The following is a 112,963-nucleotide window of genomic DNA, read 5'->3' on the forward strand; positions in this document are numbered from 1 at the left end:
AGTAGTTCCAAGACAATCAAAAGAACGTAGGCCAGGGCCAGATAGGTCATGACCTTTTCATAAATAGGGTGTTGGACCCATTTTTTAATCATGCTGCCCCCAGTTGAGTGAATAGGCTTCATCACTCTTCATCTGCTCCATCAGAGCCTCAATGCCATCAAACTTAATCATGTCACGGATTTTTTCCAACCAGAAAATAGTCATGCTTTCTCCGTAGATAAAGTCTTCAAAGTCAAAAATATGGGCCTCAATCCGCAGTTCAGTCCCATCAAAGGTGACATTTTTCCCTACGCTGGTCATGGCTCGGTAACGTCGGCCACCGACCTCTACATCTGCTACATAAACACCGTCCGACGGCAGATGAACTCTATCGTAAGGAGCCAGATTAGCGGTAGGATAGCCAATAGTTCGACCCCTAGCATCCCCGTGAACAACCAAGCCTTGAGTCGTAAAGGTGTGACCCAACAATTGATTAGCCAGGGTGACATTCCCTTCTTTAATAGCTTGGCGAATGCGGGTGGAAGAAATTTTTTCACCGCCCATGGTCACTGCCTCCACAACCTCAACCCGACCATCAAACAGTTCTGCCAAAGCCGTAACATCTGCTCTGCAATTGCCAAAATGATAGTCGAAACCTGCCACCAAGACCTGAGCCTTGAGCCCCTTGATGTAGCGTTCTACAAATTGCTCCGGCTGATTGCTGGCAAATTCACTGGTAAAGGGCGTCAAAAATAGCCGGTCTACACCATGGTCTGCCAAGAGCTGGTAGCGTTGCTCCGGGCTGGTCAAATGAAGGAGTAAGTCCGGCGAGAAGCGGGCAAAAGCCAGCTTGGGTGACTCAGGAAAGGTCAAAACCGTCACGGTCAACCCCTCTTGATCCGCTATTTTTCTGGCCCGCTGCAAGAGTGCCTGGTGGCCCAGGTGAATCCCATCAAAATAACCCAAAACCAGCACCGTAGGCTCCTGCTGGTTCAAATCCCTGTAATCATTTATCTCTATAATTTCCATAACAGTTTATTTTATCATATTTTTGGACGAAATCTAGGCAAAAACCTTGCTTGGTTTGTAGAGGTCGTCTCGTTTTTCAAAAACAGCAATCAACTTGTCCTCATATAAGCCAGCTACTCGGTCTGCACTGGCATCCAATTGTAGAAAACGGCCAAAGCCAGCATCTACCACCTGCTCTTCATTCAAGGTCACAATCGGCAGGTCACCAATGCCTTGCTCAATGGGACGAAGGAAGGAGAAATCATCTCTAGCAACCAAGGCCGCTATTTCCTCCAAGGTCAGTGCGTCATCCAGGCACATGCCTGCTGAACCAGTCCGCTCCAATTTGGACATGTGGCTGGCATAACCTAGCTTAGCACCCAGGTCCACAGACAGGGTCCGAACATAGGTTCCCTTGCCGCATTTGACACGGAACGTAAATCTGGCACAGCCGTCTGACAGCTGAATAGGGCTAGTGCGTTCAAAGCTGTAAATGTCCACCTGGCGTTGGGGACGCTCTACCTGCTCTCCTGCTCGTGCATATTCATAGAGCTTACGGCCATTGACCTTGACAGCTGAGTACATAGGCGGAATCTGGGTAATCCGACCGACAAAGCTAGCCATAGCCTCATCCACTGCCTGCTCTGCTATTTCCAAAACAGGCGTCGTCTCCAAAGTTTCCCCGGACGCATCTTCTGTCGTAGTCGAGTAGCCAATGGTAATCTCGCCCTCGTAGACCTTGCCCTCCTCCTGCATGAACTCAATCATGCGAGTAGCCTTGCCGACCGCAATGGGCAGAACACCTGTCACATCTGGGTCCAGGGTCCCGCCATGGCCAATTTTCTTTTCCTGTAGGATCTTGCGGAGCTTGAAAACCGCATCATGACTGGTCATGCCAGCCTCTTTTTTCAAATTGATAATTCCTGAAATCATAGATTTAATTATACCATAAAAGGACCGCTCTTGTGAGCAAGTCCTCGCTTACTTTCTAAGAAGCTGTATTTACAAGTAAATGTCATTTAGAAAATTTCCTTAGTTAAAGGTGTTGAACTGTAAATACAGGTTCTTAAATTCCTGACTAGCCAATCATCCCTAGCAGATACTGCAAGAGGAGGGAGATACAGGTAATGCTAATCCAGCAGCTAGCCCCCAGCAGAATGGCTCTTCCACCTGTCCTGAGCAGATGAAGCAGGTCTGTCTTAAGTCCAATCGCTGCCATGGCCATGGTGATGAAGAACTTAGACAAATCCTTGACGGGCGCAAAAATTGCTTGAGAATAGCCCAGACCAGTCCAAATCGTCGTAAAAAGACTGGCCCCAAGGAAAAAGAGGATAAAGGTCGGAAAGACCGTTTTGAGCGAGAAATCTGACTGGCTGGACCGAGCTTTTTGGGCTTGCAGAATGGCCAGAACAAGAGTAATCGGTATGATGGCCAGAGTTCGTGTCAATTTGACTGTTACACCTGTATCTAGGGTCTGACTTCCCAGCTGGTAAAGATTATCCCAGGTGCTTGCTGCCGCTGTGACAGAGGAGGTATCATTGATGGCAGTTCCTACAAACAAGCCAAATTCTTGACCCGATTGGGTGGAAAATCCCAGGATTTGTCCTAAACTGGGAAATAGCAGTGCTGCCAAGAGATTAAAGAAAAAAATCACCGAGATGGCTTGGGCAACCTCTTCATCCTTGGCCTTGATAACAGGCGCTGTTGCTGCAATGGCAGAACCCCCACAAATCGAAGAACCAACTCCGACTAGGATTGCAATCGGCGCTTCAATCGCAAAATACTTGTGCCCAAGATAGGCCACTAGCAGGGCTGTTGAAATCGTCGCAAGGATAATAGGCACGGACTGCTTGCCAGTCTCCCAGATGACACCCAGATTGAGACCAAACCCTAGTAGAATAACCGCATATTGCAATATTTTTTTAGATGTAAAGGCCAATCCAGCATCCAAAACATAGCTATCCTTGATAAAAAATGCTAAGACCAGTCCTATTATCAAGGCAAAGACTGCTCCACCAACCAGCGGAAATTGACTTCCCAGCCACTGACTGGCCAAGGCAATAATGGCACAAACACCGATACTAGCTGCTTTTTTCCTAAATTCCATCCTAACCTCCCCCAAAGGAAACTTTTCAAACATTATACTCTTTTTCTGTAAAAAATGCCTGGGAGGGATGATAAACACCTCAGGCCCATTAGAAAAGACCCGCACAAGCAGGTCTTGAATTTTAGGGGGCAGTTAATCTAGAGCGGTGACTTGGTAGTCACCCTCAATATAGAAAGTCGATGTCAGGCTTTCCTGCCCGTCATTGACAAGGATTTCCACACAGTTGGTGTCAACCAAGACCAGCAAGTCTGTCGCTTGGACAGTAACTGCTCGGCGAACCGTTGGCCACTCTTCTTCCCCAGCCTGCTGGATCTTGAGATGACTACGGTCAATATAGACTTCTTGGTTTTCCTTATCGTAACCAAATTGCAGGTAATCTTGGTCGCTTCCTAGTTTTAGTTCAAAACTATCTTCCAGTTTAAGAGAAAGCTTGCTTGGACCTTGAATAACTTGACCGATTTCAATATCCTTGAAAGCTTCCAAGACACTTGTTGGCAGAACTTGGTGCAAGCCGTTTTCAGTCTTCTTGAGAATACGTGGAAGGGTCATCTGACCGTACCACTTATGACCCAGGTCATTGGTCACCAACTTGCGACCCCAAGTGTGCATCCAGGCTACCATGACACGTTCGCCTTCTGGACCTTGGGTAGTCTGAGCTGCGTAGAAGTCATGTCCGTGGTCAATTTCCTTAAAGGAATCTGCCACAAAGACCTTCTTATCCCAGTCCACATGACCTGTCACAAAGATGTTGGAGTTGATATTGATAAAGTCATTCTCATCTTTTTGGTAACGCATGGGAGAGATAATCAGGTACTCTTGACCGTCCACTTCAAAGTAGTCAGGACATTCCCAGACAAATCCTTGGTTAGCCTCACCTTTCAAGAAGATAGACTCAAATTTCCAATCCGTCAGGTTGGGAGAGCTGAGCAAGACGATACAGCCGACATTGTCCTTATGCTTGGTTGCGACAACAGAGTAATAGTGACCATCTTTCTCAAAAATCTTCGGATCGCGGAAATCATTTGCGATCACTTCTTCTGGCAGTCCATCTGCTGTTGCGACTGGATTCTGCTCGATTTTTTCAAAGTGAATACCGTCAGTTGAGAAGGCCATGTTCTGAACTTGGCTAACTGTCCCATCTTCATTGTTGATATGACCAGTATACATGAGCCAGAGGACATCATCTTTGACAATGGCAGAGCCCGAGAAACAGCCGTCTTTATCGTAAGCTTTATCCGGAGCTAGGGCAACTGGAAGTTGTTCCCAGTTGACCAAGTCCTTACTTTTTGCATGCCCCCAGTGCATCGGTCCCCAAACACTCTCGTAAGGGTTGAATTGGTAGAACAAATGGTATTCTCCACGGAAGTAGATAAATCCATTGGGGTCGTTTATCCAGCCTGTTTCTGGTGTTAAATGGGCTTGCGGTTTGAAAATCGGATTGACATTTCCTTTTTCTGTCTGAATAAATTGATTGGCTTTATCAACTGTTTTCACAGGCAGCCTCCTTTTAAATTACTGATTTGCTTTGTATTGATCGTAGTATTTTTGCTTGATAGCTAACCAGTCAGAAAGACCATAGCTTTCCAACTCTTTCAAATAGCTATCCCACTCTTCTTCGACACCGCCGTTAACAATCCATTCTGCACGTTTGCGGTAGATGAAGTCGTTCATGTCTGCTTCAACTTGGGCAATCTTATCCAAATCTTCTTGTTCCATGAAGACACGAGGGTAGATATCATCGTTGGTCACATAGTCAAGATAAGTAGCGTGCATCAAGTCCAAACGCCATTTAGCATCGTCTGGCATGGTTGTTACAGTACCATAGTATTCATCAAGAATAGCAAGCGGTCCACCAACTTCTGTCTTCTGACGCAATTCGCCTGGAGCTGTACCATTCAATGGTAAGTGCTTAAGACTGTTGGTTGCTGTATCAAGTTCAAAGATGTTTTGTTGGGTTTCATCACCATAGGTACCCCAGTTGTTTTGAACAGATTGGAGCGGAGCATATTGAGCGTCAATCCATTTAGCCGTCAACTCCAAGTTTTTGTTAGCTGAGGTGATAACCATACGGTCACGCTGGAAGCCCATGCCGTTGGTACGTGTGATGTGCTTGGTACCATCTGGTCCTGCCAATACTGGCAAGATGTCATAGGTCTCATTCATACCAGTGATATTGGCCTTGTCCCATGTGAAGTACACACCATAGAGGTTTTCACTACCTTTAGCAAGATAGGTATTCCAGTCTTGCTCAAAGGCTTCTGGGTCAATGAGGCCTTTTTCTTGAAGGGTACGCATGAACTCAACACCTTCTTTGTAGTCTTCGTTGTCTGCTGTAAAGTCAACGGTACCGTCATTGTTTACGACGATATGGTCATCGTTATCACCGACACCAAAGGCACCAAAGAGAATCTTGAAGTCTTCGCCGCCGTTACCGTTGACAAAGGACATTGGGATTTCATCCGCCTTGCCGTTACCGTTAGGGTCCTTGGTCTTGAAGGCTTCAAGAACCTTAATCAAGTCATCTGTTGTTTTTGGCATGTCAAGACCGAGTTTGTTCAACCATTCTTTGTTAATCCAAGCAATGTCGCTGACAGTATGGATAGACTCCTTGCCTTCACCTAACTCTTCAATCCATGGGAATGAGTAGATATGACCGTCTGGTGCTGTGATCATAGAGCGGTATTCTGGATTTTCGTCCAAAATTTTCTTGAGGTTTGGCATATGCTTATCAATCAAGTCTTCAACTGGTACGATAACACCTTGTTTAGCCCAGTTCATCAATTCCACATCTGAAGCCCCGTCATTATGGATGGCATCTGGCAAATCACCTGAAGCAATGTCCAAGTTCCGCTTTTCACCAAAGTCAGACTGGTAGTTGGTCCATTCAATATGAACGCCAGTTTCTTCCTCTAAACGTTGGAAAATCAACTTGTCATTTGGATCAGCTGGAGCTAGGGGGGAGCTAGCTGTCATAAACTTAAGCGTAACGGATTTTTCAAGCGGGAATTGAACATCTTTCAATTCATAGTCAGGGCTTGATGCCGTATTTTTTGAGCCACAAGCAGCCAACAAGACGGTACTTGCAAGAAGCGTAATAACTGTTTTTCCAAATTTGTGTTTCATCAGAAACAACCTCCTATATTTGTAAATTGATTTTTTAGAATATCTTTCAGTTTCCTTTTATTACTAGCTCTGAAGGTTTTGTGAACCTTTAGAGGTGGGGAATAGAGGGAACTACGTTCCTATCAAAAAGCTGAATTCTGTACTGAAGTACGGCATAGCGAGTTCAAATAATACATGATTATTTGAAGCTGGAGATAAGGAAACGAAGTTTCCTCTTTCGTCGACGTAAGAAAAGAGAAAATGAAAGATATTTATTAACCTTTTAATGAACCAGCCATGATACCCTTATCAAAGTATTTCTGGAAGAATGGATACATGACAATGAGTGGCAAACTTGAGATGACAATGGTCGCATACTTAATCATTTCTGCGATTCGTTTCATTTCATTCATGGCAGCCTGGGCTCCAATCATGTCCTTAGCAGGCTCGCTTTGAATGAGGATTTTACGAAGTACTAGTTGGAGTGGCTCCAAGTCTGGATCCTTGATGTAAATCATAGCATCAAAGTAAGAATTCCATTGACCGACAAAGGCATAGAGGAAAAGTACAAACATAATCGGTTTTGCCAGCGGAATCATGATTTTCCAGAAAATCTGAAATTCATTGGCACCGTCCATTACGGCTGCTTCTACCAACTCATCTGGCAAGCCTTGGAAATAGGTCCGTGCCAAGATGATATTCCAAACATTGACTGCACCAGGAATAATAATAGCCCAGACGGTGTTCAACATTCCCAAATCTTTGACTAAGAGATAGGTCGGAACAAGCCCACCGCCGAAGAACATGGTGAAAACTAGAAAGGCATTGATCCATTTTTTTCCAACCAAATCCTTTTTTGAAAGAGGATAAGCAGTCATGACCGAAATGGCTACAGTCACAAAGGCAAAGGAGAAGGAATAAAAGAGGGAGTTGAAGAATCCACGTAGGATAGACTTGTCTGAAAATACCCGTTGGTAACCTTCTACTGTCCAGTCCTTTGGATCAAAGCTAATTCCCTTGCTGACCAAGGCCTGCGGATCCATAAAGGAAGCGACTAGGATATAGACCATGGGCACAACTGTTATGAGAACAAGAAATGCCAGCAAGATTTTATTGACAACCATCATTCGCTTGTCAAATTTTGTGTACATTTGTGTATTCATACGAACCTCCTATAAGCCTTGTCCATCATTGATTCGTTGAACGAATTTGTTCACTGCAATCAGGAGAATAATATTGATAAGTGCGTTAAATAAGCCAACCGCTGTTGAATAAGAGTAGTCACCTGACACCAAACCGATTTTATAGACATAGGTTGAGATGATTTCAGAACTGGTCAAGTTGAGGGAAGTCTGCATCAGAAAGGCTTTTTCGTAACCAACGTTCATGATGCCCCCTGCTGCTAAGATAAACTGAATGACCATAACTGGTTTCAATGCAGGCAAGTCAATGTGCCAGATTCGTTGGAAGATATTGGCACCGTCTAGCTTAGCCGCTTCAATCAAGGCTGGATCAACATTGACCAAGGTAGCTGTGTAAAGCGTTGATGCCCAGCCCATTCCCTGCCAGATACCACTGAGAATATAGAGAGGTCTGAAGTAATCAGGATTCGTTAGGAAGTTGGCTTCTAACCCAAACATACCTAGGATTGAATTGACCGGTCCTCCTACTGAGAAGAATAGGAAAATCATACCGACGATGACCACGACTGAGATAAAGTTTGGAGCGTAGAGCACCAACTGAATCCGTTTTTTAGCCTTATCGCTCAATAGTTGGTTGAGCATGATGGCCAAAATAATGGGCGGAAGAAATCCTAGGAGCAGGCCGTAGACACTCAATTTCAAGGTGTTGGCAAGCAAGGTACCAAAGTTCGGAGAAGAGAGAAACTTAGTAAACTCTTCAAACCCAATCCACTCACTACCTAGAACACCTTTTAAAGGGTTATAGTCTTTAAAGGCAATCAAGACCCCGTACATAGGGATGTAACGGAAGATGAAAGTCAAGACTAATCCAGGTAGTAACATCAGTAACAAGAGCTTCTGCTGCTTGATTCTATCTAATAGACTAGCTTGTTGCAGTTTTGATGTTTTCATAAGAACTCCTTTTTGAAACGTTTCAAAATTTTCTGTTTTAGAAAGAGGATGAACTCCTCTATTTTTTGAAACGTTTCATTTTTCTTGTAAAAATAAAACCAACTGTTTATTGATGATTTTATTCTAACATTGTAACCGTTTTCTGTCAACTACTTTTTTAAAAATCTTTTGTCGTTTTTCCTTCTAGGTAAGAAATTGGTAATGTAACTTGGAGAGGGCGCTCCCTTTTCTCAATAATGTCGACTAAACAGGCAACTGCTTCTTGGGCCATGTCCTCCAATGGCTGACGAATGGTAGAAAGTTCTAAAGAACGTTCACTTGCCAACTGAATACCGTCATAGCCAATCACCTGCACATCTTCTGGAACCCGTCGTCCCAGTTTTTCCAAAACAGCAAGTGTGTCTAGGGCCGTAAAATCATTGATGGTGAAAATGGCATCAATTTGCGGGTTGGCAATCAAAAATTTCTCTACTTCTCCAACAAAATCATTATAGGGTTCTTCCAAATCGAGAACATAGCAGGGATAGCCAGCTTCTGTGATTCGTTTTTCAAAATAAATTCTGCGTTTTTTGGTTTCGTTGATGGTTTTATTGTGCCCACCAATAAAGGCAAAATGGCTACCACCTTTTTCAATCAAGGTGTTCGCTGCTAGTTCTGCACCAGCTTGGTTGTCCGAGCTGACACAGGCAATGGCCTTGTTTTCATAGGTGCGATCGATACTGACAAAGGGGATATTGGACGATAGATAATCGTCAATCGGGCTATAGGTGATGGCGATAATGCCGTCCACTTTATTTTGTTGCAGCATAGTCAGATAATCCAGTTCCCTTTTTGGACCAGAAATATTGCAAAGGAGCAACTTGTAATTTTTCTTACTCAGCTCCACTTCGACATGATAGGCAAACTCTCCAAAAAAAGGATGCCAAACAGTCGGAATAATCAAGGCGATGGTTTCGGTCTTGTTCTTCTTCATGCCACGGGCGTAAACATCTGGAATGTAATTCAATTCCTTAATGGCTGCATTGACTTTTTCAAGAGTAGCTTCCTTAACGCCTGGCTCATTGTTAATAACTCTTGAAACTGTCCCAACACTTACACCAGCAACCCGCGCAACGTCTTTCATGGTGATTGATTTTTGCTCTTCCACAAACGGCTCCTTTCCAAAACATTTTTTGAAACGTTTCAATATTTGATACTAGGATATCATTGATAGCGTTTTCTGTCAAGAAAAAACAAAATAGACCAGCTGAGCCAGTCCATTGAGTTTAACAAAATCTAATTATTTCTTTTTCTTTCTTTTCAAATAATCAAATAAATCCAACAAACAATAAGGAATAAGATAAACAAAATAAGCTAGAAAGAACCATCTTGAATCAAGATTGCTAAAATACAAAGCAACCAAAACTAGAAGAGATAATACTAAATAGAAATTCTTATTTTTAAATAGTTTGCTCATTGTTATTTCCCCCTAAGTCCGTGAAATGTTTATAGCCTTTTGTTTTAAATAGAGTAGTCCATTCCTTACGATTTATACATCTTCTTCATCGGGTGCTTGGCAATGACTTCTGGGTGATTGTCCAGTGCTGCCTGGCCTTTTTCGGTCAAGGCGTAGCCACGAACCTTGAAGTAAGGTGCCAATTGTTCCTCCGTCAAATGGTCTTTGAGGGCTTGATTAACTTCTGACGCCTTCATTTTCGACAAACCTGTCACACCTTCCGCCTTGAGAATATTTTTCTTGGCCGTTGAAGTAATGTGATCCAGCGACTCAAATGCTGTTTCGACGCGGGCATAGCCATCCGCAATCAGTTGTTCCATATGGGCAGGACCGTCAATCCCATAGCTGTACTCAAAATACTTGGAATAGGGCGTCGTCGTTTCAAAAGAACCTAGACTAATGCGCCAGAGCAAGATAATATCGCCCGGCAAAATTCCCTCTTCCAGACGGACCATATTGCGCTTGGGAACCGGCTTGGGTTCTAGCAACCATTGACCCAAATCGCGTTCATGAGAAATATAAGGCTTGACCTCATGGTCTTTATACATTTCCTCAATGCGTTTCTCAAATGACATGTTCTCTTCCTCACCAAACTTAAACTTCTACTCAATTATAGCCTATTTATGGGCATAGGACAAGAAGAACTGCAGACTGTTAGGCACCAACCATAATCTGCCAGCAGATACCAAATTGGTCCTCAAGGTTGGCATAGGCAGGAGCCCAAGGTGTTTCCTGGTATTCAGCAATAATCTTCCGTACATCCCGGCTCAATTTCTCGTAAATACGTCTAGCATTATCCGCCGTATCCACCACAATAGAGGCCGAAAAATTGTAGCCCTGTCGGTATTCAAAGGCAGGATTTTCATCCGAAATCATCAGTCGATGCTCTCCGACCACTAATTCAGCGCTCAAGAGCAAATGTTCGTGCTCCTTGGGACAAGGATGGACAAAGTCTGCCCATTTCTTCAGATTACAGACCTCAGCCTGCAGGGCATCTTGGTAAAACTGGACCGCTTCCACCCCATTTCCATTCGTTACTAGATTGATTTCTAGCGCTTGTATCATTTTGACATCCTCACATTGATAAATAAGCATCCTGCAACTTCTTCATTATGCAAAACGGCAATTCTTATTATACAATTTTTGTAGAGAATTTCAAAAATAAACGAATTTCAGATAATTAAAGTTAATTCATAAATATTGAAATAATCAACTTTTTATCGATATTTATTCAAAGATTAACTAAAAATCATTTGTAGATATTTAGTTATTTTTAATCAAATAAAATTCCTGCTAGCCAGAAGATGACTGCAGGACCTTGGTCTAATCTTGTCTTTTAAACTGGAGCAAGCGGTTGCCTTGGAAGGTCAATTCTCCCTGGTCACCTTCAGCAAGCAGGGCATATTCCTCAGGCTTGACACGAAACTCCCTGCGCTCCTTCTGCCATTCAAAGGTCACATAGTAATTGGTCCTAGCCATTTCATTGCCAAAGATATGAGTGCGCTTGGACACTAGCTTGGCCTGCCGAATTTCCACCGGAGACTGGTTATTGCGATGCCATTCCAAAAAATTTCGGACGATTTGATAGACAACAATCCCCAAAATAATGGTGGCAACTGCATAAATGAATAGCATAATTACATCCACACTTCCACCTGGACCTAAAAGATTGTCAAACATAGTAGATACTCCTTTTACATTTATAAGAATAGTATATCATAATTTGAATGGCCAGGAAATTGAATATTGACTAAAATCATGATAAAATGAAGCATAATTTTGAAATGAAAGTGATGATACAAATGAAAAAACTACTTTTTCTAGGCCTTGCTAGCAGCCTCCTACTGACAGCTTGCGCCAACTCAACAACGACACCAAGCAGCACTGAAGAGGCTAATTCAAGCTCTACCCTGCAAACAACTTCTGACTCGACAGCAACCAGCAAATTCAAAAAAGACCTGGCCTACGCTGTCAACAATCCTGACGCCGTTTTTCCACAGTTGATTCCAGAGGTTGCTGACAATGAGGCCCTGGTCAAGATAAAAACAACCGAGGGAGACATCACCATCAAGCTCTTCCCTGAATTGGCCCCTATGACGGTGGAAAACTTCCTGACCCACGCCAAAGAAGGCTACTACGATGGTACGATTTTCCACAGGGTTATCAAGGACTTTATGATTCAAGGCGGAGATCCCCTGGGCAATGGTACCGGTGGCGAGTCCATTTGGGCTGGCAAGGGGACGACCAAGGATGCCGGCTATGGTTTCAAGGATGAAATTTCTGCCTTCCTCTACAATATCCGTGGCTCTCTTTCCATGGCCAATGCTGGTGCGGGGACAAACGGCAGTCAGTTCTTCATCAACCAAAACACAACCGATATGTCCGGTCAATTGGCTGGCGCAGGCTATCCTGAAAAAATCCTACAAGCCTACAAAAACGGGGGCAATCCAAACCTGGATACCAAGCACACCGTCTTTGGTCAAGTTACCGAAGGCATGGACGTTGTGGATAAAATCGCCGCTGTAGAAACCGGCGAAAACGACAAACCCAAAACAGATGTGAAAATCGAAAGCATCGAAATCCTGAAAGACTACACCTTCCCGACAGAATAGACCAAAACCCAGTCGACGACTGGGTTTTAATCTTTCTCCAAAAAGGCAATCAATGTCTTGGCAGAACGTTCGCCTGCCTGGATGATAAATTCATCAAAGGTAATATTAGCATCGCCTTGAGCCGTGTCGCTCATGGCACGAATGACCAAGAAAGGCTTGCTCAGATTGACTGCTGCCTGGGCAATGGCGGCTCCTTCCATTTCAACAGCAAGGACCTCTGGAAAATGTCCTTTGATGGCCGCAATCTTATCAGCACCTGCAATAAAACTGTCTCCTGTTGCGATCAGACCCACATGGCTGTCGATTTCCTGCTCTGCCAAAACGGCTGTCACCTTCTCAAGCAAGGCCTGGTCAGCCGGGAAATACAGTTCCTGCCCTGACATTTGCCCATAAGCATAGCCGAAGGCTGTCAAATCCACGTCATGGTAGGCTAACTTGTCAGCCACTACCACATCACCGATTGAAATGCCCTCTGCCACTGCACCAGCCGATCCTGTATTGACAATGGCATCAACCGCAAAGCGGTCCACCAAAATGGCCACCGACATGGCTGACATGACCTTACCGATGCCTGACTGGACCAAAACTACCTCATGCTGGCCAAGTTTGCCTTGATAATAGGTTCTGCCAAGCACTTCTGTCTCGACTGGCTCCTGCAAATAGTCCACCAAAACCTTGAGTTCCTGGGGCATGGCTGCGATAATTCCAAATTTCATAATCTCTCCTACCAAAAAATAACCGCTACGATAAACAGAAGAACAAGAATCACTACCCAAAACAAGATTGTATTGACCTTGCTGCGAAAGGCTTCGCGCTTATTGGTCTCAATCCGTCGGCTTTTAACAACCGAGGGTTGGACAGGGATGCGGATGGTATGCCCTTCTACATAGCCCTCGTATCCTTCCTCGTCCAGATAGTCCTGAAAATCATCTGGTTCCAAATAGACTTCCTTATCCGGATTGTAATGGCCAAACTGACTGGTATCTTCCAGTTTCTGACCCTTCTTAAATCGTTTTAGTATTTCATCTGTCAACAGGGGCTTGCCCATGTTTAGACCTACTTTCTCATTAGTTGTGCATATTGAATGGCCATGATGGTCTTGGCGTCGCAAATGTCACCACTTGCCACCAAGTCCAGGGCCTGATCTAAGGTCACTTCATAGAGCTCGATGACCTCGTCCTCGTCCATGGGACGGGGATTTTCTACCTTGACCAGATTTTCAGCCAGATAAAGATAGATGCGCTCGTTACAAAAACCAATAGCAGAATAGAAGTCTGCCAAGAGGGTCAGCTTGTCTGTCCGATAGCCGGTTTCCTCTTCCAATTCCCGCAGGGCTGCATCTTCTTGTGTACATTCTTCACCCAGTTCCAACTTGCCAGCGGGGATTTCATAAATAGCGCGTTCAATGGCCTTGCGATACTGCTTGACCAGGATAATCTTACCTTCCGCTGTCAGAGCCAGCACACAGACTGCTCCCTTGTGGAAAACCAGCTCACGCTTGCTGATTCCGCCATTTGGCAGGGCAACATCATCGACAACGACGTCAAAAATTTTGCCCTTAAAAATCTCTGTCCGCTCAATAGTTTTTTCTTCAAAGTTCATGAAAAACTCCTACTTTTGACTAGGGTGGAAAGGAAAACGTTTGGCAGAGCCTTCCTTATTTTCCTGGCGACCGCGACCGATTCCAATCGAATCCGTCGGAACATCTTTGGTAATGGTTGAACCTGCTGCTAGGAGAGCATTATCGCCAACAGTTACCGGTGCAATGATGGTTGAGTTTGAGCCGACAAATACACCATCACCAATCACTGTCTGGTACTTGTGTTGCCCGTCGTAATTGGCTGTAATCGTACCAGCACCGACGTTGACATCTTTTCCGATGGTTGCATTACCGAGATAAGTCAGATGACCAATCTTGGACTGTTCACCGATTGTCGTAGCTTTAACTTCAACAAAGTTGCCGACGTGGGCATCTTTACCCAGAATGGACTGAGGACGGATATGGGCGAATGGCCCCACTGTCACGCCTGTTTCAATGACAGATTCTTCAATATCGGAGTTTGTAATAACCACATCCGCTGCAATCTTGGAATCACGAACTCGGGTGCCGTTGGTCAAAACTGTCCGCTCACCGATGGTCGTTGCGCCCTTGAGGACAACATTGGCCTCGATGACTGCCTCCGTACCGATTTCTACGTCAATGTCAATGTAAGTCGCATCTGGATTGATAAAGGTTACGCCGTTGATCATGTGTTTTTCATTGATCCGCTTGCGCATAACAGCTTCCGCCGTCGCAAGAGCAATACGGTCATTGACCCCCAAACTCTCATCAAAATCACGGAGGATATAGGCCCCGACCTTCTCACCAGCCTGACGGAAAATAGAAATAACATCGGTCAAATAGTATTCCCCTTGGGCATTGTCCGTGTTGATATCCTTGAGAGCCTCGAAGAGACGCTTGTTGTCAAAGAGATAGGTACCTGTATTGATTTCCTTGACCTGTTGTTCGAAATCGCTGGCATCCTTTTGCTCAACGATTTTCAGAACTTCGCCGTCAGCGTTACGGATAATGCGACCGTAGCCAAAAGGATTGTCCGCCTGAGCTGTCAAAATCGTCGCCACGTTCTTATGACTGATGTGGAAGCTAATCAGATTTTTCAAGCTCTCACCCGTAATCAAAGGTGTGTCACCTGCGATAACCAAAGTCTGGCCCTCAAGACCTGCTAGAGCTGGCTCCGCCATCATGACTGCATGGCCTGTTCCCAACTGCTCTGATTGCAGGGCAAACTCGGACTGACCTTCAAGGACCGCTTGGACCAATTCTGCCTTGTGACCCACAATCGTCACGGTCTTGGCAGGATTGACAGCATCCACAGCTCGCTTGACATGCTCCAACATGGTGATGCCTGCCACCTTATGGAGAACTTTTGGCAGGTCTGACTTCATACGGGTTCCCTTGCCCGCTGCTAGGATGATTGCATAGTTGTTGCTCATGATTTACTCTCTTTTCATTGATACTGCTACCATTATAGCAAATTTTGATTGTTTTGGAAAATGGCAGAGCAAAAATCAAGTCTGCATTGAATAAAGAAAAAGAGGTCGAAACCTCTTTGAATTTATGGAGCCATTTTCTATAGGCCAGTTCGGATAACAAAGTGGCACTAAAAACTGCTAGTAACATAGTGAACCAATTATCTGGTAAATCGAGCAGTCCGAAAAACATACCAAAGACGGACAAAAATATAACTATCATCATCAAATAGTCGCTTCATCTGGTCATCCTCCTGGCCAACAATTAAAACAAGTGGACACCTCGAAAAATATCTGTCCGTTCCTTATCTGTCAAGCTTTTTAGTTCTTCCCAGACAGGTTTTTCCTCGTCTGTGAAACGCAGTTCTGTTCCCGATAGACTAGCATCGGAAACAGCTTGAACCAAGCCCTGCAAACTTATTCCCAGAGCTATCCCCTCGCCCTGCACTACTTCAGCCCGAGTCTGGTCAAGGGTTGCAGTCAGCTGTTTTGCCGTTTCAGCACCGATTGACTCTGCCTTACCAGCCAGTATGGGTTTCAACTGGTCCAACAAACCAAGCACTTTTTCTTTGTCCATAAAGACCTCCTTGTGAATCTTTTATTTATATTTATTATATCAAATCAACAAAAAAATACAAGGAAATACAGAACGTAGACAAACTAAACTCTGGATATATAAACTGAGTAGCTCTGCTATGAAAAAATAAAAATTAAGTTTATTTTGCGAGCGGAGTGAGCCCTAAGTCGGGACTTTCTGCTGTGATGAAAACGCTAGAAACGTTGTCGTTTCTGGCGTTCGGAGTCATTGAGACCTTAGGCTCAATGACTAGGTATGGAATTCCGAAGGAAGCTCAAACAGTCTGGGAGACTGTTTGAGGAGTAAACCCAGAAACTAGAAAGTTTACTACCGTCCGACATCACCTCAGGAAAGTCCGAAAAGAGACTTTGTCTACAAACTCGGAAATATTCTCTATTTTGGATAGACTAATTCAAATTCTTCGCAGACCACCAGCATATCTTCAGAGAAGGTCAGACCTCCCTCTTCCAGCCAAATGGTGAAGAGTTCCTCATGAACCTGACGCCAATAGGACAGACTACGATTACCCTCGCCTTCTTTAAAAGCATGTTCTTCCGTCACTTGCGAAAAAGGGGCAATATAGACCTTGGTCGTTTCGATAATGCAAACGGAATTACCTTGGCTATCCAGAATGATGTCGTAACCACCAGTCTGTGGAATTTCTTCCCCTTCTAGTTCGTAAAGTGGGTAAGCAGAGCTGGTTGCCGTCTTGATTCCACGCGCCACTAGGTCTGCTAATTCATCTGGTACTGCACCAAAAGCCCAAGCCTCTGGCTCAGGGCCCGCCTGCGGATTGACGGTCAAATATTCTTGCCATAATTGTGTTGGAATCATCATTTCTCCTTACTTTCTAGCCAACTAGCTCTGGTCAGACGGGTCACATGCTCCGTCCGAACCTCACCAATCAGCGAACACTCAACATTCTCCAGCTTGTGATGATAGGTAAAACCACACTTGACCTGGGCACGCCTGGATTGCTCATTGCCCTCAAAATAGCCACACCAGACAGTTTCTAATTTTAGGGTTTCAAAGGCATGGTAGAGCAGTTTTCGGATTGCCTCTGGAACCAAACCTTGTCCCCAATAATCACGTCCTAGCCAGTAGCCTAGCTCCGCTTCCTTATCCGAAGTCGTCAGTTTACTAGCACCTCCAATCATTAAGCCAATAGCACCGACAGGCTTTCCAGTAATCTTATCTACAAGAGCATAGGTTTCTGGTTGGGTAAAGACCGTCTCGATAACGTTCCGACTTTCTTCTAAGGATTGGTGGGCTGGCCACCCTGCACGCGGTCCGATTTCAGGATGCGAGGCCAGAGCAAAGAGGTTCTCCGCATCATCCACCGTCCAAGGACGGAGCAATAAACGTGGTGTTTCTATCATAAAATTCTCCTATTTAAAAACTCTAACTGTTGATAATCTGCCCTCTACGCAGCAACCAGTTCATCCCAAACAATTCTCTACTTCTCAAGACTGAGTTCAACGGCCAAGCTGCTTGTTTCTAAATTACCCGGCAGGAGCAAAATCATCCCTGTCTGGGTCATCCTGCCAATGATATTCTGCCTGTCGGGCAATCTGCTCAGCCAGTTCCTGACCAAATTGGTCCCGCACAAAACTGAGCGCCATATCCATGCCCGCGGAGACACCTGAAGAAGTGTAATACTTCCCTTCACGAACCCAGCGTGCCTGTCTCTTCCAGTTGACCGCTGGACCTTGACTGGTCACCCAGTCAAAAGCAAGTTTATTGCTGGTCGCCTCCTTAGCATCAAGCAGACCCACTTTTGCTAAGAGGACGCTGCCAGTGCAAACAGACAAAACACATGATGCCTGCTAAGCCAGTTGTCCTAAACTGGTCAAGAAGGCTTCATTTTCAACCAAGGTACGGGTTCCCCGACCACCCGGTAGGAGCAAAACGTCAATAGGACTAGTCAAATCAAGAGGCTGAGTCACCAATTCCACTTCCTGACGATTGCGGACTAGCCCACCAGCTAGAGACTGATAGGAAAAGTCAATAGCTGGAATACCAGCCAACAATTCCACCGGACCAAATAAATCCAAGGTTTCAAAATATTCAAATACCAAGGCGACACATTTCATGACTGACCCTCTTCCTTTTTCTTCCATAAGAACAGACATATGACGCTGGCTACTGCCAAGCCGACGATTAGAAATTTGACTGGATGCGCCATTTGCCAAAAACTCTCACTGGTCTGACCATGTCGATTAGGCAGACCAATGGTGAGGAAGAAAGCCAAGAAAATCAACTGACACCAGAGCGCCGATCGGATAAATGCCAACTTCTTTTTCAACTGCTGCTTTGGCACTTCAAACAGATAGAATGACATCAGATAGGCATTCAAAATCAACAAATAAACCAAGGCGCTGGGCAAGCCCCACCAAAATTTGGTAACTAGCAATAACACTATGGGAACAAGCAGGGTCTTGACCAAGCCTAGTAAAACATTTTTCATCATTTCAAACTCCAACCACCGTCGATGGTGATGATCTGGCCTTGCATGGAAGCCAGTTTACCAGTAGCCAGCATGAAGGTCAGCTCTGCGATTTCGCTGGGCTGGGTCCAGCGTCCGATAGGGGTCTGGTCTGCCACCCAGTCCGCTAGGCCACCAGGCTCAAAATCGGCAGCCGTCATACCTGTCTGAACCGCGCCCGGTGCAATGCCAAACACTTGGATATGGTCCTTGGCGTAATCCAAGGCTAATTGCTTGGTGAAGCCTGCTAGAGCGTGCTTGGAGGCTGTATAGGCAGAACCCCCGCCACCAGCCAGACTAGAGGCAATGGAACACATGGTAATGATGGTCCCCGATTTTCTAGCCACCATTTTTTCCAAATAGGGGCGGGTCAGTCTAGTCACAGAGAAAAAGTTGACGGCGAAGAGTTGCTCTAATGCTTCATCGGTGACTTGCAAGTGTGGCTTGTAATCATCCAAAGCGCCAGCTGTGTGAAGGAGCAAGTCGACTTCCTGACACCAGTCAAATACAGGCGATAAATCGCCTGTCAGGTCTAACTGTAGAAAGTGGAAATCGCCTACCAAATCAGGCTTGCTGGCCTGATCAATCCCGTAGACACGCCAGCCATTTTCCAAAAAAATCTTCGCCTGTGCTAAACCAATGCCGCTGGAAACGCCGGTGATGAGGGCCGTCTTAGTCATGGACTTCCACCCAGTCGGTCGCAAGGACATCGCAAGGGGTCGGGCTCCACATGGAGTAGCCTTCGCCCTCGCCAGTCACGTTGATGAGGAAATAGGGCGTCGCTTCTAGCTTTTGGCCGTTGACCTCGATGGTGTCAAAGAGCTGGACGTAGTTCTCCGCCCCACCCCAACCTGTGCGGACGTACTTTTTCTTGGCCTTCAAGCCTGGTAAAATTTCTTCAAATGTCATGGTTTTCTCCTTTGTTGTCTATAAACGTTGATTTAATAAGGTTTCTAGCACCTTGTATTGAGTTAATTTTGTAATTTGTTCACCTTTATGTGAAGTTACAGTGATTTGTATCTATCCAACCGTTGAAAATACAATCTTGTTGGTTTATCAGGAAAATAGAATATATCCAAAGACTTTTTGAGCCTCTGATAGGCTGGACAGATTTCTGGTATCTCTCCTTGCCCCTTTGGGATAGAGAGGGGGTGAAGTGGTCTAATGGACTTATTTATCATCGTGTTTGTTGCACCTTTGCTGGAATCTATCCTAACAGCATTGTTTGAGTATTGGCTCAACTCACGCAACAAATAACCCTAGGGCGCTAGCTAGAACTAGCTAAGAGCCAAAAGAAAACCCCTGACATTGTGGAATCTGTCAGGGGCTTTTTGTGTTCCAATGGAACTTACTTATCATTAGCTTAAGTATAGCATCCCCTCATTCAATTGTCAAATGTTTTTAACCAACATGTCGTTTGACTTCTAGTCTTTCTCCTCTGGAATATATCACCTCATCCTCCGAACATCTTAGTTAATTATTTCATAGTTCATCTCATTATACCAAAAAATTACTTGACCACTTTCGGTTTTCTCACCAGCAAGACCATAGAGCCAATCCAGAAAACCACCGCTGGCAGAATGACCAAGACCAGATTTAACCAAGTTGGCACCATCATAACCAGATTGAGAATTCCACCAGCAAGCATGAGTCCATAGGTCGGCAGAAAGACATGGCTGACCAGCTTTTCCTTACGGTAACATAGCAGAGCGAGACCGATGAGGATGACTGGAATCAGGCTTGTCCAACCAGTCAAAGAGATGTCTGTACCATCCGGCAATAGGATGAAACGACCGGCCAAAATTGCTACATAGACCAGTGGAAAACCAATATAGGTCGCCCAAATTTTCAGTTTAGAAGTTTGGTAAATCAAATTCCGTAACAAGAGCATGATGCCAGCCGGCAGTAGAAAGGCCAGCAAACTATCACACACCAGTGCTAACCAATTAAATTGGACTGTGCCTGATCCTGCAAATTCCATGAGAAATCGACTGCCGACATAGACTAGCCAGACAAGCCCTGCCAGGCGTCCAACTTCCTTGACTCCGATCGGAGGCAAATAGTTCAACAAATCATCCGCCATTTGCTTGCTGTCTTTGCCCAGATAATCCTCCGCAGAAAGCCCGTCTATTTGGGCTTCAAGAACATCTTGGTAAATGGATAAGAGCTGGGCAGTCACTGCTTCTTCCTGCCTGTGAAAGACAGAGGCAATCATCATGTAGCCATTGATACGCCCCATGTATTCCTTGTTTTCCTTGGTCAGCTGGCTTTCAATCACTTCAATCTGCTTACGGTATTCCATTTGTTTGCTCATCTTATTCTCCTTTCAATCGCTGAACCTTTTGGACCAATTCCGTCCACTGGCTCCAAAAATCTTCTAGATAAGCCTTTCCCTGGTCTGTCAAATAAAAATACTTCCTGTCGGGTCCGTCTGGCGAGGGCTTATTCTGACTAAGAATCAGGTCATTTTTTTCTAACTTCTGAAGGAGTGGATAAACCGTCCCTCCGACCATGTTTTCAAAGCCCTGATTTCTCAACTCCTGAACCAATTCATAACCATAAATCTCCTTCTGGCTGATAATTTGTAAAACACAGCCATCCAGGACCCCCTTGAGCATTTGGGTTTCTTTCATAAGGCCTCCTCATCATCTGTAAAAAATCCAAACAGTAGGCCTGATGCTAACAGGATACCTAAGATCAAAATAGAACCCAAAGTCCAGCCAGTTATAATAGCCGTCACAAGCGTGATGCCTGCCACTTCCCAATTTTCCCGACTTTTCTTATCCAACTTCATACTGATTCCCTACCTAGTTTGTAATACATACTAGTCTGATAAAAATAAAAGCGATTTTCTTTATCTTCTATCACTAGTTTGTTTTACCTATTAGTTTTGTATCTATAGTCTAACACAAGGTGGCTAGTATGTAAAGCAAAATAGCGAAAACTATTCAAAAAATAAAAAACTTGGGTTGCCCCAAGTTTAGGAAATAATCTGTTTGTAAGACCGTGTCGTGATGGCATAGACCACTAGGTAGAGGAGGAGATAGCCACCACAGATGCCTGCAGTCACCTGCAACATGAGCCCTGCATTGACCACACCGATAGACAAAAGAATGGATGATAGCATCTTGTAGGCAAATGCAAGATGGACAAAGGCAAGTAGGATAGGTAGGAAAAAGACGGTCAGCAATTGCTTGCGAATGGACTGTCTAGTCTGGTCCTCATCCAGACCAACCTTGGTCATAATGACGAAGCGATCTCTGTCTTCATAGCCTTCTGAAATCTGTTTGAAGTAAATCACCAGCACCACTGCCATCAAAAAGATGAGTGATAGCAAGAGACCGATGAAGAAGAGAGAGCCCGCAAAACTGAAGTAATTCCGTGTCGCATAGGCACGGTAGGCGAGACTAACAGTGTTAGTACCATCTGGCAAAATATTGGAAGTCCACAGTTCGCTTTCAAAAGTACCGGATAAGAAGATCTCCTGGCTACTTACTTGTTCTTCTTCTGATAGACTGCTTTCAAAGCCCATATAATAGCGATTCTCAGCTTGATTTTCAAATATCGTCAAATCTTGAACCACAACGACTAAGTACTGACTGACATTGAAAGACATATGGTCAGGCAGATGCCCCAAGGTCACATTCTTGGGCAAGACTTGGACAACTTCCATCTCCTTTTCATCAAAGGTGAGGGTTTGACCAGCTTGATACTGGACTCCCTTACTATAAATGGCTACTTGGTCACTTGCCAGCTGGAGCGCTTCTCCAGTCATCTTTTCATAGCTGGCTTGATCAAGGATAAAACCAACACCCAGGTCAGAGAAATCTACGCTAGCTACATCTTCAACCGTAAAAAATCTTACGTGTTGGTTTGTCACCTCAGTAAAAGAGGCTTGCTGGTAAGGATAGACCACCTTACTTTCAACAGGAATATCCTTCTCTTCTAAGATAGCTTCCGCCCACTCCTCCACTTGTGATTTTGAAGTTGTTGGCTGCATCCCAACATCGATCGAATAGTCATTTGGATTTTGATTGGCAATATAATCTTTGCCACCGATGTAAATATTGAGTCCTCCAACCATGGTCACCAAGAACATGCTTGATAGGATGGTAATGGTCGCAAGCCCTAGAGCATTTTTCCGCATACGGAAAATCAAGTTGGATACAGAAATAAAATTCTCTGGCTTGTAGAAATAGGTCTGACGGTTCTTTAGCCAGTTTAAGAGACTGATGACACCTGATTGGAAAAGCAAATAAGTCCCAAAAATAACCAGAAGCGTCGCTCCGAAGAAACTTGGAATAGCTGTTAGCGGACTGGTCACTAGTTGGGCAATGGCGTAACCTGCCCCCAATAGGATAAGGGCTAAGAGGGTTTGTAGCCAGAGGAAGCCTGTTTTCTTGTCCCCTCGCTTCTTGCCCTGAACCAGCTTGAGTGAATCGGTCAAGCCCAGTTTCCCAATATTAAAGAGACTGACCAAGGCAAAAATCCCAAAGAGATAGATGACTACAGTTACCAAACTTTTCAACTGAAAGGTTGAAGCTAGGACAACAGGCATCTGCATAGCCCTCAGCAAGAGGGCATAGAAGAGTTTGTCCAGAGCCAGGCCCAAGAGTAAACCTGACAGAATAGTGCTGGTTGAAAAGACCAGATTTTCCAAAAACGTCATTAAGAGAAGGTGTTTTTTCTCCAAACCTAGAACGCTATAAACTCCAAACTCTTTTGACCGCTGCTTCATAACAAAACTATTGGCATAGAAGACCATGATGGCAACGGCCAACATGACTACAATCATACCAAAGCCCAGCACTTGAATCACCCCATTGGCCCCCTTGACCTGACCTAAATCAGGATGAAAGGCAAGCGAGGCAAAAATATAGGCAATGGCTGTAGACAAAATGGTCATCAGGGCATAGGGAAAATAGAGCCTGCGGTTCTTTTTGAGATTGGTTAAGCCCAATCGAAAGGTTAGTCCAAACATACTACTCACCTCGATTCGCCATGACTGTCAAGGTATCTGAAATCAGCTGGTACATTTCCTGACTAGTTCGCTCACCACGGTAGATTTGATTGTAGAGGATACCATCCTTGATAAAGAGGACCCGTTTGGCGCGACTGGCTGCCGCTGTCGAGTGGGTTACCATCAAAATGGTTTGCCCTTTTTGATTGATTTTTTCAAAGATATCGAGAAGGGTTGCTGTTGATTTGGAGTCGAGGGCTCCAGTTGGCTCATCCGCTAAGAGTATTTCTGGCTGGGTGATGATGGCACGCGCCACCGCTACCCGTTGCTGCTGACCACCCGAAATCTCGTAAGGCATTTTGTTCTGCAAGGTCGCAATTTCCAGACTATTTAGAGTATGGACCAGCCGCTTATTCATCTCATCAATCGGGTACTGGGACAGGACCAGAGGTAAGAGAACATTGTCCTTGACAGAGAGGGTGTCCAAGAGGTTAAAGTCCTGGAAAACAAAGCCCAATTTCTCCCGGCGAAAGGCAGCGGATTCCTTGCTCTTAATCGTTTCTGTATTGACACCATTGAGCAGGACATGGCCACGGGTCGGCTTGTCCAGGGTCGCAAGAATATTGAGCAAGGTGGATTTTCCAGAACCTGACTCACCCATGATGGCCAGGTATTCGCCCTCCTCCACCGTAAAATGGATATCCTTGAGAGCCTCGACCTGCCCCGCCTTAAACCGAGAACTATAAATCTTTTGTACATGTTGCACGTCTAGTAAAACCATGATACTTCTCCTTTGGAAACTGTAGTCACAAGTGCGGTCATTGAGATAAGAAATAGTTTTTGCTAATCAAGGGCTATGAGGGGCAGCAAACTAGCCATGAATCAGGTACCGAACTGTGAATACAAGTTCTTATTTTTATAATCCCATTTTACAGTTTCAACCCAAGGCCTGCCATAGCCCAAACTTTCATTTACCTTACAAAATTGTCACTTAATCCAAGGCCAGTTCTGTCTCTTTTATCCCAATCCGGACTTCAGTCCCTTTGCCTAACTTGGATTTGAGGGTGAGGGAATAGCCCAGCTCCGCAGCGATTTTCTTGGAGAGATAAAGCCCAAGGCCCGAAGACTGTTGGGTTCTACGACCGTTGAAACCTGAAAAACCACGCTCAAATATCCGCCGCACGTCACTCTCCGCAATCCCCAGACCCGTATCTCGAATGACCAGGTCATGACCGTCTAGGAAAATGGAAATGGTCCCATTCTCACAATATTTGAGGGCATTGGAGAGGACTTGTTCAATCAAGAGACCCAGCCAGCGTTTGTCTGTTTTTAGGACTCGCGATAGGTCTCCCAAATCCAGCTTGGTTCTGGCCTGGATGAAAAAGAGGGAATATTTTTTAATCAGGCTCTTGACCAGTTCTTCCAGGTCCACCCGCTCAATAACCAGGTCGTCATGGAAGGATTGCAGACGAAGATAATTGAGGACCAGACCTGTGTATTGCTCGATTTTGAAAAGTTGATTTTCCAGCTGGTAACGGATGTCTGGCTGGTCGATTTCCTTGGCCAGGAGCTGACTGGCAGCAATCGGGATCTTCATCTGGTGGGCCCAGAGGGTATAGTAGTCGTCCAATTCGGTCTTGGCTTGAAGTTGCTGCTCCTGCAAGAGCTTGTTTTGGGCTTCTAGCTGCTGGACCTTTTCCTGCAAATACCGCTCTGCTGGGCTACCTGATGCCGCCTGCTGACCACGCCAGTATTTACCAAAGCGAGAAACATCCGCCAACAAGTCCCAGCCTAATGCCAAGAGCCAGACCAGGCTCAGGAGCAAGAGACCATAGGAGATGAGGGGGCGGTCCAGCTCAAAGAGGTAACTGAGGCCGTAGATGAAGAGGGCCAGGGCCGGGTAGGCCAGGAGATAGGGCAGGCGGTGGCGGATCCAGCTGGTCAGAAAGAGCCGATAATCTTCTCTAGTCATGAGCTTTCACCAGGCCGTAGCCGACCCCTTTCTTGGTAGCAATCAAGCCCGGTAGCCCCAGTTCATCCAACTTCTTCCGAAGGCGGGCCATGTTGACAGACAGGGTATTGTCATCTACGAAAATATCGCTATTCCAGAGCTGGCGCATGAGCTCCTCCCGGCTGACCACTTCCTGACCATGCTCGAAAAGAACCCGCAAAATCTGAAATTCGTTCTTGGTCAACTCCTCCACCTGCTGGTCGTACTGAACCTGCATGGTCTTAAGGTCAAGGGAAATCTCTCCAAACCAGAGCAAGCTCTGCTCACCAACAAAATCATAGGTCCGACGGAGCAGGCCTTGTATCTTGGCCAAGAGGACCGTCATCTCAAAGGGCTTGGTCACATAATCATCAGCCCCCATGTTAATGGCCATGGGCTGGTCATGAGAGGACAAAAACATAATCGGAATGCGGGAGGTCTTACGAATTTCCTGGCACCAATAGTAACCGTTGAAAAAGGGCAAACCGATATCCAGGAGAATCAAGTGTGGCTGAAAGCGGTCAATCTGGCTGAGAATATCCTGAAAGTCAGCCACTTCCTCCACCTCATAGCTCCAATTTCGTAAATTCTTGGCCACCAGCTGGCTGATGATCTTATCGTCTTCTATCAATAGAATCTTTTGCATAGGGACCTCCTTGGCTATACTATTATTATATCGTAAAATTGCTCCAGAAACCTTTCAAATTTGTCATTTTCCACAATATCCGCTATACTAAGACTACTATGGCAAACCTACTTGATTACCTAAAAGAAAGTCAATTCGATAGTTTTTATGATCGGCCGCTCAACAAGCTAGATATTTTGGCCCTGACCGAGCTAGCCTATCTGCCCTTCGACAGTCTAGTCCCAGCTGACTTTACTGAAAAAGGCGTCCGAATCGACCAATTAGCAGAAGATTTCGCAGCTAAATACCAGGATGAATTCCCACCTTTTTCTATGGTGACAAAGAGCCGACTAGCCATGTTTCAGTTGCTAGCCCAGGCCAAGCGCTTCAAGCATCTACGGGCCTTTGCCTATGTCGACCAATATGAATTGGACCTGCAGAAACAGTTTGCGGTCATCAGCTACCGCCTAGACCGGCAGACCATTGTCACCTGCTTCCGGGGGACAGATGATACCATTATCGGCTGGAAGGAAGATTTCCACATGACCTACATGGAGGAGATTCCTGCCCAAAAGTCCGCCAAGGAATACTTGGAAGGGCTGATAGGGAGCCAGCCAGGACTGTTTTATATCTCTGGTCACTCCAAGGGGGGCAACCTGGCACTCTATGCCAGCAGCAAGCTTGCGGCTGACTTGCAGGAACGGATTTTGCAGGTCTATCCCTACGATGCTCCTGGACTCCATAAGAAACACCTGGAAAGTCCGAGCTACCTGATGCTTGCTGATCGGATTCACCCCATTATCCCGCAAAATTCTGTGGTCGGTATGATGCTGGAAACTCCTGACCATGTTCAAATCGTCCAGAGCAATACCATTGGTCTCCTCCAGCATATTAGCTTTTCCTGGGAAATTAACGGCAACGACTTCAAGCCTGCTCCAGCACTAACAGAGGATAGCTTGCAGGTTGACCAAACCCTCAAAACCTGGACAGCCAGCCTGACAGAGGAGGAATTACAGGAATTTTTCGACCTCTTCTTCGGGCTCATCATGGAGGCTGGTATTGAAAAACTAGCGGACTTGACCGTCAACCCCCTCCAAAAATTGCAGGAAATCGACCGACTGCGCAAGGAATTGCCAGATGAAAAGGCCCAGATGTTGGACAAATTGAGCCGCTTACTAATTGATACCCGCTATAAAATCTGGCTGGAAGGCATCTACCAAAACCTGCCTCATACCAATTTCAAATTGCCTCAGTTCTCCCTCCATTTTCCCAGTCCTGAATTGAAGGTTCCTGGTTTCAAAAACAACACAGAAAACTATGTGAACGATAGAAGGAAGGTCCAGCCGGACGATTTTCTCAGAGTACCCAACTTCAAATTCCCGGATTGGAACGACTGGTTGAGAGGACCAAGCGATAAGAAAGACAAAGAAAACTAGCCTGGAAAAGCTAGTTTTTTCTATTATATTTGATGTTCTAGTCGAGCATTTTATTTTTCAAGACGAGCAACTACTTCTTCAAACATAAGCTTGGTTGACTCAAGACCACCACCTGACAGGTACCAGAGGTCTGGTGTCAGCGTGATGATTTTCTTGTTCTTACCAGCATTGGTTTCCTGGATGAGGGCGTTGTTGAGAATGTCCGAATTTTGCGTATCGTCGCCACCGATGGCCAGGGTGCGGTCAACAACAAAGATGATGTCTGGGTTGATCTGGCTGACACTCTCTAAGCTCAGGCTGGAACCGTGACTTCTGCCTTGATTTCCTTGGGTGTTTTCTTCCAGCTTGAGGTCAGTTGGTTGAAAGCCCAATGTCTTATAAATAAAGGAATAACGGCCGTCTGGAGCAATGCCTGCCATACTGCCTTCATTGAGCAGGACAGTTAGAGTGGTCAATTGGGTGTCCTTATTTTTGTCTTGAGCCGTTTGAACAAGTGTGTCGATATCAGCCAGCTTGCTTTCAGCTTCTTTGACTGCCTCGTCTCCGAAGAGTTTTGCCAATTCAGTAGCATTGGTCTTGACAGAGTTCAAATAATCAGAAGTAGAGGTCTCAAAGTATATAGCTGGCGCAATTTTCTCAAACTCTGCCTGCTGGTCCTGCGTACGACTGGACAGGATAATCAAATCCGGTTCCAACTCCGCAACCGTTTCAAGGTTGACTTCGCGCAGATTACCAACGTTTGTAATCTCTTTTTTATCCTTCAAGTCCTTCAAATAGGTTGGCAGGCTGTCTTTTGGCATCCCGACGATAGTGTCTTCCTTGCCAAGGGCACGCAGGCTGTCAGCCACACCGTAGTCCAAAACCACAATCTTTTTGGGATTACTTGGAACGGTTGTCTCACCCGTCGAGGTTTGAATAGTAATGTCCTGAGAGGTGCTGGCCTGCTCCGCTGACGAACAAGCAGCTAGAGCAATGATGCTAAAGAGTGCTAAAAATGCGAGTGTGATGCGTTTCATAATTTTTCCTTTCTATTTATAGAGACAAATTTTCTTGCCGTCAATATCGGCGATGGTCAGCTCCATATCATAAAGGGAGCTGAGGATAGGCTCCGTCATGACCTCATGGGGTTGCCCCTGGGAATAGACCTTGCCATCTTTAAAGGCGACCATCTGGTCGACAAATTGGCTAGCCACATTGATGTCGTGAATGACAACCACCACCGTCTTGTGCAGGTCATCCACCAGACGACGGAGGGTTTTCATCATCAAAATCCCTTGCTTGATGTCCAGATTATTGAGCGGCTCGTCCAAGAGGATAATCTCCGTATCCTGAGCCAAAATCATGGCAATGTTGACCCGCTGCAACTGCCCCCCCGATAACTGGTCAATAGGACGATCGCGGAAATTATCCAATTCCATATAGGAAATAGCCTGATTGATATGCTCATAGTCGACAGCTGTCAAGCGTCCCTTGCTGTAGGGATAGCGACCGAAGGAAATTAGCTCCTCGACCGTTAATTTGACTTGATAATCCACCTTTTGCTTGAGCATGGATAATTCCTTGGCTAATTCAACCGAGTCCCAACTTTCGATTTCCTGCCCCTTTATATAGAGCAGCCCCTGCTCCTTGGGCAAAAGTCGGCTAATCAGCGATAAAAGCGTTGATTTGCCTGCGCCATTTGGTCCGATAAAGGCGGTAAACTTAGCTTTTTCGATGTTAAGACCAATTTCGTCTAAGATTGGATTGGTCCCATATTTCTTGGAAATATTTTCCATTTTAATCATAGCTTATTACGCTCCTTGTACAAGAGATAAAAGAAGAAAATGCCACCGATCAATTCAATGACCGTCCGAATACTGATATTGAAGTTAAAGACTCTTTCGACCAAGGTTTGAGCCAGTAAAAGGCTAACAAAGCCGAGCAGAGAGCCAACTAAAAAGAGGGTTCGATGACGAAAATCGTTGACCAGCTGATAGGTGAGATTGGCCAGAATGAAGCCCAAGAAAGACAAGGGACCGACCAAGGCTGTGGAGGCTGAAACTAGCAGAGCAACCAACCAAAGAAGCTGTTGCTGCTCCTTTTCCACGTCCACGCCCAAGAGCCGAGCATTGTCTTTTCCCAGATAAAAGGTATCCAGTACCTTGCCCTTTCGGTAGAGCAAACCACAAATCAGAATGGCCAATCCCACCACCACAAGTAGGACGCCCTCATTGACATTCTGCAAGGAGGCAAAGAGTTTGGACTGCAGTTTGTCGTATTCATTGGGCTCCATCAAGACTTGTAGAAAGGTGGATGTGCTACGAAAAAAGGTTCCCAAGGTCATGCAAATGAGAAGAATAAGACCAATTCCCTTATTCAAAAGTGCCTTGATAGCTGGTTGCAAGAGCAAGAAAAATCCAGCCTGCAAGCCCAGCACCATGAAAAATTCGGTCAGGGAATTTGGTGCCAATCCCTGCGACCATTTCCAAAAGAAAAAGAGGAAAAGAGACTGCATGAGGACGTAGAAACTTTCCAGTCCCAGCACAGACGGGGTCAGGAAACGATTGCCCGTCACCGCCTGAAAGCTGAAGGTGGAAAAACTAGCAATGACAGCCACCACCAGATAGACCAGCAATTTTTTCAAGCGTAGGTTCAGGATGTAAGAATTGGGCAGACTACCATCTGGCAGGAGATAAAATAGCGTTCCCAAAACAGCGATGGCCGACAAAATGCCAATCAGAAGCAAGGTTGAGCGTTTGATACGGTTCATGCACGCGCTCCTTGCCAGATAATGAGGAGAAAGGCTAGGGTGCCGACCACTCCCAAAATCAAAGAAACTGAGACCTCGTAAGGCCAGATGACCAAACGTGCCAAGATGTCACAGACCAAGACCAAGAGGATGCCCCAGATGACCACCAAGCCTTTGACTTTCTTGAAATAATCGCCTGCGTACTGCCGAACCAGATTGGGAATGATAACGCCCAGAAATGGCAGAGCGCCGACCGTAATCATGGTCACAGCCGAGGTCAGAGACACCAAGGCTAGATCCAAGGTCTCATAGGCTTGGTAAGGCAGACCCAAACTCCGACTGGCATCCTCACCCAAAGCCATGACCGAAAAGGCATCCGAATAGTACCAAATGGCAATCAAAACGAAAACCAACAAGAAGAGCCATTCGTACTGATTGCGCTGAATCATGGAAAAAGAACCCTGACTCCATGCGGTCATGGACTGAATGAGGTTAAACCGAAAGGCAATCATCTGGGCAAAAGAGCCGATAATACCACTGTAAATCAGCCCAACCAGGGGCAGAACCCACTTTTCCTTGAACTGCAAGCGCCGGATAACTTGGATGAAAACCGTTGTAAAGAGCAGGGCAGCAAGAAAGGCAAAACTCATTTTTTGAAAGAGAGTGGCCTTGGGAAAGGCAAATAAAGACAAGAGAATGCCCAGCTGGGCTGCCTCTGTCGTCCCTGTTGTCGAGGGGGCTGCGTAGGGATTTTGTGACACGGTTTGCATTAACAAGCCCGACAGGGAAATGGCCCCACTGGCTAAGATAATGGCAAGAGTTCTGGGAAGACGCGATTCCCAAAAGAGGATCCTAGACGTATCCTGTCCCTGAAAAAGCCCAAGCCAGGAAAAGCCGACATGACTGCCAATGGATAAAGAAAGAATGATTAAACTAGCCGTCAGACCAGCTAGGAGAATTTTATTTTTCATGATACCTCATTTTTCAATAGTACAAGCTTAACAGAAAAGCAGGTAAATGTCAATCTTTGATTATAATTGTCAGATAATTCTAATTTAAAACAGAGTCAGTCTCAACAGCATAAAAAATCCCAAGCAAAATCAACTGCTTGAGATTCTAACTTATAAATATTCACCCTTAACATTAAAGTAAGTTCCACGGATTTCCCCAGCTAGTTTGGAGCGTTGGCGGGCAAACTTGAATTTGCCTTCAAATTCTTTGGGAATGTCAATCCCGTCTGACAATTTGAAACCGACAGCTCGTTTGCCACCTTCTTCTAGCGTATAGAGGACATTGACAGCCAGGCCATTATCATAAAAGACAAAAGACCAGAGAACGCCATCTACCTCAAGCTGGGCTACGTTAAGCGGGGTATATGGAAAGTTCATGTCCCGCTCTGCCAGGACCTTCTCGATGAAGGGCAGGATTTCAGGCTTCTCCTCTGGGCTATAGACCACGAACTCCTGCTTGTATTTGTTCCAGAAATAGCGGGCTTCGTTGGCACGCAGACCGGCCAAGACTTCTGCGACTGGACTAGTTTCCAAGCCTGTCGTTTCGACTTCTTTAAAATTTACTGTGTAAGCCATGATTTTCCTTTCAATAAAGAAAGCACCCGAAGGTGCTAGGTATTTATGCGTTAAACGCTTCTGTCAATTGTGGCACCACTTGTTTCTTACGGGAAACGGCACCAGCAAGGAAGGCATGGTTGTTTTCCAACTTGAAGTTGAAGGCTGCTTCCACCTTGTTCATGTTGCTTCCAAGGGCAAGGATTTCAGAGTTTGAGTTAACGATGTCTGTAATCATCAAAACAAAGTCAGAGTAGCCATTTGCTGCTGATGCTGCTGTCATAGCTGCTTCGATTTCTGCTTGGCGTTCCAAAACTTCTGCAATGTCCACTGTGTTGACTTGGGCTACACGCACGTCATTGCCGTTCAAACCAAAGGTTTTTGCGTCGATGTCGATCAATTCTTCTGCTGACTTGCTGGCAAGGTTGGTTCCTGCTTTCAAGAGTGCCAAGCCATATTCTTCCAAGTTCACACCAGCAATTTCAGCCAATTCAGCTGCAACTTGTGGATCTGTTGCGTGAGTGGTTGGAGATTTGAGCAAGAGCGTATCTGAAATCAAACCTGATAGAAGAAGTCCAGCTACTTCTTTTGGAGGTGTCACACCATTTTCTTTGAAGGCACGGTAAACGATTGAAGATGCTGAACCAACCGGCTCCAAACGCATGTACAATGGATTTGCCGTTTCAAAGTTGGCAACACGGTGATGGTCAATAACAGCTGCAACTTCCACATCCTTGATGTCTGCGATTGATTGTTGGAATTCATTGTGGTCCGTCAAGATGACTTGGCTAACGCCTTCTGCCTTAGCAGACTCAACCACGCGCGGTGCTGTCACACCAAAATAGTCAAGCGCAAAGGCTGTTTCTTCATTTGGCGTTCCAAGTGCAACTGCTTCCGCATCACGACCAGACACTTCACGCTCCAAGTGAGCCCAACCGTATGATGATGCAATGGCATCTGTATCAGGATTTTGGTGACCAAAAACTAAAAATTTAGACATGTCTACAACCTCATTTTTCTAATAATCTCCTACATTTTACCATAAAAGATGACTCTTGAAAACAAAAGAAACCAGGCTTTTCACGACCTAGTTTCTGCATTCATTGTATCGAAAAATTAATCACCTAAAAATCGTGTCCCCACCAAGTAATCAAAGGCATAGTCATTAACCTTGACGTTGAGGGCATCGTGCCCATAGTCTGGAAGGATTTTCATTTCTTTTTCAACTTCCAGGCGGTTATAGGCCGCAAACTGGGTCGAAGGTGGACAAACTCCGTCCTCTAGACCAGTCACCATGGCCACAGGGCATTTTACCAAATGAGCCAAGTTTTTAATGTCAATGTAGGACAGGGTCTGCAATACCTGCTCCTCCGTCTCATGGAAGGGATCCGAGTATTTGAAATAACGGAAGAGCTCATCATAGGCCTCGCTGTTATTACCCAATTCCAAGACTCGCTTGAAGTCCGATAGGAAAGGATAAATAGACAGGCATTTTGATAGGTCTGAATAGAGGCTGGCCGCTACCAGAGCCAGGGCCCCGCCTTGGGAGGCCCCATAACTCATCAGCTGGTGCTCATCCACAAAGTCAAAGCCAGCCACTAGCTTAATCAGCTGGTAGACATCCAAGTAAACATCCTTGTAGAAAAGATGGTCTGGTCCCTGCAACATGCCACGAATGACCTGCCCCTTGACTGTCGGGCCCTTAAATTGGCCCAAATCCTGGGAACAACCGGCCTGACCACGCACGTCCATGGCCACAACACCGTAGCCAGCTGTCGTAAACTTGAGCAATTCAGCCCAGTCAGGTGATTGGCCTTGGTAACCGTGGAAATAGAAGAGAACAGGCACAGGCTGTTCAGCTTTAGGAAAAATAGTTTTGGCAAAGACCCGTGAGCCGTTGGTACCTGTAAAATAGAGTTCATAGCAAATCACACCAGGCAAACCAGCTGGCTTTTCAAGCAAATCATGATCTGGCAGTTCTGGCAAAGCAGCTAGTTGCTGCTGCCAAAAACTATCAAAATCTTCTGGAAGCTCATGACGACCATGATAGGTACGCATAGCCTCCAGGGACATGGTATCAATCATAGACTCACCCAACTTTCAAGCCCTGTTTTTGGGCAAAATGATAGAATGCCCCTAGCATGCCAGCTGCATTTTCATGTTTAGCAAATGCAATCCTTGTTTTTTCAACCAAGCTTGGTAATAAATGACGTTTTATTGCTTCTTGAATCATGGGTTCCAGATATTCTTTCTGCCCCATTATTCCACCACCTAGGATGACAATCTCCGGATTGACTACATAAGTAATGGTTGCAATGCCCTTACCAAGATTATCCACTAGTTGATGAATAGCCACCTGGCACTTGCTGTTGCCATTTTTAGCCTCTTGAAAAATCCGGTAGCCATCCCAGTCTGCTGGGGCATCACCATGCAGGTCTGCCACATGCTGGACTAGGGCTGTCGTTGAAGCAATATCCTGAAAGGCCCCGTCAGACAGGGGTAGATAGCCCACTTCACAGGCTGCATTACTGGATCCGTGGTAGATTTCCTTGTCGATAAGAAGACAGCCACCAATACCTGTGCCAATCGTCAGGCAAAGGCAAATTTGATTGTCTTGACCCGAACCCGAAATTCCTTCTGCTAGACCTGCACAGTTGACATCATTTTCTATTTCACAAGGCAGGCCAAATGTTGCCTCAATTTCAGCCTTGAATTTCGTTCCGGCGTAGTTAGGAATTTGCGGCCCAGAGTAGAAGATTTCCCCTTTAACATGGTCGACCATTCCTGCTGAAGAAATAGCTACACCTGAAATATCAGAATTGTCCTTGTATTTTCTTACCAAATCCTTAACTGTCGCAAGGATATGTGGCCCTCCCAGGTGAGCCTGGGTATCCATTTTATATTGCTCTAGGAGCTGCCCTTCCTGGTCAACCAGGCCATACTTAATCTGGGTACCTCCTATATCTACTGCTAAATAGCGTGTCATAAGTCACCTCCATTAGCCGATAAAGGCCGCCTTAGCCTGCACAATCATGTCTGCCGCCTCCTTGGCAATGACCAAATCTACCTCATTTAGTGAAGACAGAGGAGCCCGAACAGAGCCGATGTCCAGGCCTTCATTGATGCGGAGCACTTCCTTGATGACAGCGTACATGTGACCGTGACCGGAGCAGAGTTTCGTAATAATTCGGTTGATTTCAGCCTGGAGTTCACGGGCTTTTTCCAGTTCTTTCTTGGCAATCAAGTCATCTAGGGCCAGGAAGAGTTCCGGCATAGAACCATAGGTACCACCGATACCACCGCCAGCTCCCATGAGACGACCGCCCAAGAATTGCTCATCTGGACCATTGAAGACAATATAGTCTGGACCAGCAATGTTGATAAAGGTGTCAATGTCCTGCACTGGCATGGATGAATTTTTCACCCCGATGACACGAGGATTCTTCAGCATTTCCTTGTAGAGGCTTGGCGTCAAAGCCACACCAGCCAACTGCGGAATGTTGTAAATCATGAAGTCCGTATTTGGTGCGGCACTGCTGATGCCATTCCAGTAGTCAGCGATGCCGTACTCTGGCAAGCGGAAATAAATCGGCGGAATGGCCGCAATGGCATCAACACCCAATTCTTCAGAGTGACGGGCCAATTCTTGACTGTCCTTGAGATTGTTGCAGGCCACATGGTTGATAATGGTCAATTTACCACGCGCCTCTTCCATGACTGCTTCAAGGACCTGCTTGCGGTCTGCCACACTCTGGTAGATGCATTCACCAGACGAACCATTGACATAAAGACCTTTCACACCCTTGTCAATAAAATAACGGGTCAGAGCCTTGACACAGTCCGAATCAATTTCTCCATTTTCACCGTAACAGGCATAAAATGCTGGGATAATTCCTTTGTATTTTTCTAAATGAGACATAAGATTCCTTTCAAATTTATCAGTTTTTCAGGATTTCAAGATTTCAGGATTTATAGTAAAGAAGGAAGAGATAGACCAGGCCCGAGTAGCCGAAAGTAGCCAGCAATGAGAGGACGACCAAAAAGGTCAGACCATTGAAAAAGGCTACAAAGGCTAGGACCAGAAGTACCACGACAATAGTCAGGGTCAGCCAAAGGTTTCGAGCCGACTGCATCAGGGCGGTCAGACCCAGCTGAACCAAGGGCAATTCTACTTGACTGGCCACTTGATAGAGGTAGGGAATCATCAACTGACTAAAGATAAGGGTCGCAAAGCAGACCAGGCGCAGAATTTGTATGGGCAACGAGGTCACACCCGAAGTCAAGAATAAGTTCAGGATGCAGACTCCCACCAAGAGACCTTCCAGCAGACCCAAGGTCAAGCCCTGTTTCCAATACCGCTTCACCATGACAGGATAGGTCGCAAGAACAGCTACTTTTCCTTCCTTTCTAAGGATGTCCAAACTGGCAAAGAGAGCCAGGCGGGCAATCCCAAAGGTCAAGACAGGCAAACTGGTCACCACAAAGCAAATATTCAGAAGGAAAATGGTGAAGACCTTTTCCACCGATTGCCAAAATGGGTGATTGACATCGAATAAAGATTGTAATAACTGACCACCTGTCTTTTTCATGGAAATCTCCTATTCTATCAAAATTTTGTACACAAGTTTGCGGACCTGTTCTCCTTCACCCGCTTTTTGGTTGGGCAAATGAGACTCTCCTGGCAGGAAAAAGGCAAAATACTCATCATTGATGGTCAAATCAAGCTGACTGGATGCCGTCACAAAGCCAACATCTGACTGGGCTTGATAAGGTTCTAAGTCCTCCAGACCGTCATATCCGTAGGAAATCATTTCTTGACCAGCTAGAAGAAAATGCAGATCTGCATAATTTCTATGGTATTCAAAACGCTGCCCTGGCTCCACTAGCTGATTGTCCTGAACAAAGCAGAAAACCTTGTCCCCAGCCAGCTCGTACCTGCCAGGATCTTGTGTCTTGAAGTCACCACTCAAAATACTATCGATGGCCAAATCCAGATGCGGATCCAGCCCCTTATATGTTGCAATATTTTCAATCAGATCGTAAATCATATACAACCTCTAATCTATATTTGCTTTAATACTCTGTGAAAATCAAAATCATCCGTTGTCAAGAGCCTTGGTGAGTGAAAAGCTACGGTGGAGGTTTTCACTCGTCAAACCAAATCGACCTAGTCTCGTACTATTTCCCACGAAGACTGATCAACCAACCCAACGGGATTTGGCAATGTAAATTTCTTTTAGCCTAGCTGAAACAGTCTTCATCAACACTCCAACGAGATGCTCTAAGAAAATGGCTTGGCATCTAGGCAAGGAAGTCGAAGGTTTAACTAAAGTTTACCGAGACGACTTAACGACGAGACAAAGCCATTCTCGACGAGCATCAGCCTTTCACAGCACCCATGGTAATCCCCTGTGTAAATGATTTCTGGAAGATAAGGAAGACGGTTACGATCGGTACGGCCGCCATGGCAGCACCCGCCATGATGAGACCGTAGTTGGTCGCCATCTCGGCCTGCATGGTCGCAACCCCCAGGGAAATGGTCAGGTTCTGACGAGAGGTCAACATAACCAATTGCATGAAGTAGTCGTTCCAAGAATTGATAAAGGTAAAGATTGCCAGGGCCGCAAAGCCAGGTTTTACGATTGGGAAGGCCACATTCCAAAAGGTAGATAGCTCGCCACAACCGTCAATCTTAGCTGATTCCAAAAGCTCGGTCGGGATATTTTCTGAGAATTGCTTCATGAGGAAGACACCGAATGGCCAGCCAACCAGTGGCAAAATAACCGCTGCAAGCGTATCGTGGATACCCATGAAATTAACAATCCGTACCAGCGGCACCAAGACTACCTGCTTAGGCAGGGCCATGGCCGCGATGAAGATAGAGAAAAGAATTTTCTGACCGTAGAAGCGTTTCTTGGCCAGAACATAGCCTGCCAAGGATGAGGTCGCACAGACCAAAATCATGGTAGCTAAGGAAATAAAGACTGAGTTCCACAACCATTGCAGGGCTGGGTTTTGCACAGTCAACTTAACAAAGTTTTCCAGGGTTGGCTCAGTTGGCCACCACTGGGGCGGAATGACAATGGTATGGGGTTGAGACTTGAAGGCCCCTGTCATAATCCAGTAGAAAGGAAAGATAAAGAGGACAGTCAAGGTCAACAAAATCACTGAAGATAGGATTGAAAATGGGGTAATGGTTTTCTTTTTCATCTTGACCTCCTTTCTAATATTCCACATCATTTCCAAGAACCTTGAATTGGATAAAGGAAATGATAGCAATCAAGACTGCAAGGAAGACACCCATGGTATTGGCATAGCCATACTCAGAAAGCTTGAAGGCTTTTTCGTAGAGATAGTACATGAGGGTCGATGTTGAATAGTTTGGTCCACCAGATGTCAAGAGCTGGATAAGCGCGAAAATCTGGAAGGAGTTAATGGTTGTAATAACTGTAATGTAAAGGGTTGTAGGCAAGAGGCTAGGCCACTTGATTTGCCAGAAAACCTGGGTTTCATTGGCACCGTCTACCCGTGCTGCTTCTACCAAGGAATTATCAATATTTCCCAGAGCAGCGATATAGAGGATAATGGGCTGACCGACAGATGTAGTCAGGAGAATGATGACAATTGCCCAGAGGGCCCACTGTTTGTCCCCAAGCCAAGAGATATTTTGTTCAATAATACCACCTGATTTCAAAACAAAGTTAAGAATACCCGACAGAGGATCGTAAATCCATTTCCAGACAACCGTTACGGCTACCGAACCAGTAACCACCGGTAGGAAGAAGACTGCTCGATAGAAGGAACGAGCGATGACATTTTTCTGGTAGGTATTGGCCGCTACAAAGAGCGAGAAAAAAATCACGACTGGCACTGATCCCACAACGATAACCAAGGTGTTAATCAAGGATTTGATGAAGATAGGATCGTTGAACATCCGCACATAGTTATCCAAGCCGACAAAGGTAAAGTCCGTCATGGTGTAGTTGAAGAAACTAGTCACAAATCCCATGACCATAGGTGCCAAGACAAAGACGGTAAAGAATACCAAAACTGGGGCCAAGAACGTGTAGGAAACAATGGTTTCCCGCATTCGTATTTTGTTGATTTGCAATGCAAACACCTCAATTCTTTCAAGTTAGAAAGCAAGAGCTCCCTTTCTAGATCTCGTTAGAAATGGGATTAGAAAAGGAGCCTACTTTCAAATATTATTTAATGGTTGCGTTCGCTTTTTCAGTGAAGTCTTTCAAAGCTGTTTCCGCGTCTTGTTCACCATTTGATACAGCTTGCAACATTGGGAACCAAAGAGTTCTCATTTCAGCAAAGCCATCAATTGTGTTGTAGTATGGTGAGTAGTATTGAGTCCAACCGTTGATCATAGCCATACGGTCGTCAGTGTACAATTCGCCAAAGGATGTACGAACTGGGAAGGCACCTGTACGAACAACGTTCTTAGGTCCCCACTCAGCATCATCTGCGATGAATTGAAGGAATTTCTTAGATGCTGCTACACGCGCTTCGTCGCCATTGTTGAAGACTGCAAAGCCGTTTACAAGGTATTCAAGGTCTGGTTTACCATCTTCTGATGGGAAGAGAACTTCAAGCACTTCTACGCCTGATGCTTCCAACAATTGTTGTTGGATACCATTTTGAGATGGTGCCCAAAGGATGGTGTAAGATGTTTGACCATTTGCAAAGTTTTGGATATCGTCACCACCAGCATATTGAGAACCGTTCATCATGTAGCCATCTTTGATCCAGCCAGCTGCCTTATCAAGGGCTTTAATCATTTGTTCTGAGTCAGTTGTGTACTTGGTTACTTCAGGGTCTGTGATGCTTCCGCTGTAAAGGTTCGCAAGGAAGGCACGAGTACCTTGGTCACCACCTTGACCATTCGAGAAGAGGGAACCTGGGTTGTAGCCTTTGTCTTTCAAAGCCTTGATGACTTTTTCAAAGTCATCTGTTGTCCAGCCATCTTTGACAAGATCAAGAACACCAGCATCTTTCAACATCGCTTTGTTAAAGGCCATGTAGAATGGAGCAGAGCTGATTGGATACATGTAGGCTGTATCACCAGCTTTAGATGCTTGGATGATGTTATCGTTGTTGACATCCTTAACAAAATCATCTGTAAAGAGGTCGTTCAAATCAGCCAATTTACCATTTTTTCCGTAGGTAATGATACGACCTGGTGCGTCAAAGAGCACATCTGGCGCAGTGCCCGCTTCAATAGCTGTCGTGATTTTTTCAGGTCCAGATGTGAAGTCGATGGTTTCCAATTTCACATCGATATCCGGGTTTGCTTCCTCAAAAGCAGCAATAATTTTTTGCTCATAGGTACCCACACCATCTTCTGTTTTTTCTTGCGTGAAGACTGGGAAGGCCCACCAAGTGATTTCTGTCTTGTCAGAGCTGCCTGACTCTGCTGCAGATGATGCGGTAGTGTCACTTGCCTTATTGGCACAAGCTGCAAGTGACAAAATAGCTGCACCTGCTAACAATGAATGCATGATTTTTTTCATCATTCTACTCCTTTTATTTTTTTAATTTTCCCCTGTGGGGAGTTTGATGACAATTTAAGCCTGCAAAGCCTTGATAAAACGCTCTGCGATTTCTTTTGGTCGAGTAATAGCCCCACCAACTACAATTCCTGCCACACCAAGGTCGTGAATCGTTTTAACCTGGTCCGGATAATGGATTTTGCCTTCAGCAATGACATCTATGCCCGCCTTAACCAATCGATCTACTAGCTCGATATCTGGTCCTTCTCCCTGACGGCTATAAGAGGTATAGCCTGAGAGAGTGGTGCCGACAAAGTCAATACCTGCCTCGTAGGCCGTCAGACCTTCTTCATAGGTGGAAACATCTGCCATGAAGAGCTGGTCTGGGTATTTTTCCTTGATTTGCTTGATAAACTCGACGATAGTCAAACCGTCGTACCGCTCCCGCTTGGTACAATCTAGTGCAATGACCTCAATGTCCAGGGCTGCCAGCTCATCGACCTCCTTCATGGTCGCTGTGATAAAAGGCTCCTGTGGTGGGTAATCCCGCTTGATAATACCGATAATAGGTAGGTTGGTCACTTCTTTAATTTCTTTAATATCTCGAACACTGTTGGCCCGAATACCAACAGCTCCTGCTTCCTGGGCTGCCTTAACCATGAGGGGCATTATCCCGCCTTCTTCCCTATACAGAGGCTCACCTGGTAGGGCTTGGCAAGAAATGATGATTCCTGGTTTTATTTGTTCAATCAAGGCCTCCTTACTCAATTTAGCCATGAATTCTCCTTTCAATGACGGATCCGAGTTAGCGCTTACATTGTTATTATAACGCCTCGGATACAATAATTCAATATATTGCCATATAATAGGTTTCAGTTTCAAAAATTGTAAAATCTAACATATTCCTAAAACTACTTTTAGAAGTCAGAAAATTTCAAAAAGAAAAAACCAGCCGAAGCTGGTCGATTGTCCTTGCTATTCTTCTCTGCCCAAAATCTGATTGATTTCTTGGCTATAAAGAATAGCCCGTCCGCCATAGATGGCTTGAATACCATCTTTCACATCCAGAACTGCTGTTGCTCCAATCGCTTTCAGGACATCCTTGTCAACCATTTGACTGTCCTTCAAGGATACTCTGAGGCGAGTTGCACAGGCTGTCACGTGTTCAATATTGGTTTCGCCACCCAAGGCATCAATGATTGAAATGGCACTATCATAGAGGGTTGAGCCGTTTTTCAATACCTTATCAGAATTTGCAGAGCTATCACCCGTTTCCATACCAGGCACTAGAACATGGAACTTGGTCACTAGGAATTTGAAAACAACATAATACATAGCTGCCCAGGCCAAACCGACTGGAAGCACCAAGAGCCAGTTGGTTTTGTCATTGCCTTGGAAAACACCAAAGATAAGATAGTCAATCAAACCACCAGAGAAGGAATTCCCGATACGAATTTGTAGCAAGTCAGCTACCAAGAAAGAGACACCATCTAGGAAGGCATGGACGACGTACAACCATGGAGCAACAAATAGGAAGGAGAATTCAATTGGTTCTGTAATCCCTGTCAACAAGGACGTAAGGGCACTACTTGAATAGAAACTGCCAACTTTTTTACGATTTTCCTTTGGAATAGCATGGTACATGGCCAAACAAGAAGCCGGCAAACCAAAAATCATAGTCGCAAAACGACCGGCAAAGAAACGAGTCCCGTATGTAAATAATCCAGTATGGTTGGGATCAGCCAATTGTGCAAAGAAAATATTCTGAGCACCTTGAATCGTTTCACCGGCAACTACTTCACTTCCACCCAGTGAAGTATACCAGAACATCGGATAGATAGTATGGTGTAAACCAAAAGCTCCGGTTAACCGTAAGCCAAATCCATAAAGGAAGGTTCCTAGACTTCCCATTTCTGATATTGTTTCACCGAATGTCACCAAAAGCCCCTGAATCGGTGGCCAAATCAAATAGAAAATCCCACCAAAGGCAATGGCTGCAAAAGACGACACTATTGGAATAAAGCGCGAACCTCCAAAGAAACCTAGGAAGGCTGGTAACTCAATTTTCCTATATTTATTGTGGAGATTTGCTACTGTGATACCAATAGCCAAAGCACCGACCACTCCTGTGTCAATACTAGCACCTTCTTCTGCAAATAACTGTAGAAAACCACTAATCGTAGCTGTATACACCAAGTAGGACACCGCAGCTGATAAACCAGCTGTTCCCTTGTCGGCATCTGCAAGACCAACTGCCACTCCGACCGCAAAAATAAGGGCCAAATTAGCAAAGACAGCACTACCAGCTGTACTCATAATGGTGAAAGTTGCCTGTAACCAAGCCTGGTCTAATACAGGAAATTGAGAAACCGCATTACTGTTGGACAAGGCACCCCCGATACCCAGGAGTAAACCAGCAACCGGTAAGATAGATATGGGCAGCATGAAAGCCTGCCCCAACTGAGAAAACTTCTTGAAGTTCATCAGAAACTCCTTTCTAAAGCATGGAACGACATCATCGCTCTTTTACAAAATGTTAACGTTTACAAAAACATTATAAGCATAGTTTTTAGGAATTTCAACCATCTGAACTTGTTTAGAAAGTAGTTTTAATATTATAGATAAATTTTATAAATTGTGAAATTACTTTCGATTAGCTCCAAAATAAAAAACCAGCCTAAGCTAGTTTCCCATCTCTATAATAGCTGTTTCTAAGTCAAGCCATTCGGTCACAACCTTATCCGGTTCCACACTTGTCTCCGGCTGCTGCCGTTTTCTGTGGTTGAACCAGATGGCCTGCCAGCCAGCTGATTTGGCACCGATGATATCATTTTCAAATGAATCACCGACATAACAGATTTCTTGACCCGCCATTCCCAGGCGCTCTTCCATCAGCTTGAAAATAGCTGGATTGGGCTTGGTCATCCCAACCTGCCCCGAGATAACCATCTTCTCCTGCTCTATCCAATCTTGTAGGCCCAAGGTTCGGATTTTCCGCAATTGATGCCGATGGGGACCGTTGGTAATGATGCCAAGAGTGATATCCCGCTGCTTGCAAGCCTCAAAAATAGCTGGATAAATCGGACTGAGTTCCAATTGCCCTTGATAATAGTCATAGTCGATTTGAATGGTCAAGGCCAGCCCATCGGACACCTGGTAACCAAAATCAGCTAAGGCCGCCTTCATCCGATAAACATGACTGTCCTTGAGGCTGATCTTGCCAGTCGCAGCTGCTTCAAAAACCTGATCCGCATAGTGGCGAAAGGCCAGATACAGGTGAACCAATTGCTCCTCAGGCACCGACAAATGTCGTTTCAAGGCCCGTTCAAAGGGCTGAATCTGGTCATATAAGGTATCGTCTAAGTCAAATACAAGTGCCTTTATTGTCATTACTTACCTCTTATAAACCGAAGAGATTTTTCATCCGCAGATAGCTCTGCTCTTCTCCGACAAAATACACCAGATCATTTTTCTCCAAAGTCTGGTAGGGACTAGGAGAAATCAAGAGCTCTTCATTGCGCTCAATACCGACAATAATGGCTCCTGTGTGGTGCCAGATACGTGCTTCCGCCAACTGCTTGCCCAGCAACTCACAGTCAGCTGTCAACTTTAAACCGTAGGGCTCCAAAGGGTATTTCTTTTGCACGCGCTTGGTCTGATCCAAGTAGACAGAAACCAAGCCACGCAATTCCTTGAGCATATTTTCCTGCTGGTCCATCTTTTCCAAAATCCGGTCTTTTTGCGAATTTAGGGAGCTGGTCATTTCAAAATTATCAATGAAATCGTGGGCCTTTTCCTTGGACAGGACGATGGCCCCACTACCATGCTTGACCGACACAATATGGAGGTCGGCCAGAATATTTAAGGCCTTACGAGTAGTCTCCGGCGAGACCCCAAACATACTAGCCAGGGTCGAACGAGATTTGATTCGCTCACCTACTTCATATTCACCTGAGACAATCCGTTGCGCCACTCCGACCGCAATCTGCTGGTACTTGGACGCCTTTACAATTTTTCGATTTGGCATAAATCTTCCTTCTTTCCATAGACAAAAGGAGCGGTACCGTATCACCTTCCATGATCCCGAAACTCACTCCTTTAATTGGTCCTAGGCAAGAATCATGCCCTGAACCCTATTTAATTGATGAACTGATTAGACTGAGTCTACTCTACGCGAGATGATTGGATTTGTTCCTTCACTTGTCCTGTTTTTTCTGAGACAAATTCACCAGCCTTGTTTGCTTGAGAAGCGATAGCCTGACCTGTAGCTTGACTTGCTTCAGTTACACGATCTTGCAAGGTAACGGAAGCCGCTTCAAATTCTTCACGCGTTTGTACGTCTACAACTTCTACGTTCACTTCTACTACTTGCAAGTGAGTCATAGCCGCAACTTCTTTGCTGATGACAGCTTTCATTTGTTCAACGATAGCTGGAATATCTTTACCATATTCTACCACAATCTTCAGGTCTGTTGCAACTTGTTTGGTACCAACTTCGACGTTGATGCCTTCTCTCACATTGTCACTATTGACCAGCTTGTTCTTGAAATCCGTTAAGAAACCACCGCTGACTGACAAAAGACCTGGAACAGTTTTCAAGGCATAGCCAATCATTTTTTCAATCACTTGGTCTGCGTATTCTACAGTACCTTTTACAGCTTCAACTTGTGTGTTTTTCGTTTCTTTCATTTCCTAATCTCTCTTTCTATAGATAAAACTTATTTTTTCAAACCTTCAACAGCGCCTTTAACGGCATCTTTAGCGTCAGCAATAGCAGCCTTAGCCTTACCAGCCAATTGCTCTACCTTACCTTCTGCTTCTACTTCCTTGTTGCCCGTTGCCTTACCGACAAGGTTTTTAGCACCACCAACAAGTTCTTCTGCTTTTGCATTTACTTTTTCTTCTGACATAGGATTTCCTCTTTCTTTTATTTCTTAAATGACACGGGGTTCTCTAGCAGTCAATTCTTCAATACCTCTTGAAGTTTTCTTGACCTGACTACCTGTAAAATCTGCTACTGATTGGGTTGCATCTGAAACACGGTCCTGCAAGCTAATAGAATCAGCTTCAAATTGAGCCCGCGTCTTGATGTCAGATACTTCAACGTTGATTTCAACAACTTCCAAGTCCGTCATACGCTTGACTTCTGACTCAACAACTGTCTGGATAGCCTTATAGATAGTCGGCAAATGTTTTTGGTATTCAGCTACAATCGACAAATCGACTGCAACCTGTTTTTTCCCAACTTCTACATTTACACCTGAACGGACATTTTCAGTGTTGACCAATTTATCCTTCAAGTTAGCTAAAAATCCGCCATCCACAGCCAATAAGCCGTCTACTGATTCCAAAGCTAAGCCAACAATTTTTTCAATGACCTTGTCCGCATAGGTCAATTCACCATTGATTACCTGTGTATTTTGTTCTGTCATAATGACCTCCGAAAATATAAAATTCTATTTAAACTTAATAGCGCTTATTGAAATAGTTTTCCAAGAGACCTGTCTCCTGGAGGCCGAAGCCTACACCTACTCCGATTGCAACCAAAACTAAGACTAAGAGAGTTTTGAAAAATCCAAGACTCAGAAATAAGATAGATAATACAAGACCGACGGCACCTCCCACTAGAGGAAGAGTCCATTTATTTGTTTTCATGTACACCTCTATTCTACACGAGAAGGACGCGACTGTTTACTGCTTGCAACATCTTTGACAAGGACAGTAAAGTTGATTGGCTGCTCCATTCCAAAGAATTGACGCAAACCATGTTGAATGCTTTTCTCCAAAAGACTAGTCTGATCACCAAGGGATCCAGCTTTAGCAAAATCACCCGCAAGCTTGACTTTAAGACGCTTCTTATAGGGAATAACTGTTGCACTTGCAGATTTCATATAGCCAGATTCTTCTGCTAGGATCGCTACATAGGATTCGATAGCAGATTTTTTCATTAGAAGACTGCCACCATTTTCCTGGATGAGGTTAATCTCTGCATAGCGCTTAGGGTAGAAAAGGACTACCAGGAGCAGGACCGCAGTCAGAATTGCCAGTCCTATCAAGCCCCAAAATGCAAGGGGATTGAGAAAGGGAGCGACAACCTGATGGACAGGCCATTGAGGAATCCATGCTACTAGCTCCGCTGGGAGATGGCCCCCTCCTGCAAACTTCAAAGAAGTCAGCAAGAGGAAGAGCAGGACCAGCAATAAGAGGCTAGCAGTCAGTATTTTTTTTACTTTAGACATTGAGGCCTCTTTCTAGTTTCATTAACCCTTACGGCCAAAGAAGAAGGATACAACTGCTACAACGATAACTGCACCAAGGATAGATGGGAACAAGGCCATACCTGCAAGGCTCGGACCGCCGTGACCAAACAAACTTTGACCAACAGATGATCCGACTAGACCTGCGATGATGTTCGCGATCCAACCCATTGAACCACCCTTTTTCGTAATCGCACCAGCGATAGCTCCAATAAATCCACCAACAATAAGTGACCAAATCATATAAATTCTCCTTTTAGATAAAAATAGTAAAAATCGATTTTTGGGTTATAAAGATGAATAACAGTAACGTTACTTGATAAGTGACAACTTTTATTTATCTTTATGTTGTCAGTATATCATCAATTTGGAGACTTGGCAAGTCTTTTTTCTTATTTTTTCAAAAAAAGTTGGAAAAATTCTTAAAAATGCCTATTTTATGCGATTTTTAGGTGCTATTTTTTTGATATTTCTTTTCAGGAGGAGCCAGTTTCTAACCTAAAATGTCAGATAATGAGGAAAACAAGAGGAAAAAAATAACACGATTTTTCGGTTTTTACTTCAAAAGAAACTACATTGACTAGCTTTTTTAATTTATAAGTTGTCACTTTTTCTAAACAAAAGAAAAAGCCGTTGAATATCCAACGACTTCCTCAAATGAGAAAACTTAAGCTACTTCTTCTTATAAAAGAGCACAAAGGGGAGCACAATTCCGACCGAAATCCACCATTTGACCTCCATATGGAGCAAATACTTGCCAAGGCTGGCCACTAGGACATAGAACAAGGCCAAAGCGATGCGGATGTAGATATTCTTCAAATCAAATTTCATAGGCAGACCTCCTTGTACTATTATTGTACTATCTTTACTCTTGAAAAATCAAATCTATCCATTGTCAACAGCCTTGGTGAGTGAAGAGTTTCGGGGGAAATTTTCAGCCTATCCCCTTGAAAGAAGGGCACGACAGAGTTCAACCATGGACATTTTCATTGAGTTTTATAGATAGAAACAAAGAAAATCCCAGTCCGTAGACTGAGATTCAATAGATTTATAAACACTAGACTTTAGACTGAATAGCCTGCATCTGGGCGTAGACACCACCTAGAGCGACCAAGTCATCATGACGGCCTTGTTCAATGATGCGACCTTGGTCCAGGACCAGAATCTGGTCTGCATTTTGAATGGTCGACAGGCGGTGGGCGATGATAAAGGTTGTCCGCCCCTCCTTGACCACTTCCATGGCATGCTGGATGATTTCCTCAGTCTCCGTATCAATGTGGGAAGTCGCCTCATCCAGGATCAGAATCTTAGGGTCAGAATAAAGGGTCCGGGCAAAGGCAATCAACTGCCGTTCTCCACTGGAGAAGGCCGAACCTTTTTCGACAACAGGCTCATCGATTCCCTTTTCCAGACGATCCAACATCGGCCCAGCTCCAACCTTTTCCAGAGCCTGGCGCACGCGCTCCCGGTCCATTTGGTCCACATCCATGGCCACATTGCTGGCAATGGTCCCCGTAAAGAGATAAGGATCTTGCAGGACAATCCCCATATGGCTGCGCAGGCTTTCGCGAGAATAGTCTCGAATATCCTGACCATCAATCAAGACCCGCCCAACCTGGGGATCGTAAAAGCGATAGAGTAGGTTCATAATCGACGTCTTACCCGAACCAGTATGGCCCACCAGAGCTACTGTCTGTCCCTTGTCCGCCTGGATAGAGATATCCTTCAAGATTGCCTTGCCTTCTTCATAGGCAAACTGGACATGTTCAAATATGACTTGACCATCAGTCACCTGCAAGATCTCTTCTCTATCTGGCTCCGTCTCTTCTTCCAAGAGGGCCATCAAACGCTTGCCCGTTTCAAAGGACCGCAGCATATTTGGAAATTGCTGTACCAAGGAACCCAGGGCAATAAAAATTCCCTCAATATAGTTGACATAGACAAAGAGCTTGCCTGGACTAACCCCCGGCTGGCCCTTGAGAAACTGATAGCCAACCACCGTAAGAATACCAGTGACCACCAAGTTTTGCAGGAAACCACTCAGGTTCCAGGTCGCCAAGGATTGGGCCCAGATAATTCGGTTATCGGCCCGTCGCATCTTGTCTGCCGTTGCCTCAAACTCTTCCATGACTGCCTCTTCCTGACCGAAAAGCTGGATCAGACTAGCCCCGTTCATGGTTTCATTGACCTGGGTATTGACATCACTCCTGGCATCATAAAAGTCCTTCATGGGTTTGTCTGTCATCCGCTTATAGGCATACTGGATAGCGATATAGAGTGGAATCAAGACCAGCATGAGCCAGCCCAGGGTGGCATTCATGTAAAAGAGGACACCGTAGGTAAATGCCAGACGGATGAGGTTATTAAAGGCGTAGACCAGGGTCCCATAGAACTGGTTGCGCAGGGTCTCGGTATCATTGACAATCCGAGTCGCAATCTTACCTGCTGGTTTGTCATCAAAGTAGGAAATAGGCAGGCGCTGCATGACATCGTAGGCCTGATTTCGCAAAAGCTCCGCAATCCGATTGGCACAGTGCATAAGCAGGCGCATGGATAGATAAAAGCCCAGACCACCGATGACCGTCATCCCCATATACTGACTAGCCTTGGTCAAAAAGGCAACCTGATCAAAGGGCAGCCCCTTGCTCAAATCCGTCAAGGGACCGTCAATAGCCTGCTGGATAATGAGCGGTGCCAAACGCACCATGGTAGAAGCCAGGAGATAGAAGACTACCGCAATGGCAAATAGCCATTTGACCTGCTTGATTTGTCGCAATAAAAATCCTAAAATCTTCATTCCTCTCCTCCTTCCTGGCTTTGTTGTCGCTGGTATTGCTCAAAGTACCAGCCACCTTGCGCCAGCAAATCTGCTGGACGGCCCTCTTCAACGATGCGGCCCTCATCCAGGACCAGCACCCAGTCTGCATGGTTAACAGCCGATAGGCGGTGGGTGACGATGACATTGGTTTTACCCGCCCGTTCTTTTTGGATATTTTCAATAATCTGGCGTTCTGTACGAGCATCTACTGCCGACAGGGAATCATCCAGGATCAGCAGGTCTGGTTTTCGCAGAAAGGCCCGTGCAATGGAAATCCGTTGCTTCTGACCGCCCGAAATGGACACACCCCGCTCACCAATCATGGTCGCCAGCCCATCACTCATCCGCCCCAAGTCTTGACTGAAGGCCGCTGTCGCAATGGATTGCTCAATCTCCTCAGGACTGGCATCCAGCTTACCAAGAGCAATATTCTCGCCGACTGACTTGGAAAAGAGGATGTGTTCTTGGGGAACGTAGCCAATTTTTTCCTCGATAGATGCGCGTTTAAAGTCCAGAACTGATTGGCCATTTATCGTAAAACTGCCTTGACCGACTGGATATTGACGGAGGAATTGGCGGACCAGAGTGGTCTTGCCTGACCCTGTTTTCCCAACGATACCGACTGTCTGCCCTCTTTTCAGGGTCCAATGGATGTCCTGCAAACTCGGCCAGTCTGCCTGTGGATAGCTAAAGCTGTACCCTTCAAAAGCCAGACTGGACAGCTCTGCTATTTCCCCAAAACCATCAACTTCCAAATCATCCCCTGTATCAATCAGCTCCTGCAGCTTTTCAAATGAGGTCTTGCCGGTCTGGTAGACCAAGATGAAATCCGACAGCATCCAGAAAGGCTCGAGAAGTGAACCAACGTAGAGCTGGAGGGCGATGACCTGGCCGATAGACAGTTGACCGGACTTGACAGCTACTGTCCCCATGACCAGGACCAAAATAGTGGACAAGCCCAAAGCCACAGTAGCCAAGGGATTGTAGAGGGACTGGAGGGAGGTAATCCGGTCTCCACCCTTGGCAAGCTCCCGTGTCCGCTCCTGAAACTTGACCTTCTGAGTGGCCTTCTTGCTGTAGGCGCGTGTGACCCGAATACCTTCTACGACTTCCAGAACCTCATTATTGAGCTGGGCGACGGCCTCCCGGTTGGCCTCAATGGCCTCATCCTGCTTGCGACCGATGAAAAAGATAGCCGCAGTCATAGCCAGCATAGGAAGCAGAGCCACCAGAGAAGTCTTCCAGTCGATGATAAACATATATGGAATGACAAAGGCAAACATGCCTCCTGCATAGACCACAATCATGATCCCGTAGCCAACCATTTCCATCAGCCCGTCCACGTCCGTTGAAAAGCGGGTCATGATATCCCCAGAGCGAAACTTCTCATAGAAGGGCGTCCGCATGACAACCATTTTTCGGAAGGCTCGCTGCTGCATGTCAAATTTGAAATTGATAGAAGACTGAAAAAGCTTGAGATGCCAAATGAAGGCTGTAGCATAGTTGACCAGGGTCACCAGGAAGAGCAGGGTCATATCCTGGACCAACATTTTCTCGGTCAAGCCATTAGACGCCAGGGTGTCGACCATTCTTTGGATAATCTGGGTCGGCACCAAGAGCGTGGCGTCGTAAATAATCAAGGTCACAGCGATCAGCAAGTAGAGCCACTTGTGCCGCTTGACATAATCAAAAATTAAGCTGAACATATATCTCCCTTATCTTAAAACCTTTCTAAGCACGCAAAAAAGCCTAGACGACACACTCCGCCTAGGCTCCCTCAAGTCCGTTCAAATAGACTATTATAGTTGCTTAAAAAGGAGTGGTTTATGAAAAACAGTTTGTTTTGTGATAAATACTGTATTGTTCATTGTAGTACTCCTTTCCTTATTCTACCCCTTATTTTATCAGAATATATTGACTTGTCAAGGTATTTTAGGTAAAAAAGTAAGAAAAAACGACCCATCCGGACCGTTTGTCGACTATATGCTAGTTGCCACCTTTTAGCGCCTGAATTAGTGGGAATTAACCGAATGCAAAGCCCGTAAAATTAGGCTTTTTGTTTTTCCGTCAAGTTAAATTCGGCAAACTTTGAAAATAATTTGGGGCGGATTTGGGGCGAATTTTATACCTGCAATTCCTCACGGATTGCTTTTTGCAGCAGCTGGCTAAAGTTGACCTTGTTTTCTTTTCCAACTTCCACAAGCCAGCTTGGTAGTGTGACAGTCTTATTGACGATTTTAGAGCGTTCACGCTCACGGACAAGTTCGGTATCAACAGAGATAGCCTGAATCACATCATCATCGCTTGCTAGATTGCTTGCAAGTGCCTTGAATGATGATGGTTTCGGAAATTCTTTACCCTCGTCTTCAAACATGATGGTATAGATTTCAAGAACTTCACGAGCGTTGAAAATAGCTTCGCTCAGGTTGTCAGCTTCACTAAATGCTCCAGGGAAATCCGGGAAAGAAATGCTGTAGCCACCATTTTCCTTATCTGCTTCAAACAATGCTAAATAATTATATTTCATAGTGATAGATTAAGCCAATGATCAGAGTAACCACTTTAGGGGTACAGGGAGGAGTGCCCTCACTCCCCATACAAGACTTTGAGAATATTGTTCAGTGTACCAGGTCTGTAATCCTTCTCTTTGGGTTTAGGTATCGTCACTGTCCGTCCGTCTGGATGTTTCCAAACTTCGTGAGACCCTTTGCCAAAGTTAGTTTTACTAAAACCTTGCTTCTTAGCAATCTTCTTAAGCTCTCGCTCTGTCATTGGCTTATCTCCTTTCCTTATCTTTAATTATATTATACACTTGTTTTTTACACTTGTCAACAAAAACACTTGTTTTTAACAAATATTTTTCAAAAAAATATTCCATCAAAAATATTCGTCACAATAGAAAAAAGCCCAGCAAACGCTGGGCTGAAAATCTATTTAAACGTACCCCATGCATCGCCATAACGTTTACCGTCTTTAGTTGCTCCAGTAGCCGCATAGTTACGTTTGCCACTGCCGCCGATGTATGAAATCCAGACGAAGCCGTCAAAATCGACAACAACCTCGTCATACTTGACCGACTGCCCTTTTTTGTAGGTTGCCACAATCTGTCCAGATGTGTTTGGCGCACGACGGACATTGATAGAATCAACTGAGACTGTAAACACGCCAGTTTCTTTGTATCGCCTGCTCCCTGTGGCAGGTTTCGGCGCTGTTGATTGCTCAGAATAATTTAACCTAAACCAACCAATAACATTGCTATAGTCTCGCTGATGCTTGCGAGTAATACCTCCACCACCAATCTCCAGCTGGTCATTAATACCGTTTCGATTGTGGTCAGAATAGCCGTCGATATTCTGCTCAACGGTTGTCATACCATTCACATTAGCAGAGATACACACACCGATATGGCCAAAAGGGTCATTGGCCCCAAACTGCATGACAAAAAAATCACCAGGCTGTGGGATTAAACCGGGCTTGCTGGTGTCGTTATAAACCACAGGCAATCCCAACTTCTTAGCCCTGGCCAGGCAATCCTTGGCGTTAGTATAGGCCATATTCAACTTACCACTCGTCAAATGTTGCATGATATGATCAATCAAGGCCACACACTGTCCACCGTAGGGATTGGTTGGCACAGTGACCTTACGACCGACTAAGGAAAGGGAATAGCTTACTACATCATTTACTGTTGTCATCTTCTTCCTCCGTTTCAAGATAAAAAGGAGCCAACACCCATATAATAGGTGTCAAAGCTCCCAAAATCACGATAAGCAAAATTGCTTTAATTACTCTCACTTATTCTTTCCTATCAGCTTTTCCAATGCTGCCGTGACATTCTCAAAAATCGATGTATCGCCTTTGGCCTTGCCATAGTTTTCGACCAAACTCTTAAAGGTCAAGATGAGGTATCCGACATAGATAGTGTACAGAAAAGCTACACCTGTCTGTTCTGGCAACAGCACTGACATAGGAATCAATACAGTAAGTAAGATGATTCCCATCATCTTGCGAATCAGGCCGTTAATACCGATTTTAGATTGATAATCAATATCTGGATTAATCATTGCAGCAAACGTACCCGATAAAAAATCAACAATCTCCATAACGACAATTAACCCAAGCAAAAAGAGGATAAGTCCGTCCTCTGTTGCAATAAGTTCGCGTAGGAAATCAAACATCCCATGTGGACGCGGTTGAATTGAAGCCTGCATTCATTATCCTCCTTCCGGAATATAGTTCACCACATTCTCATCTGCAAGTTCAGGGTGTCCCATCAATTCCAACTGAGCCTTGACTTTCTTTTTAAAGATGCGTGGAACATCCTTAAATGCAAAATCAAAGTGCTCATCTACAATATTCATCGCCATTAACATTACAATCATTTTATTACTCCGTTTCTGTATCTGTGTTAGCGGTAGAACTGTCGCTACCGTCGACTGTATCAACGTTTTCAATACTTTCATCTTCTGGGACCTCACCTTCTTCAAAGCTAGTGTAGAGCTCTGTCAGCACTTCCATGACAGAACCATTCAGAATCCTAAATTTATCCTCAACCGCCTTGAAGCGTTCATTACGCTCTCCTTCAGTGGCTTCCATGCGTTCAGTCAACTCGGATTGTGCTTCCTGCATGTCGGCAAATTTTGTTTCAGCTTCCTGCATGAATTTCTTAGCTGATTTGACAACAGCTTCCATCTCTTCAATCTTCTGCACCGATTCAGCCATGGCACGGTCAGCGTACTCAGACTTAAAGTGAGCTTCACGGGCCAATTCGACCAATTCATTTTCGGTCTTGTCCATGTGATTGCCTACTACTTTTTCGGTATAGGTTGCGTAGCTTCCTGTTGTTGATGCAATAGCAATTTCTGTGTGTGTGATTTCTCCGTCGGATAAAAACGGATACTTCCCTATCACTTTCCAGGCTCTCATTCAGATACCCCCTCTGGTTTCGTAGCTTCGTCCAGTTGCTTGGTTAATTCAGCAACCTGCGCCTGCAGACTAGTAATCGTTTGCTGGCTTTCTTCCAATTGCGCTTCCACCGTTGCTTTATCCAAGGACAATTGAGCAATCTGTATGGCTAGTTTTGATTTGATATTTTCGTGCATATTTTCCTCCTAGACTTGTAATTTGTTGTAAAAATCAGTTTTATTAATATAATCGTCCATCAGACCTGATATAGCATTTCGTAAGTTTGGTTTTTTCCAATCCCAATTATTCGACCTCAAATGGTTTAAGCAGTGTGCAATAGCTTTGATCGCATTAATGTACAGATTCATGTCGATGGTTTGGTTTACCGTTTTAACTGTCTTAAACACATATCCCCTGTTTCCGTCAAAACCATCTTTAAGGTATATTGTGTCTCCATAAAGTTCAACGTGGTCAAGTGTAGCAACGTGATTATATCCAATTGCACTCCGAAAGATTCGGATGCCTGAGAAGCGACCAGATGATTGCGAGTTTATACCATCACCAGACGAAGTCACGCCTAGCCCTGCATACACACCGCCAGCATTTGCATCAGCGGAAGATGTTACATCGTTAAAGTGCAAAAATGCTGTATGTGTTCCGCGTCTGCGCACCAATGCATTATTGGCAGAATTAAAATTAATTGCAGCATTTGTATTAAATGAGATGTTAGCGTTATTCAGGTCCATCTGCATCGCATCATTTGTCGCGGACAGAATCCCTCCCGATATTTTATTAGCCGACAAAGTCACAGCCTGAACACTTGTGGCAAACGCATTTTTAGCAAACAACTTCTCAAGATACGCCTCATTTGCAGTCAAGCCGTTGAAGAAGGCTTCGTCGAACGCAATCTTACTACCGTCGATACTATTTACCGCTATCCGTTCAGCATCCAATGTGCCAGTAGTAATTTTACCAGCGTCTAAACCAGCAATCTTAGCGGATGTAATCACACCGTCTTGGATGTAAGTCGTACCAGTAATCTGCACTAACTTACCGTCAATCTTAACCGACCCATCTTTGTTTAGGTTGAGTTGGTTGAGCACAGTGCCTGAGTTGGTTAAGTTCTGCACAGCCCAGGAACCAGCTAGTTGACTGACTTGTGTCTTGAGTCCGTTAGCACCAGACACTTCCTGGACCAAGCCTGCTGCAGTCTGAGTAACCTTGCTGACATTATCGAGGATACTCCCCGCTGTGCCGACAGCACCGATAGTACGAGTGTGACTGTCTACTGTGTCATTCACAGCGTGCAGGGCTGTGACGGTGGCGAGGTCTTCAGGGGCTGGAGACCAGTCTGTAGCGACTGTGCCTATTTCGACCTTAATCTTATATCGATTAAACAATTTATCGATTGTACCTTGCGTCTTTGGATATATCGACAAGAAACCAAACCCGTTAATCGTAATTTTATCTGTAACTAACTGACCTTCTCTGACAATCCAATAAAATCCAGCAGAACTATTATAGCCGTTTTTTGATACACCGATATAGCACTGACCAATGTTTTGATTTACATCGTTATCACTTACTGAGATCGTTATAGTATCTTTTGGTAATCTACGGTACGCATATGTACCATCAGTGTTGTAATTTGATAACGACCGACTAAAATAGTTTATTCCACCAACCTCTGTCGGTATCAACGCTTTAGTCTCACTTATAGTCCGACTAAAACTATCTGCCGTCTCTTGCACAAGATTTTGTACAGTCGTAGATAACGCATAGGGTTGCAGAGCGCTACTAGTAATATATCCACGCCCTGTGATGTTGTTGTCAACATCAGACTTGGTCTGGTAACCTTTGCTAGTGATTGCCGACTCGACTTGTGTACTTGTCAGACGTTTGCTAATCTCGGTCGCATTTTGAGTGATTTTGGCACTTGCAGTGTTGATTTTCCCATCAAGCGTCTGTGTACTTGAGGTCAATTCTTCAAACTTCCCATCAACTGTATTTTGATAAGTCGCCAGATTTTGCTTGGTAGTGTCAGCAGTTGTCTTAATCTCATTGAGTTTCAACGTTGTTCCGCGGACATTTTCGTCGTATGTAGACTTGACAACGTAGTTAGTAGCAATCGCGGTACGCTCGGCAGTTAACTGTCTCGCTGTCTCCTCTCGACTAGCAGTCAAATATTGGCTGGCTCGTGTGCCTTCTTCATTTTTGTAGGTTTCTAGGCTCTCCAGTCTTGTCTTAAAGCCTTCGGCAGTCTGCTGGGCGTAAGTCTTAGCATCTACTGCTTTACCATCTACCGTTTGGATTTGACGGGATAACTCTGCGCTTGCTTCATCTGCTGTACGCTTATAACTTGCGATTTCGGAGCGGAGGTCTTCTGTAGCATCTGAATGTTCTCTGTTAAGTGTACCTTCGTACAGAGCTGGTGCGCATAGCTCAATTTCGACGGCATCATTTAATGACCGTCCCAAAATTACAGCTTTGGTAGTTGCTGTAGCCGTCTGCTTCCATATAACCCAGTAGCGTTTCCACTCAGTGGTAATTTTGACAACTGCCTTACCGTCCGAAGCGACGCCTTTGAAACCTGTACTAGTTTCAACGGATATTGTCGTGTTTGGCGAATAAAAGTGACAGTTGATTGATGTGTCTGCGCTAGCGCGAGCATAAAATGATGCGATATATGTGTCACTCGTTGGGATTTTTGACGTGCGTTGCGCAAATAAATCTACATAGCCTCTTGGTGCTGATCTGCCGCGAGCGATAGTATAGCCGTTAAATTGGTCAGATGTATTGTGTCTAGCACTCAAATTATCAGCCAACGTCCTCGTCTTTGTTAGTAGATTTTGGCTACCAATAAAGAGATTCTCGAACCGCTCCGTCACACCGTCAAGCCCACTTTGTAAGTCAGCAGTCTTACGATTGATACTCTCAATCTGCCCAGTCTGAGTATTGACAGTCTGCGTCAGAGCCTCGTATTGGGTTCTGGTTTGGCTCAGAGTGTCCTCAACAGTCTTGGTCCGACTTAATACACTAGCGATGTCTCCGGTCGCCTTAGACACGGTTTTAGACAGCTCTGTGACTGTCGACCTCGTACCATCAGCCAGAGTTTCAACTGTCGACACACGGCTAGTCAAATCCGTCTGGGCTCGTGCTTGCTCCAAAATCTTGCTAGCTTGCAAGTTAAGGTCGTTTCGCAAAGCTGTAGCACTTGCTTGGCTATCTCTAGCCTTTTGGTCAGCGTTAGCGATTGCTGACTGTAGCTCAGACTTAGCACTGTTTAGTGCTTGGCTAACCGTCGCAACCTGTGCCCGTGCATCTGCGATAGCTTCGTCTTTTGACTGTAAGGCGGTTGTGATTGCACTAGCAGCATCCGACTTGGCTTCGTTGGCAAGTGATTCGACAGACTGAGTTTTAGCCAATATATCCGCAACCTGTCTGTCGTGTTCCTCGGATTGGGCTTCCATGGATTGGGTGACTTGGGCGATTTCTTCTGCGATCCTATCTCGCAAAGCTTCACTGTCATAAGTCCGTAAGATTTCTTCCCAAACTTCTCCAGTCCACCGAAGCATGATTTGATGGCCCTCATGCTCTGGATCAGGCTTAAACCAAATATCATTGATCAGCACTTTACCTGGATACTGGACGGTAGGGTCTTCAGTGCCGTACCAGTTATTGTTAAAACCGTCAGCACTTGGTAAGTAGTCTGGCAAGTTCTGGACAAAATTGGAAAATTCATTGGTAATAAATTGCTCTACAGCCTTGTCTGCAATTGTTTGAGCTTTGGCTTCGTTACTTTCGCCAATCCTATCACCAAGCTTGATATCGCTTGATTGATTGTTCAATCGGTTGAAGGTAATCTCGAAAATCCGAGTATCATAGTCCAGTTTCTTATCATGCCGAACCACTCGGATAGTGTCCCCAATTTTTACACCTTTCAGGTAAACACTTGATGTCTTCAAGGTCAACTGCGGACGTGCAGCATCAATCAAGGCCTTGTAAGTTCGCTCAATCAGGATTTCTGGATTCTCTTCTTCCGAAAAATCCACAAAGCCGATTTTAGGACGCATAGAGCCGTCAGCGTTCTTGATACCGTATTGTCGTGTCATTAAGGGCAATTCTAGGTATTTCTGCCCTTTAGGCTTGTTAACTGGCCTTCCTTGTGTCGTTGACCAAACTACGTTTTCGAAAGTAATTTTCCGACCATATCCGGCGCCAGTTTCCTCGCCTTTACCACGACCGATAAGGGCTGTAAAGATGTTGGTTCGTTCAACTTCCTGCAGGATTTGCAAGGCATTGTGACCATAGACTACACGCTTACCGACTGCTTCACCAATTCTTTGCTTAAAGTCGATATAACGGGCGCCGATGCGATTGCCGTTCATCTCGACGAAAAATTGCATCTCCAAGTCCCATACTTCACAGACCTTTTTCAAGGCATCGAAAACAGATGTGTAGTAGAAATTGGTACTGTGTGGTGTGGTTTCGCCAACAAAACGAGCTTGCCAATTGGTACCAGCGAGCAAGTCTGCAATCACATCACGGGCAAAGGTATTCTTTGGACGCTTATCAAAGACTGGCGACTTCCGAAGCTCCTCAATCCCCGACTGAACACCAATTAAGGTCGTCAATTCGTCCGAAGATTTTTGGGCCACGTAAAAATAATGAAAGGTATGAGCATCTTCCAAGGTCTGAATAGCCATGTATTCGACCTGCTCCAGCTCATCCGCATTCAGCCCCTTCAACTCGACTGTCAAGCGGTCAGACACATACCGCTCCGTTGTCAGTGCGTACTTCTGCAGGGCAGTCTTGACAGCTGACTTTCTGACAATCTTTATCAGCTTTTCATCTTTATCAAATAAATAAATCACGCTCTCTCATCCCTCCAAACTACATTTTTTACTGTGGCATTCTTTGCCGTGATAGTGTCTCCATTTTTGACTGTGAATTGTTCCAGTGGACTGAACCGCTCCAGCTCGCTGAGGATACTCCTGCCGTTGTACGTGGCAGTTACTTCTTCATCTCCAAATGTGACCACAATGTCTTTTCCAGCCACATAAGAGCCAGAGAAAGATAAAATCTTAGTTCCGTTGATAATCTGCACCTGGTTAACCGTTCCAGTCGGTGTGACCGTGATAGATTCGGGCAGGACTTCAATAGCATCAGATAAAGAAATCAGCCCAGTAGAGTTCTGGGCATTTTTCTTTTTATAGCCGTCTGGCACTATCAGAGTGAACTTGCTGACGATAGAAAGAGAAGTTTCCTCAATGTCATCCGCCCCACTGAAATAGCCATAGTAGGTGTAAGTCGGTTCGTCCTTGAACGTAATTTCCAGATAACCACTGCTTGCAAGAGTTCGCAAAATCCTGTTGAGTTTTGCAAATTTGTCTCGCATATCAGCACTAGTTCTGGCTTCCAGTTGGTACTTAATTTCAAGCACACGCTCATCATCAGACACATCTTCCACCCATACGCCACGGCGGCCAGGGACAGAGGCTGTCTTAACCGATTGGCCAAGCAGACCTCTCCCTGTTACCGTCAAATGGCGGTAGCCTTCAACCAGTTGATTGAGGGGCATACCGTTGATGGATATGTTATCAATAGGTTCAAACACATCAACCTTTTGATTTGTTGTTACATCTCTAAATTGATACATTTTCACTCCTCCTAATAATCTGATAACACTAATTCTAAACGCTGAGCTTCTGTTATATCATCCGTAAAGGTACGGTAATTATGACCGCCAATGTTCAGGTTGATATGAGCTGGTTCTTTCTGTTTAAGCGTCATTTCATATTCCATCGCTCCACTAAATGCTACCGATGGATGCAAACTGTCGGAAATGGCAGAAATGCCCGAACGAACTTCCGCAAAATTCGGCAGTATTGACGTATTCTGGCTTAGAGTGTCCGAAATCCTGTCAGCAATCCCAATAACAGTATTTTTAACTGGTTTGAAACCATCAAGCAAACCGCCATTTAGACCTTTCATGATAGCATTACCGGCAGGAATTAAGAGCTTACGGTCATAAGAAATTGGACCTTTGTTTCTACGAATCCAATCCGCAATTCCACCAATAAAGTTTTTAACTCCCTCATACGCAGATTTCAGACCTCTTAAAAATCCATCAATAATGGCGCGACCTGCTGAGAAGAGGTCGATGTTTCTCAGACCGTCGAAAATACCTTTCACTCTGCTCACTAACTCGGATACACTACGTTTTAAATCTTCCCATGCACGTTTTGCGCCATTGACCATATTATCAATGGTTTGTTGGACATTATTTTTTAATTCGTTCCATTTATCAACAGCTGTTGACTTAATATTTTCCACTGTCTGTGAAATGAAGGTCTTAAAATCCTCCCAAGCGCGTTTCGCACCCGAAATGAGATTGTCAATTGTTCCTTGGACACTTGCTTTCAGCTCTTCCCACTTTTGAGCAGCAGTCGCTTTGATATTCTCCCAAGTTTCTGACAAGAATTGTTTTGTATCCTCAAAACTCTGCTTCACAAAATCAACTATCTTTTTGATTACATTTTCAAAAATATATTTTATGCCATCCCAAATTAATTGGAAAGCATCCTTGATAGACTGCCAAATCAAATCAATATCTGTCTTGGCTTGTTCAAAATTACCAGTAATCAGGTCTAGGATAATCAGCAAGGCACCCATGAAGATGGATTTAATGAATTCCCAGACACCTTGGAACATCATCTTGATACCTTCCCATAAAGGTTCGATAAAGCCTTTGATACTGTTCCAAACAGATTCCCAAATGCCTTTCAGAATATCAAGGCCGGCTTGGAAAATAGATTGTAAAAAAGTGATAGAGGTTTGAACCGATTCAAGAATAGCAGTCCATGTTTCTGATGCGAAGGTTTTTATCGCTCCCCAAACTGTTTCCCAGATACCTTTTAGGTATTCCATACCGGTAGAGATAGCCTGTGACACTCCATCCATAGCAGTTTGGAGAATGGATTTGATAGCTTCCCAAATCGTTGAGAAAATCCCTTTGAATGATTCCCATGCCGCATCCCAGTCACCATTTATCAATGCAGTTGCAGTGTCAATGATTCCTTTGATAACATCAAAAGCAGTTTGGATAATCGTTTTAATAATTTCCCAAACGCCAGATATAATTGGACTCAAGGTGTTCCACACTGCAGTAGCGACCGAAACAATAGTGTTCCATAAACCAGACATAAACGGCTCAATAGCCTGCCAAATACTCTTCACTGTTTCGACGACAGTAGAAACCACCGAAGAAATAATAGACCAAGCAGTAGACGCGACGGATGAAATTCTATTCCATAAGGCTGCAAAGAATTCTTGTAATGACTCCCACACGCCTTTGATAGATTCGACAATCGGAGCGGTTTCAGCCACTAGCCAATCCCAAACCTCTGAAGCTTTTGATTTGATAAAATCCCATGCAGTTGCAAATGCTGATTTTATTGCCTCCCATGCAGAAATACAGATATTCCGGAACCCTTCACTCTTGGACCACAAGGTGGCAATTACAGCGATTAAACCGACCACAAGGCCGATGACCCAACCTATCGGATTAGACATAAATGCAGCGCTTAACACACCCCACGCAGCAGACAATCCGCCTGTTACTGACCCCGCTGAAGTCAAAGCGGTACCTAGCGAGCCGATAAAACCGACCGCGCCACTAATCCATCCACCAATTTTGCTAAAAATATTCAGACCACCAAGAGCAGCACTAGCAATCTTTGACTCCCCTGCGAGGAACGTCAATGCAGAACTTGCGGCTTGTGAACCTCTGCTCATGCCAAGCAAAGCGTTCCCTGTGTTGAATATGTTTTTCCCAATGTTTAATCCAGTTTTGGCAGTCGTTACTGCACCCGAAAATAGCTTAATCGCGCCTGTCGCGGTGTTAATAGTTGGTCCTGCTAACTTAAACGCACCAAAAGCTAACGCAATAGCTTTTATCTGAGCGGGTGAAAGTTTCGACACAGCATTCGCAACTCCAGTGACCGCGTCAGCTACTGTTTTAAATGCAGTTCCGACAGTTGTTCCCAAGTTCGACATATCTCCGCCAGATAACCCTTTAACGACATTCTTCAAGGCTTCCCACAAAGCATTGAGCTCATCTTTTGCACTACTTAATGCACCAGAACTAGTAAAACCCGAAACAAAGCGTTTGGCAGATTCGTATGCGCTTTGAAGGCTACTAGAGATTTTGGAAACTACGCCATCGATATCAATCCCGTCTAAGAATTTCTTAAGCCCATTTGCAACCTTAGAAAAATCAATCTTATCTAGTTCAGCACCAACGGCTGATATTGCTTTTATCCCAAACTTATTTAGATGGTCAAAAGCAGGCATCAATTTATTGGATAGCCCTTCCTTTGTCCCATCAATCGCCTGGTCAACCGTTTTAAAATCTGTAGCCATCTTTTGAAATGAGCTTTCTGCATCTCCGGCTACAGCAATCATTGTGTTAAAGAAATCTTCCGTGGAGACTTTTCCGTCTTGAACAGCCGTCACCAATTCAGAAGTCGTCATCCCCATTGCCCTAGCAACAGCAGAAATACCAGCGGGTGTTTGTTCTAGCATGAGCTTGAAATCAGCCCAAGCAACCGTCGGCTTAGCCGCCATCTGCACTGCTTGTTGAGACAAGGTTTTCATGGCTTGCGCAGGATTCTCTGCTGCACCTGCCAATCCGCCAAACGCCATCACAAGTTTCCCTGTGTCTTTAATTCCGACCGCAGCTAATTGGGCATAGGTAGAGGCCATATCAGACGCAGAATAAATAGTCTTGGTCGCATAGTCCTGCATAGAGGCCTTTGCGGCATCAATTTCTTTTCGACCAAAACCCAGCTCTGACAAGTTCCCATCGAACGTTTTCCAAGCCTTGGTAGAGCTCATCAACTCGCCACCCATAGAGGAGAGTCCCGCACTAACAAGACCGGTCATCTTAGAAACCGCAGAGCTGACCAGATTAGCCCCCAACATGCTCTTAAACATGGAGGTTGCTTTATTGCTTGTTGAGTTAAAAAAGTTAGACGCTTTGTCTAGACCGGTGATTGCCTTATTGGCCTTATTTAATGTTGAGGTAAATGATTTATCAACGGCTGATAATACCGCTTCAACTGAGTATGATTCAGCCATTTAACCCTCCTTTCTAAACGTTGGCTTTTTTCAGCAAGCTATACAATTTGTCATCCTGTATCACATCCAAATCCATCTTGCCAGTAATCTTCTCGATAGCCTTTTCATGATCAAAGAAATCTTCAAATTTCTTAAAGACATAGACTTCATTCTTGCCCCTTTTCTTAGTCGCCTTAACTTGGCGATTGAGCCAAGCTTGTTGATGAAGATTATGCATGGTGTCGATACTTTGTAGAGCCTTTCCTGTCATAAGCAGGTCATACTCATACAAAGTCATTCGCCCGATAGCGTCCATATCTGTAATACCAAGAAAACGGACGCAGTTGATGACAATTTGCTCGAAGGTTTCAGCCGAGCTTAACGGCTTTAGGCTTCGACCTTCTCCATTTCGCGCTTGAGATTGCCGATAAAGAGCTTTGACGCATTGGACTGTTCCAATTCCGTCTCAACTTCCAAGAATACTGCCTCGATATCCTCAACCTCATCCAAATAGTCACAAATCGCATCAAAACTTGGACGGGATTTCTCTGTAATCGTACCAACATGGAGATATTCGGCCAGCGTCGTAATCTTACGAGCCAACAAGAATGGTGCCGTTGTTTCAAGACCCATCCCGAATTCACCGCGCTCATCTTTCATAACATGGCGCTTGTCCATTTCCGTTACAAACTTCACGCCAAACTTAACTTGATACGTTTTTCCTTTGATTTCCAATTGCATGTGTTTTTCTCCTTGCTAAAAAATAAAGCGCCCAATAACGGGCGCAACCTTATGAACTAGATTTTACAGTCGTATCCTCAAAGACGTACTGCACCACTTGAGCCTGTTCTTCGGTCAAAGTGGCATTGCCTGAGGCACCAACACCATTGATACCAAATTCCATTTCAAGCTCAACCAAATCTTCCGCATTCTTGGTCTTGTTGAATGAGGTAATATAGCCTTGATAATAAGTCGCTGGATATTTTTCAGCAACCTTAGCAGCACCTTTTTCGATTTCCCAAATTTCCACCAAATCACCGTTATTCATGGCTTGTTCCAGCTCTGCGACCAAAGGGTCGTTTTCAGCCATGATAGAGGTAGCGGACAATGTAACTTCAATTCCACCAATTGTCTGCAAGACCCCGTCTTTGGTTTGTGACGTGTTTGTGTCACGGCTCTTTTCTGAGCTATGCTCTGTTTGGAAAGCCAGCTTAGCAGCCGCCTTATTCGCCTGCTCTTTCAAAACACGAAAAAGCAAAATCGAATCAATACCTTTTTTTGCTGTTAGCATAATTACTCCTATCTCAAATTAAAAACAAGGGTCAACCTCGCCCGTTTGAGCGGGTCAACCGTAGTAGTATCGTCCATCATCTCGATAGACGATCGTGCAATGTGTAAGGACCAACGATAACCGTCTGTTACCTCAATGCCTAGCGCTTCATGATAGATAGCCCCAGCCATATCAGAGACCTGCTTGCGCTTTTTCTGCAAGCCCCAGACGCTAACAAGCAAGGTCACAGACCCCTTGATATCTGTCTTGTTTGGCACATGGTCCGTAGTCGTTGATTCTAACTCAACAAATGGATAAGGCACCCTGTCCATCGGCTTGTAATCATAGACCGAAAAACCGAGATTCCTAATCCGTTTGTACATTTCATCAAAAATTGATTGGTCTCTTGTTTTAATCATTTAACCAACCTTTCTAGATCTTTGACAAAGTCTTTTTTTACTTCGTCAAAAGCTGGACCAACGAATGGTTGGGCACTCATATATCGCGTACCTTTTTCTAGATAGGCGGAATAATGAGTGGTCGGACCAGCTTTCGCAGTCAGTTTGTTTGCAGAAATAGACAACTGCACCGAGCGTCTCGTAGCACCAGTCGGTTTAACAAATTTCTTTCCCTCCCAGTGCCCACGAAATACAGCTTTTCTAACAATCGTTCGTTGTAATTTTGCGCCATTTTTTTGGACAATGTCCTTTACTGCATCCATTTTTTGAATCGCTTTCAGCTTCTGCCCTAGTTTATCCAATCCAACAAACTTCATCGTCGCTTTAACCAATGCTGTTATCTCTTTCTAGATACAACACACGACCATCCTGTTTGTCAGCGATGACCTTGTAATATCGATTATTGTAGGTACAATATGTAAAGTCAATCTGCCTTGTCCTCTGCAAGTAGCAGACCTTTCTGTCCTTTTGATAATCACCAAAGACCTGCATAGACTTCTCAATGCCTAAATCGATAACCAAGCAAGGTAAAGTAATTACTTCGCCCGGCTTCATCACATGCTCGCCAAGGTCAGGATCATAGAACTCGCTACTCCCTTTTTCGAAGAGGATTCTATCCGCGTATCTCATAGCATTTTAAACCCCGCTTGGAAGTCGCTGGCAAACTGACGGCGAATAACCTTGTCGTAGCTAGCAAAATCATCAAGATCAAACGACATAGACAACCCTTCGACCCCGTGACTTGACATTCCTTCTGAACCTAGCTTATTGAATCGTTTTACCATCACTTCGACAATGACAAACTCCAATTTGGTAGGGATTATTTCTTGCCCTGTATAAGCCATGAAATGAGCTTCCGTGAGCTCCTGAATCACTTCCAAGAGATCATCTTGCAAGTTATCAGAAATCCCCAACAGAGCCTTTACCTGCTTGATAATCTCCATAAGCTTACCCTTTCAATATTTTGATGATATCTTCTTTTTTCAAGTCATCCGAAAATTCCAGACCTTTCTGTCTTCCTAGCTCGATAAGTTCACTTTTCTTCATCTTCGAAAAATCTAACTCACTCGCCTGGCTGTTATCTTCGTAATGACGACGTAACAGCATCCCCATTAGTTACCTCCGAAGCGTACCACTTTCGTATCGTCGTAGAGGTAAACTCCGTAATGTTCGTCCCCAGTGATAACAGTTGTTTTCTTCAAGATGTCACGGTCAGTCTCGACAGAAACATCACGCTTCATGTTGATAACAAAAGCACCATAACGAGCATCATCCTCTGTATCTGTCGAACGTGCGGAAACGGCAACGATAAAGCCTTGTCCAGCCGTCACTTTCTTAGAACGAACGATTTCAACACCCAAAACTTCGCCAAACACACCAGAGACAAGCGCTTGAGCCCCAAGCTCTGACCCGCGCAAGAAGTCTTTGCCCGCTGCCGTGCGCAACTTCATGGCATCAATAGGGTTGAAGATACCAACATAACGCACATCTTCCTCGTCAGCAAAGATATCGAGCGCTTTTTGGATGGCTTCAAGTGTATTCGGCGCATCTGTTACGTGTTGGGTAGCTGTTTTAGCCAATTCGATAATGTCGCTATCCATCTTGTCGGCAATAGCCAGACGGAGTTGACGAACAGCTTCGCCGACAGGGTCGCCCATACCAGATAGGATAGCTTCATCCGTGATTTCATAACCTGTAGCGATCTTTTTAATGGTCATTTCAGTAGTAGTTGTTCCAAGCTTGTTCAATGGAATCGCTTGACCTTCTGCCACTTCGGATGCAGCGCCTGTGTAAGTAAACTTAGGTACAGTCAATTTTGTACCAGGTTGACCAACAAGTGTGCGTTCAACGGTTGCTAGAGGTGTAAACTTCAATGACTTAGGTAATTTAGCAGAAATATGATTCGCCATTACCTGTGGGTTGATTAAATCTGCGATTTTAGTTTGTGTCATACTTTAATATCCTTTCGATAATTTCTCATATAGTTCTGGATCAGATTTTTGCAAATCCAGTTGAGCACGATAGCTCATACGATTAAATTGCTCTTGGGTAATACTTGCCGAAGTGGTTTGTTCAACCTTCTTAGGCGTCTTACCTTTGAGCATTTCACTGACTTTCTTGTCAGCGAGGTCATTCACTAATGCCGAAAAGCTCTCTACAGCATCTTGAGTGGCTTCTGCGGTGTCTTTAACGACAAAGCCTAGGATTTTATCATCAGCAACCAAACCACTCTCAGAAAGCATTTTGGATGCTTCTTTTTCGAGACCGCTACGGTTGATTTTAGCTTCAAGTTCAGCAATGTAGTCAGCCTGTTTCTTTGCTTCGTACTCTGCTTTTTGTTCAGCGTTCATCTGACGTAGCTTTTCGGCTTCATCCAGCTTTTCTTGGATGCGTTTGTTAAATGATTTTTCTTGCTTTGCCAAACGCTTTTCAATCAAGGTGTTCACTTCCTCTTGAGTGAATGTCTTTTCAGTAGCTTCAGCCGTTTCTGAGGTGTCGACTGTCTCTTTTTCGGTTTCAACTACTGTATCTTTTGTATCTTCTGCCATACGGCACCTCCCTTTTAAGTCCAGAGTGGACTGATTGACCTTGGCTTTTAATGTCTTCAAAGTTCGGACAAAAAGAAAACTGGTCAATTTCGACCAGTTTTAAGTAATTTAGAGTAGTTTCAAGCAGTCTTTCCTGCTGTCAAGATGAGTGACCACCTCCTTACTTGCGATTAAACCAAGATTTCTTAGAAACCTTGTCAGCTACTTTCTTCTCAAGATAGTTAAATCTCGAATTCGTAGCCTGGGCGTTGCGTTCGACGATTGAACGCAGATCAGTGATTTCTTTTGCCTGCTTAACAATCTTGTGTTCCTGCACAGCCACATCCGACATAAGCACATGCACACGAGCGAGACACTCAGCTAACCTAATTTCAAGCAAGCGTTTTTTCTTGATGCGTTTGTTACTCATAGCGACCTCCTTTCTATTTTTTTTGCAACAAAAAAGCACTTAGATTTCTCTAGGTGCTAACTGTACAAAAATATCAAATGAGTCTTCGTGCTTATCTAACTTGTTTTGGTTTTGCTTGATAAAATCAAATAATATCGCTTTATCTTCATCACTTATAGACGTGTCAGAAAAATCATCTAATGTAATTGGATAGAAATTTGGTGCGTTTTTCATGTCTAGACGACAAGTTATTTTTTTTAATTGGTCAAACACATCAAAACCCTGATACTTTTCTACATTTTCAATCAGAGCGAACGCTGAAATTAACAAGGTGTATGTAGTTTTAATCATTACCTTTCACCCCCAAAACTCCACGATTGTACACCGCTAATATCTCATAATTATCTCTTTGAACTGCATCGTGACCACTAAAAATTGCCCAAAAATCAAAATGTCTATCTCCAGCCACATTAATCTTAGGCCCAATGTCATAGTTTATTAAGTCGTTGATTGCTGCCAATTCAGGATTAGATAATTGTTCATTCGAGAAAGCATTTCTGAAACTTTTTAAAACTTGATCATCTATGACTTTAGCATTTTTTGGGAAATACATTTCAGCTAATATGCCATTTTTTGCATAAACTTGGCCCATTCGTTGTTCAATACTGAAATAAATGCCGCGCCCAACCATAGATGACATAGCACCAGAGAAATCATATTCACCATCAACAAGTCTATTATAAAAATCTTTTGCGGTTAAACCAGTCTCTTTGCTACCCGTAATACCTCTATAAAATAAGTTGTAGCCTTTTGTATCACTAAGCTTTTGTGGTTTGGCATCATACCCAATCTTATTATACAAAAATTTGAGAAATTTTGCTTTATTATCATCATATGGATTAGACATTGACCTAAAATTTTTGTTATTAAATTCAGAAACCAAGTCAATTCCTGTTTGTTTTTTATAATCCTCTATAACCGCCTTGGCTCTTGAGAGTATCTGCTCAAAATTCTCAAGCGTATGGTTTTCTGGATTACTTAAATCTATAAAATCAAATGAATAGATAGATTCTTCGTTTTCTTCAAAAGTAAGTAATTTCCGACTATCTCCAGCAATCTGTTTCTGATTTGCTTTATCATCCGCATGCGCCCCTGTCGAGCAATGGCACCAAGGGTGTATGGGTGCAGCATTCTCTCCAGGCTCCATATCCTTGACTTTGAATATCTTTCCATCTAACTTGGCACAATTTGGGCACGCTGACGGTTCTGCGATAAATTCATATTCGTCATACCCATTAGCTATATAGGCTTGTTTCTGTCCCTCAGTAGCTACTCTAGCACCTTCCGTGACTGCCAGCCGCTTAGCTTCACTTGCAGATACATCAAATTCTTTTCGAAGCTGAGAAACCATAGTAGTCGGGTTCTTTCCTTGCAACAACAATCGCTCTGTCATCCGGGCTACAACTTCACGCAAAGCGTTCTGTCTTTGCCATATTCTTTCAGACCAGACTACATCTTTAAATGGTGTATTTAAGACAGCATGAGCAACAGTGCCGATTTGACTAGCTGACAATACGGACCGACCAAGCAACCCAGATTGCGTTTCAATAGCCTTGATAAATTCGTTGTTCAAAAAACGCCCCGTCAATTGACGCTCATCTTCTGCCAGTGCAACCAATTCCAAGTCTAGTTGATACTGTAACAAAGCTAGCCGATTGGTCTTCATTTTCAAGTTATAGAGAGCTAACTCTGAATTCGCCCGTGCCGAAAAATTCTTCTCAGCCACATACCGCTTCGCTTTTTCCTCAAAAGACTTTACATCGAAATCATCAACTCGAGCCTTCGCTTCGGATAAGGACAAACCATTCTTATCAGCATAACGTTGTTCAAAGGCTCTAATTTCCTTTTCTAGCTCGTTAAAGTGATAAGAGTATAATCTATCCATCTCCTCACCTAACGTCGCACCACGCTCCATTTTGGCTAGCTGTTCAGCTTCTATACGCTTCTTCCAGTAATCATTGACCATCAGCGATCACTTCCCGACTGTCAGCCTGCAAGTCCTTGTCAGTCATCCGCTCATTTATGGCGATTCGTTTAGATAACAAGCTGGAATCCTCTTCCTCTTCAGCCATCTTTTTTAACTCGTCTCGCGGGCTATCCACAATGGACAGAACAGAAAGCTTAGTGGCATTAGAAACTTGACCTGAAAGTTGAGCTACAATTTGGGCTTCTTCAAGGACGTTGCGTGGCACATTCCTTGTGAATTGGTACTTGATACCCGTCCAACCATCACTTGGAACGCTTGCCATAGGAACGTTAAAGACTATCTCATACAGACGATTAAAGGCAGACTGCATCTTCCTATCTTTCATCTTGGCTAGATTATCCATAGCTTGTAACTTAAAAGCTAAAGCGGTCCCTGAAGCATTACCAAAATCCTCTTCAGACAGATTCGCAACCATGGACACCGCAAAGATAGATTCTTTGAGTAAAGTAATGAGATTTTCTTGAGTTGTATCTGAGTTTGGCTTTTCCAGGAATCCAACATCGGGCAAGTGACCATCCGAACCATTCTTCCACAGGTTAAAGATACGATTTTCGCGAATCTGCCCGGCCATATCACCATCTAACTCAACACCCACAACCTTCAAATAAGCATCAGCAAAATAATCAACATCATTAGCTTTTTCGCTAGCAGCCTTGTTTAAAGCATTGATGAGTGTCTTAACGCTATCAAAGATTCCTTGGCGTTCCTCATTCTCAACCAATTCAACCACTGGCAATCTTCCGTAGATGTGAGGTGTACGTTCGTGAAATGTGACGCCGCCTCCCTGTTGAAAAGTTGCATCAATGACTTCTGATGTAGTGATCACTTGTCCGTACCCAGTTGCCGCACCCTCATCAAATGCGTACCGAACCGCAAACAACGGCTTTTCTTGGATGCTATCATCATGAACAATAAGCATATTTACTGGGCTATTGTAGGTCGTCCTCGTATTCCCTTCTTCGTCCTGATAGACATATAGAAAAGCATGACCAAAAACATCTGCAATCTTGGCCAGCTCAAACTCATTGTCTTCCATGTCATTCAATTTACGGAAATTGTCGATGAAATCTGTAATAGCGTCATCTTCGTGTGTAACCTTTACAGGCACGCCAATTTGATAACCACTGAATGTGTCCACAATGTACTTGGCATAGTTAATGACAAGCCTGTTGTCTGGTTTCCATGGATCTTTAGGACTGCCCTTTAAAATGCTATGATTAGACATGTACATGTCTTCGTTTTCAAAATAGTCTTTAAGTAATTTTGAACGATGCAATTCAACAGCATCTGACACCAACTCTGGCGTAATTTCTTCCGCTGATGTTGTCATTAACTTACGTTTGTTTAAACTTACTAACGACATTAAAAACCTCCCTTAAATAATTTGATTTGCGTTTTAGTGTCATACATGTCTTCGCTGAATGCGTATCTGGTACCGTCAATCGTGTGATTATCCTTATCTTCCAACCTAGCTTTTGGGTTTCCATCCTTGTCTACTTGATAGTCGATGTTTTCGAATTCTTTGGCGATGTTCGGTGTTCGTCTCGGGTCGATACATATAAAGTCCAAATCATCAAGCCAACGTTCACCAAATTCTACTGAGTCCGGGCCTTTTTTAACACCGTGAATACGAGGGATATCAAAATCATCTCTCAGTTCCGCAATTGATTTTGGTTCAGCAGAATCAGCAAAAATTACATCGTCTGAATACCCTTTATCTTTCAGCCATTTTGCAAGCTGACGGTTACTGATTTTCTGACCATAAAGTTCATCAACAGCGTATATGCCATTTTTCTTCTTATCATAATGCCAGCGCACGAAAGCCAATGGGTCGGTAGCATATCCAAAATCGACTGCATTACGAATATTGTCGAAATTCGCAACCTGTTCATCAGTTATTTCCTCAAAACGTAGGTTGTCAAATGGAACTACTCCAGAACCGATTGCCTCACCAAGATATTCCCAACGATACCTGCGTTCAGAGCGCTCCTTGGTCGCCTCGGCTTCTTCGATAAACTCTTTAGCTATAAACGGGTTATCCTTATAAGTTGAAGCGTGTACAAAAGTATTTTCAGGTTGGAATTGACTCTCATATTTCTTATTCACCCATGACTGCTTTCGTTTTGGCGGGTTGTAGGTGTAGAAAAATTTATAAAAAAGCCCTTCGTCTAACTCCCCCCGCAAGAGTGAGTTAGTGATGGTCTTAACTTCATCTTCCGTTTTGAATTCTGCAAGTTCCTCAATCCAGCCAATAGCAAATGGAAATTTGCTGTCCTTTAATGACTTAATCCGTTCTGGATTCTGCGCGCCACGGAAAACAATGTAGTTCCCCCATGGTTTGTACGTTATTCTTAATGGCGATTTGTTAAATTTAAAATATCGTTCTAACCCTTGTTCAGAGATTGCCCATTTCAATTGCTCATACACTGACTGCTCCAAGGTATTATCAGTCTTACGAATGCAAACCGCATTAACAGGGTACTGTGTGATTAGCCGTGTGATAATAAAAGCCACATTAGACGACTTACCAGAACCACGTCCACCTTTACAAGCGATATGCAACTTACGTGGATTCCATGCTGCTTGTACTACAGGTTTAAAGCCTTCTGGGATAATATCTGCTAAATCAACCGTTACCATTGTTATCCACCCAAGAATTTGCTAACACGATAGGCTCATCAATGCTGATTTCCTGTTTATCAGTTACTTGAATTCCACTCAATTCAAGAACCAACTGACTTGCTTGCAATGCTACTAGTTCACTTTTAGCATCAATCAAACCAATCAAACGGTTAGCCGCTTTTTGTGAAGCCATTTTGATGCTTGATTCGGATTCATTTTTAAATAACTCTTGGTGTCCTGGATCATCTTTAATACGCTTTAATGTATTTCTTGATATACCAACTTCTTGAGCAATCGCAGAATCGCTCATTTCTTTTAAAGCCAGTAGTTCCAAGGCTTTATTTAGTTTTTTATCAGAAATTTTATATTTGTTTTTGCTCAAGATTGTTCACCTCCTCTAAACACAAAAAGACCACATCTGCGGTCTTTCCGAGTGAAATTTTAGTCCCTCGCATGGTACTAGCAAACATGGTCTTCGGGTCCTTCGTTTTATTTTTTGGTGCTAGTTTTTTTAAAATGGAAACAGCAGGAATCGAACCTGCACATAGCGTTATGCCGTGGACGTCACACAGACTTGCTCAGGGCGCTACTCTTGCCAATTTCCAATCTTGGCTCATGTTCCCGCAGATAGCGTCCATAGATGTCGCACGCAACATCCGATAGCCACAGCTTTATGCCTCTTTTTACGGGACCGTCTCCCGAAGGGATTCTATCATAACCTTGTAATCTGATGATACAACTTTAACATTAAAATCGTGACACTTAAAGCGGTTTTTGTGTCAACTTTACAAATCTCCTCGAAAATCTGCAAAAATTGTCAAAATCCGCTCTCTTTTGCGATAGATACTCTTGCGAGATACATTAAGCATAACAGCTATTTCCTCCCAAGTATTTACCGACCGAATAGACCAGCGTAAATAGAAAATCCTTTTTAGCTCGTCATCCAAAGACTCAATTGTTGCTTCCACAGCTTTTCGGAATTGCTCTAGGCCGTTTATCCTCACATCACTCGACCAACGTGCCACAAGCGACTCTGTTGGTTTAGAAACGATATTCGGCTTACCCCCACCAACATTGCAATCGTTGGACACCTCTGTTTGGATTTCAAGCTTGCGGATAGCGATTTTCTTGTCAATCTGTTGGTAGTCAAATAACTTCGAATCTAATGCTCTCAATTCTACATCTGATAACTTGTTCACACTCGCACTCCTTTGTGGTATAATATTGATAACGAAACCACAGTCGGTACAAGTGTGCTGGCTTTTTTTATTTCCACGCAATAACTGGACGTTCAATTTCCGCTTTCCACGAAGTTCTGTTTAGTGGGTCTAGCTGACAGAAAGTCGGTCTTTTCTTTTGTGATTTTGGTTTATATTGACTCTTTAATTCATAATACATGCGATTGATTTCCGCCATGTATTTCATCTGCGGTGTCACTCCGTCCATCCATGCTTTGACGGTTGTGCCGTACTTAGTTCCTAACAGTTGAGCGAGCTTGTCATACGAGATACCGAGCCGATGTCTGACGTAACTGACTTTCTCGATGATATCTATGCCGTCGTCTACGATGCAGTCTTTAGTGTCTTCGTATAACTTCTGCAATTTATGCATAACTTCGGTCGGAGCAGAGTTAGAATGCTCCCATTTGATTATCGTTGTCTCCGAATACCCAATTATTGCGCTAAGCTCTTTCTGGGTCATACCAAGTTTCAACCGTAGGTCTTTGACCGTACCTTCTGCGTACGGTTCTGCCTCAGGTTTCGGTGCGTATTTATTAAAACTATGCTGTTTAATCATAAATCCTCCAACGCTACCCAACGGAATTGTGGGTATTTTTTCGCTTCTTCTTGGGTGCATTTGTAAGCAGAAAAATTAACATCAAACAACTCACTCGATTCCATTGTTGCAAACCTTCCTAGTGCAGTTATCAGAAATGTATATTCCCAATGCCTCGGCTCTGGCACATCGACCAGTAGCACACCTAGTTTTTTAGTCATTAGTTACCTCTTTCTATTTGACTTCCTTCTTCATTTTGTATATACTAAGTATATACAAACAGGAGGACATATCATGAATACTGTTAAAACACGTAAAGTTGGCAACTCACTTGCCATCACCATCCCCAAAGAATTGAATGTTGATGAAGGCAAGGAGTTCGTTGTCTACAAGGGCATTGATGATGTCATCGTGCTTGCACCTAAAATCCCAAATCCATTTGATAACATGGAACCGTTCATCATGGACAACGACTTTGAAGGAGTGGTCTTACTTGACAATGAAGGATAATTACATACCACAAAAACAAGACATCATCTGGATTGACTTTGATCCATCACTTGGAAAAGAAATCCAGAAACGTAGACCAGCACTTGTCGTCTCCAGTCACAAGTACAGTCAGATGACAGGATTTGTTGCCGTCTGCCCCATCACTCACGGAGCAAAAGCGCTAGAAAGCCGTGGCTTATCTGTCCCTATCCATTCTGATAAGGTAGACGGTGTGGTCAATCCAATGCAGCTCTATACTTTTGATTTCAGGGCACGGAACGCCAGCAAAATCACCCAGCTAGACACTTGGACCTTTCAAAAAGTCGTCCAACTTTACAACTACATTTTCGACTAGAGCCAAACGGCTCTTTTTTCGTTAGTCATTTTCTGCCTCCTGTTTCTCAGCTCTCACTATCCAAACTCTACCGCCACAAACTTCGGTACCACAACCTTCTGCGGTTCGTGGATTTGGGAGATGATATCAATGGCATCTGCCTTTATAATCGTAACCAAAAGCTCGTCACTTCGGTTATCTTGAATTGTTAATGTGTAACTATTTTCTATTCTTCCAATCGCTTCCTGTTTATTCATCTTTTTCCTCCACAAGTTCCTTTCTCCAATGCTTTTTTAGCGAACATAATTTCTGTATCTTTAATCCAAGGGTGGTTTTTACTTCTTTTTTCTGGTAAGACCTTGATACCGTGCTCGTAAGCATAGTTTCTTAAATTTTTGACCGTCCCACCAGTCCGTTCAGCTATCTCACGGTATGATAACCCTTGTTCCGCTAAATAGTCGTTTGCCTCAACTCGATACCCAACCGTTTAATTTTTGCTTTATTCACGCTGCCATTGTACAATTCCAATGGCAGACCTTCGTTTCGATACTGCTTACAAAGATATTCGATGTATTCAAGATGATTCATCTTACTTCTCCAATCGTTTTGCTATTGCTTCAATTACATTTACCGTGACCGAGTTGCCAGCTTGCTTGTACAACTGGCTATTACTGTTTACTGCTTGGGCTCTATCAAATGCCCAGTCCGGAAAACCTTGCAACCTCCAACACTCACGAGGTGTCAGCTTGCGGATACGAAAATTCGGTGCCACAACACCCTGCTCTTCGCCTGTCAAAAGTGTATTGGCCACTTGCTTGCCAACGCGACCTCTCCGAGTCGTAGAATTCGGACGAGACAGATTGACTGAATCGCCAACCTTTGCTTCGGAATAACCTTTGGCAGTTGCTTCCTTGATAGCTAACAAGTTATTTTCTTGCCAGCTATTACTTGTCAATGTCGGGGAGATATCATGCTCGCCGCCTTGATTATAACCATGTCCACGTTGGACGATTTTCGGCTCTAGCCCACCACCTTGCATTGTCCGAATAGTCGGAGCGATACCGTTTGGGTCGTACACACAACCGCTTTGATTAAAATTTGGTTCAATGATTCCAACGACCTTGATATCATTAACCATCACCCCATGCTTGTCTTGTGCCGTCAATGGGTCTTTTTGAGTTGTCGTGCTGCACAAGGTTGAGGCAAGACTATCTACAGATCCCACATCGCCACTCTGCGACTTTCCCATTTTTCTGATATTACCAACTTTATTTATCTTTGATTGTTCACTATCAATCGTTGTGTCATCTCCTCCGAAAGGAAATATCGCTCGTCCACCTGCTCCTCTAAGATGTCCGATAATAAACACCCGCTCTCTGTTCTGGGGGACTCCAAAATTCTTGCTGTTGAACACTTGCCATTCCGCATCATACCCCAGTTCATCCAACGCTCCGAGGATAACCTCGAACGTATTTCCGTTGTCGTGGTTAAGCAATCCTGTGACGTTCTCAAGGAATAAATATTTAGGTCGGAGAATAGATGCGAACCGAGCAATCTCAAAGAACAAAGTCCCTCTAGTATCTTCAAATCCTGCTCGTTTGCCAGCAATGCTGAAAGCCTGGCACGGAAATCCTCCACAGACAATGTCCACACGTCCGATTCCTCGAACAGACTCATCTGTAACTGCTGTGATGTCATGAAATTCAAATTCTCCTTCTGTATCATGTATCGCTTTGTAGCTCTTTCTGGCAAATGGGTCGATCTCGCAAAAGCCAACACATTCGTGTCCAGCTCGTTCCATACCAAAACGGAAACCACCGATGCCAGCAAATAAATCTAAAAATTTCATTTCCGCCCTTTCAACCACTCAGGCATCTCCTGCCCGATTTCAATTTCTTCATACTGCTCCCTGGTCACCAAAAACTTACCATACGGCTTGACCTCGACATAGTAATGGCTATCAACCACATCCTTAGCCGTGACCTTGCCAAACATCTCTGTACCAGCGTTGTCGACTTGGTAGATGATGACTGGCTCACGGGATTCCAGGGCGTCAATCTTGCTTCGCATACTATGTACTTCAATCAATGATACAATCAACGCAAAGCTTAGTGGTACTACTATTAATTCTTCTTTTCGCATTTTTCCTCCAAATCCTCAATAAGCCAACCTAAATTCTGCTGAGCTTTCTTCAGGTCCTCGACACCATTTTTCCATTGGAATCGCAAAATGTATTTCACTGTATTAAAGAAGTACGCAGCTTGCATACCACGCAAATTGCCGATAAAATTTCTGACGACATCAATTACTTCTAGCCCATATTTACCTTGGTAGTGTTTTGGTTTGGTTATGTTGTCGAATGGTTTCATTTGCTTTTCCTCCCACAATATCCAACGCATCTTCTACACTCCTAGCCACACCGGCTAAGGCACCAAATTTTCGCATACGTTCGATAAACTTCTCCTGCTCAGGTCGTACGCGACCTGTTTCATTTTTCACTTCAATGAAAAATATTTGTCCATCAGGTCTAAAACCAAATAAGTCACTAAACCCTCTCGGTAGACCTGTATCGAAATATCGTCCGTCAGACGTACGGACTTTACCGACGTTGGCACGGAAAGTTGGGTACCCACGTTGGGCCAATTCCATGCGGATCTGCGTTTGTACATCATGTTCCGATAGTGACATAATTCACCTTCCTTCTTGCTGATTCTATTGTTCGTTCAAATTCTTCTTGTGTGAATACATCTCTGCCCTTGATCGTTCCAACGATGACCATTAAATCTGCAAGGCTTTGATTATTCTCAATCGCCCAGCAACTTGCTTTGAACAGGTCATCATTCCGATTCAACCACGTCCCAGTAATGATTCGGTCATAAGCCTCTTTGCCTTCATGGTTACCATTCAAGGTTGTTGGCAATGATTCGCTAAAATACTGTGTGATTATCTGTTGTTTTGGCCTGAAAACCATCTGCTCGAATTCGCCCTCATAAAACGGTAACTCTTTGACCGCTTGCAAGACCTCTCGACCTTCCGACGGAAATATCTTCACGTAGTTGTTATCATTAGCCTTAATATCAATTCCAGGCATGACTCCAATCTTTTGAGCGTATGGGATATCCTCGCGCTTTCTAAATAAGACGTGCATCCCGCCGCTTGCAGTCAATTCCAAAAATGTGTTGTTGAAATTCTTAATCAGTTCTCGCTTGTACTCGCTACGCAATATTGACGAATACCCATCCAAGCCATAATCATTCTGGTCAGTAGACAAAACCGATAGCAAGTCTGCTTTTTGCGACCGCAAGAGAAATTTCAACCCTTCTGCTATCGTCTCATCCATATTGTGAGTGTCAATATCGATAGCCCACACGCCACGCATCAAGAGGGCATAATCACAATTAAACCAATTGACCGATTTTATAATCTCTTCCGTTATCGGAATATCCTTAAACTTAATAATCGGATTACCAGTCTTTCGACTTAACGGAATGACCTGGTAGCCTTTTTTTAGAAAAGCTAGTGCTGTGTCGTGGTATGTCACAGGTAAACCTCCTTTGCGGAATTTTTGCGTTATGCTTATAAAATCAGTAATATCAAGGACTTTAGACGTTCGTGTTACGTAATCGCGCAATTTTGCCCTACCCCACCCTTATATACTATATATATAAATAACTTAAACAATAATTGTCTTTATTGATTTTGGTAGTGATTGCGTAACAGAGAGAAAAATAATCTCCAAATCCATTGTCCTGCAAGGGTTTAAGGGTGTTACACAAAGTGAAAGAAATTGTGTAATTTACTCGTTACATTACGTAATACTAAATAATAAATTTATTAAATCGCTCATGATTTTCGATGACATAACCTCTGGCTGTCTTCCCTTGTACTCGTTTCGAGATAGCCTTAACACCGATTTCGGCTATGGCCTTGCCAAGCAACCTGCTACTACCTCGATACACCGCAGTTGACAAGTCAATCACTTCCTTATTCCCAGTCCTCTGCACGAAATCAATCTCTTGCAGTGCGTTTATCAGCGCCATCTGGAAATCATCCAGGTCAATATCATTAAACACTTCCACATTCTTCCACAGATACATCTCATCCTGTTGCTTGAAATATTCCATGGAATTCAGTAGAAACCCAAGACTGCCAGCGATTTTCGGTGACTTGTCGCGATTCGTGAAGGCCTGCCAATATTTTGCGAATATCTCTTCACGTTCAAAATCTGTCTCACCTTCTGGCCTATCCTGATACTGTATCAATATCTTCCGACCGTTCATCTCATCAGACAACGCGACTGTCCTGTTCGTATCGATGCACAGCACACTAGACAGACTAACCAGTGACTGATTCTGTCCGATTGAGCGTGCAACATGTGTCCGTTCAGTTGCGATAATCTTCAGTACCCGCTCCGTCGCTAGGCCTTGAATATCACCCTGCTCCGTCGCAAGGGCCATTTCACCGCCTGAGAACATCGCCCATGCTTGCAGAGCCTCAAAACCATTCGATTTTAGTGTGTCTAGCTCGACATCGATTTTCTTAAATAACCCTGATAGCGCTATGTGCCGAAGACCCTTCCCCGTTCGTACCCCAGATTTTGAGATGAAGAAATTGGTCTTGGGTCGAATACCACATGCGACTTGTGCCATGTAGTAGGCTTGAAGCTGTGCGTTGTGAAGCGACTGACTGTCTGCGATGACATACTCTAAGAATTCCTGGGCGATTTTCTGCGATGCCTGGGCATCCGATAGTTTTACAGGATAGTGCTTGAAGTAGGATACATTCTGCTTGGGTGGCTCGATTCGTAGTTCGTTGGATTCCAGATCAATGATGAAATCCTGCCCTGCAATTTGATAAACCTGGATGTAATTGATTGGTTTAACGCCTAGAAACTGATGGATACCTGATAGGATTTCCATGATGTGGTTGGCATCCTTGAATCCGTAGCGTGTTTGCAGTGCATACTCGTCCAGAATTCGAAACTGCCGATTGCTGACATCGTAGAGATAGCCATCAGAAATCGTGTACCGACCTATCAGATAGTCGATGACTAGCTTAGCGAAGGGCGGGAAATTCTTCTCGGAGTTGTATTTCACAGTCGCTGGGTTGTCGTCCGTTTCGTTGGACATCCAGACATCTCCGTAGATAAATCGGTGTGTTTTGCGCCCGTCACTAGCGAAATAGCCAATGTCCTTTGGTTCCACCGTCGTTGATTCGAAATAGTAATGTACTTGGTTCTTATCGTTCACATAATGGATTTTGTATAATTGTTTCTTTAATTCCGCTTTTAACACCGATTCGCCAAACAGACTGGACCCCCAGTCCGTTTGATAAAGCAACCGGTCAAGCGAATCGGATAGTGATTTCATAGATTACCTCGTAGAATTAAAACGGTAAATCATCTTCAGCAACTGGTGCTGCTGCAGTCGTCCGTTCTTTCCAAACGTGGTGTGAATTCGGTACATCCGAAGCGTTGGTGAAACGTACTTTCGGGTATTTCTCACCATTGTATTCCTCCAGTTTCACACGAACCTTCGCAGTGCGCCCCTTGAAATCGTTGAGAAAAGCCTCAAAACTATCGTAATGCTTGCCCTCTGGGATACCGAGCGCCTTGGCTTTACCCATCAAAATACCCATGTGGTATTTATTGGTCTGCGACGAACGGTACTGTTCATCCCACAAGTGAGCATTCTGTTTCTCTTGCTGGACATCGTTTCGGACAACGTAATCAATGACAACCCGTGGCTTACCATTCTTGTTCTCAGCTTCGTACGCATCGAACACAATCATCTCGTAGTCCTGCTCTTTAAATTCCTGATACTCTTTAACATCTGAAAAGTCTGTTGTAAATCCCATGTTTAATACCTCGTAATAATTTTATTTTTTTGTTTTTCGACCCACTGCAAAGCTCGATAGTATTCCTTGCTAGAAACACCCGAAATGCGAATGATGTCATCATCTGGTACATCTGTACCTGCATAGTAAAATAGTAGTTTGTATAGTGGTTTTCCACCTTTGATGCTGGCCCGAGCTTTGGCGATTTCCCAGTTCTTTGCTAGGCTCTTGCCGAATTTCTGTTCTGCCAAACGGGCCTGTTGAAATTCTTTCTGTTTGATTTCAACCAACTCCGCTTCAATGCGTTCTTTTTCAGCCTGCTCACGTTCGCCGAAATTATATCCACACATATCACACACTGATTGATTCAATGGCCACATGGCCGAACAGTCTGGGCATTGTTTCGCTTGGATGATATTTTCGGTCTTCCGTGCTTTCTTCCAACCGCCCTGGAAATACTCTTGCCAATTATGCGGTGTGTAGGGCAGACCATGAATCTGCCAATTGACAACGCAGTCAATGATGATGGCTGCCTTGTCAGGTTGATAACGCATGGAGCGCATGGACTGTTGAAGATACAGTACCAGCGATTTCGTAGGCCTGCATAAAATCGTCACAGAACAGTCTGGTACATCAAAGCCCTCGCTGATTAAGTCCACATTACATAAGACCTGTATCTCACCATCACGAAAGGCTCGCATGATGCGCTCACGTTCGATTTTGGGCGTTTTAGAATCGACATGGACCGAAACTATACCTGCTTGATTAAATTCGTCAGAGAAGCTCCTAGAGGCCTCTATGGAGTGAGCGTATAGAATAGCTTTCTGACCGTCTGCACGTTTTCGGTATTCCTTGACCACGTCGCCATAGATAGCCTTGCCGAACGCTTCATCAATCGACTGATTGGTGTATTCTCCGTTTCTGGTCTTGAGTTTCGAAGTGTCAATCGAAAGTAAGCTGTAATACCTGCAATTCGCAAGCCGTTGGTTATCAATCAACCATTGAACCGACTTACCCTCAACCATGACATCGTATGTGTCGGTGAAACCGGACCCGTTCAGGCGCCACGGAGTTGCCGTGAAGCCTAACCGTGGAACATCTTCAAAGTATTTGTAAATCGCCTGGTAGGTACTTGCTTTACCGTGATGACCTTCGTCCGTGATGATGAGCGTAGGTTTCTGGATAACAGATAGCCTGTTCTTCGCTCTTCCGACTGTCAGCAAGTCAACACGGCTGAGATTGACCTCGTGCCTCGTTAGACTGCCAGTTATCTGTTCAATCAACTCCTTGCGGTGCACCAGGAACAGCACCCTGCCCCCTTTTTCGGTTGCACGTTTGATGATTTCCGATATGACAACGGACTTACCGCTTCCAGGCGGGCTGACAATCATAATATTCTTATCAGCTATCTGCTTGCGTGCCCTGTCAATTAAATCTAGTTGGTAGTCGAATAATTTAAACATTAAATGCAAACAGCTCCTCAATCGGACAGGCTGTCCGTTCATCTAGTCGATTCTTGGCATAGGTTCCTTCCGAACCTTCAAGGATAACCCCGCGATTCCCACTCTTAGCATTGACCATGATTCGGCCAACAACATCTGTCAGTCCAAGTAACTGATTCAGTACATTAGACCGAATCTGTGGCACATACTGAGTGATTAACTGTCCTGTATCCAGGGTCAGCTCTCGCGTATCTTCCCAGGCTGTCACATAGATATTGATAGGTTTAGAGTAGATAGTAGTCAGCACACGCAGAAAGTAGTTGGTCCACTGATTGTAGTGTTGCAATTCGTTGGAAATACCGTTCTTTGATGATTTTCCTGCTTCAACGAACCAATCCGATTGAAAACTGGTTAGATTATCAATGACTAGATTGTCATATTCGCTGAGTAGAGAATCGACTTCGGTCAGGAATGTCTTCATAAATTCTGTTGGATGATTTCGATCGAATTCGATGACATCGATATTATCTGTACCACCCAAGACTTTACTGGAATGGTCCATGTCTAAGACTAGCGTTCGGCCTGTCAGAGACTTAATAACACTGGTTTTCCCAAGCCCTGGCTTTCCGTACAGTAGGACGCGCCAATTCTTCGTCCGTTCGATTTCACTTGCTTTCTTAATCTTCATTACTTCCACTCCTCATCTGTCAATGTAGCGCAGTCATTAGCATCCAATACATCAGCGACCGCTTGTTCTGTGTCGTAGGATTCACGTATTTGCCTGCGTTTTTCGTCAAATATAGCCTTTAACGGCAATTCTGCCATTTCAGCTTGGTACTTCTTGATGACCCCTGCGATAGCTTGTCGGATTTCCTGCTCGATTACTTCCGTCCGGTTAGAGCGTAACTGTATTTTAGTTTTTGGATCTGGAGTATAGATTGTAGCCTGGTGGTCGAACCGGTCGGCCCACGATGGCTCGACAATCAATCGCTTGTCATCACCTAAATAAAACTTCATAGGTCCTCCATAAAATGATTTTCCAAAAACTTCACATATGTCGCAATGTATTCCAATTGGTCATGGCCGTAACCTTGCTTGTGGGTAATCATGCAGGCAACGTAGTGATCATGCATGGCCATAAAATCCTTGATGCCAATTGCAGCATCACTTTCCATTAATTCAATTAAATCTTGTCTAGTCATAGCTTGCTTACCTCGTAAAGTAGATTTCTGATTTCGCGAGAGTTCAGCCGAATTTGGTTGCTATCGCTCTCTCTACGATTTGCCTCACGTAAAATCTCAATCTGTTCAAGTAAAATTTCCTTGGCATACTCACGAAATTCAGCTTGCTGTTCTGTAATTTTGAAATGTTGGGTGTAATCAACACCACCATCTGGCAAGCGTACACAAAGATTGTGTTTGCAATCTCGGGATACAGTACCCTTAACCGTTGTTTCTTTGATACCCAATGCTTCGGCTACTTCGCTAGATGTAGCATTAGGATGTTCCTTGTAATATTCTCTGATTCTTTCTGCGTTAGTCATAAGCTCTACCTCACCATCCCCCACTATTTTTCAGCACAACCGCCACAGAATCAACAATCGTTCTTAAAAACCGATTTTCTGTCTGCAAGTCGTTTACTTTATTCCGAAGTTGAATATATTCTTCAACACTGATTTCAACTGTTGTGCGATTACCCTGCATACCGTGCAATCTCCTTATCTACTTGCTGAGCGTTCCGTTTCAAGCTGTTTTTTATAGACTCTTTCCGGCAAGTCTTGTAATACTGCTCGGCTTGCGCCCACGTTTCATACTTGAGTGTTTCCAACTCCATCTCACGGAGCAAGGCCAACTCCCTGCGCTTCCGTTCCTTCTCCACCTGTCGCTGTTCCAAAATGCCTGCTACCAAAATCGGCAGTACAAACACTGATACACTTGCAATAGCGTCAAATATAGTTTCTGTCATATTGCTGTCCTCCTCCAATTTTCGTGATACCATTCGATAACGGCATCACGAGGGTACTTCTCACGAGCGTTTGGAATTCGAGGGAAGTCTTTGTGACAGTTAAATCTTGCATCGAAACTCCCTGTATCTTTTGTTCCTAGAAGCATCTCAGAGCATTGTGACTTGTTTAATTCCATTGGATATCTTCGTTTTTCGTCCATAACAACGTGCATGACCTTCAACGCTCTATCCATTAGGGCTGATTCGAATTCATCAACCATTTGTAATAATCTGCTATCCATGATATAATCCTCTTGTATGTTTATATTTGAGCCACTGTTCCCGCAGTGGTTTTTTTGCGTTAAATTTTGCTATAATTACTTTGGTGAATCATTATTGAACTTGTAGACTTCTACAGGTTCTTTTTGTTCCTTGATTCTGTGGTATTCACTGACTGCTACCATGAATGGCTTCAAAAGTAATCTTCGCAAATCCTTTAGGGTCTACCATCAGCTTGGTAGGTCCTTTTTTCTTCCCTTGATACAGATATCGTTTCGGTCTCATGTCGTTCTCCTTTCTACGCAGTAAAGACCGCATTACCTTGTTTGTCCAAGTAGCCAACTACTGTATGGCTGTTTGCATAACCACAACGTGGGGTAACCCTTGGAAACCGCATCACTTCTTTTAAGATAAGCGTTCTTTTTTCGTTGCAGTCGTAGACTGTTAGAAAACCTTTCTCTTTCAGAGAATTTGTTGTTTTATTGCGTTTTCTTATGAGTTTAATTCCTGACATCATTGTCTTCCTTTCTAGTTTGGTTGGTTTCCCCCTGTGCTATAATTGGTATATCAACACAGAAAGGAGGGTAAGTTAAATGGATACAAAACAAATTCAAATAAACTTTGATGGAGATTTCAGACAGGTAGTACTAAAATTAGCAAATACATACCAACCTAAAGAAATCCCAAATGATTTCAAAGTTGCAGACTTGAATGAGTATATCCAAGTTATGTCTGAAGCAGTAGCTAGCGATTTTTCTTCTCAACTTCAACCGTTGCTTGCTCAGAAACTTCATGAGGTAATTCAGAAACAGTTGCCTTAATCACCTTGCCAGCTAGCCTTGTAACAATTTCAAGGTTAGCTTTTTTCTCTTCTTCCATCCCCTTCTCCTTTCTAGTTTGTTAGTTGGGCAGTTTCTACATGATAAAAAATCATGTATGTTATAAAAAATTATCGTCCAAGTAAATCAGACGAACTTACTCCAAAGAATTCGCACAATTTTAATAGATTATCGCCTTTAATGACTGTAATGTCATCTTCCCATGCTCCAATTGTTTGATAAGCAACACCGATTTTTGAAGCAAGTTCTTTCTGGCTCATCTTATTATTCTTTGCACGAAGTTCTGCAATTGTGATTTTTGGTTTTGCCATTCAGTTCTCCTTTCACATGATTTTAAGTCATTTACTTGACCTTGACTATATGATACATGATTATAAATCATCTGTCAAGCGTTTTTTTGATTTTTTTTCATCTTTTTTTGGTATTTGCACAAAATCACTTGATATTAAATCACTTTTTACTTATAATATACCTATGAACAGAGAGGTAAAAACCATGGCTGATGCAAAGATAAAATACCCTGAAGTAGGGCAAAGAATTAGAGAGCTGAGAGAAATGAGAGGGTTCGAGCAATTAGACATAGCTAATCAACTTGGTTACAAATCTCAAAGCACAATTTCAAAATGGGAGAGTGGAGTGAATTTGCCAACTGGCAAAAAACTAATTTTATTGGCTGAAATGCTAGATACTTCCACAGACTACATTCTTCATGGAAAAATTAGTGACACTCCAACAAAAGACACCACCCCCACAATCGACTTCAAGGAAATGGCAGCCGAGTCCATGTCTTATGACGGCATGCCTCTCAATAATGAAGACATCGACCTCATTGCCTCAATCCTTGAAACTCGCATGAAAAACAGAGATAAGGAATAGTTGCCTATGATGACACCAGAATCAGTCTGCGCCGAGCGTGGCATTGATTTGGTCTATTTTGACGGTAGAGATACGGACAAGAAAGGCATATACAACAAGCGTGCGAACATGATTGCAGTTGACGCCTATTTGGATGAAATCCAACATAAGAAAGTTATCTACCATGAAATGGGCCATGAAGACCACGATCCGACCCAATACGACCGAAGACGCGAACAGTATGAATTGCAAGCAGATAGAAACATGATTCATTACCTGGTCAAAGAAGAATTGGCCTTGATGGACGATGTCAGAGAATTTAATTACGTTCGCTTTATGGAAAAATACGACTTAAAAACCACAGTCAATGAGACTATGGTGATTGAGGAGTTTAATAATTTAGTTAATTAAAAATACGTGCTCCCCTGAACCACGAATAAAAGCAGGGTAGGAAGATTGTTATTATGGCAGTAAAACGTTGCCCACGTTGTGGAAGTAGTCAAGTACAGTTTATGAATCAAGATAAAAAAGGCTTTAATGGCCTTGTTGGATGTATTGGATTTTTGATTGCATGGCCTTTAATCCTGCTCGGATTAGTCGGTAAAAAAGGAAAAAATAATTGGCATTGTCAGTCATGTGGAAATACCTTTAAAACAAAATAAAAAATCCCCACACTCTCCGCGACCAAACTTTGAGTGTAGGGTATCTCGTATAGTAAAAACCTGCTTTGCAGTAGGTCTCTTTACTATACCCATTTTATCAAATTAGAAAGGGTAAATCAATGGCATATTTTAGAAAAAGAGATAACGGATGGGAATACCGTATCTCCTACAAAGCCCCAGACGGCTCATTTAAGCAGAAATCAAAAGGTGGATTTGCAACAAAGAAATTGGCTCAAACTGCTGCAAGCAAGGCGGAGAGATTACTTATCAATAATGTATTTATTGATGACAAACAAACATTTTTGGACTATTACCACAACTGGGCTGAGATACATAAAAAGCCAAATGTCACGCCTGTCACTTGGAAGAAATATCAGCATACAGAAAGAAAAGTCAAGTTGTACTTTAAAGATACAAAGTTAACCGAAATTACAAACAGCATGTATCAACAGGTACTAAATCAATTCGCCAGCACACACACACAAGAAACGGTTGAAAAATTCCATTATCAAGTCAAGGCAGCAGTTAAGATGGCTGTGCATGAGGGAATCATTGAGCGGAACTTCTGCGATTTTGCTATTATACGCTCATCGGTAGAATCATTCGCAAAAGAAACCAAGTTTTTGGAAATGCAAGAGTATACCGACCTAATCCACAAAACAAGAGAAAAGATAGAATATCATTCGTATGCTATTATCTACTTAATCGCTGTAACAGGTATGCGTTTTGCTGAAGCAGTTGGATTGACTTGGGATGATATAGATTTTGAAAATGGATTGATTGACATCAATAAAACGTATAATTACAATACTACTTTTGATTTTGCACCAACAAAAAATAGCAGCTCGATAAGAAAAGTCCCGATTGATGACCAGACTATCAATTTGCTGATCGCGTACAAAGAAAAGTATTGGATCGAGAATGATCAAAATAGAATTTTTGCTTCCGTATCGAATGCAGCAGCCAATAAGACTATTAAGAAAATTGTTGGGCGAAATGTCCACATACACTCATTGAGACATACCTATGCTTCATACTTGATTACCCAAGGTGTTGAATTGATTTCCATCTCCCAATTATTGGGACATGAAAATTTAAACATCACACTCAAAGTCTATGCCCACCAACTCGAATCGTTAAAAGAAAAGAGTAATGACAAGGTCAGAAAGATATTTGAAAAATTTGGGGCGGATTTGGGGCAGACATAATAAAAACCCTTGTGTATCAAGGGTTTTTAACGTTATTTTATGCTAGTTGCCGGGATTGAACCGGCGACCTCATCCTTACCATGGATGCGCTCTACCGACTGAGCTAAACCAGCAGTACCTTATCAGTATATCATACTCTGGAAATTTGTCAATATTTTTTGAAAGAAAAAAAGCCTATAAAAGGACTCTTTTCCGCTATACATATCTGAATAGATTCTACAGTTTTCTCAGCAACTCTTTCAAAGCACTGCTTTTGCCAAAATCGACTGGCCTGTGGATTGGCCGCCACATAGCCTAGTCTGACTTTTTGGAAATACTGTCCTAACTGACTTTCTAGCTCTGCCATGATTTTGGAACCTATTCCCTGACCAGCCAAGCTACCGTCCACCATAAAGAGACCAATGTAAGCTATCTGGTCATCAGGATAGCCGGCATTCAAATCCAGCACTGCCACCAACTGTTTGTCCCACCAGTAACCGACAAAATACTTATCTGACAGGCCCTTCCCAGGCGGACAATTGACTAAATCTTGCCGCAAACCTTCCAAACTCGGACTAGGCGGATAATGTTCAAAATAGAGGGGATTGGTCTGGTAAAGAACCAAAACCTGCGCTAAGTCAGCTTCAGTTAGCTTTCGGACTTGATAATGATTTGAAAATTGACTAATCTTCATCCTCTTCGTTCCCACTAGGCTCCCCAATCACCTCAAAACTTGCTCGGCTATCTGCTGCTAATGCATCTTGTTCGTAAGCATTGATAATCTGGGCAACAACCGGATGACGGACCACGTCCTTGGCAGAAAAATAGACAAAATCAATCTGCGAAATATTTTTCAATTTTTCCGTAGCATCAATTAAACCAGACTTGACCTTACGAGGTAGGTCAATCTGACTAATATCCCCGTTGACAATCATCTTGGAATTAAAACCGAGACGGGTCAAAAACATCTTCATCTGCATGATAGTAGTGTTTTGCGCCTCATCCAGAATGACAAAGGCATCTTCCAGCGTCCGCCCCCTCATATAAGCCAAAGGTGCAATTTCGATAATCTCCCGCTCCATGAGACGAGTGGTCTGCTCCTTACCCAAAATCTGATAGAGGGCATCGTAAACGGGACGCAGATAAGGATCAACCTTCTCCTTCAAATCCCCCGGCAAAAAGCCCAGACTTTCACCAGCCTCAACCGCAGGACGAGTCAGGACAATCCGCTTGACCTGGCCACGCTTGAGGGCGGTGACAGCCAAGGTCACAGCCAGGAAGGTTTTTCCCGTCCCTGCTGGACCGATACCAAAGACAATATCATGTCGCTTAACAGCATCCACATAAACCTTCTGCCCCAAGGTCTTGACACGAATGGGCTTGCCAGAATTGTCCTTAATGATTTCTTCCTCATAGAGGGCGACAAATTTTTCGATTTCATCATTTTTGGCCATGGAAATAGCCGTAACCACATCTGGCGTTGACACAGTTAGCCCGCGATTGACCAAGACCAAGAGGGACTGGATGACCAGACGGGCCTGCTCAACATGGTCAGCTTGACCAATGACCTGGACCTTTTCTGTCCGAGCATGAATGACCACTCCCAGCTCCTGCTCCATCAGACGCAAATGGCGCTCATTGGACCCAAAAAGACTAAAACTATCATCCGGATGGCTGAGTTGAATATCAATAGAATGTTCTTGCAAAGACTTGCTCCTTTACCTGTGCTTTTCTATTATTATACCAAAAATCTCTCAAACTGGCCTTGTGAAAACAAAAAGAACAGAGAAGATCACCTCTCTGCTCCTATGGAGACCGTGTTCATTATATAAAGGGATTAGGTTATAAAGGAATAAGTAGATCTCCACGATTTTCGTAAGAAATTATTCTTACACTTGTATTATAACCCTATTTAGTGATAAATTGCAACTAAATGAACATTATTTTTTGGTTTTTATGTAAATTTTTACATTTTTGCTTTTATATTGGTATGATTATATGAAATAATCCTATATGCAGTGCAGGCTAATGGGCCATATAGTCCTCCCAAATGGCGTCAAAATCAGACATTGAAAAAGCAAAACTGGCCGACTCCTCCAAAAAGCGACTGACCTCATCAAAATCCGTTGATTGCTTTGGGAAATCATACTCTTCAAAGGCAAAATCAGCCAAAATAGCCACAGGCTCGTTGGACTTGGGATTTCGCTGGGTCATCAACCAGCTATAAAAGGTTCTTCTCATACTATCCTATTCTCCTTAATGATGAAAGAATCCTTCAGTTCAGAACCAAAGGATTCTCCATAAAGTAAAACAAACTCAGTTTGTAGACAAAGTCTCTTTTCAGACTTTCCTGAGGTGATGTTGGATGGCTCCGAAAGTCAGGGGAGTGACTTTCGGAGGTTGGAAATGGAACAAACGCAGTTCGGTTCATTTAGTCAGGGGAGTGACTTTCGGAGGTTGGAAATGGAACGAACGCAGTTCGGTTCATTTAGTCAGGGGAGTGACTTTCGGAGGTTGGAAATGGAACGAACGCAGTTCGGTTCATTTAGTCAGGGGAGTGACTTTCGGAGGTTGGAAATAGAACGAACGCAGTTCGGTTCATTTAGTCAGGGGAGTGACTTTCGGAGGTTGGAAATAGAACGAACGCAGTTCGGTTCATTTAGTCAGGGGAGTGACTTTCGGAGGTTGGAAATAGAACGAACGCAGTTCGATTCATTTAGTCAGGGGAGTGACTTTCGGAGGTTGGAAATAGAACGAACGCAGTTCGATTCATTTAGTCAGGGGAGTGACTTTCGGAGGTTGGAAATAGAACGAACGCAGTTCGGTTCATTTAGTCAGGGGAGTGACTATCAAAGGTTGGAAATAGGGAACTGCTGAGCAGTTCCTCAAATCCTCTGTTCCTTTGAGCCTAAGGTCTCAAATACTCCGAATACCTGAAACGACGACGTTTCAGGCATTTTCATCACGGCGGAAAGTCCTGGTTTAGGGCTCGCTCCGCTCGCAAAATAATCTAAATTTTTGTTTTTTTCTTAGCAGAGCTACTCAGTTAATTTATCCAGAATTTAGTTTATCGACGTTCTAACAAACTATTTATTTCTCGAACGACTCTTGCGTCTTTCCTTAAATTGGGCACGATTTTTCTGCTCATTCCTAAAAATAAAATAGGAAACCAGAGCCAGTGGTAACAAGACCAGACTAGAACCAATCCAAGTTAGGGTGAAATCTGTTTGATTGTCAGCTTCAGCGGATTGCTTTTTGACCAAGGCCTTATTGACCGTTGCCAAGACACCTGTATCTTCAGCCTTCACAGAATCCTGAATCAAGGGACTGACCGAATCCAAACCATTATCCGCATAGACCTGCCCATCCTTATATACCAATTTGGGACTAGTTCCAACGGGGACAGTCGCATATAGGTCCGACTCAACCTGGTAATGCTTCCCGTCCTGGCTATGTTTACCAGCTGTCAAGACTTTCTTATATTCAAAGTCCTGATAAGCCTTATTAATCAAGGCGTTAGCAAAGGCATGGCGCTGGAAATCCGAATTCATATCAGACCAGGTACCCACACCCATAATGACTGCAATCATCTTTTGCCCGCCTCGATCGATGGTCATGGAAATATTGAAGGCCGCACGAGGACTGGAACCGGTTTTGAGACCAGTGACCCCTTCTAAACCGTAGATATTTCCTGGTAAAGAATAATTATAGGAATTATAGGCCTGCTGGTAGGGAGTGTCCACCATCGTAACAATGACCCGATGGCGCGTATATTCCAAAATAGCAGGATATTTTTTGGTCAAATGGTAGACCAAAATGGCCATATCACGCGCTGTTGTCTGGTTGGAAGCCGAATTGTCATAACGCTTGGGACTATAGTAACCTCTAAAGCCGCTTGCCCCTGCTCCTCCTGGATTGTTCCAGACAGAATTGGTCATACCCAGCTCCTTGGCCTTGGCATTCATCATGTCCATAAAAGCATCCGGATCATTGTTAGACAAATAATTGGCCAACATGACTGTCGCTACATTGGAAGATGGTACCAAGGTCATGGCAATCAAATCACCCACTGTATAATCAACACTAGCATAGATCGGATTGTTCGAAATTTCATGGATAGCAGAAATCGCCTGGTCAGTCTCCGTTGCCCTGATAATCGTATCTTCTGTCAACTTGCCCTGACCAATGGCTTCATAGACCAGATACAAGGTCATGAGCTTACTCATACTAGCCGGATCCCTTGACTCATCAATATTATCTTGCCAAACAATATCCCCAGTATTTCCATCAATCAATATAGAAGACTTGGGCCTGTAGCCCTCATAAACCTCATAACCAGAAGCTCTAGCAATATCCATCAATTCATCTGCTTTTACTACCGAACCACCCCAAACCAGGCCAATTAACAGTAGAGCAAGTAGTAATCTTTTCACTATAATCTCCATTGATTTTTATTGATAAACCGGAGGATAACTACAACCCCTGCACTTCCTCCTAACGCAATCCCAACATGGCTTCCTTGGCATGAACCATGTCCGTCATCATCTGGCAATAAGGCGTTGGAATACCAACCCGCTTGCCCTTGAAAACTACCGCTCCATTCAGATAGTCAATCTCCGTCTTGCGACCATGTTGGATCAAGTCCTGATGCATGGACGGATAATGATGTGAGGCCTTTTTAGAAGTTTCCATGATGTACTTCCAAATTCCCTCTTCATCGATATTCCCTACTTCCGCACGCGCCACAGCGATAAATTCCTTGAAAATCCCCTGAACCAGATTGAGTCCACCTTCCGTTCCAAAAAGTTCCCCAATGGTACAGTCCATAATGGTACAGGTCGGATTCATGACCCCATTGACACAGGCCTTGCGCCAAATAGATTCAATCACATTCTCATCATATGTCGCATTGAGTCCCGCTTGGTTAAACATGTCCACGATGTGGGCAACAGCCTGACCGTCCCCAGACATATTTTGCAGGAAAATGGATCCTGGTCCCTCCAGATGAGCATGACCTGGCCCCTTGAGCCCAGCCAACCAAATGGTCACTCCAACCATGATCGACTCATCTGGCACATAGCGGCGCATGGTGGTCGCATGACCCAACCCATTCAAAAGACTGAGTACCTTGGTCTGTTCACCGATAATCCCCTTAATATCCTGCAACATTTTTGGTAACTGGTCTGCCTTGGTCAAGAGGATAATCAAATCCGCCACTTCCACAGCCTCAGTCGGTTTCATAATCGGCAGCTTGACCGTCTCGTCAAAATCCCCCGTCACCTTGAGGCCATTTTCACGGATAGCCTGAATATGGTCCTCCCAATTGTCCAGCAAAATCACCTCATGATCAGTCTTAGACAGAGAATAACCAAAACGGCAACCCATGGCTCCACTACCAGCAATATATACACGCATGATTCTTCTCCTAAATCAATTCTGTCCCAATCGCATCTTGCTTGATTTTACCGGCTTTCATCAGCCCACCCAGGGCTTTTTTGAATTGCCCCTTGGAAATGCCAAAGGTGGCCTTGATGTCTTCCGGAGCAGACTTGTCATTCAAGGTCATAAAGCCGCCATTGCTTTCCAGATAAGTCAAAATCATCTGGGCATCATTTTCCAACATCTCAAATGAGCGTGGTTTAAGCGACAGATTGAGGGTCCGGTCAACAGCCCGATAGCCGATGACACGAGCCTCCAGGACCTGGCCCAAACGTGGCTCCGCATAACGCTCGGTAGGATGAATAAAACCCAGCATATTGTTGTCTGGCAAGTAAACAAAGGTCCCATTGAGTTTCAAGCGGTAGACAATGGCCTTGAGGGTCTGGTTTTGCATATTGTCATAAGCAGGACCTGCCATCTTTTGAAATTCCTCTTGAAAGGCAGGTAAAGCCCAAATTCGGTCTTTCTTGTCAACGTCCAACTTGACATAGAGCTGGTCGCCTTTCTTGGGCCAGAGTTCCTTGATGTCAGGAAGGATGTCCAAGGACACAACCACTTCCTTGTCCGGCAAGCCCGTATCAACAAAGACACCCAAGTCCTTCCTCACTTCTGTTACCGTTCCCCAGCCAAAGGTATCGCGGGTTGCTCCCACTTCCTTGGTCGTCAAGCGCAATTTCTGCTTCATATCTGTGTAGGCAAAGCCCTTGACAGATTGACCCAGCTGAAAATCCCCTTCTTCCTTGGACAGGGCAAAGGTCTTGCCATCCTTTTGGATGAAGTAAAACTGGTCATTTTGGTCGGTCACTAATCCGACAATATAGTGAGCTAGTAAATCATTCATAGCTATTTCTTTCTAGGCAACCATTGGGCGCCTGCATTTTTGGAGGCTCTGCTGCTTACTCTTTAGACAAATCTCTAGGAAAACAATCATGCAAAGCTAGCAAAAAAAGGAAGGAAAGACAAGGATTCTGTAGATCTTTGTCTTCCCATTCCCCTTGTGCTGGTTAAACTTCTAAGAGTTCTTTTTCCTTGTCAGCTGTCATCTTGTCGATGGTCTTAATCGCATCGTCAGTGACTTTTTGGATGTCTTTTTCAAGCGTCTTCAAATCATCTTCCGTGATTTCTTTGGCCTTCTCAGCTTTTTTGGCCTCGTCCATAGCGTCACGACGGATGTTACGGATAGCTACTTTCGAGTTCTCACCCACTTTTTTCACGTCTTTTGCCAAGTTCTTACGTGTTTCCTCTGTCAATGCAGGGATAACCAAGCGGATAACTGTACCGTCAGATTGTGGTGTCAAGCCAAGGTCAGACGCATTCAAGGCACGTTCGATATCTTTCAAGATAGACTTATCAAACGGTGTGATAAGAAGAACACGCGCCTCTGGCACAGTGATACCAGCTAACTGGTTGAGCGGTGTTGGCGCTCCGTAGTAATCCACAGAGATACGGTCCAGGAGACTAGCATTGGCACGACCTGCACGGATATGGCTAAATTCACGTGCCAAGCTCTGGTGAGATTGATTCATACGCTCTTGCGCTTTGGCAATAATTTCTTTCGACATAAAATATCCTTTTCTTTTTGTTTTTATTTTTCTTCTTTGTTAGAAACGGTTGTACCGATTGGCTCACCGAAAACAACACGTTTGATATTGCCTGGCTCATTCATGTTAAAGACAACCAGGTCGATGTCATTGTCCATTGAAAGAGTTGATGCTGTGGCATCCATGATTTTAAGACCACGATGGATAACTTCACGGTGGGTCAATTCATTGAACTTAACCGCATTGGCATCCTTACGAGGGTCTGCATTGTAAACACCGTCGACCCCATTTTTAGCCATGAGAATGGCATCTGCTTCGATTTCTGCTGCACGAAGAGCAGCCGTCGTATCGGTTGAGAAATACGGTGAGCCGATACCAGCACCAAAGATAACGATACGACCTTTTTCCAAATGACGGAGAGCACGACCGCGAATATAAGGCTCTGCCACAGACTGCATAGAAATAGCTGTTTGCACACGAGTATCCACACCAAGCTGCTTGAGGGAATCCGCCATCACCAGGGCATTCATAACTGTTCCCAGCATCCCTGTGTAATCTGCTTGTACACGATCCATACCAGCTTCTGCTGCAGGCTCCCCACGCCAGAGGTTCCCACCACCAATTACAAGGGCAATCTGCACACCAGACTCAGCCACTTCCTGGATTTCCTTGGCCATTTCCTGAACTGTCTTGATGTTAATTCCGACACCACGTTCACCAGCCAAGGCCTCTCCAGATAGTTTGATTAGAATACGTTCGTATTTAGGTTTCATCATCTCTCTCCTCTATTTCATCCCTAGTATTTTATCATAAAATCGGGGATTTTTATAGAAAAATATCTGAGAAAACGGAGATTTCCAAACGAATCCCCTTCTAAAATTTATGCATCCAATTTTTGGTACTCCACCGCCAAGCCCCGTGCAACTGCTGGACGCTTAGCAATTTTCTCCACCCACTGATTGAGGTTCTGATAGCTAGCAACATCTAAAAATTCCTTGGAACCTGGATAGAGATTGCCCTGAGCCAGACGACCATACCAAGACCAGATGGCAATATCCGTAATAGTGTATTCGTCGCCAGCAATATAGGGACGGGTCGCCAAGAGCTGGTCTAACACATCTAGTTGACGCTTGGTTTCCATGGCATAGCGGTTAATCGGATATTCCTGGGCAGTTGGCGCGTAGTGATAGAAATGTCCAAAGCCACCACCAACAAAGGGTGCTGCACCAGTCTGCCAGAAGAGCCAATTGAGGACTTCCGTGCGACCTGCCCAGTCCCTTGGCAAGAAGGCATCAAATTTCTCAGCCAAATAGAGCAAAATATGAGAAGACTCAAAGACACGGACAGGATCTGCCCCTGAATAATCCACCATGGCAGGAATTTTTGAGTTTGGATTGATGTCTACAAAATCTGAACCAAACTGGTCGCCTTTGCCAATTTCAATCAAGAACAGGTCATAAGCCGCATCCGATATCCCCAATTCCTTGAGTTCTTCCAGCATGATAGCCACCTTTATGCCATTGGGTGTTCCAAGTGAGTAAACCTGCAAGGGCTTGTCGCCTTTGGGCAAGGTTTGCTCAAAACGGCTACCTGCGCTAGGACGGTTACCAGTCCGATTGTCATTTTCATCTTCCCACTTCCATACCTGTGGTTTCACATAATCTGTCATTCTATTTCCTCCTATAGGCTGTTTAAACCCATGACATAGCGATTGTAGCTTACTTGCAAATCCTGGATATAGCGGGCCAATTCAACCAGTTCCTTGGGCGCCCGCCAGGTCAGAGCAGTCACTTCTGCATTGACAAAAACAGAGAGTTGATCTGCCAAGAGATAGAGATTGTCCGACTTGTCTAATTTCTGCGCAAACTCCACAATCTTCTCACGCAAGACATCCGAAATAATACCTTCTTCTAAATTGTAAACAGCAGATAAATGGCTATAAAATTCGTCAGAATTTGCTTTTCTCATACTAACCTCCTTGATATGCCTGGACATATTATACACTAAAATTCAGGCATTTTCAAACAGAAAAAGACTGCCCGAAGACAGTCCCTCTACTCATTACAATGAGTTAGGATCAACTTTGATACCAACACCTTGTGTTGTTGTAATTGATACTGAAGTCATGTACGTACCTTTAGCTGTAGCTGGTTTAGCTTTAGCCATTACATCGTGGAAAGCTTTAAAGTTTTCAACGAGTTTGTCAGCGTCAAATGATACTTTACCAATAAGAGCTTGTACGATACCTGCTTTGTCAGCACGATAAGTGATTTTACCACCTTTAGACTCTTCAACTGCTTTAGCAACATCCATAGTTACTGTACCAGTTTTAGGGTTTGGCATCAAGTTACGTGGACCAAGTACGCGACCAAGACGTCCAACAACAGCCATCATATCTGGAGTTGCGATAACAACGTCGAAGTCCAACCAACCACCGTTGATTTTAGCAACGAGGTCATCTTCACCAACAAAGTCTGCACCAGCAGCTTTTGCTTCTTCTGCTTTAGCACCACGTGCGAAAACAAGAACGCGTGAAGTTTTACCAGTACCGTTTGGCAATACCATTGCACCACGGATTTGTTGGTCCGCTTTACGTACGTCGATGTTCAAGTTGTAAGCAACTTCAACTGACGCGTCAAATTTAGCGAAGTTTGTTTCTTTTGCAAGAGCAACAGCTTCTTCTACGCTGTACAATTTTGTGCTGTCGATTTTCTCAAGAGCAGCACGCAAGTTTTTGCTTTTTTTAGCCATGTTATATGTCTCCTTGTAATCAGATAATCTTGGGTGCTACTGCTTAGTCAGCAACAGTGAATCCCATAGAACGAGCAGTACCTTCGATCATACGCATTGCAGCTTCAAGAGATGCAGCGTTCAAGTCAGGCATTTTAGTTTCAGCAATTTCTTGTACTTGTGCACGAGTAACTGTTGCAACTTTAGTTTTGTTTGGTGTACCTGAACCTTTTTCAACACCTGCAGCTTTTTTCAAAAGAACAGCAGCTGGTGGTGTTTTAGTGATGAAAGTGAATGATTTATCTTCATACACAGAGATAACAACTGGGATGATCATACCAGCTTGGTCAGCTGTACGAGCGTTGAACTCTTTAGTGAATCCCATGATATTGATACCTGCTTGACCAAGTGCTGGTCCGACTGGTGGAGCTGGAGTAGCTTTACCTGCAGGAATCTGAAGTTTTACGAGTTTTTCGACTTTTTTAGCCATGATATAAAATCCTCCTATTGTGGTTTTGGCGGTAATTAAAGATTTTTACCTCCCACAAATATGCGCATTTACACATACCTTTTTATTATACACGATTTCAGGAAAAATGCAAGCTTTATGTTTACTTTTTTTTATTTTTTTAATAGAATATAAGTATGTTATTACTGAAAATTGCAGCGGTTGTTTATCCAATTGTTACGCTGATTATTTCAATTCTATTTGTCAAATTATTAAAGTTAAATAAGAGGGGTTGGAACTTTGCAGACCTGGCTTTTCCTATGTTCGCTTTTGAATTTATCATCCTAACAGATAAGCTCTACTACAGCAGCCTGCTACCCCACCTACTGCTAGCTCTTTCTCTGCTCTTGCTGATTCTGCTAACTGGCACTCTCTATAAAAAAAGAGAATTAGACTACAAGCGTTTTTTCAAGGTTTACTGGAGAGCTGGTTTTCTCCTGACCTTTCTCATGTACATCGGTCTTCTCGTCGCCATCTTTACCCAAAAATAAGCAATCCCTCCTGAGAAATTGTCAGAAGGGATTTTTTCTATTCATGAATTTCTAATGGTAGACCATCTGGGTCAAAGAAGAAGGCCATCTTCTTGCCATCAAAATCGTCATATCGCAGGGTTTCGTGGGGAATGTCCAAGCGGTCAAACTCCGCCAGACAGGCCTCTACATCTGCGACCTTAAAAGCTAAATGCCGTAGGCCAGTGTGTTCTGGTTGAGGCATTTTGGGGCGCAAGGGAGCGTCAGGCTTGATAAAGATTTCTAAGACCAGATTGTCCTTTTTGACATTGAAAAGAATGTCATTTTTTTCTGGGCGAATATGCTCATCCAGCTGTTCAAAGCCCAATTTGTCCACATAAAATTCTCTAGTTTTGTCATAATTACTGCCGATAATGGCTAGGTGGTGCATCGTTTCAAAGGTCATTACTGTGTCTCCAATACTTTTCTAGGTTTGGTCCCTTCGGCTGGACCGATGACGCCAGCTGCCTCTAATTCTTCCATCAAACGGGTTGCGCGGTTAAAACCGACCGATAGGCGGCGCTGGATCATAGATGCGGAAGCCTTTTGCGTTTCGATGACGAGGGCACGCGCCTCATTGAAGAGAGGGTCACCCTCAGAAGCTCCGCCATTGTCATCGAAACCACCATCGCCTTCTGCTACTTCGCCCGGATCAAAGGACTCGTCGTATTCGGCATCGGCCTGATCTTTGACAAAGCTGACAATCCGCTCGACATCATCATCCGAGATAAAGGAGCCTTGTAAGCGAATTGGAGCCGACTCGCCAATAGGATGGAAGAGCATGTCCCCGCGACCGAGGAGTTTTTCGGCGCCATTTTCTCCCAAAATGGTCCGCGAATCCGTGCCCGATGCGACCGCAAAAGCCACACGAGACGGCACATTTGCCTTGATCAGACCTGAAATAACATCAACGGACGGACGCTGGGTTGCTAAAATCATGTGAATGCCTGCCGCACGAGCTTTTTGCCCCAGACGGATAATGGCATCCTCCACTTCCTTGCTGGCGACCATCATCAGGTCAGCCAACTCGTCCACGATGACGACAATCAAAGGTAGGGGAATTTGTTTTTCCTCGGAACGGCTGTTAAATTCCTCAACCTTGGCATTGTAGCCTTCAAGGTTACGGACGCCGATATGACTGAAGAGTTCGTAGCGTTTCTCCATCTCGTCCACCACCTTTTGCAGGGCGCGCGCTGCCTTACGAGGATTGGTCACAACAGGGATGAGCAGGTGGGGAATATCATTATAGACCGACAATTCAACCATTTTGGGGTCAATCATCATAAACTTGACTTGGTCAGGACTGGCCTTCATCAAAATAGAAGAAATAATACCGTTGACCGCGACAGATTTACCAGAACCGGTCGATCCTGCTACCAGCAAGTGAGGCATTTTGGCAAGGTCAAAGGATTTGACAGAGCCGTTGACTGCTTTTCCAAGCGGAATTTCCAAGAGTTTGTTAGCATCCGTCTTAGATTGTTCCCAAAGTTCACGGAAGGGCACCATAGCCACTTCAGAATTGGGTACCTCGATACCGACCAAGGATTTTCCCGGAATTGGCGCCTCAATACGGACATCTTTGGCAGCTAGAGCCAGAGCCAAATCATCCGCCAAATTGGAAATCCGATTGACACGGACACCGACAGCGGGTTTTAATTCATAGCGGGTGACCGACGGTCCGATTTCTGCTCGCTCTACAACTACCTTGATACCAAAGCTGGCAAAGGTGTCTTCCAAAATCTTAATGTTCTGTCGGACCAGACGTTTTTCATTGGACTGGCTTTTGGCCTTGATTGGCGCAAAGAGGTCAATGGACGGTAATTTGTAGGCCAAGCGTTGCTTGAGCTTGGGTTTGAAGTCGATCTGAACTTCGACATCATCCACTTCTTCTGGAAGGTCGGCACTTAGGTGTGCTTCCTCATCCTCAACCAGCATAACTGGAAATTCATCTTCTACCTCTTCTAAATGATCGTATTCTGAAATAATGGGCACTTGAACTGGTTCTGCGTCTAGAATTTCACCCGTTTCCAAATCGACTGGCCTATCCAAGGCCAATGATTCTTCTTCCTCCAAACGCAGGCGCTCTTCCTCCAAGCGAGCCAATTCTAGCTGGCGTTTTTCTTCTCGCTCGGCCCGCTTCAACTCCCGAAGCTCTGCCCTTTTTAACTGGCCCTCCGTCATCTTATCCTTGAGAACTGCCAGGCCATCGGCCACATCGTAGACAGACCATGGACTCATAAAGAAAATACCAAAGGCAATCAAGAGAAGACCGATGAAAAAGGAGCCTAGATTAGAAAATAGGAAGGCAATGGGCATATAGAAGGCGCTACCCAGCAGGCCTCCACCCAGAAACTCCTTGACCTGAAAACGCGATAGCTCATTCAAACTCAGCCGCAAACTATAGGTAAAGAGGTCCGAACCACTGTAGGAAACATCCAAATAGGCCTGAAAGCCTATCAGAAGACCGGCCACAATCAGGTAAAAGCCCGAAATCATCCCTTCTCTGCGCTGCCAAAATTGGGGGAAAACAAAGTAGACTATAAGTCCTGCCAGGACTAGATAAGATAGACTACCAAATAGCAGGCGGAAGACATTGTAGGCCGTCACACCAAAGGCACCCAGCCGACTAGCTGTCAAAATAATGAATAGGACGCCGAAAATCCGAATCAAGATTTTTTTGACCCTGTCTTGTTGGGCTATTTCAGCCTTGGTCGGCCGCCTTGTTTTCTTTCCTTTTTTATTTGCTTGTTTCATTACAACCTCAACTTTCTCAATCTCTTTATTTTACCATATTTTTAGTCCGAATTCAGGCTAGAAATGCAGGTACTGACGAGACGAGAAAGAGAGAATCTTTCGACTCTCCCCACACTTTTATTTTGTCTTTTCAACATTCAAGATTTTCACCTGGTAGCTTCCAGCTGGTGTCTCAATCAGAGCAACATCTCCAGTCTTCTTACCAATCAAGGCATGACCGATAGGACTTTCATTTGAAATCTTATTGGCAAAGGCATCCGCACCAGCAGCACCAACGATGTGATAAACATCTTCGTCTGTCTCACCAATTTCTTGAACTGTAACGGTCTTACCGATAGCCACTTCGTCTGCTGCAACAGCATCGCTATTGACAATTTCCGCATAACGAATCTTGTTCTCGATAGTTGAAATTTGACCCTCTACAAAAGCCTGCTCATCTTTAGCTGCTTCGTATTCAGAGTTTTCCGAAAGGTCTCCGTAAGAACGGGCGATTTTAATACGCTCCACAATCTCCGGACGACGGACCAACTTCAGTTCTTCTAATTCTTTTTCCAACAATTCCTTTTCTTCCAAGGTCATTGGATAGGTTTTTTCTGCCATTTTTACTTCCTTTTCATGTTTGTCAGGGATGAAAACAAAATTATGCGGAAAATCCACATAATTTTGCCTCAACCTTATTGATTATTTAATTTGCTATTTACGTGTGTTTCAACGTTTTGATTGTGCTCGTCAAATGAAGCGGTAAAATACACTTCTCCAGTCGTCACATCTGCTACAAAGTAGAGATAGTCTGTCTGGTTTGGATTGATGGTCGCCTGAATAGCTGCCAAACTTGGACTTCCTACAGGACCAGGCATTAGACCTAGGTGTACGTAGTTGTTATAAGGTGAATCAATCGCAGTGTCGATTCCTGCATCCTCAGCCAAGGTTGTCTTCTCACCCAGTTTGCCCATTGCATACAAAACAGCGATGTTAGACTGCAAAGGCATGCCGATGTTCATACGATTGTAGAAAGTGCTTGCGATATTCCGACGGTCCTCGTCTGTAGTACCTTCCTTTTCAACCAGTGAAGCCATGGTCAATACTGAATTCACATTCAAGCCCTTGTTTGGAAGCTCCGCATAGTATGGTTGCAAGGCAGTATTGGTCGCCGCAATCATATCTTCTACCAATTGCTCAACAGTCGTGTCTTCGTAATACTCATAAGTAGCTGGAAAGAGATATCCTTCCAACTGATGCTTAACACCACTATCCGCTGCAGGCAGGCTTGCAAAGAGGTCTGGATAAGTCTCTGTCATTCGCGTGATGAAAGCTGGGTCCTGAACCGTTGCCATAAAGGCATCCGAGCTAAATGGAGATTCCGCTTTTTCATCCTCTGAAGCACTATTTTGGGTAATCGCTTGGGCAATCTGCTCAATGGTGTACCCCTCAATAACCAGGATTTTACCTGATGCAGGTTTTTCAGCGACTGGAGTTCCTCCCTCTTGCAACTTCTTAGCCAAATCTTCTACAGACATGGCCTGGTTCAAATTATAGAAACCACTCTGGAAGCTATTATAGCTCTTTAATTTAGAGAAGTAGTTAAAGACTGTCGCGTTCTTAATCAGCTTATTTTCTAAAAGAATTTGACCGATTTGACTAGTAGAAGAACCTTCTGGAATTTCCACTTGAATAGTCTCTGAAGCTTCCACATTGACTGGTTCTAAGCTTGACTTGACATAGAAGAAACCAGCAATCAAGGTAGCCACCAGGGCCAAGGCAACCAAGGAAACAATGGTCCCGACAATTTTCTTAGCTGTTTTATCTTGTTTCTTCTTAACTTGCTTGGTCGCACCGCGTCTTCTTGCCAAGGGTTCTTCCATTTCAACAACAGGAGTCACTGGTTCAGGTTGAGGAGTTACTGCAGGAGCAACCTCTACCTCATCTCTTGTAAATACCGACTCATCTTCCAATGGAGGTAAAATCATCGGTTCAGGTTGAGGAAGTGGCTCTTCTTCGGCTATTTCCGGATAATCCATTCCAGCCGCAATGGTCCGCAACTGTTGCAGACTGCGCTCAACCGTATCTTCCAATGGAGGTTCTACTGTCTCGTTCCCCTCTTCTTGAGAAAATTCTGGCGCGATTGGAGGCAGTTCAACTTCCTCTTCCTTGACCGACAAATCCATTTCAACCGCTTTCGGAGGCAAATCTTCTGCAATCTTTGGCATAACCTTTGTTTCTTCAAGGCCAAGCTCGTCCTCAAAAGCAATCTTGTTAATTCGAATGGTTTGTGGCGCTGTTTCTTTTGTTTGTTCCAAGGCTTCTGTCAAAGGCAGATGCGTTGGAGTTGCTTGCTTCTTCTCTGTAGATTCTTGTAAGGATTCAACAATATCCTGTCTACTCGGAAGGTCCGAATCTGTGTTTTGGCGTTTTGATTTCAATTCCTCTAGTTCTCTTAATATCTGATCACGAAAACTAGCAGATTGTGTGTCTTTATCTTCAAAATCCTTTGGCACAATACTACTCCTTTCACACAATTACCCTTTATTATATCTTAAAAAAATTACAAAATCAAGGAATTTAAAGCCATTAACACGACATTGTATGAAAAAATGCATGCAACCATTTTCTGATAACATGCAACGTTTTTTTATCATTATTTCATTCAATTCTCCAAGTTATTAGTGACAACTGAACGTTTTGTGGGATTCCCATAGCACACGTTGAGGAGACAGGAATTCCCTTAATCCCGTCTAAAAATATCCCGTGTATAGACTTTGTCTGTCACATCATCCAAATTGACATCATAACGGTTGGCCACAATCGCCTGGCTCATTTCCTTAAATTTCTTTAAGTTGTTGACAACTTTGGAGCCAAAGAAGGTCGAACCATTTTCCAAGGTGGGTTCAAATATTATGACCTTAGCCCCCTTGGCTTTCAAGCGCTTCATCACCCCTTGTATCGAACTCTGACGGAAATTGTCCGAATTGCTCTTCATGGTCAAGCGATAAATGCCAATCGTAATCTCTTTCTCCACTTCCTGATGAAATTGATCATGGCCTGAATAGTCGTAATATCCTGCCAATTTCAAGACTTGATCGGCAATGAAATCCTTACGAGTACGGTTGGATTCCACGATGGCTGACATCATATTCTGAGGCACTTTATCATAGTTTGCTAAGAGTTGTTTGGTATCTTTAGGCAGGCAGTAGCCCCCATAGCCAAAGGAAGGATTATTATAATGTTCTCCAATACGAGGATCCAAGCCAATCCCGCGGATGATGGATTCGGAGTTCAAGCCCTTCATCTCTGCGTAGGTATCCAACTCATTAAAGTACGAAACCCGTAAGGCCAGATAGGTATTGGCAAAGAGCTTAACTGCTTCGGCTTCTGTTGCCCCCATATGCAGGACCTCAATCTGGTCTTTCAGAGCGCCTTCTTTCAAGAGCATAGCGACCTTTTTAGCAGCCGCAATGGTCTCTGGAGCATCATCGTGTTCATAGGAAACGATGATCCGGGAAGGATAGAGATTGTCATACAAGGCTTTGGATTCCCTTAAAAATTCTGGACTGAAAAGAATGTTCTTGGTGCCAAACTTTTTACGAACCGACTGCGTAAAGCCAACAGGAATGGTGGACTTGATGACCATTAGGGCTTGAGGGTTGACCTTCATGACCGTCTCAATGACTGCCTCCACATGACTGGTATCAAAATAATTCTCCGCGCTATCATAGTTGGTCGGTGCAGCTATGATGACAATTTCAGCTTCTTTGTAGGCTGTTTCGGCATCCAAGGTCGCAACCAGGTCCAGGTCCTTTTCCGCCAAATACTGCTCGATGTAGTCGTCCTGAATCGGTGATTTCCTAGCATTGATCAACTCAACTTTTTCAGGAATCACATCGACCGCAACAACTCGATGGTGTTGCGCCAAGAGAACGGCATTAGACAGACCGACATAGCCCGTACCTGCGATAGCAATTTTGGTTTTTTCAACTCTCGTTTTTGAAGAAGTGTCGATATTGGTCACAAATAATGTAGCAAGATCAAATTCCAAGACTTGAGCCAATCTTTCAAGCTGAGGAATGGATGGGATATAATCCCCCTTCTCAATCCTACTGATCATGGCACGATTGATGCCGGTCGCATGAGCCAGTTCTTGTTGGGAATAGCCAGACTGTTTTCTATTTTCTAAGACTATCGATTTTAATTTTTCAATTGAAAATATGCTATTGCTCATTCTAACACCTCATCATGCAAAAGTTACAAAAAGCATATCATTTGTTATTTATAGTTGCAACAAATTGATCAATATTAGTACAAATATTTTCATAACAACTAACTCTGCAAATTAGTAAATAACCTATCAAATCACTCAAATTTTTTAATAATCATCTATTTTACATTAGAATGAGAAGGAAAGAAAGTATCTTACAATACTTTTACAATTTGATTCCCAATGATTCAAAAAACAAATTTCCTATAAAAATGATTCCGTCGTTCTTCACCTATTTGGGAATTGGAATTTGACAATTGAACAAACTAAGGAAACGAACACTCCAGAGTCGCCATATTCCAATACCAAACAGGAGCAGACCAATACTCCTATTAAAGTAATAAAACGAAAAACTTTTGATTTTAGGAACTTTAATAAGAATAAAGGTTGCCCTGGACATAAAGAAGGAGAAAACGAAATTCGGAACCCACTACATTTGACAAAGAGTCAATAATTTAACACATAAATTAAAGTATGCTTTTGACAATTGAGTGTAATACCACCTTTGTAACCTGCTCGCAATAAAAAACGAAAAGCTATTTCTTCAGATTCAAAAATTCATTTATTTTCTCTAAATCTTCTAGATTATCAATCTCAAATACATCATCAGAACTTATTTCTTTTTTATAAACTTTTAATTTATCTAGATTTTCTTTAACTAGATCATCCCAGTATAAATTTCTGAAATTTTTTGATGTTATTGCCTCTTCAAAAATGCTATTCAAAACTTGACCAGATTCTTCGTCCCAGTAGGAAACCCCAGATAGAATTGTACCTTCACCACTATCAATAATGATTTCTTTAACCATACCATCTGCATCACATTGCAGCAACCACTCATCCTTAAATCCTCGTTTATAAGCTGAAAAATAGGTAGATACCTGTACATCAGCATCGAGAAAGTTACAATTTAGATAGTTATCTGCATCGATTACATAGGCATCACTCAAAAAATCCCGCACAAGATACATGCTGTAAAAGTTATTATAAATATCATACTTATCGTTGTGAATTAACTTAACTCCATATTTCTTTTCTAAAAAGTCAAACTTTTCTGCTAAGTATCCTGTTACAACAATAATTTCTGAGATACCGATTTCGTTCAAAAATAAAATTTGTCGCTCTATTAATGTCTGTTCCCCAACTTTAATCAGAGATTTAGGAGTTGTTAATGTCAGGGGTCTCAATCTAGTACCCATTCCTGCTGCTAAAATAATCGCTCGCATAGATTCTCCTCTTAGTTTTTTATAACAAATAATGTTCCAATAATGATGAGTATGCTACTAATGACTAACTTCATATCTAATTGCCCTCCAAAAAGAAATAGTGAAAAAATCACCGTCCAAATAGAGTAAGTCACATTTAATCCCGTCGCTTTTACAGGACCAATAGTATCAATAGCTGAATAATAAGACAGATAGGAAAGAGTACCTATAAGTGCTAGACCAATAATAAAAAGAATTGATTGTGAGTTAAAAACAGTTGCTAAACTGTAAACAACATCACCTTCCGCTAACATAAATAACAGATAGGCTAAACTTGAAACCCACTGCCTAATCAATAGGGCTTGTTTCGGCAAAATATCATCCTTCATACCGTAAGCGGTAATAACACTTTCCGAAGCCCAACCCAATACACATAGCCCTGCTGCCAAGAAGCCGATGAATTCTCCCCCTACATTAGAACTTCCACTATAACCAAGAAAAATTACTGCTACCATCGTCAAAGAAAGTCCAAACCATCCCCGTTTAGTCAAATAATCTTTTAACAAAATCGCCCCTAATAAGGCTGCGATAGCAGGATACAGGGCAGATATTGTTGCAGTTAGCCCCGTCCCTAACTTTTCTACCGCATACAGATAAGCTCTCATTCCTAAAGGACCAGCAAATAATGCTGCTATCATTACAAAATAAGCACTTCTACTTTTTAATTTTTGAATTGTCATTTTGAGCTGACCTCTGACAGCTAGGTCAGAAGTTAAAAAAGTTGCTGAAAAAAAATCATGAAAAAATGCTAACAGTAAAGTAGAGGATAACAGCTTATCATCTCCAGAAATGAAGGGACTCATCAATAAAATCAATCCATTCAAAGATGTATCTAAGCCCCAAAACATTCCAGACAACAGACCTTGTATTGTCCCTTTTAGACGACTATTCATATATCCCCCGTTTTCTAAGTTCGATAATTAGCCAAGAACTATATTCTCTTGCAAATTTATATTGTTTCTTAGCATAATCTCCAAAGTCCACACCCAGCATATGCTTGTATTCACACCAGTTGCTCCATAACAGGCCACAGGATGCAATATAGCAGTAAATTTTCAAGCGAATCTCTTCTGAACAATTATAATCAAAATAAATATCAATCAAACGGTCAATCTCTTGCTGATTGTATAAAGAATAGATACAGAACATAGCTATATCAACATGAGGATCCTGCATACCAGCATACTCCCAGTCGATCAAACGAATTTCTTCTTGACCTTTTTTAGAATAAATCAAGAAATTGTCTGGAATTGCATCAATATGTGTTAAAACCTTCTTTTCGACATGCTTTTCAATAAATGCTGAGAGATTAAAAACCTGTTTTTTCACCTGATCATAGTCATCATATGCAGATTCATTCCCATTACGCAAGGACTCATAAAAATCTATTTGAGTAAATATATCAAACTCATGTTCAACTTTTAACTCTAAGCTATGAAACTCCCGTAATTTAGACATACATTCCTTCAAGTCAGATAAATCATTTGGATCACAACTTCTAGCACTATCTACAAATCTAGTAATTTTATAACCATTATCTGGATTCAAGTATATGATTTCATCACATATTTCTTTTCCATCCAATGTTCTATAGACCATTGCTTCTTGTTGCCGATTGATAAGCAAGTCAGTCCCCTCACCTGGTATACGCATAATATACTTGTCACCTTTACAAGAAAATAGAAAAGATCGGTTGGTCATCCCTTTTTTCAGAGCAACAATATCACTAATCTCATCCGAACTAATCGAAAAGACACGACAGATTAGCATAATGATATCTGAATGCAAGTGCACAGATTGATTATCAATTCGTCTTAAATCTTCAAAGCTATCAATTTGATAAATATCATCTTGGGCTACAAATAGTGGTGGAATCCACAGTTGTTCCCCATCATATAGTGTTTCTTCCCAAAAAGCTTTTTTTCCTCTATTAGTTTTAGAAATAACTAGCAATGACTCTCGGATCCGGTCGCTATCTTTTTCTGTAATGTAGGCAATGCCTGTCATAGCTTCCCAATAGTCAGTTTTCTTACCACAACTATTTTCATAAACTAAATAGAAAGAATCATCCGATCTTTTTAGAAATGGATTCTCCAGACACCAAATATCGCAGGGAAGAATAAAGGAATTAGATATAATATCAGCAACTAGTGAAAGGGAAGTAAGATTATTTGTCTCAGAGTACTTCGAATTATTCACTAATGTAACGCCATATTTTTCAGATAGATATTCTAATCGCTCTCGCATGTAGCCAACTACAATTGTGATATCAAAAATATCAGCTTCTTGTAATTGAAGAATTAAATGTTCTATTAGAGGGCGACCCGAAACCTCTAATAGTGCCTTCGGGACATCAGTATTTATTGGGACCATTCTTATCCCAAATCCTGCTGCTAATATAATTGCATTAACTCTACTTTGCATCCTAAACTACTTTCTGCCAAAATATTTAACAAATATTAATCATTACAAACTGTATCAACTTTCAACATAGCAAACAATATGATGATGTGGTACTCTTTCTTCAATTGGTGGTAAATTCCAATACTCACCAAAAGACTGCCTTAATACATAATCTGGATTTGATGTTCCATTAAATAGATGTCCTTCGAATTTTACTTTTTGTTGGTTCATAAAAATATCACTCGAGAATCGGACTTTATCCCATAGTAGGCCATAACAAAAAGCTGTATCATTTTTCTTTGTTAGATTATCTATTCTCTTTTCATTATCGTTAATATAATTGACTAAAAATTTTGTTCCAAATAACTTTGAAAAATAAAATTCAACATAGCGAAAAAAAGTAATAATAATGTTTTTAGAATGCCTTACTTTTTTCAATTTTGAATATGAAGCTAATCTTAAAAAAATATTCCATTTCATCAGAGAAAACTTACTAGTTTTAAGAGGTAAGCGATTCATTGGAAAAACATCAATGTAAGCTCCATAATTAACAATTGGATGCAAATTTGATTCTTCAATAAATGTTTGCTTGGCACAAATCTTACCAAAAGGAAAACAGGTGTCTTGCTGTTCTTCAATTCTAATAAAATTTATTGGTAAATCATCTTGTGAATTTATCAAATGTGCTAACTTGTCATAATCCTCTCTCGGCATAATGATATCAATATCGTCATCCCAAGGAATAAACCCTTCATGTCTTACAGCTCCTAATAAAGTACCATAGCAAAGTGCATAATTTATATCATTCTCTGTACATATTCTATCTACTTCAATTAGTGATTTCATCAATATTTTTTTATATTCTTCATCAGAGACTCTTCTCATACTCAATCCTTTCTCATACATTTATATACCTAATTTGTAAACAAATTTCTACTAGATTTTATACTATCCTTATATAAAATATTTATTAATGCAAAATAAAGCAAAAAATAAGTTAACATACCAATCATTTGATTAGAAATAGAGGTTAGTAGATAAAACGTTAACATATTAACAAGTACAAAAACTAGATTTTTCCACCTAGTATAAGAATAATTTTTTACAAAATAATTCTCGACATCAATATACCAATAGAGTATCATTACAACTGACGAAATTGAGATTGAAACAGGATTACCAAAGAAATAAAAGGCGAATAAATTTCCTGCCATACTCAAAATAAGAACAACTAAACTCTTCCTAAAATATACTAATGTGAGTCCCTCAATTTTATAATAATTATGTATTAATACAGTTATTAAGTTCGTTAAGGGAAGACCAGGTAGTATTATTCTTAAAAATTGTAAAGAATCAAAGTATTTTGGTAAGTACCATTCGATAAATATTGATAGTGGGAAATACAAAAAATTACTTAACATAAAAATACTCAATACAACTTCACTCATCAGTTGGTAATTTTTTCTTAAAGAGATTCTATTCATACGAGCTAAAGTTGGGAACAAAACAACAGAAAATGCAGAAGTTGCAATTGAAACTAATGTTAAGAGGTTATAAGCAAAGGAATATTTTGCAAAAATTTCCGTTGAAAAAAGTAAATTTACAATTTGAATATCAATTGATAATATTAGAGAACTACAAAGATTAGCGAAAAGTAATGGAAATCCTTTTACTGATAACCTTAATACATTCCTTTTTGTAGAATATAAACTTTCTTTTAGTCCAAAAACAATATCTCTATAAGTATATAGATACCAGCCCATAAGAATGAACTCAGAAATAATCAATAGAGTAATAAAAAATCTATAATTAGTTATATTCCAAAAATAGTCCGCAACAACTAACACTAATACACATAAAACTTTTAAACAGCTGGAAAGTATTTTTCTAAACGAAAACTCTTTGAATCTTTGAGTAATTTGAGATATTTGTTGAAAATAACCAGATATATTAATAAGAAAGCCATACAATCCTGTACTAATTATAATAAATTTCTTATTATTATCTGGTAATATCAGGCCAAGACTCATCAAAATTATCACAAAAGCACAATTAATAATGGTATACCAACTGAAATAGGATCTAAACAATCGAATGGGTAGCTCATCATAATTCTTGTTACTGTATTGTAGTACAATACCATCAATAATTCCAAATGAAAAGAAACCAACATAGCTTGAATATAATGTGAATGTCCTGTACCATCCGAAATCATCAATGTCTAATAATTTAGGTAATAAAATTCCCAATAGTAATCCTGCAATTAATGAAACCGTGTTACTAATAAATACACCAAAAATATTTTTAAAAAATAATCTAAAATTCCCCATTATTAGTCCTTATCGCCAGATGATCAAAATCAAAACTATCATCAACCTGTTCATAAAATTGTTCAATATTTTTCAATACAAAAGATTTATCGATTTTAGAATAATCTATCTGCTTGAGTTTAAGAATAATATTTGGCGGAAAACGATATTTTATTACTTTTGCAGGAGAGCCCGCCACAATTGCATAATCAGGAACATCTTTCGTTACAATTGAACCTGCTCCAATCACAGCGCCCTGTCCTATCCTAATTCCAGACATAATTTTTGAATCTAACCCAATCCAAACGTCATCACATACAATGATATCCCCTTTTGAAATGCTCTCAGAACCACTTCCCATTAATCTTGTTTTAAAAGGATATGTACTTACAAGATTCATTGGATGCTCATTATTTATTATAAATTTAACGCCATCAGCTATTGAACAAAAATGACCTATTTTGACTTTAGAATGTTTACTAGATGAAACCAAATTTATTGTACCATAAGTATTGTTACCTATTGTAACCTGCGAAAAATCAAACAAGGAGTTAATTCTAGTCTGATTGTGTGAATTTTGAATTCTCCAGCGTTTTTTTGCAAATACTAACTCTAACTGCCTTTTTAAGAATCCAATTAGCATATTATTTTCCCCCAAAACAACAAATTATATCACCAAGCCAGGTCTTCCAAGTTGGATAATATTTAATATAAGGTAATAAACCAAGAAATTTTAATATTGATCTTTCACGTAGTGCTAAAATTCTTAAGTTTGCAAAAGATAAATAATCATCAATGATCTTTAAATTAGGTTTCAATTCTACACCAAAAATTGATTTCTTAATTGTAGTAATTAGCTCAATATTTCCATTTATTCCTAAAATTCT

At 43.3% G+C, this 112,963-nt stretch carries 137 protein-coding genes, 2 tRNA genes and 2 pseudogenes (2 of these 141 running past the window's edge); 10 read left to right on the top strand and 131 right to left on the bottom strand.

From position 1 onward, the window contains the following. The 12 genes from NQZ91_04140 to NQZ91_04195 form a co-directional block, all read right to left on the bottom strand. Positions 1-92 carry the beginning of a potassium channel family protein gene (locus NQZ91_04140; GenBank protein UUM58565.1) on the bottom strand. Its footprint begins 640 nt before the window's first position, so 92 of the gene's 732 nt are visible here — the first part of the coding sequence; the start codon lies at positions 90-92; its stop codon lies beyond the left edge, outside the window. After that, the gene (locus NQZ91_04145; GenBank protein UUM58566.1) at positions 85-1,008 is read right to left on the bottom strand and encodes a bifunctional riboflavin kinase/FAD synthetase; all 924 of its coding nucleotides are present in this window, start codon (positions 1,006-1,008) and stop codon (positions 85-87) included. Before NQZ91_04145 ends, NQZ91_04140 begins: the two co-directional genes overlap by 8 nt. A gap of 33 nt (positions 1,009-1,041) precedes the next feature. Continuing rightward, positions 1,042-1,920: a tRNA pseudouridine(55) synthase TruB gene (truB, locus tag NQZ91_04150; protein UUM58567.1), complete on the bottom strand. Its 879-nt coding sequence runs from the start codon at positions 1,918-1,920 to the stop codon at positions 1,042-1,044. 145 nt (positions 1,921-2,065) lie between these two features. Then, the gene (locus tag NQZ91_04155) at positions 2,066-3,094 is read right to left on the bottom strand and encodes a YeiH family protein (protein ID UUM58568.1); all 1,029 of its coding nucleotides are present in this window, start codon (positions 3,092-3,094) and stop codon (positions 2,066-2,068) included. A 132-nt stretch (positions 3,095-3,226) separates the two neighbouring features. Next, positions 3,227-4,588 carry a glycoside hydrolase family 32 protein gene (locus NQZ91_04160; protein ID UUM58569.1) on the bottom strand — a complete coding sequence of 454 codons (1,362 nt, stop codon included), beginning with the start codon at positions 4,586-4,588 and terminating at the stop codon, positions 3,227-3,229. 18 nt (positions 4,589-4,606) lie between these two features. Beyond that, positions 4,607-6,217 (bottom strand): ABC transporter substrate-binding protein, encoded by a 1,611-nt coding sequence (locus NQZ91_04165; GenBank protein ID UUM58570.1) that lies wholly within the window; start codon positions 6,215-6,217, stop codon positions 4,607-4,609. 254 nt (positions 6,218-6,471) lie between these two features. Further along, positions 6,472-7,359: a carbohydrate ABC transporter permease gene (locus NQZ91_04170; GenBank protein UUM58571.1), complete on the bottom strand. Its 888-nt coding sequence runs from the start codon at positions 7,357-7,359 to the stop codon at positions 6,472-6,474. Positions 7,360-7,368: 9 nt separating this feature from the next. Continuing rightward, on the bottom strand, positions 7,369-8,289 hold the full coding sequence (locus tag NQZ91_04175) for an ABC transporter permease subunit (protein ID UUM58572.1): 921 nt from the start codon (positions 8,287-8,289) through the stop codon (positions 7,369-7,371). Between the two features lie 157 nt (positions 8,290-8,446). Then, positions 8,447-9,436, bottom strand: a complete 990-nt coding sequence (locus NQZ91_04180; GenBank protein ID UUM58573.1) for a LacI family DNA-binding transcriptional regulator — start codon at positions 9,434-9,436, stop codon at positions 8,447-8,449. A 374-nt stretch (positions 9,437-9,810) separates the two neighbouring features. After that, positions 9,811-10,359 carry a hypothetical protein gene (locus NQZ91_04185; protein UUM58574.1) on the bottom strand — a complete coding sequence of 183 codons (549 nt, stop codon included), beginning with the start codon at positions 10,357-10,359 and terminating at the stop codon, positions 9,811-9,813. A gap of 79 nt (positions 10,360-10,438) precedes the next feature. Next, complete coding sequence (locus NQZ91_04190; protein UUM58575.1) at positions 10,439-10,849, bottom strand: VOC family protein; 411 nt, start codon at positions 10,847-10,849, stop codon at positions 10,439-10,441. 258 nt (positions 10,850-11,107) lie between these two features. Beyond that, a complete protein-coding gene (locus NQZ91_04195) occupies positions 11,108-11,464 on the bottom strand; it encodes a DUF2500 domain-containing protein (protein ID UUM58576.1) in 357 nt (118 codons plus the stop codon). A 122-nt stretch (positions 11,465-11,586) separates the two neighbouring features. Between NQZ91_04195 and NQZ91_04200 the strand changes: the two genes are divergently transcribed. Further along, positions 11,587-12,396: a peptidylprolyl isomerase gene (locus NQZ91_04200; protein UUM58577.1), complete on the top strand. Its 810-nt coding sequence runs from the start codon at positions 11,587-11,589 to the stop codon at positions 12,394-12,396. 26 nt (positions 12,397-12,422) lie between these two features. Here the strand turns inward: NQZ91_04200 and NQZ91_04205 are convergent, their stop codons facing one another. The 18 genes and pseudogenes from NQZ91_04205 to NQZ91_04290 form a co-directional block, all read right to left on the bottom strand. Beyond that, positions 12,423-13,112, bottom strand: a complete 690-nt coding sequence (locus NQZ91_04205; GenBank protein ID UUM58578.1) for a 5'-methylthioadenosine/adenosylhomocysteine nucleosidase — start codon at positions 13,110-13,112, stop codon at positions 12,423-12,425. Positions 13,113-13,120: 8 nt separating this feature from the next. Then, on the bottom strand, positions 13,121-13,444 hold the full coding sequence (gene macP, locus NQZ91_04210; protein UUM58579.1) for a cell wall synthase accessory phosphoprotein MacP: 324 nt from the start codon (positions 13,442-13,444) through the stop codon (positions 13,121-13,123). 8 nt (positions 13,445-13,452) lie between these two features. Further along, on the bottom strand, positions 13,453-13,998 hold the full coding sequence (locus tag NQZ91_04215; protein ID UUM58580.1) for an NUDIX hydrolase: 546 nt from the start codon (positions 13,996-13,998) through the stop codon (positions 13,453-13,455). A 9-nt stretch (positions 13,999-14,007) separates the two neighbouring features. Then, positions 14,008-15,390 carry a bifunctional UDP-N-acetylglucosamine diphosphorylase/glucosamine-1-phosphate N-acetyltransferase GlmU gene (gene glmU / locus NQZ91_04220; protein UUM58581.1) on the bottom strand — a complete coding sequence of 461 codons (1,383 nt, stop codon included), beginning with the start codon at positions 15,388-15,390 and terminating at the stop codon, positions 14,008-14,010. A gap of 301 nt (positions 15,391-15,691) precedes the next feature. Beyond that, positions 15,692-16,003 carry a hypothetical protein gene (locus tag NQZ91_04225; protein ID UUM58582.1) on the bottom strand — a complete coding sequence of 104 codons (312 nt, stop codon included), beginning with the start codon at positions 16,001-16,003 and terminating at the stop codon, positions 15,692-15,694. 393 nt (positions 16,004-16,396) lie between these two features. After that, positions 16,397-16,837: an ASCH domain-containing protein gene (locus NQZ91_04230; protein UUM58819.1), complete on the bottom strand. Its 441-nt coding sequence runs from the start codon at positions 16,835-16,837 to the stop codon at positions 16,397-16,399. After that, the gene (locus tag NQZ91_04235) at positions 16,837-17,382 is read right to left on the bottom strand and encodes a GNAT family N-acetyltransferase (GenBank protein UUM58583.1); all 546 of its coding nucleotides are present in this window, start codon (positions 17,380-17,382) and stop codon (positions 16,837-16,839) included. The genes NQZ91_04230 and NQZ91_04235 overlap by 1 nt, the downstream gene beginning before the upstream one ends. 123 nt (positions 17,383-17,505) lie before the next feature. Next, a pseudogene (locus tag NQZ91_04240) lies at positions 17,506-18,096 on the bottom strand (DJ-1/PfpI family protein). Further along, positions 18,093-18,473, bottom strand: a complete 381-nt coding sequence (locus NQZ91_04245; protein UUM58584.1) for a hypothetical protein — start codon at positions 18,471-18,473, stop codon at positions 18,093-18,095. Before NQZ91_04245 ends, NQZ91_04240 begins: the two are co-directional and overlap by 4 nt. Next, positions 18,470-19,168, bottom strand: a complete 699-nt coding sequence (locus NQZ91_04250; GenBank protein ID UUM58585.1) for a 3-oxoacyl-ACP reductase — start codon at positions 19,166-19,168, stop codon at positions 18,470-18,472. The genes NQZ91_04245 and NQZ91_04250 overlap by 4 nt, the downstream gene beginning before the upstream one ends. Continuing rightward, a complete protein-coding gene (locus tag NQZ91_04255) occupies positions 19,161-19,397 on the bottom strand; it encodes a DUF2829 domain-containing protein (GenBank protein ID UUM58586.1) in 237 nt (78 codons plus the stop codon). Before NQZ91_04255 ends, NQZ91_04250 begins: the two co-directional genes overlap by 8 nt. Positions 19,398-19,998: 601 nt before the next feature. Continuing rightward, on the bottom strand, positions 19,999-20,802 hold the full coding sequence (locus NQZ91_04260; GenBank protein ID UUM58587.1) for a hypothetical protein: 804 nt from the start codon (positions 20,800-20,802) through the stop codon (positions 19,999-20,001). Between the two features lies 1 nt (position 20,803). Beyond that, complete coding sequence (locus tag NQZ91_04265) at positions 20,804-21,121, bottom strand: PadR family transcriptional regulator (GenBank protein ID UUM58588.1); 318 nt, start codon at positions 21,119-21,121, stop codon at positions 20,804-20,806. Then, the gene (locus NQZ91_04270; protein ID UUM58589.1) at positions 21,118-21,282 is read right to left on the bottom strand and encodes a hypothetical protein; all 165 of its coding nucleotides are present in this window, start codon (positions 21,280-21,282) and stop codon (positions 21,118-21,120) included. Before NQZ91_04270 ends, NQZ91_04265 begins: the two co-directional genes overlap by 4 nt. 186 nt (positions 21,283-21,468) lie before the next feature. After that, positions 21,469-23,469, bottom strand: a complete 2,001-nt coding sequence (locus tag NQZ91_04275) for an FtsX-like permease family protein (protein UUM58590.1) — start codon at positions 23,467-23,469, stop codon at positions 21,469-21,471. A gap of 1 nt (position 23,470) precedes the next feature. After that, positions 23,471-24,229, bottom strand: coding sequence for an ABC transporter ATP-binding protein (locus tag NQZ91_04280; GenBank protein ID UUM58591.1), 759 nt, complete (start codon positions 24,227-24,229; stop codon positions 23,471-23,473). A 210-nt stretch (positions 24,230-24,439) separates the two neighbouring features. After that, the gene (locus NQZ91_04285) at positions 24,440-25,420 is read right to left on the bottom strand and encodes a sensor histidine kinase (protein ID UUM58592.1); all 981 of its coding nucleotides are present in this window, start codon (positions 25,418-25,420) and stop codon (positions 24,440-24,442) included. Next, on the bottom strand, positions 25,413-26,084 hold the full coding sequence (locus NQZ91_04290; GenBank protein UUM58593.1) for a response regulator transcription factor: 672 nt from the start codon (positions 26,082-26,084) through the stop codon (positions 25,413-25,415). Before NQZ91_04290 ends, NQZ91_04285 begins: the two co-directional genes overlap by 8 nt. 98 nt (positions 26,085-26,182) lie before the next feature. Between NQZ91_04290 and NQZ91_04295 the strand changes: the two genes are divergently transcribed. Further along, positions 26,183-27,499: a DUF2974 domain-containing protein gene (locus NQZ91_04295; GenBank protein UUM58594.1), complete on the top strand. Its 1,317-nt coding sequence runs from the start codon at positions 26,183-26,185 to the stop codon at positions 27,497-27,499. A gap of 50 nt (positions 27,500-27,549) precedes the next feature. Here NQZ91_04295 and NQZ91_04300 read toward each other — a convergent pair whose 3' ends face one another. The 57 genes from NQZ91_04300 to NQZ91_04580 all read right to left on the bottom strand — a co-directional run bounded on the left by NQZ91_04300 (position 27,550) and on the right by NQZ91_04580 (position 74,721). Then, positions 27,550-28,515: an ABC transporter substrate-binding protein gene (locus NQZ91_04300; protein ID UUM58595.1), complete on the bottom strand. Its 966-nt coding sequence runs from the start codon at positions 28,513-28,515 to the stop codon at positions 27,550-27,552. 12 nt (positions 28,516-28,527) lie between these two features. After that, positions 28,528-29,283 (bottom strand): ATP-binding cassette domain-containing protein, encoded by a 756-nt coding sequence (locus tag NQZ91_04305; protein ID UUM58596.1) that lies wholly within the window; start codon positions 29,281-29,283, stop codon positions 28,528-28,530. Then, on the bottom strand, positions 29,280-30,248 hold the full coding sequence (locus tag NQZ91_04310) for an iron chelate uptake ABC transporter family permease subunit (protein UUM58597.1): 969 nt from the start codon (positions 30,246-30,248) through the stop codon (positions 29,280-29,282). The genes NQZ91_04305 and NQZ91_04310 overlap by 4 nt, the downstream gene beginning before the upstream one ends. Next, positions 30,245-31,198, bottom strand: coding sequence for an iron chelate uptake ABC transporter family permease subunit (locus tag NQZ91_04315; GenBank protein ID UUM58598.1), 954 nt, complete (start codon positions 31,196-31,198; stop codon positions 30,245-30,247). The genes NQZ91_04310 and NQZ91_04315 overlap by 4 nt, the downstream gene beginning before the upstream one ends. A 150-nt stretch (positions 31,199-31,348) precedes the next feature. Beyond that, positions 31,349-31,813, bottom strand: coding sequence for a phage tail protein (locus tag NQZ91_04320; protein UUM58599.1), 465 nt, complete (start codon positions 31,811-31,813; stop codon positions 31,349-31,351). A 43-nt stretch (positions 31,814-31,856) separates the two neighbouring features. Next, positions 31,857-32,792 (bottom strand): manganese-dependent inorganic pyrophosphatase, encoded by a 936-nt coding sequence (locus tag NQZ91_04325; protein ID UUM58600.1) that lies wholly within the window; start codon positions 32,790-32,792, stop codon positions 31,857-31,859. A gap of 116 nt (positions 32,793-32,908) precedes the next feature. Then, the gene (locus NQZ91_04330) at positions 32,909-33,877 is read right to left on the bottom strand and encodes an acetylxylan esterase (protein ID UUM58601.1); all 969 of its coding nucleotides are present in this window, start codon (positions 33,875-33,877) and stop codon (positions 32,909-32,911) included. A gap of 4 nt (positions 33,878-33,881) precedes the next feature. Beyond that, positions 33,882-34,778 (bottom strand): ROK family protein, encoded by an 897-nt coding sequence (locus NQZ91_04335; protein UUM58602.1) that lies wholly within the window; start codon positions 34,776-34,778, stop codon positions 33,882-33,884. Positions 34,779-34,790: 12 nt separating this feature from the next. Continuing rightward, entirely contained in the window at positions 34,791-35,711 is a 921-nt protein-coding gene (locus NQZ91_04340) for a dihydrodipicolinate synthase family protein (GenBank protein ID UUM58603.1), read from the bottom strand. 43 nt (positions 35,712-35,754) lie between these two features. Next, positions 35,755-36,381, bottom strand: coding sequence for a DUF624 domain-containing protein (locus tag NQZ91_04345; protein UUM58604.1), 627 nt, complete (start codon positions 36,379-36,381; stop codon positions 35,755-35,757). 9 nt (positions 36,382-36,390) lie between these two features. Continuing rightward, complete coding sequence (locus NQZ91_04350; GenBank protein ID UUM58605.1) at positions 36,391-36,840, bottom strand: YhcH/YjgK/YiaL family protein; 450 nt, start codon at positions 36,838-36,840, stop codon at positions 36,391-36,393. Positions 36,841-37,171: 331 nt separating this feature from the next. Next, positions 37,172-38,002 (bottom strand): carbohydrate ABC transporter permease, encoded by an 831-nt coding sequence (locus NQZ91_04355; GenBank protein UUM58606.1) that lies wholly within the window; start codon positions 38,000-38,002, stop codon positions 37,172-37,174. A gap of 13 nt (positions 38,003-38,015) precedes the next feature. Next, complete coding sequence (locus NQZ91_04360) at positions 38,016-38,903, bottom strand: sugar ABC transporter permease (protein UUM58607.1); 888 nt, start codon at positions 38,901-38,903, stop codon at positions 38,016-38,018. A gap of 94 nt (positions 38,904-38,997) precedes the next feature. After that, positions 38,998-40,311 (bottom strand): ABC transporter substrate-binding protein, encoded by a 1,314-nt coding sequence (locus tag NQZ91_04365; protein UUM58820.1) that lies wholly within the window; start codon positions 40,309-40,311, stop codon positions 38,998-39,000. Between the two features lie 54 nt (positions 40,312-40,365). Beyond that, entirely contained in the window at positions 40,366-41,067 is a 702-nt protein-coding gene (locus NQZ91_04370) for an N-acetylmannosamine-6-phosphate 2-epimerase (GenBank protein UUM58608.1), read from the bottom strand. Between the two features lie 198 nt (positions 41,068-41,265). Beyond that, on the bottom strand, positions 41,266-42,774 hold the full coding sequence (locus NQZ91_04375) for a PTS transporter subunit EIIC (GenBank protein ID UUM58609.1): 1,509 nt from the start codon (positions 42,772-42,774) through the stop codon (positions 41,266-41,268). A gap of 198 nt (positions 42,775-42,972) precedes the next feature. Then, entirely contained in the window at positions 42,973-43,674 is a 702-nt protein-coding gene (locus NQZ91_04380) for an HAD family hydrolase (protein UUM58821.1), read from the bottom strand. Between the two features lie 16 nt (positions 43,675-43,690). Continuing rightward, on the bottom strand, positions 43,691-44,317 hold the full coding sequence (locus tag NQZ91_04385) for a GntR family transcriptional regulator (GenBank protein UUM58610.1): 627 nt from the start codon (positions 44,315-44,317) through the stop codon (positions 43,691-43,693). Positions 44,318-44,454: 137 nt separating this feature from the next. Beyond that, entirely contained in the window at positions 44,455-44,979 is a 525-nt protein-coding gene (locus NQZ91_04390) for an Asp23/Gls24 family envelope stress response protein (protein UUM58611.1), read from the bottom strand. 29 nt (positions 44,980-45,008) lie between these two features. Further along, entirely contained in the window at positions 45,009-45,200 is a 192-nt protein-coding gene (locus tag NQZ91_04395; protein UUM58612.1) for a CsbD family protein, read from the bottom strand. A gap of 24 nt (positions 45,201-45,224) precedes the next feature. Continuing rightward, on the bottom strand, positions 45,225-45,722 hold the full coding sequence (locus NQZ91_04400) for an Asp23/Gls24 family envelope stress response protein (protein ID UUM58613.1): 498 nt from the start codon (positions 45,720-45,722) through the stop codon (positions 45,225-45,227). Positions 45,723-45,756: 34 nt separating this feature from the next. Beyond that, entirely contained in the window at positions 45,757-45,945 is a 189-nt protein-coding gene (locus tag NQZ91_04405) for a DUF2273 domain-containing protein (protein ID UUM58614.1), read from the bottom strand. Between the two features lie 8 nt (positions 45,946-45,953). Next, a complete protein-coding gene (gene amaP, locus NQZ91_04410; GenBank protein UUM58615.1) occupies positions 45,954-46,529 on the bottom strand; it encodes an alkaline shock response membrane anchor protein AmaP in 576 nt (191 codons plus the stop codon). A 21-nt stretch (positions 46,530-46,550) separates the two neighbouring features. Further along, a complete protein-coding gene (locus tag NQZ91_04415) occupies positions 46,551-46,790 on the bottom strand; it encodes a GlsB/YeaQ/YmgE family stress response membrane protein (protein UUM58616.1) in 240 nt (79 codons plus the stop codon). A 429-nt stretch (positions 46,791-47,219) separates the two neighbouring features. Then, positions 47,220-47,378, bottom strand: a complete 159-nt coding sequence (locus tag NQZ91_04420; protein ID UUM58617.1) for a hypothetical protein — start codon at positions 47,376-47,378, stop codon at positions 47,220-47,222. A 226-nt stretch (positions 47,379-47,604) separates the two neighbouring features. Continuing rightward, on the bottom strand, positions 47,605-49,344 hold the full coding sequence (locus tag NQZ91_04425; protein UUM58618.1) for an ABC transporter ATP-binding protein/permease: 1,740 nt from the start codon (positions 49,342-49,344) through the stop codon (positions 47,605-47,607). Then, the gene (locus tag NQZ91_04430; GenBank protein UUM58619.1) at positions 49,341-51,071 is read right to left on the bottom strand and encodes an ABC transporter ATP-binding protein/permease; all 1,731 of its coding nucleotides are present in this window, start codon (positions 51,069-51,071) and stop codon (positions 49,341-49,343) included. Before NQZ91_04430 ends, NQZ91_04425 begins: the two co-directional genes overlap by 4 nt. Before the next feature lie 416 nt (positions 51,072-51,487). After that, a complete protein-coding gene (locus NQZ91_04435) occupies positions 51,488-51,892 on the bottom strand; it encodes a type II toxin-antitoxin system HicB family antitoxin (protein ID UUM58620.1) in 405 nt (134 codons plus the stop codon). Between the two features lie 59 nt (positions 51,893-51,951). After that, the gene (locus NQZ91_04440; GenBank protein UUM58621.1) at positions 51,952-52,137 is read right to left on the bottom strand and encodes a type II toxin-antitoxin system HicA family toxin; all 186 of its coding nucleotides are present in this window, start codon (positions 52,135-52,137) and stop codon (positions 51,952-51,954) included. A 158-nt stretch (positions 52,138-52,295) separates the two neighbouring features. Continuing rightward, complete coding sequence (locus NQZ91_04445; protein ID UUM58622.1) at positions 52,296-53,060, bottom strand: SH3 domain-containing protein; 765 nt, start codon at positions 53,058-53,060, stop codon at positions 52,296-52,298. A 96-nt stretch (positions 53,061-53,156) separates the two neighbouring features. After that, positions 53,157-53,576, bottom strand: a complete 420-nt coding sequence (locus NQZ91_04450) for a phage holin family protein (protein ID UUM58623.1) — start codon at positions 53,574-53,576, stop codon at positions 53,157-53,159. A gap of 3 nt (positions 53,577-53,579) precedes the next feature. Continuing rightward, positions 53,580-53,747: a hypothetical protein gene (locus NQZ91_04455; protein ID UUM58624.1), complete on the bottom strand. Its 168-nt coding sequence runs from the start codon at positions 53,745-53,747 to the stop codon at positions 53,580-53,582. 4 nt (positions 53,748-53,751) lie between these two features. After that, positions 53,752-54,291, bottom strand: coding sequence for a hypothetical protein (locus NQZ91_04460; GenBank protein ID UUM58625.1), 540 nt, complete (start codon positions 54,289-54,291; stop codon positions 53,752-53,754). Beyond that, entirely contained in the window at positions 54,288-54,467 is a 180-nt protein-coding gene (locus tag NQZ91_04465) for a hypothetical protein (GenBank protein ID UUM58626.1), read from the bottom strand. Before NQZ91_04465 ends, NQZ91_04460 begins: the two co-directional genes overlap by 4 nt. A gap of 9 nt (positions 54,468-54,476) precedes the next feature. Beyond that, positions 54,477-59,144, bottom strand: coding sequence for a gp58-like family protein (locus NQZ91_04470; GenBank protein UUM58627.1), 4,668 nt, complete (start codon positions 59,142-59,144; stop codon positions 54,477-54,479). Further along, positions 59,141-59,929 carry a phage tail family protein gene (locus tag NQZ91_04475; protein UUM58628.1) on the bottom strand — a complete coding sequence of 263 codons (789 nt, stop codon included), beginning with the start codon at positions 59,927-59,929 and terminating at the stop codon, positions 59,141-59,143. Before NQZ91_04475 ends, NQZ91_04470 begins: the two co-directional genes overlap by 4 nt. Positions 59,930-59,940: 11 nt before the next feature. Beyond that, positions 59,941-63,411 carry a tape measure protein gene (locus NQZ91_04480; protein UUM58629.1) on the bottom strand — a complete coding sequence of 1,157 codons (3,471 nt, stop codon included), beginning with the start codon at positions 63,409-63,411 and terminating at the stop codon, positions 59,941-59,943. 13 nt (positions 63,412-63,424) lie between these two features. After that, positions 63,425-63,706 (bottom strand): hypothetical protein, encoded by a 282-nt coding sequence (locus NQZ91_04485; GenBank protein UUM58630.1) that lies wholly within the window; start codon positions 63,704-63,706, stop codon positions 63,425-63,427. Between the two features lie 71 nt (positions 63,707-63,777). Next, the gene (locus tag NQZ91_04490; GenBank protein UUM58631.1) at positions 63,778-64,131 is read right to left on the bottom strand and encodes a tail assembly chaperone; all 354 of its coding nucleotides are present in this window, start codon (positions 64,129-64,131) and stop codon (positions 63,778-63,780) included. 49 nt (positions 64,132-64,180) lie between these two features. Beyond that, positions 64,181-64,681 carry a phage major tail protein, TP901-1 family gene (locus NQZ91_04495; GenBank protein ID UUM58632.1) on the bottom strand — a complete coding sequence of 167 codons (501 nt, stop codon included), beginning with the start codon at positions 64,679-64,681 and terminating at the stop codon, positions 64,181-64,183. Positions 64,682-64,689: 8 nt separating this feature from the next. Then, a complete protein-coding gene (locus tag NQZ91_04500) occupies positions 64,690-65,079 on the bottom strand; it encodes a phage capsid protein (GenBank protein UUM58633.1) in 390 nt (129 codons plus the stop codon). Further along, a complete protein-coding gene (locus tag NQZ91_04505) occupies positions 65,076-65,459 on the bottom strand; it encodes a hypothetical protein (protein ID UUM58822.1) in 384 nt (127 codons plus the stop codon). The genes NQZ91_04500 and NQZ91_04505 overlap by 4 nt, the downstream gene beginning before the upstream one ends. After that, on the bottom strand, positions 65,443-65,748 hold the full coding sequence (locus NQZ91_04510; protein ID UUM58634.1) for a hypothetical protein: 306 nt from the start codon (positions 65,746-65,748) through the stop codon (positions 65,443-65,445). The genes NQZ91_04505 and NQZ91_04510 overlap by 17 nt, the downstream gene beginning before the upstream one ends. Continuing rightward, a complete protein-coding gene (locus NQZ91_04515) occupies positions 65,745-66,062 on the bottom strand; it encodes a phage head-tail connector protein (protein UUM58635.1) in 318 nt (105 codons plus the stop codon). The genes NQZ91_04510 and NQZ91_04515 overlap by 4 nt, the downstream gene beginning before the upstream one ends. Positions 66,063-66,066: 4 nt before the next feature. Then, positions 66,067-66,231: a hypothetical protein gene (locus NQZ91_04520; protein ID UUM58636.1), complete on the bottom strand. Its 165-nt coding sequence runs from the start codon at positions 66,229-66,231 to the stop codon at positions 66,067-66,069. Continuing rightward, entirely contained in the window at positions 66,231-67,070 is an 840-nt protein-coding gene (locus NQZ91_04525; GenBank protein ID UUM58637.1) for a N4-gp56 family major capsid protein, read from the bottom strand. Before NQZ91_04525 ends, NQZ91_04520 begins: the two co-directional genes overlap by 1 nt. Before the next feature lie 3 nt (positions 67,071-67,073). Beyond that, positions 67,074-67,667, bottom strand: coding sequence for a DUF4355 domain-containing protein (locus tag NQZ91_04530; GenBank protein UUM58638.1), 594 nt, complete (start codon positions 67,665-67,667; stop codon positions 67,074-67,076). A gap of 160 nt (positions 67,668-67,827) precedes the next feature. Beyond that, on the bottom strand, positions 67,828-68,076 hold the full coding sequence (locus tag NQZ91_04535; protein ID UUM58639.1) for a hypothetical protein: 249 nt from the start codon (positions 68,074-68,076) through the stop codon (positions 67,828-67,830). 39 nt (positions 68,077-68,115) lie between these two features. Next, entirely contained in the window at positions 68,116-68,406 is a 291-nt protein-coding gene (locus tag NQZ91_04540; GenBank protein ID UUM58640.1) for a hypothetical protein, read from the bottom strand. Next, the gene (locus NQZ91_04545; GenBank protein ID UUM58641.1) at positions 68,399-70,081 is read right to left on the bottom strand and encodes a minor capsid protein; all 1,683 of its coding nucleotides are present in this window, start codon (positions 70,079-70,081) and stop codon (positions 68,399-68,401) included. The genes NQZ91_04540 and NQZ91_04545 overlap by 8 nt, the downstream gene beginning before the upstream one ends. Beyond that, a complete protein-coding gene (locus NQZ91_04550) occupies positions 70,071-71,465 on the bottom strand; it encodes a phage portal protein (protein UUM58642.1) in 1,395 nt (464 codons plus the stop codon). Before NQZ91_04550 ends, NQZ91_04545 begins: the two co-directional genes overlap by 11 nt. Continuing rightward, positions 71,465-72,742: a PBSX family phage terminase large subunit gene (locus tag NQZ91_04555; protein UUM58643.1), complete on the bottom strand. Its 1,278-nt coding sequence runs from the start codon at positions 72,740-72,742 to the stop codon at positions 71,465-71,467. The genes NQZ91_04550 and NQZ91_04555 overlap by 1 nt, the downstream gene beginning before the upstream one ends. After that, on the bottom strand, positions 72,729-73,106 hold the full coding sequence (locus NQZ91_04560; protein UUM58644.1) for a phBC6A51 family helix-turn-helix protein: 378 nt from the start codon (positions 73,104-73,106) through the stop codon (positions 72,729-72,731). The genes NQZ91_04555 and NQZ91_04560 overlap by 14 nt, the downstream gene beginning before the upstream one ends. Before the next feature lie 135 nt (positions 73,107-73,241). Next, positions 73,242-73,347 (bottom strand) — tRNA-OTHER (locus NQZ91_04565). Positions 73,348-73,509: 162 nt separating this feature from the next. Continuing rightward, positions 73,510-73,923: a transcriptional regulator gene (locus NQZ91_04570; protein UUM58645.1), complete on the bottom strand. Its 414-nt coding sequence runs from the start codon at positions 73,921-73,923 to the stop codon at positions 73,510-73,512. A 67-nt stretch (positions 73,924-73,990) separates the two neighbouring features. Beyond that, the gene (locus tag NQZ91_04575; protein ID UUM58646.1) at positions 73,991-74,521 is read right to left on the bottom strand and encodes a helix-turn-helix domain-containing protein; all 531 of its coding nucleotides are present in this window, start codon (positions 74,519-74,521) and stop codon (positions 73,991-73,993) included. Continuing rightward, on the bottom strand, positions 74,518-74,721 hold the full coding sequence (locus NQZ91_04580) for a hypothetical protein (protein UUM58647.1): 204 nt from the start codon (positions 74,719-74,721) through the stop codon (positions 74,518-74,520). Before NQZ91_04580 ends, NQZ91_04575 begins: the two co-directional genes overlap by 4 nt. A 73-nt stretch (positions 74,722-74,794) precedes the next feature. Between NQZ91_04580 and NQZ91_04585 the strand changes: the two genes are divergently transcribed. After that, the gene (locus NQZ91_04585; GenBank protein UUM58648.1) at positions 74,795-75,010 is read left to right on the top strand and encodes an AbrB family transcriptional regulator; all 216 of its coding nucleotides are present in this window, start codon (positions 74,795-74,797) and stop codon (positions 75,008-75,010) included. Continuing rightward, on the top strand, positions 74,994-75,344 hold the full coding sequence (locus tag NQZ91_04590) for a type II toxin-antitoxin system PemK/MazF family toxin (protein ID UUM58649.1): 351 nt from the start codon (positions 74,994-74,996) through the stop codon (positions 75,342-75,344). Before NQZ91_04585 ends, NQZ91_04590 begins: the two co-directional genes overlap by 17 nt. Positions 75,345-75,400: 56 nt before the next feature. Here the strand turns inward: NQZ91_04590 and NQZ91_04595 are convergent, their stop codons facing one another. The 19 genes from NQZ91_04595 to NQZ91_04685 form a co-directional block, all read right to left on the bottom strand. Next, positions 75,401-75,580: a hypothetical protein gene (locus NQZ91_04595; GenBank protein ID UUM58650.1), complete on the bottom strand. Its 180-nt coding sequence runs from the start codon at positions 75,578-75,580 to the stop codon at positions 75,401-75,403. 332 nt (positions 75,581-75,912) lie between these two features. Then, complete coding sequence (locus NQZ91_04600) at positions 75,913-77,172, bottom strand: DNA cytosine methyltransferase (protein UUM58651.1); 1,260 nt, start codon at positions 77,170-77,172, stop codon at positions 75,913-75,915. Further along, positions 77,169-77,465, bottom strand: coding sequence for a DUF1372 family protein (locus NQZ91_04605; protein UUM58652.1), 297 nt, complete (start codon positions 77,463-77,465; stop codon positions 77,169-77,171). The genes NQZ91_04600 and NQZ91_04605 overlap by 4 nt, the downstream gene beginning before the upstream one ends. Continuing rightward, on the bottom strand, positions 77,447-77,692 hold the full coding sequence (locus NQZ91_04610; GenBank protein ID UUM58653.1) for a DUF3310 domain-containing protein: 246 nt from the start codon (positions 77,690-77,692) through the stop codon (positions 77,447-77,449). Before NQZ91_04610 ends, NQZ91_04605 begins: the two co-directional genes overlap by 19 nt. Beyond that, entirely contained in the window at positions 77,646-78,011 is a 366-nt protein-coding gene (locus tag NQZ91_04615; protein ID UUM58654.1) for a VRR-NUC domain-containing protein, read from the bottom strand. Before NQZ91_04615 ends, NQZ91_04610 begins: the two co-directional genes overlap by 47 nt. Continuing rightward, positions 77,992-78,864 (bottom strand): bifunctional DNA primase/polymerase, encoded by an 873-nt coding sequence (locus NQZ91_04620; GenBank protein ID UUM58655.1) that lies wholly within the window; start codon positions 78,862-78,864, stop codon positions 77,992-77,994. The genes NQZ91_04615 and NQZ91_04620 overlap by 20 nt, the downstream gene beginning before the upstream one ends. Positions 78,865-79,141: 277 nt before the next feature. Continuing rightward, positions 79,142-80,692: a phage resistance protein gene (locus NQZ91_04625; GenBank protein UUM58656.1), complete on the bottom strand. Its 1,551-nt coding sequence runs from the start codon at positions 80,690-80,692 to the stop codon at positions 79,142-79,144. Between the two features lie 16 nt (positions 80,693-80,708). Next, the gene (locus NQZ91_04630) at positions 80,709-81,179 is read right to left on the bottom strand and encodes a DUF669 domain-containing protein (protein UUM58657.1); all 471 of its coding nucleotides are present in this window, start codon (positions 81,177-81,179) and stop codon (positions 80,709-80,711) included. A gap of 2 nt (positions 81,180-81,181) precedes the next feature. Further along, a complete protein-coding gene (locus tag NQZ91_04635) occupies positions 81,182-82,621 on the bottom strand; it encodes a DEAD/DEAH box helicase (protein UUM58658.1) in 1,440 nt (479 codons plus the stop codon). Beyond that, positions 82,614-83,288 (bottom strand): AAA family ATPase, encoded by a 675-nt coding sequence (locus NQZ91_04640; protein ID UUM58659.1) that lies wholly within the window; start codon positions 83,286-83,288, stop codon positions 82,614-82,616. The genes NQZ91_04635 and NQZ91_04640 overlap by 8 nt, the downstream gene beginning before the upstream one ends. Beyond that, complete coding sequence (locus NQZ91_04645; GenBank protein ID UUM58660.1) at positions 83,288-83,617, bottom strand: hypothetical protein; 330 nt, start codon at positions 83,615-83,617, stop codon at positions 83,288-83,290. Before NQZ91_04645 ends, NQZ91_04640 begins: the two co-directional genes overlap by 1 nt. Further along, on the bottom strand, positions 83,614-83,802 hold the full coding sequence (locus NQZ91_04650) for a hypothetical protein (GenBank protein ID UUM58661.1): 189 nt from the start codon (positions 83,800-83,802) through the stop codon (positions 83,614-83,616). The genes NQZ91_04645 and NQZ91_04650 overlap by 4 nt, the downstream gene beginning before the upstream one ends. Next, the gene (locus tag NQZ91_04655) at positions 83,799-84,143 is read right to left on the bottom strand and encodes a hypothetical protein (GenBank protein ID UUM58662.1); all 345 of its coding nucleotides are present in this window, start codon (positions 84,141-84,143) and stop codon (positions 83,799-83,801) included. The genes NQZ91_04650 and NQZ91_04655 overlap by 4 nt, the downstream gene beginning before the upstream one ends. Before the next feature lie 10 nt (positions 84,144-84,153). Further along, positions 84,154-84,303 (bottom strand): hypothetical protein, encoded by a 150-nt coding sequence (locus tag NQZ91_04660; GenBank protein ID UUM58663.1) that lies wholly within the window; start codon positions 84,301-84,303, stop codon positions 84,154-84,156. Next, positions 84,293-84,565 (bottom strand): hypothetical protein, encoded by a 273-nt coding sequence (locus tag NQZ91_04665; protein ID UUM58664.1) that lies wholly within the window; start codon positions 84,563-84,565, stop codon positions 84,293-84,295. Before NQZ91_04665 ends, NQZ91_04660 begins: the two co-directional genes overlap by 11 nt. Further along, positions 84,562-84,846, bottom strand: a complete 285-nt coding sequence (locus tag NQZ91_04670) for a DNA-binding protein (GenBank protein UUM58665.1) — start codon at positions 84,844-84,846, stop codon at positions 84,562-84,564. The genes NQZ91_04665 and NQZ91_04670 overlap by 4 nt, the downstream gene beginning before the upstream one ends. 275 nt (positions 84,847-85,121) lie before the next feature. Next, positions 85,122-85,340 carry a hypothetical protein gene (locus tag NQZ91_04675; GenBank protein UUM58666.1) on the bottom strand — a complete coding sequence of 73 codons (219 nt, stop codon included), beginning with the start codon at positions 85,338-85,340 and terminating at the stop codon, positions 85,122-85,124. A gap of 227 nt (positions 85,341-85,567) precedes the next feature. Continuing rightward, positions 85,568-85,702 carry a hypothetical protein gene (locus NQZ91_04680; GenBank protein ID UUM58667.1) on the bottom strand — a complete coding sequence of 45 codons (135 nt, stop codon included), beginning with the start codon at positions 85,700-85,702 and terminating at the stop codon, positions 85,568-85,570. A gap of 70 nt (positions 85,703-85,772) precedes the next feature. Then, complete coding sequence (locus tag NQZ91_04685) at positions 85,773-85,973, bottom strand: helix-turn-helix transcriptional regulator (protein ID UUM58668.1); 201 nt, start codon at positions 85,971-85,973, stop codon at positions 85,773-85,775. Between the two features lie 16 nt (positions 85,974-85,989). Between NQZ91_04685 and NQZ91_04690 the strand changes: the two genes are divergently transcribed. The 4 genes from NQZ91_04690 (at position 85,990) to NQZ91_04705 (ending at position 88,387) form a co-directional block, all read left to right on the top strand. Further along, entirely contained in the window at positions 85,990-86,538 is a 549-nt protein-coding gene (locus tag NQZ91_04690; protein ID UUM58669.1) for a helix-turn-helix domain-containing protein, read from the top strand. A 6-nt stretch (positions 86,539-86,544) separates the two neighbouring features. Continuing rightward, the gene (locus tag NQZ91_04695; protein UUM58670.1) at positions 86,545-86,928 is read left to right on the top strand and encodes an ImmA/IrrE family metallo-endopeptidase; all 384 of its coding nucleotides are present in this window, start codon (positions 86,545-86,547) and stop codon (positions 86,926-86,928) included. A 53-nt stretch (positions 86,929-86,981) separates the two neighbouring features. Next, complete coding sequence (locus NQZ91_04700; GenBank protein ID UUM58671.1) at positions 86,982-87,179, top strand: hypothetical protein; 198 nt, start codon at positions 86,982-86,984, stop codon at positions 87,177-87,179. A 119-nt stretch (positions 87,180-87,298) separates the two neighbouring features. Continuing rightward, positions 87,299-88,387 (top strand): tyrosine-type recombinase/integrase, encoded by a 1,089-nt coding sequence (locus NQZ91_04705; GenBank protein UUM58672.1) that lies wholly within the window; start codon positions 87,299-87,301, stop codon positions 88,385-88,387. A 40-nt stretch (positions 88,388-88,427) separates the two neighbouring features. On the opposite strand, the gene NQZ91_04710 is transcribed toward NQZ91_04705, so the two are convergent. From NQZ91_04710 to rplK, 13 genes are all read right to left on the bottom strand, one after another. After that, a tRNA-Thr gene (locus tag NQZ91_04710) sits at positions 88,428-88,500 on the bottom strand. Between the two features lie 35 nt (positions 88,501-88,535). Beyond that, on the bottom strand, positions 88,536-89,060 hold the full coding sequence (locus tag NQZ91_04715) for a GNAT family N-acetyltransferase (GenBank protein UUM58673.1): 525 nt from the start codon (positions 89,058-89,060) through the stop codon (positions 88,536-88,538). Then, positions 89,050-90,072: a PhoH family protein gene (locus NQZ91_04720; protein ID UUM58674.1), complete on the bottom strand. Its 1,023-nt coding sequence runs from the start codon at positions 90,070-90,072 to the stop codon at positions 89,050-89,052. Before NQZ91_04720 ends, NQZ91_04715 begins: the two co-directional genes overlap by 11 nt. A gap of 319 nt (positions 90,073-90,391) precedes the next feature. Beyond that, positions 90,392-90,607 (bottom strand): YozE family protein, encoded by a 216-nt coding sequence (locus NQZ91_04725; GenBank protein UUM58675.1) that lies wholly within the window; start codon positions 90,605-90,607, stop codon positions 90,392-90,394. An 845-nt stretch (positions 90,608-91,452) separates the two neighbouring features. Then, a complete protein-coding gene (locus tag NQZ91_04730) occupies positions 91,453-92,799 on the bottom strand; it encodes a DUF1958 domain-containing protein (protein UUM58676.1) in 1,347 nt (448 codons plus the stop codon). Between the two features lie 61 nt (positions 92,800-92,860). Next, complete coding sequence (locus tag NQZ91_04735) at positions 92,861-93,781, bottom strand: 2-dehydropantoate 2-reductase (GenBank protein ID UUM58677.1); 921 nt, start codon at positions 93,779-93,781, stop codon at positions 92,861-92,863. Between the two features lie 10 nt (positions 93,782-93,791). Then, positions 93,792-94,646 (bottom strand): RNA-binding virulence regulatory protein CvfB, encoded by an 855-nt coding sequence (cvfB, locus tag NQZ91_04740; GenBank protein UUM58678.1) that lies wholly within the window; start codon positions 94,644-94,646, stop codon positions 93,792-93,794. Between the two features lie 163 nt (positions 94,647-94,809). Then, positions 94,810-95,367, bottom strand: a complete 558-nt coding sequence (gene frr / locus NQZ91_04745) for a ribosome recycling factor (protein ID UUM58679.1) — start codon at positions 95,365-95,367, stop codon at positions 94,810-94,812. A 23-nt stretch (positions 95,368-95,390) separates the two neighbouring features. After that, positions 95,391-96,122 (bottom strand): UMP kinase, encoded by a 732-nt coding sequence (gene pyrH, locus NQZ91_04750; GenBank protein ID UUM58680.1) that lies wholly within the window; start codon positions 96,120-96,122, stop codon positions 95,391-95,393. Positions 96,123-96,226: 104 nt separating this feature from the next. Continuing rightward, positions 96,227-97,015, bottom strand: coding sequence for a glutathione-dependent disulfide-bond oxidoreductase (gene yghU / locus NQZ91_04755; protein UUM58681.1), 789 nt, complete (start codon positions 97,013-97,015; stop codon positions 96,227-96,229). Positions 97,016-97,026: 11 nt separating this feature from the next. Further along, a complete protein-coding gene (locus NQZ91_04760) occupies positions 97,027-97,314 on the bottom strand; it encodes a hypothetical protein (GenBank protein UUM58682.1) in 288 nt (95 codons plus the stop codon). Positions 97,315-97,407: 93 nt separating this feature from the next. Beyond that, complete coding sequence (rplA, locus tag NQZ91_04765) at positions 97,408-98,097, bottom strand: 50S ribosomal protein L1 (protein ID UUM58683.1); 690 nt, start codon at positions 98,095-98,097, stop codon at positions 97,408-97,410. Between the two features lie 43 nt (positions 98,098-98,140). Then, complete coding sequence (gene rplK, locus NQZ91_04770) at positions 98,141-98,566, bottom strand: 50S ribosomal protein L11 (GenBank protein UUM58684.1); 426 nt, start codon at positions 98,564-98,566, stop codon at positions 98,141-98,143. Positions 98,567-98,721: 155 nt separating this feature from the next. Between rplK and NQZ91_04775 the strand changes: the two genes are divergently transcribed. Further along, positions 98,722-99,075: a DUF3397 domain-containing protein gene (locus NQZ91_04775; GenBank protein ID UUM58685.1), complete on the top strand. Its 354-nt coding sequence runs from the start codon at positions 98,722-98,724 to the stop codon at positions 99,073-99,075. A gap of 37 nt (positions 99,076-99,112) precedes the next feature. Here the strand turns inward: NQZ91_04775 and NQZ91_04780 are convergent, their stop codons facing one another. The 5 genes from NQZ91_04780 to NQZ91_04800 all read right to left on the bottom strand — a co-directional run bounded on the left by NQZ91_04780 (position 99,113) and on the right by NQZ91_04800 (position 106,063). Beyond that, a complete protein-coding gene (locus tag NQZ91_04780) occupies positions 99,113-99,499 on the bottom strand; it encodes a VOC family protein (GenBank protein UUM58686.1) in 387 nt (128 codons plus the stop codon). Next, a complete protein-coding gene (locus NQZ91_04785) occupies positions 99,499-101,847 on the bottom strand; it encodes a DNA translocase FtsK (protein UUM58687.1) in 2,349 nt (782 codons plus the stop codon). The genes NQZ91_04780 and NQZ91_04785 overlap by 1 nt, the downstream gene beginning before the upstream one ends. A 117-nt stretch (positions 101,848-101,964) precedes the next feature. After that, a complete protein-coding gene (gene greA, locus NQZ91_04790) occupies positions 101,965-102,447 on the bottom strand; it encodes a transcription elongation factor GreA (protein ID UUM58688.1) in 483 nt (160 codons plus the stop codon). 74 nt (positions 102,448-102,521) lie between these two features. Beyond that, positions 102,522-104,342, bottom strand: coding sequence for an endolytic transglycosylase MltG (gene mltG, locus NQZ91_04795; protein UUM58689.1), 1,821 nt, complete (start codon positions 104,340-104,342; stop codon positions 102,522-102,524). Positions 104,343-104,569: 227 nt separating this feature from the next. Further along, positions 104,570-106,063: a nucleotide sugar dehydrogenase gene (locus NQZ91_04800; GenBank protein UUM58690.1), complete on the bottom strand. Its 1,494-nt coding sequence runs from the start codon at positions 106,061-106,063 to the stop codon at positions 104,570-104,572. A gap of 322 nt (positions 106,064-106,385) precedes the next feature. On the opposite strand from NQZ91_04800, the pseudogene NQZ91_04805 reads away from it, so the two are divergent. After that, positions 106,386-106,539 (top strand): annotated as a pseudogene (locus tag NQZ91_04805) (ISL3 family transposase). A 96-nt stretch (positions 106,540-106,635) separates the two neighbouring features. On the opposite strand, the gene NQZ91_04810 reads toward NQZ91_04805, so the two are convergent. The 7 genes in view from NQZ91_04810 to NQZ91_04840 are tightly spaced (at most 54 nt apart) and all read right to left on the bottom strand, a layout consistent with a single transcriptional unit that may run on beyond the window. Next, on the bottom strand, positions 106,636-107,325 hold the full coding sequence (locus tag NQZ91_04810; protein UUM58691.1) for a sugar phosphate nucleotidyltransferase: 690 nt from the start codon (positions 107,323-107,325) through the stop codon (positions 106,636-106,638). A gap of 11 nt (positions 107,326-107,336) precedes the next feature. After that, positions 107,337-108,257, bottom strand: coding sequence for a DMT family transporter (locus NQZ91_04815; GenBank protein UUM58692.1), 921 nt, complete (start codon positions 108,255-108,257; stop codon positions 107,337-107,339). Further along, positions 108,250-109,788, bottom strand: coding sequence for an NTP transferase domain-containing protein (locus NQZ91_04820; protein ID UUM58693.1), 1,539 nt, complete (start codon positions 109,786-109,788; stop codon positions 108,250-108,252). The genes NQZ91_04815 and NQZ91_04820 overlap by 8 nt, the downstream gene beginning before the upstream one ends. A gap of 54 nt (positions 109,789-109,842) precedes the next feature. Then, complete coding sequence (locus NQZ91_04825; GenBank protein UUM58694.1) at positions 109,843-110,673, bottom strand: LicD family protein; 831 nt, start codon at positions 110,671-110,673, stop codon at positions 109,843-109,845. 8 nt (positions 110,674-110,681) lie between these two features. Beyond that, a complete protein-coding gene (locus NQZ91_04830; GenBank protein ID UUM58695.1) occupies positions 110,682-112,097 on the bottom strand; it encodes an oligosaccharide flippase family protein in 1,416 nt (471 codons plus the stop codon). Next, positions 112,084-112,719: a CatB-related O-acetyltransferase gene (locus tag NQZ91_04835; GenBank protein UUM58696.1), complete on the bottom strand. Its 636-nt coding sequence runs from the start codon at positions 112,717-112,719 to the stop codon at positions 112,084-112,086. Before NQZ91_04835 ends, NQZ91_04830 begins: the two co-directional genes overlap by 14 nt. 1 nt (position 112,720) lies before the next feature. Next, on the bottom strand, positions 112,721-112,963 hold the 3' end of the coding sequence (locus NQZ91_04840) for a glycosyltransferase (GenBank protein ID UUM58697.1). 663 nt of this gene lie beyond the right edge of the window; the window shows 243 of its 906 coding nt (coding positions 664-906); the start codon falls outside the window, past its right edge; it ends in the stop codon at positions 112,721-112,723.

Origin of the sequence: Streptococcus suis, from assembly GCA_024583055.1 — a bacterium.
GTDB classification, from domain to species: Bacteria; Bacillota; Bacilli; order Lactobacillales; family Streptococcaceae; genus Streptococcus; species Streptococcus suis_V.

Bases quoted from the DNA above. Each gene is read 5' to 3' on its own strand.
- NQZ91_04145 (UUM58566.1), bottom strand. From the start codon at position 1,008: ATGGAAATTATAGAGATAAATGATTACAGGGATTTGAACCAGCAGGAG.
- truB (UUM58567.1), bottom strand. From the start codon at position 1,920: ATGATTTCAGGAATTATCAATTTGAAAAAAGAGGCTGGCATGACCAGT.
- NQZ91_04155 (UUM58568.1), bottom strand. From the start codon at position 3,094: ATGGAATTTAGGAAAAAAGCAGCTAGTATCGGTGTTTGTGCCATTATT.
- NQZ91_04165 (UUM58570.1), bottom strand. From the start codon at position 6,217: ATGAAACACAAATTTGGAAAAACAGTTATTACGCTTCTTGCAAGTACC.
- NQZ91_04170 (UUM58571.1), bottom strand. From the start codon at position 7,359: ATGAATACACAAATGTACACAAAATTTGACAAGCGAATGATGGTTGTC.
- NQZ91_04175 (UUM58572.1), bottom strand. From the start codon at position 8,289: ATGAAAACATCAAAACTGCAACAAGCTAGTCTATTAGATAGAATCAAG.
- NQZ91_04185 (UUM58574.1), bottom strand. From the start codon at position 10,359: ATGTCATTTGAGAAACGCATTGAGGAAATGTATAAAGACCATGAGGTC.
- NQZ91_04190 (UUM58575.1), bottom strand. From the start codon at position 10,849: ATGATACAAGCGCTAGAAATCAATCTAGTAACGAATGGAAATGGGGTG.
- NQZ91_04195 (UUM58576.1), bottom strand. From the start codon at position 11,464: ATGTTTGACAATCTTTTAGGTCCAGGTGGAAGTGTGGATGTAATTATG.
- NQZ91_04200 (UUM58577.1), top strand. From the start codon at position 11,587: ATGAAAAAACTACTTTTTCTAGGCCTTGCTAGCAGCCTCCTACTGACA.
- NQZ91_04205 (UUM58578.1), bottom strand. From the start codon at position 13,112: ATGAAATTTGGAATTATCGCAGCCATGCCCCAGGAACTCAAGGTTTTG.
- macP (UUM58579.1), bottom strand. From the start codon at position 13,444: ATGGGCAAGCCCCTGTTGACAGATGAAATACTAAAACGATTTAAGAAG.
- NQZ91_04215 (UUM58580.1), bottom strand. From the start codon at position 13,998: ATGAACTTTGAAGAAAAAACTATTGAGCGGACAGAGATTTTTAAGGGC.
- glmU (UUM58581.1), bottom strand. From the start codon at position 15,390: ATGAGCAACAACTATGCAATCATCCTAGCAGCGGGCAAGGGAACCCGT.
- NQZ91_04225 (UUM58582.1), bottom strand. From the start codon at position 16,003: ATGGACAAAGAAAAAGTGCTTGGTTTGTTGGACCAGTTGAAACCCATA.
- NQZ91_04230 (UUM58819.1), bottom strand. From the start codon at position 16,837: ATGATTCCAACACAATTATGGCAAGAATATTTGACCGTCAATCCGCAG.
- NQZ91_04235 (UUM58583.1), bottom strand. From the start codon at position 17,382: ATGATAGAAACACCACGTTTATTGCTCCGTCCTTGGACGGTGGATGAT.
- NQZ91_04245 (UUM58584.1), bottom strand. From the start codon at position 18,473: ATGATGAAAAATGTTTTACTAGGCTTGGTCAAGACCCTGCTTGTTCCC.
- NQZ91_04250 (UUM58585.1), bottom strand. From the start codon at position 19,168: ATGACTAAGACGGCCCTCATCACCGGCGTTTCCAGCGGCATTGGTTTA.
- NQZ91_04255 (UUM58586.1), bottom strand. From the start codon at position 19,397: ATGACATTTGAAGAAATTTTACCAGGCTTGAAGGCCAAGAAAAAGTAC.
- NQZ91_04260 (UUM58587.1), bottom strand. From the start codon at position 20,802: ATGAGCAAACAAATGGAATACCGTAAGCAGATTGAAGTGATTGAAAGC.
- NQZ91_04265 (UUM58588.1), bottom strand. From the start codon at position 21,121: ATGAAAGAAACCCAAATGCTCAAGGGGGTCCTGGATGGCTGTGTTTTA.
- NQZ91_04270 (UUM58589.1), bottom strand. From the start codon at position 21,282: ATGAAGTTGGATAAGAAAAGTCGGGAAAATTGGGAAGTGGCAGGCATC.
- NQZ91_04275 (UUM58590.1), bottom strand. From the start codon at position 23,469: ATGTTTGGACTAACCTTTCGATTGGGCTTAACCAATCTCAAAAAGAAC.
- NQZ91_04280 (UUM58591.1), bottom strand. From the start codon at position 24,229: ATGGTTTTACTAGACGTGCAACATGTACAAAAGATTTATAGTTCTCGG.
- NQZ91_04285 (UUM58592.1), bottom strand. From the start codon at position 25,420: ATGACTAGAGAAGATTATCGGCTCTTTCTGACCAGCTGGATCCGCCAC.
- NQZ91_04290 (UUM58593.1), bottom strand. From the start codon at position 26,084: ATGCAAAAGATTCTATTGATAGAAGACGATAAGATCATCAGCCAGCTG.
- NQZ91_04295 (UUM58594.1), top strand. From the start codon at position 26,183: ATGGCAAACCTACTTGATTACCTAAAAGAAAGTCAATTCGATAGTTTT.
- NQZ91_04300 (UUM58595.1), bottom strand. From the start codon at position 28,515: ATGAAACGCATCACACTCGCATTTTTAGCACTCTTTAGCATCATTGCT.
- NQZ91_04305 (UUM58596.1), bottom strand. From the start codon at position 29,283: ATGATTAAAATGGAAAATATTTCCAAGAAATATGGGACCAATCCAATC.
- NQZ91_04310 (UUM58597.1), bottom strand. From the start codon at position 30,248: ATGAACCGTATCAAACGCTCAACCTTGCTTCTGATTGGCATTTTGTCG.
- NQZ91_04315 (UUM58598.1), bottom strand. From the start codon at position 31,198: ATGAAAAATAAAATTCTCCTAGCTGGTCTGACGGCTAGTTTAATCATT.
- NQZ91_04320 (UUM58599.1), bottom strand. From the start codon at position 31,813: ATGGCTTACACAGTAAATTTTAAAGAAGTCGAAACGACAGGCTTGGAA.
- NQZ91_04325 (UUM58600.1), bottom strand. From the start codon at position 32,792: ATGTCTAAATTTTTAGTTTTTGGTCACCAAAATCCTGATACAGATGCC.
- NQZ91_04330 (UUM58601.1), bottom strand. From the start codon at position 33,877: ATGATTGATACCATGTCCCTGGAGGCTATGCGTACCTATCATGGTCGT.
- NQZ91_04335 (UUM58602.1), bottom strand. From the start codon at position 34,778: ATGACACGCTATTTAGCAGTAGATATAGGAGGTACCCAGATTAAGTAT.
- NQZ91_04340 (UUM58603.1), bottom strand. From the start codon at position 35,711: ATGTCTCATTTAGAAAAATACAAAGGAATTATCCCAGCATTTTATGCC.
- NQZ91_04345 (UUM58604.1), bottom strand. From the start codon at position 36,381: ATGAAAAAGACAGGTGGTCAGTTATTACAATCTTTATTCGATGTCAAT.
- NQZ91_04350 (UUM58605.1), bottom strand. From the start codon at position 36,840: ATGATTTACGATCTGATTGAAAATATTGCAACATATAAGGGGCTGGAT.
- NQZ91_04355 (UUM58606.1), bottom strand. From the start codon at position 38,002: ATGAAAAAGAAAACCATTACCCCATTTTCAATCCTATCTTCAGTGATT.
- NQZ91_04365 (UUM58820.1), bottom strand. From the start codon at position 40,311: ATGAAAAAAATCATGCATTCATTGTTAGCAGGTGCAGCTATTTTGTCA.
- NQZ91_04370 (UUM58608.1), bottom strand. From the start codon at position 41,067: ATGGCTAAATTGAGTAAGGAGGCCTTGATTGAACAAATAAAACCAGGA.
- NQZ91_04375 (UUM58609.1), bottom strand. From the start codon at position 42,774: ATGAACTTCAAGAAGTTTTCTCAGTTGGGGCAGGCTTTCATGCTGCCC.
- NQZ91_04385 (UUM58610.1), bottom strand. From the start codon at position 44,317: ATGCCAAATCGAAAAATTGTAAAGGCGTCCAAGTACCAGCAGATTGCG.
- NQZ91_04390 (UUM58611.1), bottom strand. From the start codon at position 44,979: ATGAAAGAAACGAAAAACACACAAGTTGAAGCTGTAAAAGGTACTGTA.
- NQZ91_04395 (UUM58612.1), bottom strand. From the start codon at position 45,200: ATGTCAGAAGAAAAAGTAAATGCAAAAGCAGAAGAACTTGTTGGTGGT.
- NQZ91_04400 (UUM58613.1), bottom strand. From the start codon at position 45,722: ATGACAGAACAAAATACACAGGTAATCAATGGTGAATTGACCTATGCG.
- NQZ91_04405 (UUM58614.1), bottom strand. From the start codon at position 45,945: ATGAAAACAAATAAATGGACTCTTCCTCTAGTGGGAGGTGCCGTCGGT.
- amaP (UUM58615.1), bottom strand. From the start codon at position 46,529: ATGTCTAAAGTAAAAAAAATACTGACTGCTAGCCTCTTATTGCTGGTC.
- NQZ91_04415 (UUM58616.1), bottom strand. From the start codon at position 46,790: ATGATTTGGTCACTTATTGTTGGTGGATTTATTGGAGCTATCGCTGGT.
- NQZ91_04420 (UUM58617.1), bottom strand. From the start codon at position 47,378: ATGAAATTTGATTTGAAGAATATCTACATCCGCATCGCTTTGGCCTTG.
- NQZ91_04425 (UUM58618.1), bottom strand. From the start codon at position 49,344: ATGAAGATTTTAGGATTTTTATTGCGACAAATCAAGCAGGTCAAATGG.
- NQZ91_04430 (UUM58619.1), bottom strand. From the start codon at position 51,071: ATGTTCAGCTTAATTTTTGATTATGTCAAGCGGCACAAGTGGCTCTAC.
- NQZ91_04435 (UUM58620.1), bottom strand. From the start codon at position 51,892: ATGAAATATAATTATTTAGCATTGTTTGAAGCAGATAAGGAAAATGGT.
- NQZ91_04440 (UUM58621.1), bottom strand. From the start codon at position 52,137: ATGACAGAGCGAGAGCTTAAGAAGATTGCTAAGAAGCAAGGTTTTAGT.
- NQZ91_04445 (UUM58622.1), bottom strand. From the start codon at position 53,060: ATGACAACAGTAAATGATGTAGTAAGCTATTCCCTTTCCTTAGTCGGT.
- NQZ91_04450 (UUM58623.1), bottom strand. From the start codon at position 53,576: ATGCAGGCTTCAATTCAACCGCGTCCACATGGGATGTTTGATTTCCTA.
- NQZ91_04455 (UUM58624.1), bottom strand. From the start codon at position 53,747: ATGATTGTAATGTTAATGGCGATGAATATTGTAGATGAGCACTTTGAT.
- NQZ91_04460 (UUM58625.1), bottom strand. From the start codon at position 54,291: ATGAGAGCCTGGAAAGTGATAGGGAAGTATCCGTTTTTATCCGACGGA.
- NQZ91_04465 (UUM58626.1), bottom strand. From the start codon at position 54,467: ATGCACGAAAATATCAAATCAAAACTAGCCATACAGATTGCTCAATTG.
- NQZ91_04475 (UUM58628.1), bottom strand. From the start codon at position 59,929: ATGTATCAATTTAGAGATGTAACAACAAATCAAAAGGTTGATGTGTTT.
- NQZ91_04480 (UUM58629.1), bottom strand. From the start codon at position 63,411: ATGGCTGAATCATACTCAGTTGAAGCGGTATTATCAGCCGTTGATAAA.
- NQZ91_04485 (UUM58630.1), bottom strand. From the start codon at position 63,706: ATGGACGCTATCGGGCGAATGACTTTGTATGAGTATGACCTGCTTATG.
- NQZ91_04490 (UUM58631.1), bottom strand. From the start codon at position 64,131: ATGCAATTGGAAATCAAAGGAAAAACGTATCAAGTTAAGTTTGGCGTG.
- NQZ91_04495 (UUM58632.1), bottom strand. From the start codon at position 64,681: ATGCTAACAGCAAAAAAAGGTATTGATTCGATTTTGCTTTTTCGTGTT.
- NQZ91_04500 (UUM58633.1), bottom strand. From the start codon at position 65,079: ATGATTAAAACAAGAGACCAATCAATTTTTGATGAAATGTACAAACGG.
- NQZ91_04510 (UUM58634.1), bottom strand. From the start codon at position 65,748: ATGAGATACGCGGATAGAATCCTCTTCGAAAAAGGGAGTAGCGAGTTC.
- NQZ91_04515 (UUM58635.1), bottom strand. From the start codon at position 66,062: ATGGAGATTATCAAGCAGGTAAAGGCTCTGTTGGGGATTTCTGATAAC.
- NQZ91_04520 (UUM58636.1), bottom strand. From the start codon at position 66,231: ATGGGGATGCTGTTACGTCGTCATTACGAAGATAACAGCCAGGCGAGT.
- NQZ91_04525 (UUM58637.1), bottom strand. From the start codon at position 67,070: ATGACACAAACTAAAATCGCAGATTTAATCAACCCACAGGTAATGGCG.
- NQZ91_04530 (UUM58638.1), bottom strand. From the start codon at position 67,667: ATGGCAGAAGATACAAAAGATACAGTAGTTGAAACCGAAAAAGAGACA.
- NQZ91_04535 (UUM58639.1), bottom strand. From the start codon at position 68,076: ATGAGTAACAAACGCATCAAGAAAAAACGCTTGCTTGAAATTAGGTTA.
- NQZ91_04540 (UUM58640.1), bottom strand. From the start codon at position 68,406: ATGATTAAAACTACATACACCTTGTTAATTTCAGCGTTCGCTCTGATT.
- NQZ91_04545 (UUM58641.1), bottom strand. From the start codon at position 70,081: ATGGTCAATGATTACTGGAAGAAGCGTATAGAAGCTGAACAGCTAGCC.
- NQZ91_04550 (UUM58642.1), bottom strand. From the start codon at position 71,465: ATGTCGTTAGTAAGTTTAAACAAACGTAAGTTAATGACAACATCAGCG.
- NQZ91_04555 (UUM58643.1), bottom strand. From the start codon at position 72,742: ATGGTAACGGTTGATTTAGCAGATATTATCCCAGAAGGCTTTAAACCT.
- NQZ91_04575 (UUM58646.1), bottom strand. From the start codon at position 74,521: ATGATTAAACAGCATAGTTTTAATAAATACGCACCGAAACCTGAGGCA.
- NQZ91_04580 (UUM58647.1), bottom strand. From the start codon at position 74,721: ATGACTAAAAAACTAGGTGTGCTACTGGTCGATGTGCCAGAGCCGAGG.
- NQZ91_04585 (UUM58648.1), top strand. From the start codon at position 74,795: ATGAATACTGTTAAAACACGTAAAGTTGGCAACTCACTTGCCATCACC.
- NQZ91_04595 (UUM58650.1), bottom strand. From the start codon at position 75,580: ATGAATAAACAGGAAGCGATTGGAAGAATAGAAAATAGTTACACATTA.
- NQZ91_04600 (UUM58651.1), bottom strand. From the start codon at position 77,172: ATGAAATTTTTAGATTTATTTGCTGGCATCGGTGGTTTCCGTTTTGGT.
- NQZ91_04605 (UUM58652.1), bottom strand. From the start codon at position 77,465: ATGCGAAAAGAAGAATTAATAGTAGTACCACTAAGCTTTGCGTTGATT.
- NQZ91_04610 (UUM58653.1), bottom strand. From the start codon at position 77,692: ATGAAACCATTCGACAACATAACCAAACCAAAACACTACCAAGGTAAA.
- NQZ91_04615 (UUM58654.1), bottom strand. From the start codon at position 78,011: ATGTCACTATCGGAACATGATGTACAAACGCAGATCCGCATGGAATTG.
- NQZ91_04625 (UUM58656.1), bottom strand. From the start codon at position 80,692: ATGAAATCACTATCCGATTCGCTTGACCGGTTGCTTTATCAAACGGAC.
- NQZ91_04630 (UUM58657.1), bottom strand. From the start codon at position 81,179: ATGGGATTTACAACAGACTTTTCAGATGTTAAAGAGTATCAGGAATTT.
- NQZ91_04635 (UUM58658.1), bottom strand. From the start codon at position 82,621: ATGTTTAAATTATTCGACTACCAACTAGATTTAATTGACAGGGCACGC.
- NQZ91_04640 (UUM58659.1), bottom strand. From the start codon at position 83,288: ATGAAGATTAAGAAAGCAAGTGAAATCGAACGGACGAAGAATTGGCGC.
- NQZ91_04645 (UUM58660.1), bottom strand. From the start codon at position 83,617: ATGAAGTTTTATTTAGGTGATGACAAGCGATTGATTGTCGAGCCATCG.
- NQZ91_04650 (UUM58661.1), bottom strand. From the start codon at position 83,802: ATGACTAGACAAGATTTAATTGAATTAATGGAAAGTGATGCTGCAATT.
- NQZ91_04655 (UUM58662.1), bottom strand. From the start codon at position 84,143: ATGACTAACGCAGAAAGAATCAGAGAATATTACAAGGAACATCCTAAT.
- NQZ91_04660 (UUM58663.1), bottom strand. From the start codon at position 84,303: ATGCAGGGTAATCGCACAACAGTTGAAATCAGTGTTGAAGAATATATT.
- NQZ91_04665 (UUM58664.1), bottom strand. From the start codon at position 84,565: ATGACAGAAACTATATTTGACGCTATTGCAAGTGTATCAGTGTTTGTA.
- NQZ91_04670 (UUM58665.1), bottom strand. From the start codon at position 84,846: ATGGATAGCAGATTATTACAAATGGTTGATGAATTCGAATCAGCCCTA.
- NQZ91_04675 (UUM58666.1), bottom strand. From the start codon at position 85,340: ATGATGTCAGGAATTAAACTCATAAGAAAACGCAATAAAACAACAAAT.
- NQZ91_04680 (UUM58667.1), bottom strand. From the start codon at position 85,702: ATGGAAGAAGAGAAAAAAGCTAACCTTGAAATTGTTACAAGGCTAGCT.
- NQZ91_04685 (UUM58668.1), bottom strand. From the start codon at position 85,973: ATGGCAAAACCAAAAATCACAATTGCAGAACTTCGTGCAAAGAATAAT.
- NQZ91_04690 (UUM58669.1), top strand. From the start codon at position 85,990: ATGATTTTAAGTCATTTACTTGACCTTGACTATATGATACATGATTAT.
- NQZ91_04695 (UUM58670.1), top strand. From the start codon at position 86,545: ATGATGACACCAGAATCAGTCTGCGCCGAGCGTGGCATTGATTTGGTC.
- NQZ91_04700 (UUM58671.1), top strand. From the start codon at position 86,982: ATGGCAGTAAAACGTTGCCCACGTTGTGGAAGTAGTCAAGTACAGTTT.
- NQZ91_04705 (UUM58672.1), top strand. From the start codon at position 87,299: ATGGCATATTTTAGAAAAAGAGATAACGGATGGGAATACCGTATCTCC.
- NQZ91_04715 (UUM58673.1), bottom strand. From the start codon at position 89,060: ATGAAGATTAGTCAATTTTCAAATCATTATCAAGTCCGAAAGCTAACT.
- NQZ91_04725 (UUM58675.1), bottom strand. From the start codon at position 90,607: ATGAGAAGAACCTTTTATAGCTGGTTGATGACCCAGCGAAATCCCAAG.
- NQZ91_04735 (UUM58677.1), bottom strand. From the start codon at position 93,781: ATGCGTGTATATATTGCTGGTAGTGGAGCCATGGGTTGCCGTTTTGGT.
- cvfB (UUM58678.1), bottom strand. From the start codon at position 94,646: ATGAATGATTTACTAGCTCACTATATTGTCGGATTAGTGACCGACCAA.
- frr (UUM58679.1), bottom strand. From the start codon at position 95,367: ATGTCGAAAGAAATTATTGCCAAAGCGCAAGAGCGTATGAATCAATCT.
- pyrH (UUM58680.1), bottom strand. From the start codon at position 96,122: ATGATGAAACCTAAATACGAACGTATTCTAATCAAACTATCTGGAGAG.
- yghU (UUM58681.1), bottom strand. From the start codon at position 97,015: ATGACAGATTATGTGAAACCACAGGTATGGAAGTGGGAAGATGAAAAT.
- NQZ91_04760 (UUM58682.1), bottom strand. From the start codon at position 97,314: ATGAGAAAAGCAAATTCTGACGAATTTTATAGCCATTTATCTGCTGTT.
- rplA (UUM58683.1), bottom strand. From the start codon at position 98,097: ATGGCTAAAAAAAGCAAAAACTTGCGTGCTGCTCTTGAGAAAATCGAC.
- rplK (UUM58684.1), bottom strand. From the start codon at position 98,566: ATGGCTAAAAAAGTCGAAAAACTCGTAAAACTTCAGATTCCTGCAGGT.
- NQZ91_04775 (UUM58685.1), top strand. From the start codon at position 98,722: ATGTTATTACTGAAAATTGCAGCGGTTGTTTATCCAATTGTTACGCTG.
- NQZ91_04780 (UUM58686.1), bottom strand. From the start codon at position 99,499: ATGACCTTTGAAACGATGCACCACCTAGCCATTATCGGCAGTAATTAT.
- NQZ91_04785 (UUM58687.1), bottom strand. From the start codon at position 101,847: ATGAAACAAGCAAATAAAAAAGGAAAGAAAACAAGGCGGCCGACCAAG.
- greA (UUM58688.1), bottom strand. From the start codon at position 102,447: ATGGCAGAAAAAACCTATCCAATGACCTTGGAAGAAAAGGAATTGTTG.
- NQZ91_04800 (UUM58690.1), bottom strand. From the start codon at position 106,063: ATGAGCAATAGCATATTTTCAATTGAAAAATTAAAATCGATAGTCTTA.
- NQZ91_04810 (UUM58691.1), bottom strand. From the start codon at position 107,325: ATGCGAGCGATTATTTTAGCAGCAGGAATGGGTACTAGATTGAGACCC.
- NQZ91_04815 (UUM58692.1), bottom strand. From the start codon at position 108,257: ATGAATAGTCGTCTAAAAGGGACAATACAAGGTCTGTTGTCTGGAATG.
- NQZ91_04820 (UUM58693.1), bottom strand. From the start codon at position 109,788: ATGCAAAGTAGAGTTAATGCAATTATATTAGCAGCAGGATTTGGGATA.
- NQZ91_04825 (UUM58694.1), bottom strand. From the start codon at position 110,673: ATGTATGAGAAAGGATTGAGTATGAGAAGAGTCTCTGATGAAGAATAT.
- NQZ91_04830 (UUM58695.1), bottom strand. From the start codon at position 112,097: ATGGGGAATTTTAGATTATTTTTTAAAAATATTTTTGGTGTATTTATT.
- NQZ91_04835 (UUM58696.1), bottom strand. From the start codon at position 112,719: ATGCTAATTGGATTCTTAAAAAGGCAGTTAGAGTTAGTATTTGCAAAA.